Here is a 113,072-nt window from a genome sequence, read left to right on the forward strand (position 1 = left end):
CGGAGCCGGCTCGCTCCCACAATGGGATCGCGGACAGCCTGCAATCAGGTCGGCTGTCAGGCCGCCATTGCTACTGCTTGAACCCATATGCCCGCTCAACCCGGCACACCCGCGTATGACACTGCGCATACCAGGTCGAACGACCTCGCTCACGAATTGCCTGGTGCTCGGGATGCTGCTTCCACGCCAGGATCGCCTCCTCACTGGTCCAGTACGACACGGTGATCCCCAGCCCGACCTCACCCCTGGCCGACTCCACACCGAGGAACCCCGGTTGTTCCCGCGCCAGCTCGAGCATCCGCTCGGCGGCTTCGATGTAGCCCTGATCCCCCTCGGTACGCAGTGAGGTGAAGATCACTGCGAAATACGGTGCCGGCGGAGTATCGGCGATCATGACGGCTGCTCCGCGCAGGCCTGGACTAGGGCGCGCACCAGCGGTGGCAGGGTGCCCTTGAGTGCAGCGCGCTCCGGTTGGAACAGCGTGGCGACAAAGAACGGATGACCGCTGAGCTCGACCGCGCGCAAATCGTGCCCGGCATCATGGCCGACAGCGTGAAGTGCGTGCTTGAGCAGTTCCCGTTCGAATTGAGGATTCACACCGTAGCGGCAGCGATAGCCCTCACGAATTTCCGAGGTTTCATACGCCTTGGCGATCAACGAGCCTTCCAGCAAATGAATGGTGTCCACCGTTTCCACCAGTGAACATGCCAGCGGCGTGAGTAATGCCCGCGTTGCATCGGGTGCCGTCTCGCCATGTTCAGCATCCGACCAACCGAGCACGTTGCGCGCGTATTCCAGCACCGCGTGTTGAAAACCGCCGCAGGTGCCGAGGAAAGGTCGCCGCTGTTCACGGGCAAAACGAATTGCCCGCAACGCGCCATCCATGCTGCGATAAGGGCTGGCGGGCACACACCAGAAACCGTCGAACCCGTTGAGCGGTGTGTCGGCCTGCAGGCTATCGGTGGCCAGCCACTGCCCTTGTACGTTTCGGCCACTGTGTTCGGCGGCCATGCCGAGCGCCACGGGGATGGCCAGGTGGGCGGTGACTTGCGGGTCGTGATCGCCGATCAGGGCGATGCGAATGACGCGGTTTTCCATGGGGGACCTCGGCGCTTGTTGATTCCTGGCACCCACTATAGATTGGCGTTAACGCACTCAATATGGGCACTTTCCCAAGTGATCAATGCAGCGATGCACTATCGACTGGACTACCCGGACCTGGCCCTGGTTCTCGCCTTGGTCCGTGGTGGCTCTCTGGCCCGGGCCTCGCAGTTGATGAGGGTGGATGTCTCGACGGTGTTTCGTGCCGTGCGTCGACTGGAAGCCGCACTGGGTCAGACGCTGTTCGAAAAAAGCCGCGCCGGTTACCTGCCCACCACACTGGCGCAGGCGCTGGCGGAACAGGCCGAGCGCGCCGAACAGGCATTGGAAGCCGCAAGGGTCGGCGTGGAGCAGGGCGGTGAAGTCGTCAGCGGTACCGTGCGCCTGACCTGCACCGATTCGGTCCTGCAAGGCTTGCTGTTGCCGGCGTTGGCGCAGTTCATGCCGAACTATCCGGCGTTGACCCTTGAGCTCAGCACGTCCAACGACTTTGCCAACCTCAGCCGCCGCGATGCCGACATCGCCCTGCGCCTGACCCGTGCGCCACCGGAGCATCTGGTGGGACGACGCCTGGCGGGGATTTCCTACCGGGTGTGTGCCAGTGCCGCTTATCTGCAATCGGTCGATGAGACCGATCTTGCGTCACTGACCTGGATCGCTCCCGACGATTTTTTGCCTGATCATCCGACAGTGGCCTGGCGCCGCCAGGCATTGCCGGGGGTGATGCCGGGTTATCGCTGCAACAGCATGCTGTCGGTCACCGAACTGGTGCGGGCGGGGTTGGGCGTGGCGGCCTTGCCGGACTTTCTGATCGGTGACCGGTTGCAGCCGCTGGGCAAGCCGTTGGAGGGCTACGACACCGCGCTGTGGCTGCTGACCCGCCCGGATTGCCGCGCCCTGCGCTCGGTGGTGACACTGTTTGATGAGTTGGGGCGGGCGCTGAAGCTGCCGTAAGGCCGATCAGGAGTTTCATTCTGAAACACATTGCCCCGCAAAAAAGCCCGGCGATCAACCGCTCGGGGCCACCGTCGAAATTGTCATTTATTTCAACTCATAGCAGGCCAGGAACATGTCCAGCGCCGACTCCACTACGGTGCCCTGCATCTCGGCCGACAAACCCGGTAACCCCATGGAAATCTGCGGCCAGAATGCAAAGGATTTGAGCATGCCATGGACCTGTTGCGCGGCAAATTCCGGGGCGACCGCTTTCAGGCGTCCATCGGCCTGTGCGGCACGAATCCACAAGGTCAGGTTTTCTTCGCGTTCACCCATTCGGGTCACCATGCTTTGCGCGCGCTCGGGAGAATGGATGGTAGCGGCGATGGCTACCCGCGCCAGGTCGAGTAGATTTTCATCGCTCAACATCTGCAGCTTTGCTGTCAGCAGGTGACGCATCTGGTCACGCAAGGGCTGCTCGGGGTGATAGGGCGTTTCATGTTCCGCCGATACCCGCACCCACAATTGATTGAGGATTTCGGCGAATAATTCTTCCTTGCTGGGGAAGTGGTTGTACACCGTGCGCTTGGACACACCGGCGGTGGCGGCAATCTTGTCCATGCTGGTGATGTCGAAACCATTGGCACGGAATTCGACAATCGCCGCCTGAATGATGGCTTCGCGTTTACGGTCGGTGAGGCGCTTTGGAACTGTCATAAATACGCTTTGGGCAGGAGGAAATGAAAATTACACTCAGCAGTTTACTTGTGAGCCGCTTTGTTGCAACCTTGAAACTACACTGTGCAGTGTAATGTTTTGTTAATCCTGCCCGGTAAACAATAGAGTGTTCGGCTGATGCGTGCGTGCCTTGGCCATTTATCGTCCCAAAACGAAAATCGTGAAGTGTGCGGTTTTCCTGGAGTCATTCCCCCATGGCCAAATCAACTCCCCCGGCGAACAGCGCCTCCGGGCCTGAAGCTTCCCGACAGGCTCAAGGGCAGTTTCAAAACCATCGGCCGATACAGCGTTTGAGCCTTGGCAAAACCCTGCGCATCCTTTGGAACGCCATGTTCCACAAGCCGCTCAACACCCGCCCGACGGCGCCTGTGCCAGTGCAACCGCTGACACAATCGGCACTGATGGCAGCACCCAACCACAGCGTCTATCGCCTGGGGCACTCCACGGTACTGCTCAAGCTGCGAGACAAATTCTGGATCACCGACCCGGTGTTCGCCGAACGCGCCTCACCCGTGCAATGGGCCGGTCCCAAGCGTTTTCACCAGCCGCCGATCAGCCTCGACCAATTGCCCCCGATTGAAGCGGTGATCCTGTCTCACGATCACTACGACCACCTGGACTATCACGCGGTGCTCAAGCTTGCCGACAAGGCCAGGTACTTTCTCACTCCATTGGGCGTGGGCGACACCCTGATCAAGTGGGGTATCGACGCCAGCAAAATCCGCCAACTGGACTGGTGGCAGGGCACTGAGGTCGAGGGCATCGAGTTTGTCGCCACCCCCTCGCAGCACTTTTCCGGCCGTGGCCTGTTCGACGGCAACAGCACCCTCTGGGCCTCGTGGGTGATGATCGATGGCGATACGCGGATCTTCTTCAGTGGCGACAGCGGCTACTTCGACGGCTTCAAACGCATCGGCGAACAATACGGCCCTTTCGACCTGACCCTCATGGAAACCGGCGCCTACAACGTCGACTGGCCCCATGTGCATATGCAACCTGAGCAAACCCTGCAAGCCCACCTCGACCTCAAGGGGCGCTGGCTGCTACCGATTCACAACGGCACCTTCGACTTGTCGACGCATGCCTGGTACGAACCCTTCGACCGCATCCTGGCCCTGGCCTGGGAGCGCAATGTCTCGATCACCACGCCTCGGATGGGCGAGGCATTCAACGTGATGGCTGCTCAGCGCGGTACTGCATGGTGGTATGAAGTCGAAGAGCAGATCTACCAGGAGTGTCCAGGCCGTAGTTTCTAATCTGTGCAAGTCGGGTCGTAGCTCCAGTGCTGAAGTTGCGACCTCACTCAACCATCGCAAAATCCGCTCGCCCCACCGGATTCGGCGTAGCGCCTTGCACATTCATCCCTCTGCCCGGTGCAAACCCCGGGAAGAACACCAGCCCTTCCGATTCAAACCGATACGCCAAGGCCAGGCGAGTGACGTCCAGCAACTCCTGCCGCGCCTCGAAGCGCTCAATGGCCTGCACCGAAACCCCGGCTTCGCGGGATAACGTTTCCACGCTCCAGCCCAGCATCGCTCGGGCCTGGGCGCAATGGGCCGGGGTGAACTGGAACAGGGCGATACGTTCCAGGGTGATTTTCATCGCTTGAGAGGCCATGGGGTTCTCCGGGCTCGAGAGTGTTGAATTCAAATGTACTGTGTTTTTGTACAGTTGTTTTCGATCCGGATCAAACGCATTTTTCGATTTTTGCGATTTCCGGCCCCTTGGCCAGACGGAAGGTCACTGCCTGCGTGCCGGGTATTACTCGCCCTCCAACTGCGGCGCCTCCCGCACGATAAAATGATCCAGATTCTCAATGTTGGCGCTGAACACCCCGAACGTCTGCTCGGGTTTTTTCTTGCTGGGCACCTGCTGCAATGCAGGCTGGACGCCATAAAAGAAGCAATACAATGGCCGCCCGCCCTCGATGGCGTGCTTGATCTCCTCCAGGAACGCCTTGCGTTTGCGGTAGTTGTCGATCAGCTTCTTGCTCAGGTAAACGTTGACCGGGTAGGGCTTCTTTTCGAACCAGGCCTTCTTCTCGAAATCGATGCGAAAGCTCTGGGTGTAATCCTTGATCTGCTTGATCTTGCCCCAGTAAATCAGCCCCTTGTTGTCTTGCAGGTACTCGATCTTCTTGAAAAACCCGGCATAGGTGGCCGTGTGCTCGCCAATCTTCAACGGCATGCGCTTGAGCAGCGCCTTGTCCTCGAAGTTCGACACGAAGCATTCCACCGGGTGGGCGAAGACACGGGTCTTGTCCGGCGTCGATTCTCGCCCGGGCTGCTCGACGCCGCTGGTCGTCGAAGCCGCCGCTGGCGCATCCCTTTGCAGATCGGCAGCCCCGGTCGGGGGCGACGGCTTGCGCACATACTCACGCCGATTCAGCAGCAGTTCCGAGGGGAAATGTTCCTCGCGACTGTCGTCCGTTTCCTCGCCGTCTGCCTCCACGGCCGAAGCCGGGGTCTTCAGACTCACATAAGGGCAACTCGCGACATGCCGCGTACCCGGCAGATTCTTGAAGTGCGGCGTGCGCACGTAGTTGACGTTCTTGGCGTTGAACGTGCCCAACGCGTTCGTCCCATCGAACGCCAGGCGACAGGCATCGTTGGGGCACTGGAAATGTTCTTTCGCGGAATCGAACGCCATCGTCTCGTCGAAATTCAAATCGCGCACGTCGTAGATCGACAGTTTTTCATCAAGGCCAAGGCAATAGGCAAGGTCGAATTTCATGGTGTTACCACTGCGCGCGATGTGAACCCAATTCAGAAGCCGCAAGCGTCCACTGCAGCGGCGTCCCGGTGATCTTCAGCGGCACGTGCAAGCGATGTGCCGGGCCCCATGGGGTTTGCTCGACCAGCATCCCTTGATCATGTTCATCTTCGGCCCGCAACGGCTGGTCGCTGCCGGCACCGTTGTCGATCAACAGCTTTGCCGTACGCGCCAGCGACAACCGCGCTGAGCCACCCTGCCCGTTGTTCAAGCGTGCTGCCAATAACCGGATCGCACTGGCCGCCATCAAGTACCCGGTGGCGTGATCGAGCGCTTGCAGTGGCAAGGGTGTCGGTTTGTCTGCATGCGTGAGGCGCATACCCGCGTCAGCAATGCCGCTGCTCATCTGCACCAGGCTGTCGAAGCCGCGGCGGTTCTGCCACGGGCCACTCCAGCCGTAGGCGTTGAGGCACACGTCGATCAGGCCAGGGATCCGTTGCTGGCGTTCGGCGGCACCATAGCCCAGACGTTCCAGGGCATCGGCGCGGTAACCGTGGAGCACGATGTCGGCGTCCTTGAGCAGGTTTTCGAATACAACCCGATCGGTTTTATCGTGCAGGTCCAGGCGCGTACAACGCTTGCCCAGCGTCATCTCCGGCACTACGCCAGGCTCGTTCCAGGCGGGTGGGTCGATGCGCAGAACATCAGCGCCCAGGCCCGCGAGAAAGCGGCTGGCGACGGGGCCTGCGAGCACGCGGGTCAAATCCAGCACCTTGATTCCGGCCAGTGGTCGGGCCACCGAACCTTGCCAGGGTGCGCTGTGGCGGTTGTGGCCGGCGGTGAACTGAATCAGTGGCTCGGCATTGACCGCGAGCCCTTGCGGATGGACCTGCCACTGTTCCCGGCTGCGCATTTCGGCGGCACAGCCACCGGCCTCGACCACGGCTTGCTCCAGATCGCTCTTGGCCCATTGCGCCACTTTACTGGCCATCGCCTGGCGGTCGACGCAAGCACCCAGCACCGATTCAGCGGCGGCGCGATGATGAGGCGCATTGGTGTGCAGGCGGATCCAGCCATCCTTGGTGGCGTAGTCCCCGGCGATCGGGTCCCACAGTGGCGGTACGTTCCAGCCCAGCGGGCGGATCGAACTGGAAAACCAGAAGGAGGCCAGGCGCCGGTCGACTTCAAGACCGGGCAAGCGACCGGTTTGCTGCTGCAGCAATTCGCTGACAGCCTGGCCGGCGGCGGCGATGCTGGCGCACGCCAGGTCGGTGACGGCGAACACCGAGGGCAGGGCGCCGCTGGAGGTGAACGCAATGGGGGTGTGCGGCATGCCGAGTTCGGCTTGAATGGACGTGAGTAAATCAGTCATCGACGGGCCCTCCGGAGCGAGAGCCCGAGCATAAATCAAAAACCGGTCACACCCGGAACTGATCCATCAGTTTCATCTGCTGGGTGGTCAGGGCATTGAGCTGGCTGCTGATCTGCGCCGATTCGGTGGCTTGTCCGGTGAGGGTTTCGGTGACGGTACGGATGGCCGAAACGTTGCGATTGACCTCTTCGGCCACGGCGCTTTGCTGTTCGGCGGCGCTGGCGATCTGCAGGTTCATGTCGCTGATCACCGTGACCGCGTCGCTGATTTTGCCCAAGGCCTGGACCGCTTGCTGGATCTGCCCGGCGTTGCTGTGGGCCTGGGTCTGGCTCGAGTGCATGGTGGCGACCACGCCGCGGGTGCCGCTCTGGATGCGTTCGATCACCAGGCGAATTTCTTCCACCGAGTCCTGGGTACGTTTGGCCAGGTTGCGCACCTCGTCGGCGACCACCGCAAAACCGCGACCGCTCTCGCCCGCACGGGCGGCTTCGATCGCCGCGTTGAGCGCCAGGAGGTTGGTCTGTTCGGCGATGCTGCGGATGACTTCCAATACCGAACCGATCTGCTCGCTGTTGACCGCCAATGCCTCGACTTCAGTCACCGCCTTGCTGACTTCGTCGGCCAGTTGATTGATGTCGCGGGTGCTGCGCTCGATGATCTGCATGCCATCGCGTGCCGACTGATCGGCACCCTTGGCCGCGCTGGCGGCGTTCGACGCACTGTTGGCGACGTCGTGGGCGGTGGCGCTCATTTCATTGGATGCGGTGGCGACCTGGTCGATTTCGCGAAATTGCACCTGCATGCCTTCGCTGGTCTGGCGGGCGATTTCCGAAGACTGGTCGGCGGTACCGCGCGCATCGGTAATGCTCTGCTTGATCTGCGCGATGGTCGGCTGCAGCTTGTCGAGGAAACGGTTGAACCAGCTGACCAGTTCGCCCAGTTCATCCTTCTTGCCGTAGTGCAGGCGTTGGGTCAGGTCGCCGTCGCCGCTGGCAATCGCCTTGAGCATCTGGGCCACGCTGTTGATCGGTCGGGTCACGCCAGACGCGGTCAGCCACATCAGCAGCAGGCCGATCATGCCGGCAATGATCGCCACGCCCAGCGCTTTGATCGTGCCGCTCTGCTGGGCGTCATCAAGTACTGTTTGCAGCTTCACCGAATCGGCCAGCAACACTTGCTTGGGCAGGTCGATCACCACGGCCCACGCCTTGGCGTCGGCAATCGGACTGACCGGGTACACCGCCCGAATCAGGTCGCCCTGTTGGAGAATCTTCGGCGTACCGCTGGCGAGCAATTGCAGGATGTCCTTGCCGTCCGCACCCAAGGTGTCGCCGATGTTCTTGCCCACCTTCGTCGGGTCGACGCTGTACGCCGCCACCACACCGGTGCCGGAAACGATCAGCATGTGACCGGCGTTGTTGAACAACTCGCGCTGGGAGTCGACCGCCGCCGCTTGCAGCGCGTCGAGGGCGATGTCGATACCGACCACGCCGATGGACTTGCCATCCACCAGCAGCGGCACGGAAATGGTGGTCATCAACACTTCCTTGCCGCCAACGGTATCGGCGTAGGGGTCGAGCAGGCAGGTGCGCTTGCTGTCCCGAGGGCAGGTGTACCAGACGTTGTAGGGCGTGCCGCTGAGGTTCAGGGTGGTTTTGGTCATGTCCTCTTCGACCATGATCGTGTTCAGCGCTTCCCCTCCGGCACGGCTCCAATAGGTCGCGAAGCGGCCGATCTCGTTGGACTGGCGGGCGGCGTCACTGACGAACTCGCTGTCTCTGCCGTCCAGGCCGTTGGGTTCGAACGCCAGCCAGATGCCCAGCACTTTGCCGTTGCGTTCGAAGGCGGTCTTCAGGCTCTGGTTCAACTCTTCACGCAGGGCGCCGGGCTCAAGCGAACGCTTGGCGGCCATGTTGCGCAGGTCCTTGATCTGGTCCGCCAGGGCGGTCACCACCGTCAGGGTTTCACCGAACGTCTTCTGCACCCGCACCCCTTGCTCCGCGGCTTTGGCCTGGAGCAGGTTCTGCACACTGTCGGTAAGCATTCTGCTGCTGGAGGTGCTGACCAGCTCATCGTTCTGATTGGTCTGATAGAGGTTCATGCCCACTATCGATGCAACCACGCCAAGCAGGCACAGGCCGGACAGCAGGACGATTTTCAGGCGGATGGACAGTGAGTCGAACATAGGGCGAGCTCGCGAATGGATGAAAGGTCGGCTGTGAGCCATTGCGGCTCGACACGCCAAATCCATTTAGCGCCATTCAATGCACATCGGCCTGGGGCACAGGTTGCATGAGGGGGCTGCCGACGAACGGTCATGGTTGATCGTTTGCGCGGGAAAATGTGCCGAAAAGTGGGTGAAAAACGGGAAAAGTCGCGGCGAAACCTAAGGTTGTGGCGCCAGTGATTCCGGTCGCGACCAGATCCACAGATTGCCCAGGCCCATGCCGACAATCGCCAGGTAGATCGGCCAGCCGTGGTCGAGCATCACCAGCATCAACGTGGCGCATAGCAGCATGCTGACGGTGGCGCTGACCTTGGCCCGGCGCGCAATGATCTTGCCGTTGCGCCAGTTACGGAGAATGGGGCCGAACAGCCGATGATTTTCCAGCCAGGCACTCAAGCGCGGCGAGCTTCGAGTGGCAGCCCAGGCGGCCAGCAGGATGAACTCGGTGGTCGGCAGGCCGGGTATGACGATGGCGACCAGGCCGATGGCGAGGCTGACATAGGCCAGCAGGCCGAAGAGGAGGCGGGCGAGTTTGGAGGAGGCAGGCATAAGCTCAAAGGACGCATGTGAGGCTTGATGAAGATCTTGCAGGCTGACTCGATCCCTTGTGGGAGTGAGCCTGCTCGCGATAGCAGTCTTACAGTCGACATCACTTTTGAATGTCAGTCCGTCATCGCGAGCAGGCTCACTCCCACAAGGATTTGTGGAGTATCAATCAGGCCGGTTCGGCAGCTGTCGAATAGGCCTGTTCCAGCAACACCGTGAAGCGGTTGAAGGCATCGATGGCGCCTTTGTCCAGCTCCGCTTCTTCCTGGGCATTCAGCTCCAGTTCATCGAGGGTTTTGACGAAGTTTTTCCAGCCTTGCGCACGGCCACCGGCCGGTTCGCCAAGGTGGCGGGCACCGAAGGTTTCGCTCAGGCCAAGGCCCACGGCACGTTTGATCAGGAACGCGGCGCCCAGCTTCGAGCCTTCGGAGACGAAGAGCCAGCCCAGGGCCTGGGCCCTGGTCGGGTTTTGCAGTGCGCCTGCGACCGGCGCCGGCACTTCGGTGTCGAGGTCCGCCAGGTCCGCTTTGGCCGCATCGGCACGGCAACGGGCTGGCAGGTCCGGGACGATGGCCGTCAGTTCGGCATCGTTGTACAGCGCCACCAGTTCCGACTGGAACAGGTATTGCGCGACCACGAAACGGGCGAAATTGGCTTGGGTTTCAAAGGGGGCATGGGCTTTGACCAGTGCATCGAGCTTGCTGTGCGGCTCGTTGGTGACCTGGTTCAAGCGTTGCGAACGCAGGGTGGGGCGTTGGGCGGTGTCCTGGTTGGTCATGGCAAATCCTTGGGAAAGAAGAGGCGCTTGGTAACGAGACGAATGAGCAGGCGCATGACAGTAAAAAATCCTCACCGGGCGGCTGTTACCAGCGTCGCGCGGTGAGGTGCACGGGCTCAGATGTCCCAGACCAGATTGATCGCGAAGTTGCGGCCAGGCTGGGTCAGTCGATCGAGGTTGGCGGGCTGGGTCACTGAGGCTTCGCCGACGCTGTCGTAGCCGCGTACGTCATCCCACTGCCAGTACTTCTTGTCGGTCAGGTTGTACAGGCCGGCGTTGACGGTCAGGTCGTCGGTCACCTTGTAGAAGCCCGCCAGGTCGAGCACGCCGTAACCCGGTGTCTTGAACTGGGTGCTGGTGCCGTCCGGGGTGTTGAAGCTGGTGCTGTCGACCCGGGTCTTGCGTTTGACCAGGGTCCAGCTCAGCAATGTGCCGTACTTGTCCTGGTCATAGCCCAGGCCGAATACGCCGCTCAGCGGGTTGATGCTGTTGAGCGGCTCGCCGCTGTCATCGTTGCGACCATACAAATAGGCCACCGAGCCCTGGGTGTAGAGGCCGCTTGGCGCGCCGAAGGTATCCAGGTTCAAGCGCCCCTTGAGCTCCAGGCCCTTGATGGTGGCGTGCTGGATGTTGTTGCTCTGGAAGGTGGTCTCGGGGTAGCCGGGGGTAATGGCGTTCTCGTCGATGAAGTCGCGATATTTGTTGTAGAACACCGCGACATCGAAAGTGCCGGCGTCGAACTGCCCGCGCAGGCCGGTTTCATAGCTCTTGCTCTTTTCCGGTTCGAGGTCTGGATTGGGTGCGACCTGATAGCCGCCCGCCACGTTTTCGAAGCGTCCATAAAGGGCTTTGGCAGTCGGCGTGCGGAAGCCTTCGGCGTACTGGCCGTACCAGGTGTAGTGGTCGTTGAAGCGGTAGGTGGTGCCGAATTTCGGCGACAGGCGATGCCAGGTCTTGTTGTCCTCGTTGACCTCGCCGTTGCCGCTCTGGTCGGCCGTGGCCAGGAACTCATCGGTCAGGTGCGGCTTGAGCTGGGTGTAGTCGTAGCGCAGGCCGGGCATGAAGTTCCAATTGTTCCAGGCGATCTGGTCCTGGGCGAACAGGCTGTAGGTGTTGATGGTCGGGTCCGGAAAGTCGCTGGCCGGGGTCAGGGTGTCGGCAGCGCTGGCAGCGCCGATGACGCGGCACGCACCGGCCACGGTCAGGCAGGTGCCGCTACCGGTGCGCAGGCCGGTGACTTTGTCCTGCTTGATGGTGGTGCCGTAAGTGACGACATGGTCGGTGTCGGCGATGGCAAACGCCTTGTCAGCCTGGGCATCGAAGACCCATTGGCGGTCCTTGTAGGTGGTATCGCGGTTACGCAGCACCGTGCGCGACGGCGCGTAGATTTCTTCGGTGCTCTGGTCGGTCTTGGCGATCTGGTAATTCAATGTCCACTTGATGTTGTCAGCCAGCAGGCTGTCCACGGCGAAGCGGTGGTCCAGGCCGAAGCGCTCGCGGGTGATGGTGTCGTTGCCGGTGCGCGACTGGTAGAAACCGAAGCCGCGTCCTGCGTTGAACGGACCACCCACGGCGCTCAGCTGATTGGTGTCGCGATCGTCCTTGTAGTGCTCGTACGTCAAGCCGAAGCGTGCATCGTCGGCGTAGTTCCAGCCTAGCTTGGCCAGCACGTTGGTGGTGCGCACGTCCTCGGGGTTGGCTTCGGTGCGGTCCAGGCCGGTTCCACCGGTTTCGCCGTAGGACTCGGTTTCATGACCGTTGCGCTGGCTCAGGTGCAGCAAGCCGTCGAAGTCGCCGGTGCGCCCAGCCACGGTGCCGGAGGTGAGCCAGCTATCATCGGCCGAGCTGTAGCCGGTCTTCAGGCGAGCACCGACGTCCTGGCCTGGCTTGATGATGTCGTCCGGGTCCAGCGTGTAGTAGCTGACCGCGCCACCAATGGCGTTGCTGCCGTACAGCACCGAAGCCGGGCCGCGCAGGATTTCCACGCGCTTGACGATTTCCGGGTCGACATAGTTGCGGTTGGTCTGGGCGTAGGGGCCGTTGAAGAAACCGTCGGGTACCTGCACGCCGTCGACCTGGGTCAATACGCGGTCACCATCGATGCCGCGGATGTTGTAGCCGGAAAGGCCCGCGCGGGTGCCAGTGCCGCCCACTGAAACACCCGGCTCGTAGCGAACCAGGTCCTTGATGTTATTGACGTTGTTGCGGTCGAGATCTTCGCGAGTCTGGACAGTGACGGTGCTGGGCACACTGTTGATGTCCTGTTCCTGGCGCGTGGCGCTGATGGTCACCTGTTCCAGGTTGAGGGCCCCGGCGACGGCGCGCCGCTCCAGCACGATGTTGTTGTTGCCGAGTTTGCGATAGCTCAGGTTGGTCCCCACCAACAGGCGGTCCAGGGCTTTTTCCGGCGGCAGCGATCCGCGCACGCCCGGTGAGTCGATGCCTTGCGCCAGTTCGGCCGAGAAACCAACCTGCCAGCCGGTCACCGTAGTGAACGCGTTGAGCGCCGACACCAGTGACTGCTGAGGAATGGCGAACGAGTAGTCGCCCATGTTGCGGCTCGGTGCGTCGGCAGGCGTGGCGGCCATGACCGGCGCAGTACCGGCCATCAGGATGGCGGCGGTCAGCAGCGACAGTACGCGGGAAGGTGAAGTGGCTGGGCGGGTAAGGCGAGAGGACATCGATAGCGCTCCGTGTCGCACGAATCTTTATAGTTGCTGATTGGCATTTAGAGATGCGAATCAATTGCATTGGCTATAACGAGACGTACGAGCTTTGGCTATCGAGTAAAAATAATTCTCATTTAGTTCAAGATGACCAGCGCAGGGTATTCCTTGAGCTGCGCGGAGGTGATGTGAGCCAGCGAGCGGACCACGTCCAGCGGCTGGTCGAGGCGATAATTTCCGGTGACGGCAACATTCGCCAATTGCTCGTTGTTGTTGATGATCCAGCCCGGATAGTAGCGACGCAGCTCCGCCAGCACCTGGCTCAGCGGGCAGTTTTCAAACACCAGGCGACCCTGGACCCAGGCCAGGTCAGTGGCGACGTCGAGTTTGGCCGGGCGGTCGAAACCATTGGGGCCGATGCGGATGCTTTCCCCGGCCGTCAGCCGAACCCGGGCGTCGTCGCCGGTAGCACGCAGGTCGACATCCCCGCGCTGCACCCGAACCTGCGTCACGCCGTCGAGGTAACGCACGGCAAATGCCGTATCACGGACACTCGCGGTGACCCGACCCGCGTCGATTTCCAGCGGCAGGCCGCGATGCGGCTGCACGTCGAAAAACGCCTCGCCCTGATACAGCCGGGCCACGCGCTTCTGGTCGTTGATGGTGCTGGAAAACGCCGAGTTGGTATTGAGCAGGACTTTCGAGCCGTCCTCCAGTTGCAGGCGCTGGCGTTCACCGACCACGGTCAGGTGATCGGCCTGCAGGCGCATCGGCAGATTGCTGAAGCTGAACAGGCCGAGGATCAGCACGGCGGCGGTGGCCAACGGCTTCCAGTGCGGGCGCAGGCGCGACAGTACGCTGACTTTGGCTGGGCGCGCCGCCAGTTTTTGCGCGCATTGCGCGACTGGCGCACCGTTCCAGATCGCCTGAGCCTTGGCGAACGCCTCGACATGGGCCGGGTCGGCCGCGAGCCATTGGTGGAACTGGCGAGTCTGTTCTTCGTTCGGGCTGTCCAGCACGATCAGCCAGTCCAGGGCCTGGTCCATCGCCTCGGCTGTGGCCTGCGCCGGGGAAGGCGAAGGGGCGCGGTGGGTGTCCGTCACGGTGTTTCCTCGGCGTGTCTGTGCACGGCTGTTTTTTTAGTGAAGCGCAAAAGAGGGCCAAGGGTAGCCCTGATGAACAAGGTCGTCGAGCCACGGGTGGCTCAGTGGCCGTTCGACCGGTCGGCCACGCCTATGCAGATGGTCATGATCAGTTTCAGCTCCTTCTGCACGGTACTGAGTGACACGCCGAGTTTCTCGGCGATCTCCAGATAGCTGTGGCCGTGCAGGCGGCTGAGGATGAAGATCTGCTGCTGGCGGGAGCTGAGTTGGCTGAGGCGCACGTTCAAACGCTCGAGCAATTGTTCGGCATGGGCGGCGTCCTCGGCGCTGCTGGCGGGGGCGGCGACGCTTTCCACCACGTCCAGCGGCACGTCGTCGACCATGGTTCGCGAATGGATGCGTCGCGCGCGCAAATGGTCCAGTGCCAGGTTGCGGGCGGTCTGGAAAACAAAGGGTTCGAGGTGATCGATGGCCCGCTCGCTGAGTGCACGGCTCACGCGCAGGTAGGTCTCCTGCAAGAGGTCTTCGGCGGTGCTGTGATTGTTGACCATCCGCTCCAGCGTACGCAGCAGAGAGATTCGCTGGTTGATGAAGACGTCGTTGAAGCGCGATTGACTCACGGGAGAACCTGATCCATTTCGAGTGAATGATAATGCTTATCATCCGCTCGAATGGTCAAGTACTGATTTGTGAAGGTTTACGCCCGACCCTGCAAATAGGTGGCGTAATCGGGAATCCGATGCCCGTGCGCCTGATCCATCAGCGGGCTGCTGAGCAGGTAGTCGGCGCTGCATTCGTTGCACGCCACCGGAATGTTCCAGACTGCCGCGACCCGTAGCAATGCCTTGATGTCGGGGTCGTGTGGCTGTGGTTCGAAGGGGTCCCAGAAGAACACCAGCATGTCGACCTGTTGCTCGGCGATTCGCGCGCCGAGCTGTTGGTCTCCGCCCAGGGGGCCACTGATCATGCTTTCCACGGGCAGGTCGAGACGTTGTTGCAATAACAACCCGGTGGTGCCGGTGGCGACCAGTTCATGTTGCGCGAGCCGGTCTTTCTGCCGCTCGGCCCAGTCCAGCAAAAACACTTTGCAATGGTCGTGGGCGACCAGGGCTATACGCTTGCGCGCGGCCAGGGTCTTTTGGGTAAAGGTGATGCCGATCATGGGTCGTTGCTCCAGAAATCACACGCACCTGTAGGAGCGAGCCTGCTCGCGATGAACATGAAAACGCCGCGGGGCATCAGGTTCCCCACGATATCGTTCACGACCATCGCGAGCATGCTCGCTCCTACAGGATTGGGGGCTGCTTATTCGGCGTTGCACAGCGCCAGGCAGTTATCGAGCATGCGGTTGGAGAAACCCCATTCGTTGTCGTACCAGGCCAGCACCTTGAGCAGCTTGCCGCTGGACTTGGTGTGGTTGGCGTCGAAGATCGACGACAGCGGGTTGTGGTTGAAGTCGCTGGAGACCAGCGGCAAGGTGTTGTAGCCGAGGATCTTCGAGTGCTGGGCGGCTTGCCTGAGCAGTTCGTTCACCTCTTGTGCGCTGGCTTCTTTTTTCAGCTGAACGGTCAGGTCGACCAGGGAGACGTTGATCACCGGCACGCGCACCGCCATGCCCGTCAGTTTGCCCGCCAGTTCCGGCAGCACCAGGCCGACCGCTTCAGCCGCACCGGTCTTGCTCGGGATCATGTTCTGGGTGGCCGAACGGGCGCGGTACGGGTCGGTGTGGTAGACGTCGGTCAGGTTCTGATCGTTGGTGTAGGCGTGGATAGTGGTCATCAAGCCACTTTCGATGCCCAGTTCGCGGTGCAACACCTGGGCCACCGGGGCCAGGCAGTTGGTGGTGCACGAAGCGTTTGAAATAATCTGGTGCGATTGGCGCAGAATGTCGTGGTTGACCCCATAAACCACAGTGGCGTCGGCGCCTGTGGCCGGGGCCGAGATAATCACTTTGCGGGCACCGGCCGTAATATGCGCGGCGGCTTTGGCACGGTCGGTGAACAGACCGGTGCATTCGAACACCACATCGATTTTTTCCGCGGCCCAGGGCAGGTCGGCCGGATTGCGAATGGCGCTGACCGCGATACGGTCGCCGTTGACGGTCAGGCTTTCCTTATCATGCTGGACATCGGCGTCGAACGTGCCGTGAACCGTGTCGTACTTGAGCAAGTGCGCATTGATCGCGCTGTCGCCCAGGTCGTTGATGGCGACGATCTGCAAATCCTGGCGATAGCCTTGGGTATAGAGTGCCCGGAGGACGTTACGACCGATTCGGCCAAAACCATTGATTGCGATTCGTAGAGTCATTTGTCAGCGCCGCCGTCGTTTTGTTGTTGGAATTACAAGATTATTCGCAAAAAAATAGAAAACAAGCCTTTTTAATGGCAATATTTTGTTCAATCTACAACGAGTGACCTGAATCAACTGGTCCGAATGGTCAAAAAAGCCGTCTGTCATCCCATCGACACCGGTGTTTGATCAGCATAGACAATCAGGTCGCCACATCCGTTAGCCTGGAGTTCTACACATGCATCCCCGCGTCCTTGAGGTCACCGAACGGCTTATCGCCCGCAGCCGCGCCACGCGTGAGGCTTACCTTGCACTGATCCGCGATGCCGCCAGCGACGGTCCGATGCGCGGCAAGCTGCAATGCGCCAACTTCGCCCACGGCGTGGCCGGTTGCGGCAGCGACGACAAGAACAGCCTGCGGATGATGAACTCCGCCAACATCGCAATTGTTTCGTCATATAACGACATGCTCTCGGCGCACCAGCCGTATGAAGTCTTCCCGGAGCTGATCAAGAAGGCCCTGCGCGAAATCGGATCGGTCGGCCAATTCGCCGGCGGCACCCCGGCCATGTGCGATGGCGTGACCCAGGGCGAGCCGGGCATGGAGCTGAGCCTGCCGAGCCGTGAAGTGATCGCGCTGTCCACCGCCGTGGCGCTTTCCCACAACATGTTCGATGGCGCGCTGATGCTCGGCATCTGCGACAAGATCGTCCCGGGCCTGATGATGGGCGCGCTGCGCTTCGGCCATCTGCCGATGATCTTCGTGCCGGGCGGGCCGATGGTGTCGGGTATTTCCAACAAGCAGAAAGCCGACGTGCGCCAGCGCTACGCCGAAGGCAAGGCCAGCCGTGAAGAGCTGCTGGAGTCGGAAATGAATTCCTACCACAGCCCCGGCACCTGCACCTTCTACGGCACTGCCAACACCAACCAGTTGCTGATGGAAGTCATGGGCCTGCATTTGCCGGGCGCGTCCTTCGTCAACCCGAACACGCCATTGCGCGACGCCCTGACCCGCGAAGCGGCGCATCAGGTGACGCGCATTACCAAACAGAACGGCGACTACCTGCCGATCGGCGAAATCGTCGACGAGCGTTCGCTGGTCAACTCCATCGTCGCCCTGCACGCCACCGGCGGCTCGACCAACCACACCCTGCACATGCCGGCGATCGCCATGGCGGCGGGTATCCAGTTGACCTGGCAGGACATGGCCGACCTCTCCGAGGTGGTCCCGACCCTGAGCCACGTCTACCCGAACGGCAAGGCCGACATCAACCACTTCCAGGCGGCGGGCGGCATGTCGTTCCTGATCCGCGAACTGCTGGATGCCGGGCTGCTCCACGAAAACGTCAACACCGTGCTGGGCCACGGGCTGCGCCGCTACACCATGGAACCGTTCCTCGATAACGGCGAATTGGTCTGGCGCGAAGGCATCACCGAAAGCCTCGATGAAAGCATCCTGCGCCCAGTCGCCCGGGCGTTCTCGCCGGAGGGCGGCCTGCGTGTGATGGAGGGCAACCTCGGTCGCGGCGTGATGAAGGTTTCGGCCGTGGCACTGGAAAACCAGATCGTCGAAGCACCGGCCATGGTGTTCCAGGATCAGCAAGACCTGGCCGATGCGTTCAAAGCCGGTTTGCTGGAGAAGGATTTCGTCGCGGTAATGCGCTTCCAGGGCCCGCGTTCCAACGGCATGCCGGAACTGCACAAGATGACGCCGTTCCTCGGTGTGTTGCAGGATCGCGGCTTCAAGGTGGCACTGGTCACCGACGGGCGCATGTCCGGCGCGTCGGGGAAAATTCCGGCGGCCATCCACGTCAGCCCCGAAGCTTACGTGGGCGGCGCTTTGGCGCGGGTGCAAGAGGGCGATATCATCCGCGTCGATGGCGTCAAAGGCACTCTGGAGCTTAAGGTGGACGCCGAAGAATTCGCAGCGCGCACGCCGGCAAAAGGCCTGTTGGGCAACAACATCGGCACCGGTCGCGAACTGTTTGGTTTCATGCGCATGGCCTTCAGCTCGGCAGAACAGGGGGCCAGCGCCTTCACTTCTGCCCTGGAGACGCTTAATTGAAACTGGCTTTGGTCGGTGACATCGGTGGCACCAACGCACGGTTCGCGTTGTGGAAAAACCAGCAGCTGGAATCGGTCCAGGTGCTGGCGACGGCCGACCATGCCAGCCCGGAAGAGGCCATCAGCCTCTACCTGAGCGGGCTTGGCCTGGCGCCGGGTTCGATCGGTTCGGTGTGCCTGTCGGTGGCAGGCCCCGTGAGCGGCGACGAATTCAAGTTCACCAACAATCACTGGCGCCTGAGCCGCCGGGGTTTCTGCCAGGCCTTGCAGGTGGATCAGCTGTTGCTGGTCAACGACTTTTCCGCCATGGCCCTGGGCATGACGCGTTTGCAGCCGGGCGAATTCCGCGTGGTCTGCGAAGGCACGCCAGAGCCGTTGCGCCCGGCGGTGGTGATCGGTCCGGGCACGGGTTTGGGGGTCGGCACGCTGCTTGATCTCGGTGAAGGGCGTTTTGCCGCGCTGCCGGGGGAGGGCGGTCACGTCGATCTGCCACTGAGCAGTCCGCGCGAGACTCAATTGTGGCAGCACATCTTCAACGAGATCGGGCATGTCAGCGCCGAAACGGCATTGAGTGGAGGCGGCTTGCCCCGGGTCTATCGGGCGATCTGTGCGGTGGACGGCCACGAGCCGGTACTCGACACCCCGGAAGCGATCACCGCTGCGGGGCTGGCGGGTGATCCGATCGCCCTGGAAGTGCTCGAACAATTCTGCTGCTGGCTCGGTCGCGTGGCGGGCAACAACGTGCTGACCACCGGTGCCCGCGCTGGTGTGTACATCGTTGGAGGGGTGATTCCGCGCTTTGCCGATTTCTTCCTCGAAAGTGGTTTCGCCAGGTGCTTTGCCGACAAGGGGTGCATGAGCGATTACTTCAAGGGGATTCCGGTGTGGCTGGTGACGGCTCCTTATTCGGGGTTGATGGGTGCGGGGGTTGCGCTGGAACAATCCATCCCGACCTGAAATGCGATTCCCTGTAGGAGCGAGCCTGCTCGCGATGGACGTTAACGATAACGCGTGCTTTCTGAATGCACGCGGTGCGTTTGAGTCCATCGCGAGCAGGCTCGCTCCTACAGTTGCTTTGTGGTGTTTGTAAAATCGGTGCTTAAGGCATAATCCGCACAATTCAAACAACAAGGACGCCGCCCCGTGAGCTCAGTCAACAAGTCGATTTTGTTGGTCGATGACGATCAAGAGATACGCGAGTTGCTGGACACCTACCTGACCCGCGCCGGGTTCCAGGTGCGTACCACGCCCGATGGCGCAGGCTTTCGCCAGGCCCTCAACGAGGCCCCCAGCGACCTGGTGATCCTTGACGTGATGCTGCCGGACGAAGACGGTTTCAGCCTGTGTCGCTGGATTCGCCAGCACCCGCGCCAGTCGCAGGTCCCCATCATCATGCTCACCGCCAGCTCCGACGAGGCCGACCGGGTCATCGGCCTGGAACTGGGCGCCGACGACTACCTGGGCAAACCCTTCAGCCCCCGCGAATTGCAGGCGCGCATCAAGGCCTTGCTACGCCGGGCGCAGTTCGGTCAGGAGCGCTCCGGCAGCGAAGTGCTGGCCTTCGATGACTGGCGCCTGGACATGGTCAGCCATCGCCTGTTTCACATCGATGGCGAAGAGGTGATCCTGTCCGGTGCCGATTTCGCCCTGTTGAAGCTGTTTCTCGATCACCCGCAGGAAATCCTCGACCGCGACACGATCGGCAACGCCACCCGTGGCCGCGATTTGATGCCCCTCGATCGCATCGTCGACATGGCGGTCAGTCGCTTGCGCCAGCGACTGCGCGATACGGAAAAACCGCCGCGACTGATTCGCACCGTACGGGGCAGCGGCTATCAGTTGGCAGCCAGTGTGGTTGCCGCCAATGGTCACTGATTTCCTGCGCAAGCTGGCCGGCCGCGTGCCGGTGCCGCGCTCGCTGCTCGGGCGCATGTTGTTGCTGACGTTACTCGCGGTGTTGTTCGCCCAGGCATTGTCGAGCGTGATCTGGGTTTCCCAACTGCGTGCGACCCAGCTCGAAGGCCTGGTCACCAGCGCGCGTAGCCTCGCGCACTCGATGAACGCCAGTGTCAGTTACCTGCGCTCGTTGCCGGTGGCCTACCGCCCGTTGGTGCTCGACCAGTTGCGCAGCATGGGCGGCACACGGTTCGTGGTGACGCTCAATGACAAACCCCTGGGCATGGAAGTGCTGCCGATCACGCCACGCAAGGAGGCGGTGATCAAGGCGGTGGACGAAGTGCTGCGCCAGTCCCTGGGGCAGGACACCGACATCTCGGTGACCTTTGTCAGCCCCGAAGACCTGCGGATCTTCAATGGCGGGCTCAAGCTCGACGAACTGCCGCGCTCCTGGGCCCACTACGCATTGACCCTGGAGCCGGTGAACCCGCCGGTACTGGTCACGCAGATCCAGATGGCGCCCGGCGAATGGTTGTACATCGCCTCGCTGTTGCCCGAACCCTACACCAGCCTTGAAGAGCAAGGCCTGCCGGCGCAGCAAGTGTGGTTCATCGTGCTCACCAGCGGCTTTTTGCTGCTGTTCATCGGCCTGCTGGTGCACTGGCAAAGCAGGCCGCTCAAGCGCCTGGCGCGGGCGGCGCGGGACCTGTCACTGGGCGCCGACGTCGAGCCGGTGGCCGAAGGCGGTGGCAGTGAAGTGGTCGAAGTCGGCCGCGCCTTCAACACCATGCGCGAGCGCATCAGTCGCTACCTGACCGAACGCAGCCAGTTGTTCAGCGCGATTTCCCATGACCTGCGCACGCCCATCACCCGCTTGCGCCTACGCGTCGAGTTGCTGGAAGACGAAAAGCTGCAAGCCAAGTTCGGTCGCGATCTGGATGAGCTGGAGCTGCTGGTCAAGGGCGCGCTGCAATGTGTGAAAGACACCGACATTCACGAAAACATCGAGCCGGTGGACCTCAATCATGTGCTCGAGTGTCTGGTGGAGCCGTACCTGTCACCCACCGGTAACGGTCGCGTGACCCAGCAAGGACGTGCCCTGGCGGCCTATCCGGGCAAACCGCTGGCGCTCAAGCGTTGCATCGGCAACCTGATCGACAACGCCCTGAAATACGGCCAGAACGCCCACCTGCACATCGATGATGACGACAGCGCGTTCGTCCTGCATGTCGATGATGAAGGGCCGGGGGTTCCCGAGCAGCGGCTGGAGCAGGTGTTCGAGCCGCACTTTCGTTTGGCCGGGCAGCAGCAGGGCTATGGGTTGGGGTTGGGGATTGCGCGCAACATTGCCCATAGCCATGGGGGGGAAGTGAGTTTGCAGAATTTGCGTGAGGGTGGGTTGCGGGTGACTCTGCAATTGCCGCGCAGTGTTGATTAGTTAGACCGCGTTATCGTTCATCGCGGGCAAGCCCGCTCCCACAGGGATTTTCTGTGAACACAATATTTGTAAACAACAGAGACTCTGTGGGAGCGGGCTTGCCCGCGATGGCGTCAGAAGATTCACTACATCTCAAGACAAATGTCACAACTTGGTGACATAACTCGCCCCCTTCGTTACAAGCCCGCCACGGCCCGTTGTTTAGACTGCCCCTCAGTCATAACAACAAAAAAGGCACTCCATGAACACCTTCCAACCCGCGTTCAGCAGTTGGCTGAATGCCCCCGCCCACCAGCAATGGCTCGCCGCCGAAGGCCTGCGCCTGCTGGCGTTTGCCAAGGCTTCGAAGTTGCCTGAAGGCTTTGGCAATCTCGATGAACGAGGTCACCTGCCGGCCAACGCGCAAGCACACACCATGAACACCGCGCGCATGACCCACAGCTTCGCCATGGCGCACATCCAGGGCCTGCCGGGTTATGCCGAGCTGGTGGACCACGGCATCCAGGCCCTGCGCGGGCCGTTGCGCGATGCCGTGCACGGCGGCTGGTTCGCGGTGGCCGAACACCGCGACGGTGACACCGGGAAAAATGCTTACCTGCATGCCTTCGTGGCCCTGGCCGCCAGTTCCGCAGTGGTCGCGCAGCGGCCCGGCGCGCAAGCCTTGCTCGATGACGCGATCGACATCATCGACAGCTGCTTCTGGAGCGAAGAAGAAGGCGCCCTGCGCGAATCCTTCAGCCGCGACTGGAGCAGCGAGGAAGCCTATCGCGGTGCCAACAGCAACATGCACGCCACCGAAGCCTTCCTCGCCCTGGCCGATGTCACCGACGACAAGCGCTGGTTGTGCCGCGCCCAGCGCATCGTCGAGCGGGTGATTCATGGTCATGCCGCTGCCAATGACTATCTGGTGATCGAGCATTTCGACCGCGACTGGCAACCCCTGCGCGAGTACAACCATGACAACCCGGCCGACGGTTTCCGTCCCTACGGCACCACGCCAGGTCACGGTTTCGAATGGGCCCGATTGCTCTTGCATCTGGAGGCCGCGCGGGTTCGCGCCGGCATGCTCACCCCGGGATGGCTGGTCACCGACGCGCAAAAACTCTTCGAGCAGAACTGCCGCCACGGCTGGGACATCGATGGCGCACCGGGCATGGTCTACACCCTCGACTGGGACAACAAGGCGGTGGTTCGCCATCGCCTGCACTGGACCCATTGCGAAGCCAGCGCCGCGGCCAGTGTCTTGCTCAAACGCACGGGCGATGAGCAATACGAACACTGGTACCGCCTGTTCTGGGAATTTTGTGAGGGTCATTTCATCGACCGCGAAGGCGGCAGCTGGCACCACGAACTCGACCCATTGAACCGCCCCAGCGGTGACATCTGGGCCGGCAAACCCGATCTCTATCACGCCTGGCAAGCCGTCCTGATCCCGCGCCTGCCCCTGGCGCCGAGCATGGCCAGTGCGCTGGCGGCATTGTCCCAGAGCGATTCCATGTAACCATGCGGTGACATTCGCGCGTCCCTTCGTTACCTGCGAAGGGGCGTCCCCTGTTTAGAATCCCCTGCAGCGCAAGCACCAGACTTGCATGCATAACAACAAGAAAGGTACTTCCAAGATGAATGCGATTTCTCGCCTCGCTACTGTCATTTCTCTCGTCTCCCTGTCTGCGCTTCCTCTCAGTGTGCTTGCCGCCGAATCCAAAGGTTCCGTGGAAGTCGTTCACTGGTGGACCTCGGGTGGCGAAAAAGCGGCGGTCGATGTCCTCAAGGCCCAAGTCGAAAAAGACGGCTTCACCTGGAAGGACGGCGCAGTCGCCGGTGGCGGCGGTTCCACGGCCATGACCGTGCTAAAGAGCCGCGCCGTAGCGGGTAACCCGCCGGGCGTTGCCCAGATCAAGGGCCCGGACATCCAGGAGTGGGGCAGCACTGGCCTGCTCAGTACCGACACCCTGAAAGACGTCGCCAAGTCGGAAAACTGGGACAGCCTGCTGCCGGTGAAAGTCTCCGACACCGTGAAGTACGAAGGCGATTACGTCGCCGTGCCGGTGAACATCCACCGCGTCAACTGGCTCTGGATCAACCCGGAAGTGTTCAAGAAAGCCGGGATCGACAAGGCGCCGACCACCCTCGAAGAATTCTATGCCGCTGGCGACAAGCTCAAGGCCGCCGGCTTCATCGCGCTCGCCCACGGTGGCCAGCCTTGGCAGGACAGCACCGTGTTTGAAGACGTGGTGCTCTCGGTCATGGGCGCCGACGGTTACAAGAAAGCCTTGGTAGACCTGGATCAGAAAACCCTCTCGGGCGCCGAGATGACCAAGGCCTTCACCGAGCTGAAAAAAATCACCACCTACATGGACCCGAACCGCGCCGGTCGTGACTGGAACATCGCCGCCGCCGACGTGATCAACGGCAAGGCCGGCATGCAGATGATGGGCGACTGGGCCAAGAGCGAGTGGACCGCGGCGAAAAAAGTCGCCGGCAAGGACTACCAGTGCGTGGCGTTCCCGGGCACCGAGAAAGCCTTCACCTACAACATCGACTCGATGGCGGTGTTCAAGTTGAAAGCCGATCGCAAGGGTGACATCGCCGCCCAGCAAGACCTGGCCAAGGTCGCCCTGGGCAAGGACTTCCAGAAAGTCTTCAGCATCAACAAGGGCTCGATCCCGGTGCGTACCGACATGTTGAACGACATGGCCGGCCTGGGCTTCGATTCCTGCGCCCAAGCGGCGGCCAAGGACTTCCTGGCGGACGAGAAGAACGGCGGCCTGCAACCGAGCATGGCGCACAACATGGCCACCTCCCTGGCCGTGCAGGGCGCGATCTTCGACGTGGTCACCAACTTCATGAACGACAAGGACGCCGACCCGGCCAAGGCCAGCGCCCAACTGGCGTCGGCCGTAAAAGCGGCCCAGTAATCCCTGACACCGCATGACCCTGATTGGAATGGGATTGTGTGGGAGCTGGCTTGCCAGCGATGCAGGCGACTCGGTTTGGCTATGAACCCGGTTGATCCCATCGCTGGCAAGCCAGCTCCCACAGGGTCCTGCTCCACAAGGGATCGGCGTGTCGATCATTTCTCTAAACCTGGATTATCCCGATGAGCTCTGTGGCGGTTTTCAGCAAAGCCTCACCGTTCGATGCGCTGCAACGCTGGTTACCCAAGTTGGTACTCGCGCCGAGCATGCTGATCGTGTTGGTTGGCTTCTACGGTTACATCATCTGGACATTCATACTGTCCTTCACCAACTCCAGCTTCATGCCGAGCTACAAGTGGGTCGGCCTGCAGCAATACATGCGCCTGATGGACAACGACCGCTGGTGGGTCGCGAGCAAGAACCTGGCGCTGTTCGGCGGCATGTTCATCGGCATCAGCCTGGTACTGGGCGTGTTCCTCGCCGTGCTGCTGGACCAGCGCATTCGCAAGGAAGGCTTCATCCGCACCATCTACCTGTACCCGATGGCGCTATCGATGATCGTCACCGGTACCGCGTGGAAATGGCTGCTCAACCCGGGCCTGGGCCTGGACAAGATGCTGCGTGACTGGGGCTGGGAAGGCTTTCGCCTGGACTGGCTGGTGGATCAGGATCGCGTGGTCTACTGCCTGGTGATCGCCGCCGTATGGCAAGCCTCCGGGTTCGTGATGGCGATGTTCCTCGCCGGCCTGCGCGGTGTCGATCAGTCGATCATCCGTGCCGCGCAAGTCGACGGTGCGAGCCTGCCGACCATCTACCTGAAGATCGTGCTGCCGAGCCTGCGTCCGGTGTTCTTCAGCGCCTTCATGATCCTCGCGCACATCGCGATCAAGAGCTTCGACCTGGTGGCGGCAATGACCGCGGGCGGTCCTGGCTACTCGTCCGACCTGCCGGCGATGTTCATGTATTCCTTCACCTTCAGCCGTGGCCAGATGGGCATCGGTTCGGCCAGCGCCATGCTGATGCTCGGCGCGGTGCTGACCATCCTCGTGCCGTACCTGTACTCCGAGCTGCGAGGCAAACGCCATGACTAATCAACTCGGAAAACCGTCGCTCAGCTTCAGCCGCATCGCGATCTACGCCACCTTGTTGCTGGCTGCCGCGGTGTACCTGATCCCGCTGATCGTGATGCTGCTGACCAGCTTCAAAACGCCAGAAGACATCCGCACCGGCAACCTGTTGAGCTGGCCGACCGTGATCGACGGCATCGGCTGGATCAAGGCCTGGGACGTGGTCGGCGGCTACTTCTGGAACTCGGTGAAAATCACCGTGCCGGCGGTGCTGATCTCGACCTTCATCGGCGCCATGAACGGCTACGTGCTGTCGATGTGGCGCTTCCGCGGCTCGCAGCTGTTCTTCGGCCTGTTGCTGTTCGGCTGCTTCCTGCCGTTCCAGACCGTGCTGCTGCCGGCCTCGTTCACCCTCGGCAAGTTCGGCCTGGCCAACACCACCACGGGCCTTGTGCTGGTGCACGTGGTCTACGGCCTGGCGTTCACCACGCTGTTCTTCCGCAACTACTACGTGAGCATTCCGGATGCGCTGGTCAAGGCCGCGCGGCTCGATGGCGCGGGCTTCTTCATGATCTTCTGGAAGATCCTGCTGCCGATGTCGATCCCGATCGTGATGGTCTGCCTGATCTGGCAGTTCACCCAGATCTGGAATGACTTCCTGTTCGGCGTGGTCTTCGCCAGTGGCGATGCCCAGCCAATTACCGTGGCCCTGAACAACCTGGTCAACACCAGCACCGGGGCCAAGGAATACAACGTTGATATGGCCGCCGCGATGATCGCCGGGCTGCCGACACTGCTGGTCTACATATTCGCTGGCAAGTATTTCCTGCGTGGGCTGACGTCCGGCGCGGTCAAGGGGTAGAACATGGCAACTCTCGAATTACGCAACGTCAACAAGACCTACGGCGCCGGCTTGCCGGACACCCTGAAAAACATCGAACTGAAGATCGATGACGGGGAATTCCTGATCCTGGTCGGCCCGTCCGGCTGCGGCAAATCCACCTTGATGAACTGCATCGCCGGCCTGGAAACCATCAGCGGCGGCGCGATCCTGGTGGACGATGCCGACATCAGTGGTATGAGCCCGAAAGATCGCGACATCGCCATGGTGTTCCAGTCCTACGCGCTGTACCCGACCATGAGCGTGCGCGACAACATCGCCTTCGGCCTGAAGATTCGCAAGATGCCGACCGCGGAAATCGACGAAGAGGTGGCACGCGTTTCCAAGCTGTTGCAGATCGAACACCTGCTCAGCCGCAAGCCGGGCCAGCTTTCGGGCGGCCAGCAACAGCGCGTGGCGATGGGCCGTGCGTTGGCGCGGCGGCCGAAGATCTACCTGTTCGACGAACCACTGTCCAACCTCGACGCCAAGCTGCGGGTCGAGATGCGCACCGAAATGAAACTGATGCACCAGCGCCTGAAAACCACCACGGTGTACGTGACCCACGACCAGATCGAGGCCATGACCCTGGGTGACAAGGTGGCGGTGATGAAGGACGGGATCATCCAGCAGTTCGGCACGCCGAAAGACATCTACAACAACCCGGCCAACCTGTTCGTGGCGAGCTTCATCGGTTCGCCGCCGATGAACTTCATCCCCCTGCGCCTGCAGCGCAAGGACGGTCGCCTGCTGGCGCTGCTCGACAGCGGCCAGGCCCGTTGCGAATTGCCGCTGGGCATGCAGGACGCCGGTCTGGAAGACCGCGAAGTGATCCTCGGCATGCGCCCGGAGCAGATCGTGCTAGGTAGCGGTGAAGCGAACGGTTTGCCGACCATCCGCGCTGAAGTCCAGGTCACCGAACCGACCGGGCCCGACACCCTGGTGTTCGTCAATCTCAACGACACCAAGGTCTGCTGCCGCCTGGCACCCGATGTTGCGCCAGCGGTGGGCGAGACCCTGACCCTGCAGTTCGATCCATCGAAAGTGCTGCTCTTCGATGCCAAGACCGGCGAACGCCTGGGGGTTGCCGGCCTGCCGAAAACTGAATCGCACACGGCCAATGTCGCCCAATTCAAAGGCCGCTGAAGATCAAGGACTGTGGGAATGCGGTTGTGTGGGAGCTGGCTTGCCAGCGATGCAAGCGACTCGGTTTGACGCCGAACCGAGGTGACGGCATCGCTGGCAAGCCAGCTCCCACAAAAAGCCGTTTCCACAGGGGGGAATACGTGACGGGTGGCCTGTCATCCGCCGCACTGGATGTAACCGCGTTAAACAAAAAAGTTAATAACAATAAGACGAGGAAGTAGGGATGAAGAAGAACAACAGCGCTCAGCTTATCTGCCAGTTATCGGCCGTTGCGGCCATGATGCTGGCCGGCAGCGTTCACGCGGCTGAAGCGTTCAGCGCCGATTCCGAATGGATGACCGGCGATTGGGGTGGCGAACGGACCCGGCTGATCGAGCAAGGCATCGACATCAAGATGGACTACGTCGGTGAAGTGGGCGGCAACCTCCATGGCGGCTTCAATGACGACAAGACTGCCCGTTACGCCGATCAGTTTGGTCTGGGCGCGGCGCTGGACCTGGAGAAACTGTTCGGCTGGGACAACACCCAGGCCAAGATCCAGCTCACCAACCGTAACGGTGAGAACATCTCCAATGACCGCATCGGCGACCCGCGTGCCGGCACCTTGAGTTCCTCCCAGGAAGTCTACGGTCGGGGCCACATGGTGCGGCTGACCCAGCTGTGGATCAAGCATCAATTCCTCGACAACAAACTCGACATCAAGGCCGGTTACTTTGGTGAGGGTGAAGACTTCAACAGCTTCCCGTGCGAATTCCAGAACCTGGCGTTCTGCGGCTCCCAGGTGGGCAACTGGGCCACCAACATCTGGTACAACTGGCCGATCAGCCAGGCCGCTATCCGCCTGAAGTGGAACATCTCGCCTGAGTTCTATGCGCAGATCGGCGCCTACAACCAGAACCCGACACAACTGGAACACGGCAACGGCTTCAAGCTCAGCGGCAGTGGTACCGAGGGCACCGTCCTGCCGGTCGAACTGGTGTGGTTGCCTAACCCTGGCAACCTGCCGGGCGAATACCGTGTCGGTTACTACAAGAGCACGGCCAAAGCCGATGACGTCCTTAAAGACGACAACGGCAATGATGCGGCCACCAGCGGCAACGCCTATCGCAGCCACAGCAGCAAGCACGGCTACTGGTTCGTTGCACAACAGCAACTCACCAGCCATAACGGTGACGCAACCCGCGGTCTGAACATTGCCGCCAACGCCACGTTCCACGACAAGGACACCAACATCGTCGACAACTACCAGTCGCTGATGTTTGTGTACAAGGGGCCGTTCGATGCCCGTCCCAAAGATGACATGGGGATCGGTTTCGCCCGTATCCATGTCAACGATGACGTGAAGAAAAACGCCGAGCTGGTCAACGCCTCCAATGGCGTCAGCGACTACAACGATCCGCTGTTCTCGCCCCTGCGTGACACCGAATACAACTACGAGCTCAACTACGGTTTCCACGTGACCAACTGGCTGACCGTGCGTCCCAACCTGCAATACATCACCCACCCAGGTGGCGTCGATGAAGTCGATGACGCTTTGGTCGCCGGCCTGAAAATTCAGTCGGTGTTCTAACGCGACTGCGATAAGCTCCTCACCATGTGCGCATTTTGCGGACGGCCAAGGCTGTCCGCTTTTTTTTGCGGGCCGCGCACCCCGGTAACAGATGATTTTCAGGACCGTGGCACATGCTTGAGCATCCGCTACAACGCTTCTTCAAATCCTTGCGTGAACGGCCGGTGTTCGCATGGGAGCGCTATCAGAAGCGCGACGTGCTGGTGATCGATCATCCGCTGTGTCAGGCGGTGTTCAGTCGTCAGGGCGCGCAGTTGCTGCACTTTCAGCCCAAGGGGCAGAAACCCTGGCTGTGGTGCGCGGCGAAGTGGCCGCAGGTCGGGGCCATTCGCGGTGGCGTGCCGGTGTGCTGGCCATGGTATGGCCGTCATCCCAGCGAAAACGCCTGGCCCTCTCATGGCTGGGCGCGTTTGCTCGACTGGAAACTGATCGACAGCGGCAGCGATGACGATGGCGTGCGCCTGCACTGGCGGCTTGAGCTGTGCGATTGGCAGGTGGACCTGTACGCGCATCTGGGCGAGCGCATGGAGTTGCGCCTGAGCACCGAGCATCAGGACGACATGCCGTGCCAGTTGAGCCAGGCTTTGCACGCTTACTGGCGTATTGGCGATGTCAGTGAGATAGCGCTGTCTGGGCTCGAAGGTGCGCAAGGTTACGACCAGTTGAACCGGCAGGTTTGCCAGCAGGAAGGCGAGTTGCGCGTCGATGGCGGATGCCAGCGGGTGTTCCAGCATGACGGCGAACTGCAGCTCAACGATCACGCCTGGGAGAGGGCGTTGTGCATCGATACCGGCGACACGGCGGACACGGTGGTCTGGCATCCGGGGTCACGGCCATTGCTGGGGGTGAGCTGGAATGAGATATCGGAATTCGTCTGCGTAGAGGCAGCAAGCGGCGGCACCGACAGCCTGTGCCTGAAACCTGGGGAGCGGGCGCATTTGAGTTTGCAGGCGCGGGTTGGAGCATGATTCAGCGGTGTTGCCGCTGACGTCTTCGCGGGCAAGCCCGCTCCCACAGTGTCCGCGTCGAGCACAAAATCTTCAATCGGCGCGGAACCTGTGGGAGCGGGCTTGCCCGCGAAGAGGCCAGAACAGGCAATAGAGATCTAGTTGAACTCATCTCCAACCGGATACCGGCTGGCATTCAAGCTCTCCTTGATCTTGCGCAAATGCGGCTGGAAATCCACCCCTCGGCGCAAGGTCATGCCGGTGGCGAGCACGTCCAGCACGGTCAGCTGGATGATGCGCGAAGTCATCGGCATGTAGATGTCGGTGTCTTCCGGCAGCGGAATGTTCAGGCTCAAGGTACTGGCCTTGGCCAGGGGCGAGTTCTCGGCGGTCAGGCCAAGTACCGAAGCACCGTTCTCCCGGGCGATGCGCGCCACTTCCACCAGTTCGCGGGTACGGCCGGTGTAGGAAATGATCACGAACAGTTCGCCCGTGTGCGCCACCGAGGCAATCATGCGCTGCATCAGCACGTCGGCATGGGCAGTCACGGCCAGATTGAAACGGAAAAACTTGTGCTGGGCATCCAGTGCCACAGGGGCTGAAGCGCCAAGGCCGAAGAAGTGGATCTGCCGGGCCTGGATCAACAGGTCGACGGCGCGGCTGATCAGGTTCGGGTCCAGGGCCTGGCAAGCGCTGTCCAGGGACGCGATGGCGCTGCCGAAGATTTTCTGCGTGTAGGCTTCAGGATTGTCATCGGCTTCCACCGCACGGCTGACGTAGGCGGCGCCACTGGCAAGGCTCTGGGCCAGCTGCAGCTTGAGCTCGGGGTAACCGCTGACGCCGAACGAACGGCAGAAGCGATTGACTGTCGGCTCGCTGACCGAGGCGGCCTGGGCGAGGGCGGCGATGCTGAATCGGGTGGCCTGCTGTGGATTGAGCAGGATCACCTCGGCCACTTTGCGTTCGGCCTTGTTCAGCTCTTCAAGGCGATTCTGGATCTGCTCCAGTAAATTTCGCACGCGGTCCATATAAGTATCCTTTACACCTGCGCCAACAAGCGCGCGGCTAATGCAAAAAGGGCCTTTGATGAGGCCCGTAACGGTGGCCTATCCTACTGATGGCTCCGACCGACCACCACTCGGAATCTGTATTTTGCGAAAATGTTGTGGTTATTACTACATTTTCCCTTGAGTGATGCCTTGAAAAAAGGTATTTGTAGCTTAACTTGATAAAAGAACAAACATCATGCCTTCGATTACGGTTGAACCGTGCACCTTTGCCTTGTTCGGCGCTTTGGGCGATCTGGCCTTGCGCAAGCTGTTTCCTGCCCTCTATCAACTCGATGGCGCAGGCCTCCTGCACGAGGACACGCGGATAATCGCGCTGGCCCGTGAGCCTGGCAGCGAGCATGAGCACCTGGCGTTCATCACGTCCGAGCTGCGCCGCTACGTCGGTGCCAAAGAGCTGGACGAAGCCGTGGCCGAGCGTTTTCTCGCCCGCCTGAGCTACCTGCACGTCGACTTCCTCAAGTCCGAAGACTACGTGGCCCTGGCTGAAGCGGCCGGCAGCGCGCAACGGGTTATCGCCTATTTCGCCACGCCGGCAGCGGTCTACGGCGCGATCTGCGAGAACCTGGCCAAGGTCGGCCTGGCGGAAAACACCCGTGTGGTGCTGGAAAAGCCCATCGGTTCGGACCTGGAATCCTCGCGCAAGGTCAATGACGCCGTGGCGCAGTTCTTCCCGGAGAACCGCACCTATCGCATCGACCACTATCTGGGCAAGGAAACCGTGCAGAACCTGATCGCCCTGCGTTTTGCCAACAGCCTGTTCGAAACCCAGTGGAACCAGAACTACATCTCCCACGTGGAAATCACCGTGGCCGAGAAGGTCGGCATCGAAGGCCGCTGGGGCTACTTCGACAAGGCCGGCCAGCTGCGCGACATGATCCAGAATCACCTGTTGCAACTGCTCTGCCTGATCGCCATGGACCCGCCGGCCGACCTGTCCGCCGACAGCATCCGTGACGAGAAAGTCAAAGTGCTCAAGGCACTGGCGCCGATCAGCCCGGAAGGCCTGACCACCCAGGTGGTGCGTGGCCAGTACATCGCCGGCTACAGCGAAGGGAAATCGGTGCCCGGTTACCTGGAAGAACCCAACTCCAACACCCAGAGCGACACCGAGACCTTCGTTGCCCTGCGTGCCGACATTCGCAACTGGCGCTGGGCCGGCGTGCCGTTTTACCTGCGCACCGGCAAGCGCATGCCGCAGAAGCTGTCGCAGATCGTCATCCACTTCAAGGAACCGTCGCACTACATTTTCGCTCCCGAGCAGCGCCTGCAGATCAGCAACAAGCTGATTATCCGCCTGCAACCGGACGAAGGCATTTCCTTGCGTGTGATGACCAAGGAACAAGGCCTGGACAAGGGCATGCAGCTGCGCAGCGGTCCGTTGCAGCTGAATTTTTCCGACACCTGGCGCAGCGCACGGATTCCCGATGCCTACGAGCGGTTGTTGCTGGAAGTGATGCGCGGCAATCAGAACCTGTTTGTCCGTAAAGATGAAATCGAAGCCGCGTGGAAGTGGTGTGACCAGTTGATCGCCGGGTGGAAAAAATCCGGTGATGCACCCAAGCCGTACGCGGCCGGGTCCTGGGGACCGATGAGTTCCATTGCACTGATCACGCGGGACGGGAGGTCGTGGTATGGCGATATCTGATTTGAAACTGCCCAAGGGCGTCCACGCACATGCGTTCAAGAGCCCGGTCTTGCTGGCTGAAAGCCTGGCCTTGAACGTGGCCAAGCAGCTGAGCGATGCCATTGAGGCCCAAGGTACGGCGACCCTGGTGGTTTCCGGTGGCCGCAGCCCGGTGGCGTTTTTCCAGCACCTGGCCAAGCAAGCACTGGACTGGTCGAACGTGGTGGTCAGCCTCGCCGACGAGCGCTGGGTGCCGGTCGAGCATGCCGACAGCAATGCCGGCCTGCTGAAAAAATACCTGTTGCAGGGGCCCGCGGCCAAGGCTCAGTTCTTGAGCTTGTACAGCGCCAGCGCCAACCTTGAGCAAGCTGCCGAGCACGCCGATCGATTGCTTTCCGAGCTGCCGGTGATCGACGTGCTGGTTCTGGGTATGGGGGATGACGGCCACACCGCGTCACTATTTCCAGGCAGCCCGAATCTTGCCGAAGCCCTGCAGGCCGATGGCACCCGTCGCTGCTACCCGATGCTGGCGCCGACCGTGCCGCATCAACGCCTGACCATGAGCCGGGCGCTGCTGGCCTCGGCCAAACACAAGATCCTGTCGATTTCCGGTCAGTCCAAGCTGACCACCCTGAGTTTCGCGCTGGCCGGTGACGATGTCGCCGAAATGCCGGTGCGCGCCTTTCTGCAACCCACGTTAGAGATTTACTGGTGCCCATGAGCCAAGGAACAGCCGCTATGACAAACCCATCCCCGACCGTTTCCATGGCGGATAAAGTTGCCCTGATCGACAGCCTCTGCGCCAAGGCGCGGATCCTGCCGGTGATTACCATTGCCCGCGAACAGGACATCCTGCCGCTGGCCGATGCCCTCGCGGCCGGTGGCCTGACCGCCCTGGAAGTGACCTTGCGTTCGCAGTTCGGCCTCAAGGCCATCCAGGTCCTGCGTGAACAGCGTCCGGAGCTGGTGACCGGTGCCGGCACCGTGCTCGATCGCCACATGCTGGCCGCGGCTGAAGCGGCGGGTTCGCAGTTCATCGTCACGCCAGGCATCACCCGTGACCTGCTCGAAGCCAGCGTCGACAGCCCGATTCCGCTGTTGCCAGGCATCAGCAACGCCTCGGGCATCATGGAAGGCTACGGCCTGGGCTATCGCCGCTTCAAACTGTTCCCGGCGGAAGTCAGCGGCGGCGTCGCGGCCATCAAGGCCCTGGGCGGCCCGTTCGGCGAAGTGAAATTCTGCCCGACTGGCGGTGTAGGTCCGGCCAACATCAAGAGCTACATGGCGCTGAAAAACGTCATGTGCGTGGGCGGTAGCTGGATGCTTGATCCGGAGTGGATCAAGAACGGTGACTGGGCCCGCATTCAGGAATGCACCGCCGAGGCCTTGGCGCTGCTGGACTGATCCGCTTCACCTGACACGTAGTTGTGTGTTTTACGGCTTTACGGTGCGCTTGGTCGGTGCACCGTTTTTTTTTGCCCGCAAAAAAAACCTGGTATCGGCGCGTTTCTCTGTAGGAGCAAGGCTTGCCCGCGATGGCGTCCTGTCAGTCGACATCAATGTTGAATGGGATGCCCTCATCGCGGGCAAGCCTTGCTCCTACAGATGGTCCGTTATCGCAGCTCAGTCAACGCCGTGGTCAACAACATCATGTCAGCCGCAGTCGTGGTCAGCCCCGGCGTGATGCGGATACACGGACCACAGGCCGCACCACTGCGCACTACGGTGAACAGGTTGTAGTCGCGCAGCAAACGCTCGACCATCGGCTGCTGCTCGGCATGGGCGACAAAGCGCATCGAGGTGATGCCGCAATACAGCCTTGGGTCGTCCGGCGTCATGACTTCGATCCCCGGCAGCTCGCGTGCCGGCTTAACCCACAGGTTGCGCAAGTAGTTGAGCCGCGCCCCCTTGGCCGCCGAACCGCCCATCGCATGATGTTCCTCGATGACCAGCGGCAAGGTCAGCAAGGCCGGAATGTTCGGTGTGCTGTAGGGTGTGCGGGCGCGGATGTCGGTGACCGGGAAATGCATCTCGCCCATGTCCGGGTCGATGTCGGCCAGGCGCTCGGGGGCGATGTAGATGAAACCCAGGGTCAGCGGCGCACCGATCCACTTGTGCAGGTTGTAGGCGGCGAAGTCGATACCCAGCTCATTGAGATCGAATTCGAACTGGCCCAGCGCGTGGGCACCGTCGAGGATCACGTCGATGCCATGTTCCCGGGCTGCGGCTGCAATCGCCTGGACCGGCATCACCAGGCCGGTGCGGTGGGTGACGTGGGTCAGGGCCATCAGCTTGAGTCGCGGGTAACGCGTGAAGGCGTCGCGGTAGGCGCCCAGCAGGCTGTCGAAACTGGCGGGATGCGGGTGTTGGATCTCGATCACTTCGACGCCGCGGTTGCGCGCCAGCCAGCGCATGGCGCCCTTGACCGTGTCGTACTCCAGGTCGCTGAACAGCACCTGGTCGCCTGGCTTCAAGCGGTTGTAATTGCGGATCAACGATTGCAACCCGTCCGTCGCGTTGCGGGTGAGGGCGACGCTCTCTGCGGCAACGCCAATCAAACCGGCCACCTGCGAGCTGATCTTCTGGCTCTCGCCCTGTTCGAAACGCTGGCGCACATACACCGAGTTGCTGCGGTTGATCAGCTCGATGTTGCGCTGGTATTCCTCGACCACCGTGCGCGACATACGCCCGAAGTAACCGTTTTCCAGGTTGATCGGGCCGGGTTGAACGTCGTAGCGGTCGGCAAAGGTTCGCCAGAAAGCTTCATCACGGGCGCGGCGGGTGTTATCGGGCATGGGTTACTCGGTTCAATGGCGGGGTGCGGGTTTGCCATGTTTGGCGCGCAAGGGTTCGAGCAACTCGGACAAGCCGTTGTGATCGATTTCCTGCATCAGGGCCAGCAAGCCACCCAGTTCGCCATGGGGGAAACCTTCCCGGGCGAACCAGTTGAGGTAGGGGCCGGGCAGGTCGGCGATGATCCGGCCCTTGTATTTGCCAAAGGGCATTTGCCGGGTAATCAGCAGTTCGAGCTTTTCGGGGTTCATCAATCTATCGCCTTGAATCAATCAGTCTGGAAAATACAGGCATTCTGCATGCAGGCCAAATGACAGATCATGCAAATAAAACGGATGCGAATTCCTAGGTTGATTTTAACTTATTGAAAAATAACAAATTACTGATCGGCTTCGGGCTGGCATGACGAGTGCAATAGCTATTGCATCTTTCATCAACCCGCAAGGAATTGAAAAATGACCGACATGAATAAAGAAGCGATTTCTGTACTCAACGACCTGATTGAAACCAGCAAGGACGGTCAGGAAGGGTTCAAGACTTGCGCTGAAGACATCAAACACCCTGAACTCAAAACCCTGTTCGTGCAACGCTCGGCCGACTGCGCCGCAGCGGCGGCAGAACTGCAGAGCGCCGTGCGTTCCATGGGTGGCGATCCGGAAACCTCCACCAGTGTCAGCGGTGATCTGCACCGTCGCTGGGTCGACGTGAAGTCGATGTTCACCGGCAAGGACGAAGAGGCCGTGCTCAATGAAGCCGAGCGTGGTGAAGACCATGCGCTGAAGGCCTACAGGGACGCCATGGAAAAAATCAACAAGCACAACCTGGTAGGCATTCGTGACATCGTTGAGCGCCAGTATCACGGCGTACAACGCAATCACGACCAGGTAAAAGCCCTGCGTAACCAGGCTCGCGCACGCTCGTAAGCGTTCGTTAGCTGTCAAAAACGCCAGCCAGTCTGGCGTTTTTTTGTGGGGTGGATTTATTGCTGGACGGGATATAGATAGCTAGCTAATAATTTGTTTTTCAAGTTACACGGCCCAAGCCGACTATCGTTAAATCGTCCTTCCAAGAGTCCATTCCGTGCCTATCACTCTGCAGGCCCTGTTCCTGCCTGACCGCCGCGCCGTGCAATTCGCGATCAAAACCTTGATCGGCGGGGGCGTTGCGCTGTGGCTTGCGTTGCGCTGGGGCCTGGAGCAACCGGCCTGGGCGTTGATGACGGCCTTTATCGTGGCCCAGCCGTTGTCCGGGATGGTCTTGCAAAAAGGCTTGGCGCGGCTGCTGGGGACATTGGTCGGGACAATCATGTCGGTGGTGTTCATGGGCGTTTTCGCCCAGACCCCCTGGCTGTTCCTGTTGGCGCTGGCGTTGTGGCTGGGGCTTTGTACCGCCAGCTCAACGTTGTTGCGCAGCGCCTGGTCCTATTCATTTGTGCTGGCCGGCTACACGGTGGCGATCATTGCCTTGCCCGCCATCAACCATCCGCTGACGGTGTTCGATCAGGCGGTGGCGCGTTGCACGGAAATCTGCCTCGGGATTATCTGCGCCACGGCCAGCAGTGCCTTGCTCTGGCCGCTGCGGGTCGAACGGCAATTGGCGGATCAGGCCCGGGCTGCCTGGCAAAGCGGCATCAAGGCGGCGCAGTCGACCCTGGCCGGTGATGCCCAGGCGCGCAAGGGGCTGCTGGAAATCCTCGGACGAATCGTCGCGGTGGACGCCCAGCGCGAACACGCCTGGTTCGAGGGCAGCCGCGGCCGCCAACGAGCGCGGGCCATCAGTGGCTTGAGCCAGAAGCTGTTGATGCTGCTGCGTATTGCCCGTTCGGTGCGCCGGCAGTGGAAGCAGTTGGCGGCGCAAGAGTCCGGGCAGTTATTGCCCTGGATGAACCAGGTTCAGGAGGCGCTGACCAGTGCCGATGGCGCGACCCTGCAAGCCTTGCGCCCGCGTTTGCTCGATGCTTCCCATGATCCGGGTATCAGTTCTGCGCAGAGTTACTGCCTGGTCCGCTTCACCTTGTTGATCGATACCGCCCTGGCGGCAAACGCGGCGTTGAAAGCGGTGGAGCAGGGCGGTGAAACACTCGACCCGCCGAGAACCCTGACACCGCACCGCGATCTGTCTTTGGCCCTGGTCTTCGGTGCCCGCAGCGCACTGGCCTTCCTGGTGGTGTCGTGCTTCTGGCTGGCGACCGCCTGGCCGGCTGCCGCCGGTGCACTGGTATTGACCTGCGTGGTATGCAGCCTGTTTGCCAGTCGTGAGAACGGTGCACAGATCGGCATGAGTTTCATGCGGGGGATTTTCCTGGCTATTCCGGCGGCGTTTATCGTCGGGCAAATTCTACTGCCGCAGTGGAGCAGTTTCGCGATGCTGTGCCTGGCCATGGGGGTGCCGCTGTTTTTCGGCGCGCTGGGCATGGCCAAGGCGCAGATCGGTGCTACTGCCACCTCGTTTTGCCTGCATTTCATTGTGTTGGTCGCACCGTTGAACCAGATGCAGTTCGACGTCGCAACGTTCTTCAACAGCGCGCAGGCCATGGTGATCGGTGTCGGTGCTGCGGTGCTGGCGTTCCATCTGCTGATCCTGCGTAATCCGGCCTGGCATGGCCGACGTCTGTTGGCGGCAACCCTGGACGATCTGGTGCGCCTGACCCGGCGCAACCTGGCCGGCGCCGAAAGCTGGTTCGGCGGGCGCATGGCCGACCGCTTGCTGCAACTGGCGCGGCACTATCCGGAACTGCCGGAACCGGCGCGCAGTCGTTGGGACGACGGCTTGCTCGGCCTGGACATCGGCGATGAATTGCTGCACCTGCGCTTGAGCCTGGCGGTGGCGCAAGTACCGGTTACGGAGCCGCAACGGCGTTATCTCGATGACTTGGAAAAAATCCTGCGCCAAGGCCCGGCCGGCAGTCGCGCCGAGGCATTGGCCGAGCCGAGCGCAGCATTGCTGCAAACCTTGTACGCCTTGCCCCCCGGTGATGCGGTGACGCTGGCCCAGGGTGCGGTGCTGCAATTGCAAAACAGCTGGCGTGCCTGGTGCCGCCAGCAGGAGGAAGTCGATGGGCTTGCGTGAGTGGTCGGTGGGCGGCGTGCTGCTCAGCCCGTTCCTGATTTATGTGGTGCTGGCACTGCTGGTGACCGGCGCATTGCGCCTGTTGTTGCGCCTGACCCCAGCGAGCCGCTGGATATGGCATGAAGCGTTATTCGATTGCGCCTTGTACGTCTGCGTATTGACCGCGATCACCGTCGTCCTCGGACCTTTGTAAGGAGTTGAATATGCGTACCTCCGTACGTGTCGCGGTCACCCTGTGCCTGGTGGCGGTGGCGATTTTTGCAGGTTTGCATTTGTGGCAGTACTACATGCTGACCCCCTGGACCCGCGACGCGCGCATTCGTGCCGACGTGGTGGTGATTTCCCCGGATGTGTCAGGCTGGGTGCGCGAGCTCAAGGCCTACGACAACCAGCAGGTGAAGGCCGGCGACCTGTTGCTGAGCATTGACCGCGACCGTTTCGAAGCCGCGCTGGAAAAGGCCCAGGCCGTGGTGCAAACCCGCCAGCAGCAACTCAGCCTGCGCGAGCGCGAAGCCAGCCGACGCGCCAGCCTCGGGCCGCAGGCAATCAGTGCGGAACTACGGGAAAACGCGCAGATCAACGCCGGCATTGCCCGTGGCGAGCTGCGTGAAGCCCAGGCCGAAGCCAAGGCCGCGCAAATCAATCTGGACCGCAGCCAGATCCACGCCCCGCGCAACGGCCACATCACCAACCTGCGCCTGGCCCAGGGTAACTATGTGAATGCCGGGCAATCGGTGATGGCCCTTATCGATGACTCGACCTTTTATGTGCAGGCGTATTTCGAAGAAACCAAACTGCCGCGCATTCGTGTCGGCGACCCGGTGAAGGTCTGGTTGATGAGTGCCGGGGATGCCTTGCAGGGGCGGGTGGAAAGCATCAGCCGGGGGATTACCGACCGCAATACCACGCCGGATGGCCAGTTGTTGGCAGAGGTGGAGCCGACGTTCAACTGGGTTCGGCTGGCGCAACGGATTCCGGTGCGGATCAAACTTGATAACGTGCCTGAAGGGCTCAACCTGAGTGCGGGGATGACGGCGAGCGTGCAGGTGCAGGAACCTTAAGATCAAAAGATCGCAGCCTGCGGCAGCTCCTACAAGTGAGCGCGAAACCCTGTAGGAGCTGCCGTAGGCTGCGATCTTTTAGCGGCATCAGCCAATGCTGATCGGCGGCAACTCGGTCAAGGTCACCGACTGTTGCTTGCGCGGGGCCAGGATCTGCGCCTCGCCATCCACCACCAGCTCATCGCGCTGGTTGAACACGCGAGTGGCGATGCGCACACGAAACTTCGGCAGTTTCTCGAGGATTTCCAGGCGCACCGTCAGGGTGTCGCCAATCTTCACCGGCTTCTGAAAGCTCATCTGCTGGCCGATGTAGATAGTGCCCGGCCCAGGCAGCTCGCAGGCGACCGCGGCACTGATCAGCGCACCGCTGAACATGCCGTGGGCGATACGCTCCTTGAACATGGTGCTGGCGGCGTATTCGGCGTCCAGGTGTACCGGGTTGTGGTCGCCCGACATCGCGGCGAACAGCTGGATATCGCGCTCTTCGACGGTTTTGCTGAAGCTGGCGGTCTGGCCGACTTCGAGGTCTTCGTAAGGGGTGTTGGTAACCTGGGTCATGTGTCTGGATTCCTGTGACGAATTAAAAAATTCACAAAAAACTATTCGGTTCGGTGTGGTCGTGGACTGCTCAACGCCTGGTTGATCCAGGCCAACACGTCGCTCGTCACTTCATCACGGTTGATGTCGTTGAACAGTTCGTGCCGTGCCTGCGGGTAAACGGTCAGTTGCAAGCTCTGGCTGCCAGCCTCGTGCAATGCGTTGGCCAGATCCTTCAGACGCTTGCCCTCGCTCACCGGATCACATTCGCCGCCAATCACCAGCAGCGGCAGGCCCGGGTCGATCTGGGCGAGATTGGACGCTTTGCTGATTTGCTGCAACCCGCCGAGCAAATCGAGCCATAGCTGGTTGGTGCAGCGAAAGCCGCACAGCGGATCGTTTGCGTACAGGTCGACTTCCACCGGGTCACGGCTGAGCCAGTCGAAGCGGGTGCGCGCCGGTTTGAATTTTTTGTTGAACGAGCCGAACGACAGCCATTCGATCAGGGCACTACGCCCCTTGGGGCCCTGGCGCAGGCGTTCGAGACGAGCGATTTGCCGGGCCGCTCGATAAAGCGCCACGGGCTGGAAATTCGAACCGCTGAGAATGGCCCCGTGCAGGCTGGCGCTGTGATGCAGCAGATAGGCCTGGGCGATGTAGCTGCCCATGCTGTGCCCCAGCAGCACGATGGGTGCCCCCGGGTGTTGCTGGCCGATGTGCTGGTTGAGGCACGCCAGGTCGCCCACCACTTTGGCCCAGCCGCCTTCGTCAGCGAAATGGCCGAGCGTCCCATCTTCGGCAGTTTTGCCATGTCCACGCTGGTCGGGTGCGTAGACGCCGTAGCCCTGTTCGCAGAGTTTTTCCGCCAGGCGCGCGTAGCGGCCGCTGTGTTCCGCCATGCCGTGAGCCAGCAAAATCACGGCCTTGAGCCCGCCAGCAGGCAGCCACTGGTTGACGAAGAGACGGCTGCGGTCACTGGTGGTCAGCCAGAACGTGTCGTGGATCATGGCGATTCCTTTCCATGCAGGGGGCGCGAGGTGGTTGCATTGTATAGCGCATAACGGCGCTGGCATCAGCCCACGCCACGGCGGGAAGATTCACACGATCAATGACGCCTTGGCCCATATTTGCCTGATTCACCATAGCTGCTAGTGTCCGTGAAGCTCCGCGTTCTGTTGTCGAGAAATGACAGACCAGCGGCCCCGGATAGGTTCAGGTAAAGAGGACAAGAACAATGCAACCTGATTTCTGGAATGACAAACGCCCGGCCGGCGTACCCCTGGACATTGATGTCGCTGAATACAAGTCGGTCATCGAGGTGTTCGAGCGTTCCTGCAAGAAGTTCGCGGATCGCCCGGCATTCAGCAACATGGGCGTCACCCTGACCTACGCCGAACTGGAACGCTACAGCGCAGCGTTCGCCGGTTACCTGCAAGCCCACACCGACCTGGTGCCGGGGGATCGCATCGCGGTGCAGATGCCCAACGTCCTGCAATATCCGATCGCCGTGTTCGGCGCCTTGCGCGCCGGGCTGATCGTGGTCAACACCAACCCGCTGTACACCGCGCGGGAGATGCGTCATCAGTTCAAGGACTCCGGTGCCCGGGCACTGGTGTACCTGAACATGTTCGGGGCCAAGGTCCAGGAAGTGCTGGCGGACACCGACATCCAGTACCTGATCGAAGCGAAGATGGGCGACCTGATGCCCGCCGCCAAGGGCTGGCTGGTCAATACGCTGGTGAGCAAGGTGAAAAAAATGGTTCCGGCCTATTCCTTGCCCCAGGCCATTTCCTTCAAAAGCGCCTTGCACCAGGGCAAAGGAAAGAGCATCAAGCCGCTGAACGCCGGCCTCAAGGATATTGCGGTGCTGCAATACACCGGCGGTACCACCGGCCTGGCCAAGGGGGCGATGCTGACCCACGGCAACCTGGTGGCGAACATGCAGCAGGCGCGGGCCTGCCTCAGCCAGTTCGCGGCCGACGGCCAGGCGCTGCTGCGTGAAGGCCAGGAGGTGATGATCGCGCCGCTGCCGCTGTACCACATCTATGCATTCACGGCCAATTGCATGTGCATGATGGTGACCGGTAACCACAACGTGCTGATCACCAATCCGCGGGATATTGGCGGCTTCATCAAGGAACTGAAAAACTGGCGGTTCTCGGCATTGCTCGGGCTCAACACGCTGTTCGTCGCGCTGATGGACCACCCGGATTTCAAGACCCTCGATTTCTCCAGCCTCAAGCTCACCAACTCCGGCGGCACCGCACTGGTCAAGGCCACGGCCGAGCGCTGGGAGCAGTTGACCGGTTGCCGCATCACCGAAGGTTACGGCCTGACCGAAACCTCGCCGGTGGCCTGCACCAACCCGTATGGCGACCAGTCGCGCATCGGCACGGTCGGTCTGCCGGTGCCGGGCACCACGTTGAAGGTCATCAACGACGAAGGTGTCGAACAGCCCTTGGGCGAGCGAGGCGAGTTGTGCATCAAGGGCCCGCAGATCATGAAGGGCTACTGGCAGAAACCCGAAGCGACCAACGAAGTGCTGGACGCCGAAGGCTGGTTCAAGTCTGGCGACATTGCGGTGATCGACCCGGACGGCTTTGTGCGCATCGTCGATCGCAAGAAGGACATGATCATCGTCTCTGGTTTCAACGTGTACCCGAACGAAATCGAAGACGTGGTCATGGCTCACCCGAAAGTCGCCAACTGCGCGGTGATCGGGGTACCGGACGAGCGCTCGGGCGAGGCGGTGAAGTTGTTCGTGGTGGCCCGTGAGGCGGGGGTCAGCCTTGAAGAGCTGAAGGCCTACTGCAAGGAAAACTTCACGGCGTACAAGGTGCCAAAGCACATCGTCTTGCGTGAATCGTTGCCGATGACGCCGGTGGGCAAGATTCTGCGGCGGGAGTTGCGGGATATCGCATAAGCGTTGAATGGCCGCGCTTCGCGCGGTTCGCGGGCAAGCCTCGCTCCTACAAGTTTGAGTCATTCACACTCCTTGTGAACGACACCAATCCTGTGGGAGCGGGCTTGCCCGCGATGCGTTTAAGGGAAAGCCCCGAATTTCGGGGCTTTCAGCGACATATAGGTTTTTTACTCTAAAATGACCGGTTTCTATTCTTGAGTCATAAAAGTGACCGTAGAGGCTGCTTTTGGCTCTAGTCGACCCAATTTAAAGCTGCTACTCTCGGCGCGCTTTGTGACTTCTCGGCCTAGTAAAAAGCCAGACTCACCTATAGACAAACACCAATAATAATCGCATCAAATGCGGTGTTGAATTCGCGTTGCTGAGGAGTGGGCTTCCATGATCGAAGACTTTTGGAAGGATAAGTACCCAGCTGGAATTGCTGCCGACATCAATCCAGACGAGTACCCGAATATTCAGGCAGTGTTGAAGCAGTCCTGCCAACGCTTCGCCAACAAACCGGCTTTCAGCAACCTGGGCAGGACAATCACCTACGGTGAGCTGTACGAATTGTCCGGTGCCTTTGCCGCTTACCTGCAACAGCATACCGATTTGCAGCCGGGCGATCGAATCGCCGTGCAACTGCCGAACGTGTTGCAGTACCCGGTTGCCGTCTTCGGTGCCATCCGCGCCGGCTTGATCGTGGTCAACACCAACCCGCTGTACACCGCACGGGAGATGGAACACCAGTTCAACGACTCCGGTGCCAAAGCCCTGGTTTGCCTGGCCAACATGGCGCACCTGGCTGAAACCGTGGTGCCGAAAACCGGGGTCAAGCACGTGATCGTCACGGAAGTGGCGGACCTGCTGCCACCGCTCAAGCGTCTGCTGATCAACAGCGTGATCAAGTACGTGAAGAAGATGGTGCCGGCCTACCACCTGCCCAAAGCCGTCAAGTTCAACGACGTGCTGAGCAAGGGGCATGGCCAGCCCGTGACCGAAGCCAGCCCGGCCAGCAGCGATGTGGCTGTGCTGCAATACACCGGCGGCACCACCGGCGTGGCCAAGGGCGCGATGCTGACCCACCGCAACCTGGTGGCGAACATGCTGCAGTGCAAGGCGCTGATGGGCTCCAACCTCAATGAAGGCTGCGAGATCCTGATCACGCCGCTGCCGCTGTACCACATCTATGCCTTCACCTTTCATTGCATGGCGATGATGTTGATCGGTAACCACAACATCCTGATCAGCAATCCGCGCGACCTGCCGGCGATGGTCAAGGAACTGTCGAAGTGGAAGTTCAGCGGTTTCGTCGGCCTCAACACCCTGTTCGTGGCCCTGTGCAACAACGAAGGCTTCCGTAAGCTGGATTTCTCAGGCCTGAAAGTCACCCTGTCCGGCGGCATGGCCCTGCAACTGGCAGCGGCGGAGCGCTGGAAAGCGGTCACCGGTTGCGCCATCTGCGAAGGTTACGGCATGACCGAAACCAGCCCGGTGGCCACGGTCAACCCGATCCAGAACATCCAGATCGGCACCATCGGCATTCCGGTGCCGTCGACCCTGTGCAAAATCGTCAATGATGCCGGTGTCGAGCAGCCGATGGGCGAAATCGGCGAGCTCTGTGTGAAAGGGCCGCAAGTCATGAAGGGCTACTGGCAGCGCCAGGACGCCACCGATGAAATCCTCGACAGCGAAGGCTGGTTGAAGACCGGCGACATCGCGCTGATCCAGCCCGATGGCTACATGCGCATTGTCGATCGCAAGAAAGACATGATCCTGGTGTCCGGTTTCAACGTGTACCCGAACGAGCTGGAAGACGTGCTGGCGACCCTGCCGGGCGTGCTGCAATGCGCGGCCATCGGTGTGCCGGACGAGAAGTCGGGCGAGGCGATCAAGATTTTCATCGTCGCCAAGCCGGGCGTGACCCTGACCAAGGAAACGGTGATGGAGCACATGCGCGCCAACGTCACCGGCTACAAGGTTCCGAAAGCCGTGGAATTCCGCGATGCGCTGCCGACCACCAACGTCGGCAAGATCCTGCGTCGTGAACTGCGTGATGAAGAGTTGAAAAAGATCAACGCGAAGAAAACCGCCGCGTAACAAAAAAGCCCCGCAGATGCGGGGCTTTTGTTGAAGCAAGATCAAAAGATCGCAGCCTGCGGCAGCTCCTACAGGGGAATGCGATCCCTGTAGGAGCTGCCGCAGGCTGCGATCTTTTGGTTATTGGCGGAACGGCGCGAAATTGACGTTGGTGCCCGCCGGGCGCATGTCCTGCAGGAACGAGTCCTTGTCGGCGCTCAGTTCCAGGCTCAGGGCCGCTTTGCGCTTGCCTTCGTTGCGTACCACCAGGCCTTCGAGCTTCTCGCGCAGGAACACCGTCGGCACTTTAAGGTGCAGCAGTTCGTCGGTGTCCGGGGTGTGCATCAGCAGGTGAATCCACTCGTACTGACCCACCGCCAGGCGCGACACCGGGATGTCGAACCACCAGATGTTGCGGTTGCGGTTCAGTTCGGTGAAGTGGCAATTGTTGACGCCAAGCACAGCACCGCCGAGTTCCTGATTTCTGCGGGCAATGGCCTGCTTTTTATCGAGTTTCATAACATTCCTACAAAATTGGATCTTCAGCGCCAGGGCCTGAATACGTTGCGCATTCTCGGGGGTTGCCGGGCAAACATAAAGCCCAACCTGCATTGAACGATGAAATGTCAGCGGAAAATAAATGAAACTCCCTGCAAACGCCCCCGGTCAACCTTGTGTAACCACTTTTTCTCATTGAGATGTTCACAGGAGAAACACCATGGGCAGCACAAGCGATAAAGTCAAAGGCATGGCCAACGAAGCCGCGGGTAACGTCAAGCAAGGCGTGGGCAAGGCCACCAATAACCCCAACCTGCAAGCCGAAGGCAAGGCTCAGGAAAGGAAAGGCGAGGCCCAGCAGGCTGTCGGCAAAGCCAAGGACGCGATCAAGAAAGGTGTCGACAAAGCGTAATACGGCCTTTTGTGAGCGTAAGAAACGGCCATCCACGGATGGCCGTTTTTGTGTCAGCCTGAACTTGAGCGACGAAATCGTTTCAAAGTCGCCAGGTAGGCTAGTTTGATCAATACAAGCGGCCCCTGAGTCGCCACGATCTCAACCCAACCCTGTATGCGGCGAATGGAGACGCGAATGATTTTCCCGGACATGAGAGGCCTGCCCCTGCACCGTGTGATGATGCGCACGGTCACCGAGTTCGTCGATGACGAGATGTCGACCTATGCCTCGGCGCTGGCCTATCAAATGCTGTTTTCGCTGTTTCCGTTCATCCTGTTCCTGATTGCCCTGATCGGCTTCCTGCACCTGCCGGATTTCTTTTCCTGGTTGCGCCTGCAATCGGAACTGGTTTTGCCACCCCAGGCGCTGGAACAGGTGAACCCGGTGATCGACCAGCTCCAGCAATCCAAGGGTGGCCTGCTGTCAGTGGGTATCGTGATTGCCCTGTGGACCGCCTCGGCCGGTGTGCGCCTGATGATGAGTGCGATGAACGCCGCCTACGATGTGGTTGAAGGCCGGCCGGCGTGGAAGCGCTTTCCGCTGTCGATCATATACACCGTCGGCATCGCCGGGATGCTGCTTATCGCTGCCGCCCTGATGGTGCTCGGGCCGCAGGTGATGAGCTGGATCGCGGCGCAAGTTGGTCTTGAGTACTTCATCGTCACGCTGTGGAGCATCGCGCGCTGGCCGGTGATCGTTATTCTGTTGATGGTCGCCGTGGCATTGATCTACTACGTTATGCCCGACGTTAAACAGGAGTTTCGCTTCATCACCCCAGGTTCGGTGCTGTCCGTGGTGGTGTGGATCATCGCGTCCCTGGGCTTCGGTTTGTACGTCAAGGAATTCGCCAACTACAACGCCATGTATGGCAGTATCGGTGCGATCATCGTGCTGTTGCTGTACTTCTACATATCCGCCGCCGTGTTGTTGCTGGGCGCGGAAATGAATGCGGTGATCGAGCACATGTCGCGCGAGGGCAAGGAACCTGGCGAGAAGGTCCCCGGCGAGCATGGCCCCGTCCATGAGGAAAAACACCACGTGTCGGGACTGGGCCGCGATCATTCAAAACCCAAACCGACCATTGACGAAACCTGACCATGATCCGTGAAATCCTGAAAATGGGCGATGAACGCTTGCTGCGCATTGCCCCGCAAGTGCCGGCCGAGATGTTCGACAGCCCCGAGTTGTGGCAACTGATCGACGACATGTTCCAGACCATGGAAAGCGTCGGCGGGGTTGGCCTGGCTGCGCCGCAGATCGGTGTCGACCTGCAACTGGTGATCTTCGGCTTCGAGCACAGCGAACGTTACCCGGACGCCGAAGCGGTACCGCAGACCATTTTGATCAATCCGCTGATCACGCCGCTGAGCCCGATCCTGGAAGAGGGTTTCGAAGGGTGCCTGTCGGTGCCTGGCCTGCGCGGCGCGGTGGATCGATATCAACACATCCGCTACGAAGGGTTCGACCCCAAGGGCGAGCCGATCGTGCGTATCGCTTCGGGGTTTCACGCGCGGGTGGTGCAGCACGAGTGCGACCACCTGATCGGTCGGTTGTACCCGTCGCGCATCAGCGACTTCAGCAAGTTCGGGTTTACCGAAGTGATGTTCCCGGACCTTGATCCCAACGCAGACGACTGAGCTGTTCTACGGCGCCAGGCCCATGGCGATCATCGGCTTGCTGCGGGCGTAGCGACTCAGACGCTCGACCATGGCGTAAGGCATCGGTGGATCGAAGGCAAAGCCACGACGTTGATAAAAATCACGCAAGTCCGGATGACAGAACAGCCATACCGGGCTTTCAATGTGGCGGGTGGCCGCGGCGATCAGTGCGGCGGCGACACCCTGTTCGCGACAGGCCGGGTCGACAAACAGTCCGGTCAGCCAATGCCCGCCGGACACAGGCCGCAAGCACAGCGCTGCGACGATCTCGTCGCGCCGCGCCACCCACAATTGTGCGTCGCGCACCGCCTTCATCGACGATTGGTGGGCGCGATAAAACTTGTTCATCAGCGGCCATAACGGCTCTTCGAGCCGGGTGTACTGGGTATCGGGCATGGTCTTGGACTGTCGGTGCTCAAAGCCTGGGATTATAAAAGAACACGTCGGCTGCGATAGGTGTATACCTGATCTCACATCCCCTGTCCGTGGAGTACGCATCATGTCCAAAGGTATGGATTCGAAGAAAGCAGCGAAGAAAAAACCGCTGAAAACCGCCATCGAAAAGCGCACGGAAAAGAAAGCCAAGAAGGTGGGCGTGTTCGGTCATTGAGCCCGCGCGGGTGATCGCTCCCATGCAACATGGGAGCGATCCTTATGAAATAATCTGCAAAATCTGCCCATACCCTTCAACCCTGTCCGAGAAAAGTTTGCATGGAGCTCAAGACCAACGCGGCGCTGATCATCATCGACCAACAGAAAGGCATCCTGCACCCCAAGCTCGGTCGGCGGAACAATCCCCACGCCGAGGAACGCATGCTGGCACTGCTGGGCCATTGGCGCCGCAGCGCTCGGCCGGTGATCCACGTGCAGCATCTGTCCCGTTCAGAGGATTCAGTGTTCTGGCCCGGGCAGTCCGGGGTGGAATTTCAGGAACGGTTCCTGCCTGCGCCTGGCGAACGACACATTCAAAAACAGGTACCGGATGCGTTTTGTTCGACGGGGCTGGAAGCCGTTTTGCGTGAGGCGGGGATCGCGCAACTGGTCATCGTTGGCGTGGCGACTCACAACTCGGTGGAGTCCACGGCGCGCACGGCAGGTAACCTGGGATTTGAGACCTGGGTGGTGGAGGATGGTTGCTTTACCTTCGACAAGGCCGACTTTTTTGGCAATGCCCATTCAGCCGAAGAGGTGCATGGGATGTCGCTGGGGAACCTGCATGGCGAGTACGCCACAGTCGTCAGCAGCGCACATATCCTGAATAACGACTGAAGCGTCGTAGGAGCCAGGCTTGCCGGCGAACCAGACAGCGCGGTATGTCAGCCTGCCGCTTTCTACAAGCCGGCGACCCGACAAGCCAGCCCTACAGTTCAGCCGATCAAGCGCCGTGGCACTTCTTGAACTTCTTGCCGTTGCCGCATGGGCAAGGGTCGTTGCGGCCAACGTCTTTCAAGGCGTTGCGCACCGGTTCCTGGTGGGCGTGGCCGCAGTTCGGGCCGTGGACATGGCCATGGTCGTGATCATGCTGGTGGTGGTCATGATCGTGGTTGCAGTCTGGGCCATGAACATGGGGTTGCTGGGTCATCGAGGTTGCTCCGGAGTTAGATCGGCGGGGATTATCACGCCATTACGTGCCAGGTGCACGTAGTGAGCGATGAATAAACCGGTTTCCATCTCACCTTCCAGACGATAGGGAACGGCCTGCTCGGGGTTTTTCAGCTGTTTGACCAGGTCCTTGACCTTGGGCCAGAGGTTGGTGCGGATCGGCACCTTGTAAAAACGGCTGCTCCTGGGGTTAACGGAGACCCAGTGCTCATGCTCGCCTTCGGCCAACAGGATGTCGCCCAAGTGGATGCGATATTCCAGGCCGCGCACGGTCAACTCGCTGTCGCGACGGTTGTCGATGCGAAAGTGCAGGACAAACCGTTGCTCCATCAGCTTGGCCCGCACGACTTCGACCTTGACCAGATGCACCTCGGGGTCTGGTTCATCGGTACTGAACCAGGATGCGCAGCCGCCGAGCCCCAAGCAAAGAGCCAGCGTGAGTAGAATGCGTGAGAGTTGCTGGGTGATCATGGTCGTTTGTCTCCCTTGAACCCCAGTCTAGCCGTTGACCTTGTATCAGCTACCAAAATACCCCGAACAGCACTTCTTGAACTTATGCCCACTGGCGCAAGGGCAGGCGTCGTTGCGCCCGATGTCCAGTTGCACGGTAGGGTCGATGAAGTACCAGCGTCCGGCATTCTGCACAAACGAGGAACGTTCGCGATGGCTGTGTTCGCCGCTGCCGTCGTGCCAGCGTGCGGTGAACGTGACGAAGGCATGCTCCGGCTGGCCGCCGAGTACTTCGGAGCTCTCGACTTCAAGGCCCAGCCAGGTGCTCTGGGCACTCCAGTCAGTGATCGATTGTCGATCGAGCCCGCTCTGCTGGGCGGGCAGGGTGGTGGCCACCAGGTAATCGATCAGGCCCAGCACGTAGGCGCTATAGCGCGAGCGCATCAGGGCTTCGGCGCAGGGTGCCGGATGCCCGGCATGGTAATGGCCGCAGCAGGCATCGAGCAGGGTGCCGCTGCCGCAAGGGCAAATGGATGTACTCATTGCGTTACCACCAGTATTTCCCGAAATTTTCCGGATTGGCCCAGAACCGCGAGTTGAGCCAGTCGGGTACTTGTTTGTATTCAAGCAGATCATAGGTGAACAGCGTCAGTACCTGTTCGTCACGCTGGAAGCGTTCACTGGCTTGCAGCGCCAGGGAGAAAAAATCCGTTTCCTGCCAGCCGCTCGCCGGCAGGTCGGCCAGCACCGCGATGCGGCTGGCGTTGAGGTTGCGAATGCCACCGAGCAGGTTCAGGCCATCACGCTTGGGCAAGTGTTCGAGGCAGTCGACCACCAGCGCCAGATCAAAGCGGCGCGCCGCCAGCTCAGCGGGCAACGGCCCGGGTGCCGTATGCGCGACGCTGGTGTCCGGGTGCGCAAGCTTGAAGGCCTCAAGCGCGGGGAACTCGCTGGCGCCAATCAACAACAGGCGCGCAGGGGCATAACGGTCCAGCAAAGCGGCCAACGCCTGCTGCGGCGTACGTGAAGAAATACCTGCAATCATCGAAGATCCTCAATCAGATTTGCCAAGACTAGCCTGCCCGCTTGTTCGATCCTAGAGCGGCTTTGCCTGAAAAGTCACGATCGCCTGTGAACACGGGACAAAACTGCTATGGCCTATTGCTGGCGGAGATTAAAACTCCGGTCTTTACTCCCTGAATCGGTTCTAAGCCGATCCTTCAGGAGAAAACTAGATGAGCATAGTTCGGACAGCATTACCCCTGGTTCTGCTAACCAGTGTGTTGACTGGTTGCGCAGGTTTGCAGAAAACCGACTGGCCGACCTGTGCCGCGGTCGGTGGTGTCGTAGGTGCGGGTCTCGGCGCGACCGAGAGTTCATCATGGGCCGGTTATGGCGCGTTGGTAGTCGGTGCTACGGCGGCAGCCTATTGCTGGGTTCACGGTGATGGTGACGAAGATGGCGATGGTGTGCTCGATAGCCGCGACAAGTGCCCGGGCACGCCAAGAGGCGTGAAGGTCGATGCCGATGGCTGCCCACCACCAGCGCCTGCTCCAGTGGTTGAAGAGGTCGTGGTGGTCAAGGAAGAAACCATCGTCATCCGCGATGTCAACTTCGAGTTCGACTCGGCCAAGCTGACGGCCGCCGATAAAGACAAGCTCAACACCATTGCCACTCGCCTGAAACAGGAAGCAGCCAGCGCCCGACTGACCGTGACCGGTCACACCGACAGCGTGGGCAGCGACGCCTACAACCAGAAACTGTCGGACCGCCGCGCGCATTCGGTGGTGGAATATCTGATCGAAAGCGGTGTGCCTCGCAGCAGCTTCGTGTCGGTCAGCGGCGCCGGGGAAAGCCAGCCGGTTGCCGACAACAAAACCGCTGACGGCCGCGCGATGAACCGTCGCACGGAAATCAAAATCAACCGCTAGACCCCTCGCATCCACCGCTTGTGCAGTCGTGGATGCGGGTCTTTACTCCTGTGTAACCGGCATCGGCCGGTGACACAGGAGCTTTCAAAAATGAGCAATTTCACACGGACCGTCTTGCCGGTTCTGCTGCTTGGCAGCCTGTTGACCGGTTGCGCTACTCACAGTGATGGCACCGCCCCCCTCAATCAACGTACCTGGCCAATCTGCAGCCTCATTGGCGGCCTGGTCGGTGGAGGCCTGGGCGCTATTGGAAGTAGCGGTTGGGCGGCCGGTGGAGCGGCGCTCGGGATCTTGAGCGGTGGCTTGATCTGTTATGCCCAGGATGGCGACGAAGACGACGATGGCGTGTTCGACCGTCGTGATCGCTGCCCTGACACCCCTGCCAATACACCTGTGGAACATCATGGCTGCCCACTGCCGCAATACCCGGCCAGCGTGAAAGCTGAACCTGTGCAAGCCGAAGTCATCACCCTGAGCGATGCCGATGATGTGCTGTTTGCCTTCAATAGCGCTGACTTGACCCCCAGCATGCAAAGCAAGCTGGATTCGGTCATGGGCAAACTGCAGGACCCCAGCGTCGCGAGCATCAAGGTGATCGGCCATACCGACAGCGTCGGATCGGATGAGTACAACCAGGAGCTGTCGCAAAGGCGTGCCAGCAGTGTCGCCGACTACCTGCTCAGCCAGCACGTTGCACCCGATAAAGTCACCAGCGAAGGCAAGGGTGAAAGCGAGCCTGTTGCCGATAATGAAACCGAAGAAGGCCGTGCGGAAAATCGCCGCGTGGAATTGCACATCAATCGCTGAACCCCGCGATAGAGCCGTCGGGCGATGATTGACGTCGTTCCGTCGGCCATTTGCCATCTTCCGGAAGAATTTTCGCTTGCCCTCTGGCTTATGCCGCGTGGAAGCCGTTACTGTGCGAGCAAATAATAATTCTCATCGGGGGCGGGTATGAAGGTGATATGGGGGCTGGGGAAGCTGTTGACCCTGGTGTTCTGGTTGGTGGTGCTGGTCAATCAGCTCACACCGTTCATCTATCCGCTGCACCCGCTGGTCGATCTGGCCGGCTGCCTGCTGGCGGGGCTTCATCTGCTGGAGGCGGTGTTCTGCTACCGCAGCCTCAGGGGCCGTGCCCATCCTTGGCTCGATCGCTTGAAAGTGCTCATTTTCGGCGTATTCCACCTGCAAACCCTCCCGGCTCCCACCGCACGTAAGGCTTCCCATGCGTAAATTCTGTCTGCTCGCCGCCCTCATCAGCCCATTGGCTTGCGCCCAGGTGGTGAGTGTCGAAACCAACTCGCTGATGCGCCTGCCCAACACCGCCAGCACCTTGCAACTGGAACGCCTGGAAGTGGCTGACTACGGCACCTTGCTGATTCCTTCGAACGTGACCGAGGTCAGTGTCGGTGAACTGCACTTGGGCCGTGACGCGCGGATCACCATAGTGCCCGGCGAACAGCCTCTGGAGCTGAAGGTCAACCGTGCCGAATTGTCCGAGGGCAGCCAGATCACCGCGCGCGGCGCACCGGGGACTTACCAGAAGGCTGCCCGCTCCGGGCGCAACCTGAACATGCAGATCAAGGCACTGAAGGCGCCGCAACTGCTGGTGGATGCCCGCGGTGGCACGGGCGCACCGGGCTTTGTCGGCCTCGACGGGGCCAACGGCCAGGCACCGGGTTGCGCCTGGGGCCAGGCGGGTCGCGGTGCCGACGGCAGCGATGGCAGCAATGGTCAGGCCGGTGCGCCTGGCGCGGCGGTGAGGCTGGCCGTACCGCGTGATTACCCGGCCGACCAGATCAAAGTGCAAGTGGCTGGCGGCGCCGGTGGCGTGGCCGGGCCTGGCGGCAAGCCAGGGGCGGGCGGCAAGGCCAAGGGCTGCCTGGTCTACAAGGCCGATGGTGGCAAGAGTGGCAAGCCTGGCGTTGACGGGCAGCCAGGGGTGGAGGGGGCTGCGGGTTCGGTGACGGTGCAGCGGTTGTAATCCCCCCCGTACCGATCGTTCCCACGCTCTGCGTGGGAATGCAGCCCGTGACGCTCCGCGTCACTGGACGCAGAGCGTCCCTTGAGGCATTCCCACGCAGAGCGTGGGAACGATCAAAGCGTCGGCCGAACCGCCGCAATCGCCACCAACACCAGGCCAACGATCAGATTGATCCCCACCAACCGGCGAATCCTTCCCAGCACCGCAGCCCCCGCCGGCCAATCCTGGGCCGTTACCGCGGTGCGCAACTCCGGCAACATCAACGCCTGGATCCGGATAAACAGCGCGGTCATCACTACATACAACCCCATCATCACCTGCACGTAACGCGGTGCGGTTTCAAAACCGCTGTACTGCAAATGAATCATGCCGACGCCACTGATCGGCAACAGCACCACCGCGACCCACACCCAACGAAAAAAACCCTGAAACACTTCCAGCCACAGCTTCAGCCGGGCAGGGCCCTCCAGTGCCTTCAAGGCCGCGGGGCGCAAGACCATCCAGGCGAAAAACATGCCGCCGACCCACACCAGTGCGGCGAGGACATGCAGGCTATAAATGAGGCTAAAAGGTGTCATTGGGTTACTCCGTTCTGCGCGGGATTAATTAGCGGGGTATGATAGCGGCCGAACCGAACCACTGAAAATTTATCCAGCGTTTTTTGCGCCCGACAATCATGATCAGCACTGAACTCAAAACCACGATCCAGGGCGCCTATTCGCGTTTTCTCGAAGCCAAGAGCCTCAAGCCGCGCTACGGCCAACGCCTGATGATCGCCGAAATCGCCAAGGTCCTCGGTGACATCGACACCGACGACGAAGGCCGGCGCAGTGGCGACCCCGCGATTGTCGCGGTGGAAGCCGGCACCGGTACCGGCAAGACCGTGGCCTACAGCCTGGCGGCCATCCCCACGGCCAAGGCGGCCGGCAAACGCCTGGTGATCGCCACGGCCACCGTCGCCTTGCAAGAGCAGATCGTCTACAAGGACTTGCCCGACCTGATGCGCAACAGCGGGCTGAATTTCAGTTTTGCGCTGGCCAAGGGACGTGGGCGCTACATGTGCCTGTCCAAGCTCGACATGTTGCTCCAGGAAGGACACGCACAAACCGCCACCGCCCAGCTGTTCGAAGAAGAAGGCTTCAAGATCGAGGTCGATGAGGCCAGTCAGAAGCTGTTTACCAGCATGATCGAGAAGCTCGCCGGCAATAAGTGGGACGGCGACCGCGACAGCTGGTCCACTGCCCTGGAGGACGCCGACTGGGCGCGCCTGACCACCGATCACAGCCAGTGCACCAACCGCCATTGCCCGAACTTCGGCCAGTGCGCCTTCTACAAGGCCCGTGAAGGCATGGGCAAGGTCGATGTGATCGTCACCAACCACGACATGGTCCTGGCCGACCTGGCACTGGGTGGCGGTGCCGTGCTGCCCGATCCGCGCGACACCATCTACGTGTTCGACGAAGGCCACCACCTGCCGGACAAGGCCATCGGCCACTTTGCCCATTACACGCGCCTGCGCTCCACCGCCGACTGGCTGGAAACCACCGCCAAGAACCTCACCAAGCTGCTGGCCCAGCACCCCTTGCCGGGTGACCTGGGCAAGTTGATCGAGCAAGTGCCGGAGCTGGCGCGGGAGATCAAGACCCAGCAGCAGTTCATGTTCACCGCCTGCGAACAGGCCGCCGATTTCAAGCCCGGCGAAGACGTCGAAGGCCGCGAACGCCCGCGTCACCGTTTCGTCGGCGGGGTGATTCCCGAACACATGCGCGAAATGGGCATCGAGTTGAAGAAAGGCTTTGCGCGCCTGACCGACCTGTTTACCCGTCTCACTGAGTTGCTCAAGGAAGGCATGGACGGCGAGGTCAATATCGGGATCGCCAGTAACCAGGCCGAAGAGTGGTATCCACTGTTCGGCAGCCTGTTGTCCCGCTCTTCGGGCAACTGGGAATTGTGGGTCGCGTTCACCGCCGAAGACCCGGAAGACAATCCGCCCATGGCCCGCTGGCTGACCCTGTCGGAAAGCGGCTCGCTGTTCGATATCGAAGTCAACGCCAGTCCCATCCTGGCGGCGGAAATGCTCCGGCGAAACCTGTGGAACGTGGCCTATGGCGCGCTGGTGACTTCGGCGACCTTGACCGCCCTGGGCACCTTCGACCGCTTCCGCATGCGCGCCGGCCTGCCGAAAAAAGCCGTGACCGCCGTGGTGCCGAGCCCGTTCCATCACGCCGACGCCGGTGTGTTGCGGGTGCCGAACCTGAACGCCGATCCGCGGGATGCGGCGGCCCATACCGCGGCGATCATCCGCGATCTGCCGGAATTGGTGGAAGGCTCGAGGGGCACGCTGGTGCTGTTTTCCTCGCGCAAGCAGATGCAGGACGTGTTCGACGGCCTGGACCGCGACTGGCGCAAGCAAGTGTTCATTCAAGGTAACCTGTCGAAACAGGAAACCCTGAACAAACACAAGGCGCGGGTCGATGGCGGTGATTCCAGTGTGCTGTTCGGCCTGGCGAGTTTTGCCGAAGGGGTCGACTTGCCTGGCGCGTACTGCGAGCACGTGGTGATCGCCAAGATCCCGTTCTCGGTACCGGATGATCCGGTCGAAGCGGCCCTGGCCGAATGGATCGAGGCCCGTGGCGGCAATCCGTTCATGGAAATTTCGGTGCCGGATGCCTCGCTGAAACTGGTCCAGGCCTGCGGTCGCCTGCTGCGTACCGAAGAGGACCGCGGCACCATCACCTTGCTTGATCGGCGCCTGGTCACCCAGCGCTATGGCAAGGCGATCCTCAATGCGTTGCCTCCCTTCCGTCGTGAAATTTCCTGATAAACCGGTGGGCAGTTTTGCCCGCCGCGTTGTCTATCTCTCTACCATCGCTTTTCCATTGGCCCGACCGGGTCGCTAGGGAGAATTCCGTTCTCATGATTCGCCGTTCTCTGCGTCGCTCGCTACCTGCCGTTCTTGCCCTGTTCGCAACGCCCTTGCTGGCCGCACCCGCAGGCCAACAGACGCTGTTCAACTTTGTGCGCCCCGCCGACGTGGTCCAGGTGGCGACCCAGGACGCCAGCCTGCCGCAGTCCAATGCCGAACAGACGCCTGAAGGCGAAGTGCTGCGCCGGGTGACGTTCAATCCGGTGGCCCGGCCAACCCTGCGCCTGTCCCCGCAGAGCGGGGCGTGGGACTGGTCGCAGTCGGGCGTCATGAGCCTGCGGATCCAGAGCGCGATGAACTGGGCCGTGACCCTGTACGTGACGATCCAGAGCAACGACGGCAAGACACTGGTCAGTCGCGTCGACCTTCCAGCCGGCCCGGCGCAGACCTTGCTGGTGCCCTTGCAGCCGACTTCACCGCTTAGCCAGGGCATGAAGGCGGGTCCGCCAATGCCGATGACGGTCGACGGTCAGCGCGTTTTGCTCGCCAGCAGTGCCGGTGAGCTGGACCGCAGCCAGGTGGTATCGGTCAGCTTGTCGATGGATCAGCCGAAAGTCGCCCAGAGCATCCTGCTGGAGCGCTTCGGCGTGCAGGACGGCGAAGGGGTCACCCAGGCGGTCTATGGCGCACTGGTGGACGCTTATGGCCAATCGACCCGGGTCAAATGGCCTGAAAAGGTCGGCAACGACGAACAACTGAAAAGCGCCGCCGCCAAGGAACAACAGCAGCTGAAAAACTGGCTGGGCGAGCGCGAAAAGTCCTCCCTGGACAAGTTCGGCGGCTGGACCACCGGGCCGACGTTCAAGGCCAGCGGCTTTTTCCGCACCGAGAAACGCGACGGCCGCTGGTACCTGGTGACGCCGCAAGGGCATCCGTTCTACTCGCTGGGGGTCAATGCCGTTACGGCGGACGTCAACCAGACCTATGTCGCCGGTCGTGAATGGATGTTCGAATCCCTGCCCAAGCCTGACGAACCGCTGGCCAATCACTACGGTGAAGGCGACAACCGCGGTGGTAACGGTGTCGATCAGGGCCGCGGCTTCAATGCCGGCAAGTGGTACGACTTCTATGGTGCCAATTTGCAGCGTCTGCATGGCGACCCTTGTGCATTGGGCAGCAATACCAAGGCAGGCGTCGCTGAAGCGGCGAAGGCCGACGCGGTAGAGGCAACGATTGAGAAGGCTGCCGAGCCCCCTGTCACGCCATCAACCGCCGAATCCGGTGTCGCCGAAGCCGCCCGCACTGGCGCTGTCGATGCGACGGTGGCGAAAGCGACTGAGCCAACACCTGCCGAGCCCTGCAAAACGACATTTGATGAGCAGCGCTGGACCGGCCACACCCTCGATCGCCTGCAAGCCTGGGGTTTCAACACCCTCGGCAACTGGAGCGCTGAGACCCTGGGTGGCGCTGAACGCGTTCCCTACACCTTGCCCCTGTCGATCGTCGGCGATTACGCCAGCATCAGCACCGGCAGCGACTGGTGGGGCGGGATGCCCGACCCGTTCGACCCGCGTTTCGCCATGGCGACCGAGCGCGCGGTGGCCATTGCCGCCCGCGACCACCGCGACGACCCTTGGCTGATCGGTTACTTCGCCGACAACGAACTGGCCTGGGCCGGTCCCGGCGATGACCCGAAAGCCCGTTATGCGCTCGCCTACGGCACCTTGAAAATGACCACCGACGTGCCGGCCAAGCGCGCGTTTCTCAAGCAGTTGCGCGACAAGTACCGCAACCAGGCGGGCTTGTCGAAAGCCTGGGGTATCGATCTGCCGGCCTGGGAGCTGATGGAAGACCCGGGCTTCGTGCCGCCTCTGCCAAGCGCCGAACACCCGGAAATCGAGGCCGACTTCAAATATTTCCAGAAGGTCTTCGCCGACACCTACTTCAAGACCATTTCCGACTCGCTCAAGTGGCACGCGCCGAACCAGCTGTTGCTCGGTGGCCGGTTTGCCATCAGCACCCCGGAAGCGGTTGAGTCCTGTGCGCAGTACTGCGATGTCCTGAGCTTCAACATGTACACCTTGCAACCCCAGGACGGTTACGACTTCGCCCAACTGCGCAGCCTCGACAAACCGGTGCTGATCACCGAATTCAACTTTGGCTCGACCGATCGCGGCCCGTTCTGGGGCGGCGTCACGCAACTGGCGAAGGAAGAAGACCGTGGCCCGGCCTACGCGAACTTCCTGAAACAGGCGCTGACCGAACCGTCGATTGTCGGAGTGCACTGGTTCCAATACCTCGACCAGCCCGTGACCGGGCGCTTGCTGGATGGCGAAAATGGTCACTTTGGCCTGGTAGGCATTACCGATCTGCCATTCCAGGGCTTCGTCGACAGTGTGCGCAAGAGCAATCTGGCGGCGCTCGAGCAGTTGCGCAAAGAGGCGCAGAAGGCTGCAGCCGAAGTCGACAAGGCGAACCATGACGCCGAGGGCGGGCGCAAGGCCGAGGCTGGCCAAAGCCCGGGGAAGGGCGCTGGTGGGCATTCCGGTAAAGGCCATTGAGTCCTGATCAGTTCTGCCAGTGATTGACCGCCCAGCCCGCACCTGTTCCCAAAACCCTCAAGGGCTGGAACAATGCGGGCCACTTTTACAGAACGTTTGCGGGGAGTTGCGGGTGCAGATTCAGGGTCATTACGAGCTTAAGTTCGAGGCAGTGCGTGAAGCGTTCGCGGCGCTGTTCGACGATCCTCAGGAACGTGGCGCCGCGTTGTGCATCCAGATCGGCGGCGAAACCGTCGTCGACCTGTGGTCCGGCACCGCCGACAAGGACGGGAGCGATGCCTGGCACAGCGACACCATCGCCAACCTGTTCTCCTGCACCAAGACCTTCACCGCCGTCACCGCCCTGCAACTGGTGGCCGAAGGCAAGTTGCAACTGGATGCCCCGGTGGCTCGCTACTGGCCTGAATTCGCCGCCGCTGGCAAAGAATCGGTCACCCTGCGCCAGCTGCTTTGCCATCAGGCCGGGCTGCCGGCGTTGCGCGAGCTGTTGGCCCCTGAAGCGCTCTATGACTGGCAAACCATGGTCGAGGCGCTGGCCGCCGAAACACCCTGGTGGACGCCAGGCGAAGGCCACGGTTATGCGGCAATCACTTATGGCTGGCTGATCGGCGAGCTGCTGCGTCGTGCTGACGGCCGTGGCCCGGGTGAGTCCATCGTGGCGCGGGTCGCCAAGCCTTTGGGCCTGGATTTTCACGTCGGCCTGGCCGATGAAGAGTTCCATCGCGTGGCGCACATTGCCCGCGGCAAGGGCAATGTCGGCGATGCGGCGGCCCAGCGCCTGCTGCAAGTGACCATGCGCGAGCCAACGGCCATGACCACCCGCGCTTTCACCAATCCGCCTTCGGTGCTGACCAGCACCAACAAGCCGGAGTGGCGGCGCATGCAGCAGCCGGCGGCCAATGGCCACGGCAATGCCCGCAGCTTGGCCGGGTTCTACACCGGGTTGCTCGATGGCAGCCTGCTCGAAGGCGAGCTACTCGACGAACTGACCCGTGAGCACAGCCTTGGCGAGGACAAGACGTTGTTGACCCGGACCCGCTTCGGCCTGGGCTGCATGCTCGATCAACCGGATGTGCCCAATGCCACCTTCGGCCTGGGCGCGCGAGCGTTCGGGCATCCGGGCGCTGGCGGTTCCGTTGGGTTCGCTGACCCCGAGCATGATGTGGCGTTCGGATTTGTGACAAATACCCTGGGGCCGTACGTCTTGATGGATCCGCGCGCACAAAGGCTTGTGCGGGTACTGGCCACTTGTCTGTAAATCACGCTTAAAGGTTCCGGAGCTGGAACCCGACAGCCTTTTCAGTTTCCAAGCGTCTGTTTATGCGGGCCGATTCGGCCTGATCTTTATTACTTCATTTTTGTGGATATCCAATGTCAACCAAACCCACCCTCGCCTTGGCACTGTGCTTCGCTATTACCGGTTGCGCACAGACTCCTAAAAGTGATGTAGACGGCGGCAGCTGGTGGCCGTTCGGGTCTTCCGACAAAGTCGCGACCAAGACACCGGCTCCAGCCCCGACCCCAACCCCGGCACCGCTGAAACCGGTGGCCGCGCCGGTTGCCAAGGCTGAAAGTTCCAGCCCTTGGTACTGGCCGTTCGGCTCCGAGGAAGCGCTCGATAAAAAACCGGAAGTAAAACCTGCGGCCAAGCCGGTCGAAGTGGCCAAGGCCAAGGCTGAGGCCGATGCGGGTGGCAAGTGGTGGTGGCCGTTCGGTGGCAAAGAGCAGAGCACTGCCAAAGCCGTGCCGATGCCGGATCCGAAAGTCACCCAGGCCTGGCTTGATGACTACGAGCCGCGCCTGCGTACAGCGATCAAGGACAGCAACCTGCAACTCGAGCGCCGTGAAAACGTATTGGTGGTCACCGCGCCGGTAGAAGGATCGTTCAACCCGGACCGTCCGGCCATGCTGCTGCCGGTGGTGCTCGGCCCGTTCACTCGCGTTGCGAAAATCCTTGAAGCCGACCCGAAGACGGCCGTGCTGGTACTCGGCCACAGCGATACCTCGGGTGCCGCGCCCGCTAATGTGAAGCTGAGTCAGGAACGTGCGCAATCGGTGGCTGCAATCTTCCGTCTCAGCGGTCTGCAGCGTGATCGCCTGATGCTGCGCGGCATGGGCGGCGAAGCCCCGCGTGCCGCCAACGACAGCGTTGAAGGTCGTGCCTTGAACCGTCGGGTGGAGCTGTTGGTCACGCCGCAAAACACCATGGTCGCGCTGCTGAGCAAGTACAATATGCCGGCTCCGGCGCCTGTGCGCATGGTCGCGGCCCAGGACATCAAACCGGTGGCCAAGCCTGTGACGCCAGCCCCTGCCGATGCAAAGAAAGCGGCTGCACCGGTCGCGAAAAAAGCGCCGGCCAAGAAAGCCGCCAAGGCTCCAGCCAAGAAGGCACCGGCTAAAACCGTGACACCTGCGAAAAAGACTGCACCGGCCAAAGCCGCTGCCGACGCGACGAAGGTCGCCGCCGATACCACAAAGAAGTGATTCGTTAACCATAAGGAATGCGCCATGACCAAGGCCCTGGCTGATATGCGCCGCGACTACACCCGTGATGGCCTGACCGAGGCGCAAGCGCCGGTCGAGCCGTTTGCGCTGTTCCACCAATGGTTTGCCGACGCGGTGAAAACCGAGCAGGCACCGGTGGAGGCCAATGCCATGACCTTGGCCACTGTCGACCAGGACGGACGGCCGCATTGCCGCATTCTGCTGCTCAAGGGCCTGGATGCGCAGGGCTTCACCTTCTTCACCAACTACGACAGCGCCAAAGGCCAGCAGCTGGAGGCGAATCCATTCGCCGCCATGACGTTTTTCTGGCCGACGCTGGAGCGTCAGGTGCGGATTGAAGGTCGGGTGGTGAAGGTCACGCCCGAGGAGTCCGACGCGTACTATCAGGTGCGCCCGCTGGGCAGCCGCCTCGGTGCCTGGGCTTCGCCGCAGAGCCGGGTGATAGCCGATCGCAACGAACTGGAGTCGCTGCTCAAGGATACCGAGCAGCGTTTCAGCGATACCCAGCCTCACTGCCCTGAACACTGGGGCGGTTATCGTCTGCTGCCAGAACGCATCGAGTTCTGGCAAGGTCGACCAAGCCGACTGCACGACCGCCTCAACTATCGCCTGCAGGGTGCCAGCTGGATTCTTGAACGTCTGGCGCCTTAAGCAGTCTACCGCTCGGGATAGTCTGCCGCGGCGGCCTCAAGCCACTGCGGCAGGTCTCGACGCTTGATTTTCTGCGCCTGGGCGCTCGCCAACCGTTCGAGCATGAAGGCTTTCTTCTGCTCGTCCTTGCCGGCCAGCGCCAACGCCAGGTCCCGGTCCATCCAGCGTCGGATGCGTACGTACAGCCAGCCATGGAAGTACAGTCCGGCGACGGTCGTCACGACAATGATAAAGTAATCCATATAAATCCCCGGTCAGTGGCGCAGTTTTGAGTAAAGGCCGCTACTGTGTGGTGAGTTCGCAGTCGGCCTGTACGGAGCCTGAATCGAAGCAATTTTCTCCGGGCAAGGCCGTGACAGGCGTCAAGCTGGGGAGTTTAATGGTTACTTGTCCTTTGGAGTTGATGCTATGCGTAAGTCTGTTCTGCTGGTTGCTTCCTTTTCTACCATGGCGATGTTGCTCACTGGCTGCCAATCGAGCCTGACCGGTGACTCCTATTCCCGTGACGAAGCGCGTCGCGTGCAGACGATTCGCATGGGCACCATCGAAGCCCTGCGACCGGTGAAAATCGAAGGTACCAAAACCCCGATTGGCGGCGCTGCGGGTGCAGTGGTTGGCGGTGTCGGCGGCAGTGCCATCGGCGGCGGTAAAGGCAGTATCGTCGCTGCAGTCATCGGTGCAGTTGCCGGCGGCCTGCTGGGCTCGGCCACTGAAGAAGGCCTGACCCGCACCCAAGGCGTGGAAATCACCGTGCGCGAAGATGACGGCAGCATGCGCGCCTACGTGCAACAGGTTCAGGAAAACGAAGTGTTCCGTGTCGGCGAGCGCGTGCGCATTGCCACCGTTGATGGCACCAGCCGCGTTTCCCACTAAACGGGAATATGGGTAAAAGAAACCCCCGATCAGGGTGACTGGTCGGGGGTTTTCTTTTGCGCCAGTTTCCCGCATCAGGCTACAAATCGCTGTTCTTCAGGGCCGTTTCAATGATCTGCTCCGGTGTCAGTTCTTGAGCGTTGTCTCCATCACCAAAGTACTCACCGGGCCAGAAAAAAAGATCGGAAATACGAGCATCTGGAATATTAAGTGCCAGCATTTTTAGCCAGAAGTCGGTGGTGTGTTCCGGGCTATCGGCATTCATGACTCTTCGAGCGATTTCGATCAGTTCAGATTGGGAGATATCCCTCAGGCGCCGTTCATAAGGAGCTGTCAGGATCTGGCGAACCCATGTGTCATGATCCTGGGCCCCGAAAACGCCTTGAAAATCGAGAAAGGTTAGATGGGTCATGGCCTCTCGATTGAATTCAGCCAACAGATTCCAGGCCCGATCCTGATCTGCGCCAGCGATTTCGGCAGCAAGGTCTGCAAGGCGAGCGACCTTCGCTTCGCAAAGATCCGGGGGCATTAGTTCCTGACGAAGCGTCATAACCCTCTCCAACATTACTGAATTTGACCGTGCCTGCATAAAGCAAAAGGCACGGGTCAGAAATCGCAAAGTTATCGAGAAAGGCCTGGAGATTTATGCAGGCAGCATCCGTAAAGATCGTAGGAAGAATCTGATGCGTTGTGCGAAAGCTGAACCTGTAGGAGCATGCTCGCTCCTACAGGATTTCCAGCATTGGAAGCTGTTGCTCCGTCCGGGGCTATGCAGCCTGTAGCACAGACCTGCGACTCGCCGCCGCTGTCACGGCATAACCTATCAGCGCCGCCAGAATCGAACCGGTCAGGATCCCCATGCGGTCCATCCCGGCGTAGTCACTGACGCCCGGCTCAAAGGCCAGCGAACCGACAAACAAGCTCATGGTGAAGCCGATGCCGCAGAGAATCGCGACCCCCAGCACCTGGCCCCAATTGGCACCCTGGGGCAGGGCGGCGATGCCGGTTTTCACCGCGAGCCAGGTCAGGCCATACACGCCGACGGTCTTGCCCAGCAGCAAGCCGATCGCGATGCCCATTGGCACGTCATGGGTGAAGCTCTCGACGGTCACGTCGGTCAGGGACAGGCCGGCGTTGGCGAAGGCGAACAACGGCAGGATGCCGTAGGCCACCCAGGGGTGCAGCGCGTGTTCCAGGGTCAGCAGGGGCGATGGTTCGGCGTTTTTCGTGCGCAACGGAATGCAGAAAGCCAGGGTCACGCCCGCCAGCGTGGCATGCACACCGCTTTTGAGCACGCAGACCCAGAGGATCAGGCCGATGATCATGTACGGTCCGAGCTTCACCACGCCTAGCCGGTTCATCCCGATCAGCGCCGCGATGCAGGCGGCGGCCAGGGCCAGGGACAGGGTCGACAGCGCGCCGGAATAGAAGATCGCGATGATGACAATGGCGCCGAGGTCGTCGATGATCGCCAGGGTCATCAGGAACAGCTTCAGCGACACCGGCACGCGTTTGCCCAGCAGCGCCAGTACACCCAGCGCGAAAGCGATGTCGGTGGCCGTCGGGATCGCCCAGCCATTCAGGGCTGGCGGGTTGTCCCGGTTGAGGAACCAGTAGATCAGCGCCGGCACGACCATGCCGCCAATGGCGGCCGCGCCGGGCAGGACGATCTGCGACGGCTTGGACAGTTGCCCGTCGAGGACCTCGCGCTTGACCTCCAGCCCGATCAGCAGGAAGAACATCGCCATCAGCCCGTCGTTGATCCACAGCAGCAGCGGCTTGGCGATTTTCAGCGCGCCGATCTGAGCGACGACGGGGGTTTCCAGCAGGTCGTTGTAAAGCCACGACAGCGCGGAGTTGTTGATGATCAGCGCGAGGACAGCCGCAGCGATCAATAGCAGACCGCTGGCAGCTTCCAGCTGAAAGAAACGCGTGAACGTGCTACGCAGAGGCAAGGTCGCTCTCCATCGATAAAGTCAAAAGGTGGCACACCCTAACCCGTACCGTTAGTTGTTAAAACAAAAGTTATATTCTTTTTTGTTATATGTCGTAACAGCACGATTCTGCGGCAAGGAGCTGAGCCTAGCAGTTGCCGGACGTATTGGAACTCAGCTGTATCTGTGCTGGATGTAGGATTTTTCCTAAGCTTGGAGGTTGAGGCTGTGACAAGGCCGCCTATTGCCCGACCCATCGAGAAAACCACCATGAGCGACAATCGACAGTGGTCCCGCGAAGCCATCCGGATCATCGAAGCCGATTTCCAGCGCAGCGCCGACACTCACCTGATCCCTTTGTCGCTGCCGGGTTTCGCGGGCATCGAGTTGTACTTCAAGGATGAGTCGAGTCATCCCACCGGCAGCCTGAAGCACCGTCTGGCGCGGTCGCTGTTCCTCTATGCGCTGTGCAATGGCTGGCTCAAGCCCGGAGCGCCGGTGATCGAGGCATCCAGCGGTTCGACGGCAATTTCCGAGGCCTACTTCGCGCGTTTGCTGGGGGTACCGTTCATTGCCGTGGTGCCAGCCAGCACGTCGAGGGAGAAGATTGCGCAGATCGCGTTCTATGGCGGGCAAACGCATCTGGTCGCGGACCCTACGCAGATATACGCCGAGTCCGAGCGCCTGGCGCGAGAACACGACGGCCACTTCATCGACCAGTTCACCTACGCCGAGCGCGCGACAGACTGGCGGGCGAACAACAACATCGCCGAATCGATCTTCCAGCAGATGCGCTACGAAAAGCACCCGGAGCCGAGCTGGCTGGTGTCCAGCCCCGGCACTGGGGGCACGACGGCGACCCTGGGACGTTACGTGCGTTATCGCCAGCACGCCACCCGCGTGTTGTGTGCCGATGCCGAACGCTCGGTGTTTTTCGATTACTACCAGAGCGGCGATGCCAGCCTGCGCCTGGATCACGGTTCGCGGGTCGAGGGCATTGGCCGGCCCCGGGTGGAGGCGTCATTCCTGCCCAAGGTCATCGATGCGATGGTCAAGGTGCCGGACGCATTGTCGTTGGCAGCCATGCACTACCTGGCCGAACGCCTGGGGCGTCACGTTGGCGGATCGAGCGGGACCAACCTGATTGGCGCCTTGATGGCGGCGCAGCAGATGGCGGCGGCGGGGGAGGTGGGGTCGATCGTGGCGATTCTGTGCGACAGCGGCGAGCGCTATGCCACGACGTATTACGATCAGGCGTGGCTCAAGGCCGAGGGGTTTGAACTGAGCGGGTTGATCGATGCGGTGGCAGCGACGGTCGAGCGCGGCGAGCCGCTGCCGGCTACAGTGTTGCGCGCCAATATCTAAGATCTTTCAGACGCTGAAAACCCCTGTGGGAGCCGGGCTTGCCCGCGATGGCGGATTCAAATTCAACACAAATGTTGACTGAACCACCGCTATCGCGGGCAAGCCCGGCTCCCACAGGTTTCGCATTGTTCCGGTGATTTGCGTGTCAGGCCTCAAGGCCCAGGATATCCCGCGCCACGGCTTCGGCAATGCGAATGCCATCCACACCCGCCGACAGAATCCCGCCCGCATAACCCGCGCCTTCACCGGCCGGGAACAAGCCCTTGACGTTCAGGCTTTGCATCGACTCGTTGCGGGTGATGCGCAGTGGCGACGAAGTACGCGTCTCGATCCCGGTCAACACGGCGTCGTGCAGCGAGTAACCGCGAATCTGTTTCTCGAACGCCGGCAAGGCTTCGCGAATCGCCTCGATGGCGAAGGCGGGCAAGGCCAGCGCCAAGTCACCCAGGGCAACACCTGGCTTGTAGGACGGTTCGACGCTGCCCAGCTCGGTGGACGGCTTGCCGGCGATAAAATCGCCGACCAGTTGCGCCGGTGCCTCGTAGTTGCTGCCGCCGAGCACAAAGGCGTGGGATTCCAGGCGTTCCTGCAACTCGATACCGGCCAGCGGGCCGCCCGGGTAATCGACTTCCGGTGTAATCCCGACAACGATTCCGGAGTTGGCGTTGCGCTCGTTACGCGAGTACTGGCTCATGCCATTGGTGACCACGCGGTTCGGCTCGGAGGTCGCCGCCACTACCGTACCGCCCGGGCACATGCAGAAGCTGTAGACGGAGCGGCCGTTCTTGGCGTGGTGCACCAGTTTGTAGTCGGCGGCGCCGAGTTTCGGGTGGCCGGCGTACTTGCCCAGGCGCGCGCGGTCGATCAGCGACTGCGGGTGCTCGATGCGGAAACCTACCGAGAACGGCTTGGCTTCCATGAACACGCCGCGGCCATGGAGCATGCGGAAGGTGTCACGGGCGCTGTGGCCGAGGGCCAGGATCACGTGTTTGGAGTGGATCTGTTCGCCGCCATCGAGTTCGACGCCAACCAGTTGGCCGTCCTCGATCAGCACGTCGGTCACCCGCTGCTGGAAGCGTACTTCGCCGCCCATGGCGCGAATCTGTTCACGCATGTTTTCCACAACGCCGGTCAGGCGGAATGTACCGATGTGCGGTTTGCTGACGTAGAGGATTTCTTCCGGGGCACCGGCCTTGACGAACTCATTGAGCACTTTGCGCCCGATGAACTTCGGATCCTTGATCTGGCTGTAAAGCTTGCCGTCGGAGAATGTCCCCGCGCCGCCCTCGCCGAATTGCACGTTGGACTCTGGGTTGAGCACGCTTTTACGCCACAGGCCCCAGGTGTCCTTGGTGCGCTGGCGTACTTCCGTGCCGCGTTCGAGGATGATCGGCTTGAAGCCCATCTGCGCCAGCAGCAGCCCGGCGAAAATCCCGCACGGACCAAAGCCGACCACAACGGGGCGCACGCTCAGGTCGGCCGGCGCCTGGCCGACCATCTTGTAGCTGACATCCGGTGCCACGTTGACGTTACGGTCATCGGCGAACTTGTGCAGCACCGCCGCTTCATCGCGAACATCGAGGTCGATGGTGTAGATGAAGCACAGCTCCGAGGACTTTTTGCGTGCATCGTAGCTGCGCTTGAACAGGGTGAAGTCGAGCAAGTCATCGCTGGTGATGCCCAGGCGCTGCAGGATGGCAGGGCGCAGGTCTTCATCGGGATGGTCGATCGGCAGCTTGAGTTCGGTGATTCGTAACATGGCGGGATCCGGTTCGCGGGGCGCACAACTGCGCCAGGGCGTTTGAAACCGGCGATTATAAGCCTCAAAGGCGCAGGCCCGTGAGGCTTAAACGATCAGTCGTCGCGCGATCCGCCGAAATACCCGCAACCACGTTGCACCTGGCCGTTGATTCGCAGTTCAGCACTCATGTGCTGAATGCTGCCGGTGCTGCTGTCGACGCAGCGTTGCGGTGCGACCCACAGTTCGATGTGCTGCTGGTTGGCTTCGGTGCTGAGGTTGAAGCGGCCATCGCCCAATTGCTCCTCGACGTAGGGCACGGCCAACGGTGCCTGGCCGGCGCGTTCGAGGACCATGCCTTTGCCGGTGACCTTCATGCTCCACTCGGGGGCATGGCCGGCGGCGCGCAGGATCAGCTTCTTGAAGTCGGGATCGGCACAGGCATTGCCCGAACGCTCGACGCGGTAGAGCTGTTCGAGGTCCAGTTGCCCGTCGCCGGAACCGGAAACGATCCGCCCGCGCACATCGGCAAACAGTTTGCCCTGGGCATCGGCCAGGCTCGCGGCCTGTTGCAGGACGCTGGTTCCGCCGGTGTCGTTGACCGCATAACGTTTCTGCTCGCCGCATGGCTGGAACATCAGCTTGCCGTCGGCGGCGCTCAACTGGCCCTGCATGCGGGTCTGGCCTGCGTGGGAAGCGCTTTCACGCGAGCCATCGAACAGCTGACAGGCGGCGAACAGCGGAAGAAGGGCAACGAGGACTAAGGATCGGGCAGCACGCATCTTGGGGTCTCCTGACAAGTGCCGTCACGTTACTCAGCCTGACCGTTCATCACAACCCATGAGTTGGACTTGCATGGGAAACACGCCGCGCATGAAACATTCAGCTGTACTTGAACCACCAGGGTGAAAGGATTTTGGCCGTAACCTTGTCGGTCTTTTTGATGCGGAGGTGTTATGAGGGGCTCAGGCAAGCTGCTTTGTGTGGCATTGGGAATGATGGCCGCGATGCAATGTCTGGCGGCAGACATTGATCTTTCGTCCAGATCCGACTTTTTGGAAATGAACCTGGAGCTCAAACGGGTCGATGACCCAAATCCGCAATCCATTGCGCTCAAGGTCGTACTTAGCCCCGATGCGCAAAGCCGTCTGGAACAGGTAACGCGTCAGGAATTGCACCAGTCTTTGCGCCTGTCCATCAACGGCATCATGGTGTCGACCTCGACGGTTCAATCGGTGATCAAAGGCCCCGGTCTGATGATATCCGTACCGCGCGAGATAGCCGGCAATCTGCTGCCTACGCTGCTGGAGCCGCCGGCAACCTGATGCGGCGCTGAGTCAGCGCCGCACCTTGGGTCTGTTCAGATGTGAAAGGTCTGGCCGGTCTGCAAGCCTTCGACACTCTTGGCGTAGGCCAATGCCACATCGGCTGCCGGAACCGGTTTGAAGCCGCGGAAGTACGGTGCGTATTTGCCCATGGCTTCGACCAGCACGTTCGGGCTGATCGAGTTGACCCGCAGGCCGCGGGGCAATTCGATGGCCGCGGCACGGACAAAGCTGTCCAGGGCACCGTTGACCAGCGCTGCGGAGGCGCCGCTGCGGATCGGGTCGTGGCTCAATACGCCAGTGGTAAAGGTGAAGGACGCACCGTCATTGGCGAACTCACGACCGATCAGCAGCAAGTTGACCTGGCCCATCAACTTGTCTTTCAGGCCCAGGGCGAAACTCTCTTCGGTCATTTCATCCAATGGAGCAAAGGTCACGTTGCCAGCGGCGCACACCAGTGCATCGAACTTGCCGGTTTGCTCAAACAGCTTGCGAATCGAGGCGCTGTCACTGATATCCACCTGGAAATCACCGCTGTTGCGGCCGATGCGCACGATCTCGTGGCGCTGGGACAGTTCCTTGTCCACGGCCGAACCGATGGTGCCGCCTGCGCCGATCAAAAGAATTTTCATGCTGGCTGATCCTCGTATCGAATGAGTGAGGCTTCAGTTTAGAGTGGTTTTTTCTGCGGATAAGCGCACTAATAGGCAACCTTTGGTTTTCAAATGGAAACAATCCATGAGCGAGATGGATGACCTGGCGGCATTCGCCGTGTTGGTCGAAGCGGGCAGTTTTACCTTGGCGGCGCAGCAATTGGGTTGCAGCAAGGGCCAGCTGTCCAAGCGCATCAGCCAGTTGGAAACCCAGTTTTCGGTGGTCCTGCTGCAGCGCACCACCCGGCGCTTGAGCCTGACGGCGGCGGGCGCTGCGTTGTTGCCTCAGGCCCAGGCGCTGGTGGTGCAAGTCGAACGCGCTCGGCAGGCCCTGGCACGGTTGAAGGACGACATGGCCGGCCCTGTGCGGATGACGGTTCCAGTGTCGCTGGGGGAAACCTTCTTCGATGGCTTGCTGCTGGAGTTCTCGGCCCAGTATCCCGAGGTGCAGATTGAGCTGGAGCTCAACAACAGCTACCGCGATCTGTCCCGTGACGGCTTCGATCTGGCGATCCGCTCCGATGTGGCGATCGACCTGCGCCTGGTGGCGCGCCCGCTATTGGCATGGCGAGAGTTGACCTGCGCCAGTCCGGCCTATCTGGAGCAATACGGAGAACCGCAGACCCCCCAGGCGCTGGCTGAGCACCGGTGCCTGCTCAACAGTCACTACAGTGGTCGGGAGGAGTGGTTGTATCACCAACAACACGAACTGTTGCGGGTGCGGGTTTCTGGACCGTTCGCGAGCAACCATTACAACCTGTTGAAAAAGGCCGCTCTGGCTGGCGCCGGCATTGCCCGTTTGCCGTCCTACGCATTGCCGGCGGAATTGGCTGACGGACGTTTGCGTTGGCTGCTGCGTGATTATCAGACCCGCAGCATGCCGATGTATCTGGTGCATCCGTATCAGGGTGGGTTGCCCAAGCGCACGCATGTGCTGGCGGATTATTTGATCGGGTGGTTCAAGCGCAGTGGCGAAGCACTGGACAGACTCTAAACGCTCACATAACCCCTGTAGGAGCGAGCCTGCTCGCGATGGACGTTAACGATGACGTGGGCTGTCTGGATGAACGCAGCGCCCTCCAGTTCTTCGCGAGCAGGCTCGCTCCTACAGTGGGTTTTCATTGTTGGCGGGATTGTGGCAGGCAAAAAAAACGGCCCGTGAAGGCCGTTTTTTTGTTTAACGCCGAGGCTTAGCCACCGAGGTACGCATCACGCACTTTCGGATCGGTCAGCAGCGCTTCACCGGTACCTGTCATCACCACCCGGCCGTTTTCCAGCACGTAGGCGCGGTCAGCGATTTTCAGGGCCTGGTTGGCGTTCTGCTCGACCAGGAACACCGTCACACCGTCCTTGCGCAGCTGTTCGATGATATCGAAGATCTGCTGGATGATGATCGGGGCCAGGCCCAGCGAAGGCTCGTCGAGCAGCAATAGCTTGGGCTTGCTCATCAGCGCACGGCCGATGGCGAGCATTTGCTGTTCGCCGCCGGACATGGTGCCGCCACGTTGGGCGAAGCGTTCTTTCAGGCGTGGGAAAAGTCCGAGGACCTTGTCCATCTGTTCCTGATAGTCGCCCTTGGCGGTGAAGAAACCACCCATGGACAGGTTTTCTTCCACGGTCAGGCGGGAAAACACCCGACGGCCTTCCGGCACCACGGCAATGCTCTTGCGCATGATCTGCGAGGAATCCTGCCCGACCAATTCCTCACCCATGTAGCGGATGCTGCCGCTGTGGGCCCGCGGCGAACCGCACAGGGTCATCAACAGCGTGGACTTGCCGGCACCGTTGGCACCGATCAGGGTCACGATCTCGCCCTGGCGGACTTCGACGTTGACGCTGTGCAGGGCCTGGATCTTGCCGTAGAAGGTGGAAACGTTTTCGAACTGCAGCATTTACGCTTCCCCCAGGTAGGCTTTGATCACTTCAGGATTGTCGCGGATCTGTTCCGGCGTACCGTTGGCCAGGGGCGTGCCCTGGTTGATCACGACGATGTGGTCGGAAATGCTCATGACCAGTTTCATGTCGTGCTCGATCAGCAGCACGGTGACGTTGTGCTCTTCACGCAACACGCTGATCAGGGCCTTGAGGTCTTCGGTTTCCTTCGGGTTCAGGCCGGCGGCCGGTTCGTCGAGCATGAGGATCCGCGGACGGGTCATCATGCAGCGGGCGATTTCCAGGCGCCGTTGCTGACCGTAGGCCAGGGTGCCGGCCGGACGGTTGGCGAACTCCTTGAGATTGACCTTTTCCAGCCAGTACTCGGCGAATTCCATGGCCTCGCGTTCGCTCTTGCGGAACCCCGGGGTCTTGAACAGGCCGGACAGGAAGTTGGTGTTCAGGTGGCGATGCTGGGCGATCAAGAGGTTCTCGACCGCGGTCATGTCCTTGAACAACCGCACGTTCTGGAAGGTACGCACCACGCCCTTGAGGGCGATCTTGTGGCCTGGCAGGCCTTCGATCTGCTCTCCATCGAGCAGGATGCTGCCGCCGCTCGGCTTGTAGAAGCCGGTCAGGCAGTTGAACACGGTGGTCTTGCCGGCACCGTTGGGGCCGATCAGTGCGACCACTTGTTTCTCTTTCACGCTCAAGGCAACGCCGTTGACCGCCAGCAAGCCGCCAAAGCGCATGCTCAGGTTTTCTACTTTCAGGATCTCGCGGCTCATTTGCGCAGCTCCATGTGAGGACGTTGCATGGGCAGCAGACCCTGAGGGCGCCAGATCATCATCAGTACCATCAAGGCACCGAACATCAACATGCGATATTCACTGAACTCACGCATCATTTCCGGCAGCAGGATCATCACCACGGCAGCCAGGATCACACCCAGCTGCGAGCCCATGCCACCCAACACCACGATGGCGAGAATGATCGCCGACTCGATGAAGGTGAAGGACTCCGGTGTGATCAGGCCTTGGCGAGCGGCGAAGAAGCTACCGGCGAAACCGGCGAAACTGGCGCCCAGGGTAAAGGCCGACAGTTTGATCACGGTAGGGTTCAGGCCCAGCGCACGGCAGGCAATCTCGTCTTCACGCAGTGCTTCCCAGGCACGACCCAGGGGCATGCGCAGCAAGCGGTTGATGACGAACAGCGCAGCCAGTGCCAGCAGCAGTGCAACCAGGTAAAGGAAGATCACCTTGTTGATCGAGTTGTATTGCAGGCCGAAGTACTCGTGGAACGTCTGCATGCCTTCGGCGGCTTTACGTTCGAAGGTCAGGCCGAAGAACGTTGGTTTCTCGATGTTGCTGATGCCGTTCGGACCGCCCGTGAGGCCGGTCAGGTTACGCAGGAACAGACGGATGATTTCACCGAAGCCCAGGGTCACGATCGCCAGGTAGTCGCCGCGCAGACGCAGCACCGGGAAACCGAGCAGGAAGCCGAAGGTGGCCGCCATCAGGCCGGCAATCGGCAGGCAGATCCAGAAGCTCAGGCCGTAGTAGTGCGACAGCAGCGCGTAGCTGTAGGCGCCGACGGCGTAGAAACCGACGTAACCCAGGTCGAGCAGGCCGGCGAGGCCCACCACGATGTTCAGGCCCAGGCCGAGCATCACGTAGATCAACACCAGCGTCGCGATATCCACCGCGCCGCGAGAGCCGAAGAACGGCCAGACCAGTGCACCGGCGATCAGCGCAATGATGAACCAGCGTTGCGTGGAGGGCAGGGTCAGGAAATTGCTGGCCTTGGCCGGAATCAGCGGCATGCTCGGCGAGGAACGCCAGGCCGAGCTGATCTGCTGGTCGAACAGGACACGCAGGAACATCAGCACCGAGCACACGGCGATGGTGATCAGCGTGGCGGTGCTGGTGCCATGGACTTCGAGGTGGATACCGACGATGGTCAGCTTCAGGCCCAGTACCGGATAGGCTACCGCCCACACCAACAGCGCGCTGAAGAGCGCTTGCTTAAGATTTCTAGTCATACCTTCTCAACCTCCGGACGGCCCAGCAGGCCGGTTGGCCGGAACAACAACACCAGAACCAGGAGACCGAAGGCCACGACGTCCTTGTACTGGTCGCCGAAGATATCGGCACCGAAAGCTTCTGCCACACCCAATACCAGCCCGCCGAGCATGGCGCCCGGAATGCTGCCGATACCGCCCAATACCGCGGCGGTGAAGGCCTTGAGGCCGACCAGGAAACCGGCGTTCGGGTTGATCACGCCGTATTGCATGCTCAGCAGCACGGCCGCGATGGCCGCCAGCGCGGCACCGATGACGAAGGTCAGGGCAATGATGTTGTTGGTGTTGATACCCAGCAGGTTGGCCATCTTGATGTCTTCGGCACAGGCGCGGCAGGCGCGACCCAGGCGAGAGCGGGAGATGAACAGCGTCAGGCCGAGCATGGCGACCAGGGTCACCACGAACACCACGATTTGCATGTAGGAAATCAGCACTTCATGTGCGCCACCTGGCCCGAAGGCAAAGTTGCCCGGAATCAGGTTGGGAATGGATTTGTCCTTGGAGTCTTGCGCCAGCAGAACGGTGTTCTGCAGGAAGATCGACATGCCGATGGCGGAGATCAGCGGGATCAGACGGTTGCTGCCGCGCAAGGGGCGGTAGGCGATCCGTTCGATGCTGTAGCCGTAGGCACTGGTGACGACGATAGTCGCCAGGAAAGCGGCGGTCATCAACAGCGGAACACTGTCGAGTCCCAGCATGGCCAGCCCGGCAATGGCGATGAACGCCACGTAGGAGCCGATCATGTACACCTCGCCGTGGGCGAAGTTGATCATTCCAATGATGCCGTAAACCATCGTATAGCCGATGGCGATCAGGGCATACGTGCTGCCAATGGTCAGACCATTAACCAGCTGTTGGAAGAAGTGATAGATGTCAGGCATTACAGCGCTCCTAAAAACCTGATACGCATTTCACTGGTGGAGTCATTTTCCCGCCCGATCCCGTGGATCTGCATCCACTTCGAATTCGGGGTTTGCCAGCGAACCGCTGATGACGGTTTTGAGATTTTCAGGTGGGGAGACTAGCGGATCACGCCAGCGCGGCCCAGATACGTTCGTAAAACAAAGCCCACGGCACGCCGTGGGCTTTATTGGCAGTCAGTCAGGCAGGACCTTACTGAGGCGAAGCTTCAGTTTTTGGCTTGCCGAAGTGCCACTCGTAGACCACGAATTTGAAGTCTTTCAGGTCGCCCTTGTCGTCGAAGCTCAGGTCGCCGGTCGGGGTCTTGAAGGTGCCTTTGTGGATGGCTTCAGCCACTTTGGCGGAGTCTTCGGACTTGGCAGCCTTGATACCTTCGGCGATCACGGTCACAGCCGAGTAGGCCGGGAACACGAACGGACCACTTGGGTCTTCTTTCTTGGCCTTGAACGCGTCAGCCAGGGCGACGTTGGCCGGATCCTGGTCGAAGGATTTCGGCAGGGTCACCAGCAGGCCTTCGGAGGACTTCTGGGCGATCTGCGAGATCGAGTCGTTACCCACGCCTTCCGGACCCATGAACTTGGCTTTCAGGCCTTTTTCATCCGCTTGACGCAGGATCAGGCCCAGCTCCGGGTGGTAGCCGCCGTAGTAGACGAAGTCGACGTTGGCTTGCTTGAGCTTGGCGATGATCGAGGAGAAGTCCTTGTCGCCGGCGTTGATGCCTTCGAACACGGCAACCTTGGTGCCTTTCTTCTCGAGGGTCTGTTTAACGGCGGTAGCGATGCCTTCACCGTATTGCTGCTTGTCGTGCAGGACAGCAACGATTTTCGGTTTGACGAAGTCGGCGATGTAGTTACCGGCGGCAGGGCCCTGGGCGCTGTCCAGACCGATGGTGCGGAACACCATTTTGTAACCACGGTTGGTGATGTCCGGGCTGGTGGCAGCCGGAGTGATCATGATCACGCCTTCGTCTTCGTAGATGTCCGAAGCCGGTTGAGTGGAGCTGGAGCACAGGTGGCCAACCACGAATTTCACGCCGTCGTTGACGACTTTGTTCGCGACCGCTACCGCTTGTTTTGGATCACAGGCGTCATCGTATTCAACGGCTTCGAGTTTCTTGCCGTCTACGCCGCCTTTGGCGTTGATCTGTTCAATGGCCATTTTGGCGCCGCTGAACTGCATGTCGCCGTATTGGGCTACAGGGCCGGTTTTAGGGCCGGCGATGCCGATCTTGATGGTGTCAGCTGCGAACGAATGGCTGGCAACCCCGGCCAGAACCATAGCGGCAAACAGTTTGGAAATCTGCTTAGTAGCCTTAGTCATAGTGCTCCACTCTTACTGTTGTAATTTTTATAGTCCTGGCGCCGCAGGCGGCAGAACCGGGTAAGTATCTACGACATTCCCCGGAAAAGCCCCTCGGCAACTGTACCGGTACAGTGTAGAGCGCCGATTGTCAGCCTGGGAAGCTGGCGCCAGGGGGCAAAACTTGGGGGTGTCGCTTTTTTGAAAGAAAAAGTCAGAATTGCGGCGGGGTTTTGACGGGCTTATAGCCATATTCCGTGCATTCCCTGGCATTCCTGCGCTTTTCATTCGGTGATGCAAATTGCTTCTGGGTTTTTCTGCCTGAGCACCGACGTTATCATTGCGTCGATTTCTTTTCCGGACCGGACCCATGACTGAAGAACCTAGCACCCTCTATGCCAAGCTGCTTGGCGAAACCGCATCTATTTCCTGGAAGGAGCTGGAGCCGTTCTTCGCCAAGGGTGCCCTATTGTGGGTCGACCCCAGCCTTGATTTGATCGCTGCCGCCGAGGCCATGGCAACCGACGACGGCGAGAAAGTGGCTGCCTGGCTGGCCGCCGACCAGGTCGCCAAGCTCTCTGAAACGCGGGCGCTGGATCTTTTCCAACGCGATCCACAGCTGTGGGCAGTGGTGGTTTCGCCGTGGATCATGATCCAGGAAAAGGCACAGGCTTGACGGATGCGCCTTATTGGTGCGATGGCTTGGCGGCGATAAGTGTGTAGCCGAGTAGCGTGATGGCACGTTGCCGTAGAGAAAGGCCACGCTTCACGGTGACGTAAACGTAACGGGAACAGTTGCGGGGACAATCAAACGGCCGCTCAATTGTTTCTGGATGTTGAAAAAGTGTTGTTCTTGAGGACGCCATCGCGAGCAGGCTCGCTCCCACAGGGATCGCATTCACTCAGAAGGAACGCGGTCAACTGTGGGAGCGAGCCTGCTCGCGATAGGGCCGACTCGGTGTTGCGCCGGGCTTAGAAAGTCTTGCCCGTATGGTTATTCAACGAAATAACCTTGGTCTTGCCAATCCGGTGACGATAGATCTCGCGCAGGTACTTGATCGCTTTTTTCACGCAGTCGCGGGACAGGCGGATGTCATTGATTGAGACAAACTTGTCCTTGTCGTTGATCAGCTCGCGATACTTCTTCTCGTACATCGGTTTGATCGCATACCAATTGGTATCGAGAATTTTCGCCGGGTTCTCGAACTCGTTGAGCAGGTCGTCGATCAGGCTTTCATCGAATTCTTCGTTGATGATGAAGTCCAGGACCGAGTTGTCCAGGGTGTCATCGAAGCGGTAAGGGGTTCGCGCAAAGCAACGCTTGATGAACGCCACGATCAAGGTCAGGAAATCGTCCGACAGGCACGGACTCTTGGCGATCAGGGTGGTCAGCGACAGGTTGGCCGAGGCGCCGATCACCAGCGCATAGCGCTTGAGCGTGGTGTTGGGGAACAGGTTGTTGAGGTGCGTCTTCAACCGGTTCAGGTCCATGTAGGACAGCTTGTAGTCCTTGGGCAGGGAAACGATCGACACCACCGACGAGCAGTTCTTGAAGAAGTGCAGGTCGTGCAGGGCCGCCGCGTCATACCCCGAATTCTTGTACTGCTCCAGCGACGCCCGATAGCGCTTGGACTCGATCGGCAACAGACTGATGCCTTCGATGGCCTGGGTAACCTTGTTGAAGTGCGGCAGGTCGATGGAGCGGAAGAACAGGTCGTCGATGTTCAGGCGCTGTGGCTCTTTCTCGAACACCTTGAACTTGTCGCCGGTAGGCGCCGGGGTTTCCGGAACCACGGACTCGGCGTAGGCAATCGCTACCGGGCCGGCCAGACTCATGAACAGGTCGTTGGCGTCCAGGCGAATGGTTTCGCCAATGTCGATGCCGGCACGGCGGAAATAGTTCTGGTCGTAGTCGGTCGTGACCGCCTGCGCGGTCAGGATGTTGAAGATCTGCTGTGAGATGTACTGGTTGGCATGCTTTTCCATCGCGTTGACGTCGATGTTCTGGATGTTGCCGTCATCGCTTTCTTCGGCATAGCGCATGATGTCGTTGGAAATCAGCATCATCGCGTTCCAAGGACGGATACGGCCCATGACACTGGCTTCGCTGCTGTCTTCGTTGGCGAAGTTGTAGGAAAAGTCCCACTCCTCCGACAGGTATTTGCACAGCAGGCGACCGGCGTTGATGTGCAGCGCTTCGGACATTTCACTGCGGTGATCGGAAATGTTTGGCAATACGCAGATGCCGCTGGTGAAGATCGGCTCGAAGACGAAGGCGTGGCCACTCTTGCTGTCATGCTCGTCCATCGGCTTGGTGTCGAACGTCTTGTTCATGTACGAGTGTTGCTGGGCCAGGCCGAACTCCGAGGCCATGCCTGAACCGGTGCCGCCGCCGGCACTGAAGATCGAGAAGTACAGGCGCGACTGGTTGGCCTTGATGCCGCAGCTGTCGATCAGGTACGAGTGGATCATCTTCCAGTCCGGGCTGGAGAAGCGCTGGGTGTCCTTGTTCAGGATGATCTTGGCCAGGTACTGGCCGAGGATCGGCGCGTTACCGGCACCCCCGGCATGGACTTCCGACAGGTCCATGATTTTCATTTTGCTGTAGTCACGCAGGAACCCGCTTTTTTCGCCTTTGCGCGAGAAGCGGATACGCCCGGCAATATCCTTGTCCAGGTCGCCCAGCATCACCAGCGGTTCTACCAGGAACACCGGTTTGGTGGCCTTGTTCGCCCCCAGGCGCAAATTGTTACGAATCCACTGGGCCGGGCTGTAGCCCTTTTCCGCATAGCGTTTGTCTGGCGAGAGGCGGTCTTCGTTGTTGAACTCGTTGAGGTAGAACTTGCGGGCGTTGTAGACCAGTTCCGCGACATCCAGCGCGATGTTCGAACCGCAGCGGCCCAGGCCAATCAGGCACACTGACGGGAACTGCTGGTCGTTGTGCTGTTCGTTGTCGCCTTCCAGATGCGGTGGGCGGGGGAACACCATGTCGCGCAGGCCGTCGAGGTTGTCGAGGATGCGATCGGTGTTGGTTTCGGTGAAGTACAGGTATTGCTGGGTCGCCAGTGGGCGCGACGGCGTCAATGGCTTCGAGGGTACGGGGCTGTTAGCCGCCGGGCTCAGCGTCAGGTCGGAAAGCGCAGGGGCCGGGTTGTTTTTGGAAGTCATTGTTCGCCATGTACCTGGGCTGGTTGGTCGCGGACTACTGTCGTCGACCATCACGGAATGAGAGCTCGCGTCTTTTATCAGCGCGTATTAGTCCCGGGCGGCGCAGTCAGCTTGCGCGTCGCTCGGCGGAATCCTTTCCTGCATCTTGATGAATCGGCCAATATTCGGTGTTCTTTAATCAAAAGGAGGCAAAATGATGTCAACGCTACCGGCCCTGGGTTTTGCCGGAATCGGCCTGATGGGCCTGCCAATGTGCCGGCGTTTGCTCGCCGCGGGTTACCCACTGACTGTGTGGAACCGCAATCCGGCCAAGTGCGCGCCGCTGGTCGAGGCCGGTGCACGCCAGGTCGCCACGCCTGCCGAGTTGTGCCAACACGCTGAGGTAGTCATGTTGTGCCTGGCGGATACGGCGGTGGTTCGCGAGGTGGTTTTCGGCAAGTCGGGCATTGCCGAGGGGGCGAAAAAGGATCAATTGCTGGTGGATTTTTCCAGCCTGGAACCCACGGCGACCCGGGAGATGGCGGCAGAACTGGGCAAGACCGGCATGGGGTGGCTGGATGCACCGGTGTCCGGCGGGGTGGTGGGCGCTGAAGCCGGCAGCCTGGCGATCATGGTCGGCGGCACCGTGGCGGACCTTGGACGCGTCAAACCGGTTTTGTTGAGTCTTGGCCAGCGCGTGACGCACATGGGCGCCGTGGGCGCAGGGCAGGTGACCAAGGTCTGCAACCAGATGATCGTTGCCTGCAACGCGTTGGTCATCGCCGAAGTGGTGGCCTTGGCGGAGCGCTCCGGGGTCGACGCCAGTCTGATCGCCGAGGCACTGGCCGGTGGGTTTGCCGATTCAAGGCCCTTGCAGTTCCTGGCTCCGCAAATGGCCGAGAGCCGTTTCGAACCGGTCAAATGGCACGTGCGGACTTTGCTCAAGGATCTGGACGGTGCGGTGAAGTTTTCCCGCGAACAAGGTTCGGCGACGCCGATCAGCGGCCTGGCTGCGCAATTGATGCGCCTGCACGGTGGGCAAGGTTTCCTGGAGAAAGACCCGTCTACATTAGTGCAGATGTACCGTGAACCAGACCCAGATGCGTGACGGTGTATGAATGCTTGCGCTGGTTGATTTCGTTCAGCACCGGCTGCAGTTCGGTTAGCGGAACCGGACGGCTGAGCAGGTAGCCCTGGACGAAGTCGCAGCCGTGGCCTTCGAGAAACCGGTACTGCTCGAAGGTTTCGACACCTTCGGTAACCACATCCAGATGGAGGGTGTGGGCCATGACGATGATGGCCTGGACGATCTCCATGTCCTGGGTGGATTTGGGAATGTCCTGGATGAATGAGCGGTCGATCTTCAACGTGTTCAGCGGCAAGCGCTTGAGGTAAGCCAGGGATGAATAACCGGTGCCGAAGTCATCGATCGACAGTGAAACGCCGAGGGCGCGTATCTGCTGCAGCAACACCAGCGTATCGGTAATGTTGCCCATCAGCGCACTCTCGGTGACCTCCAGTTCCAGTCGATGGGGCTCCACCCCGGCGCTGCGCAACGCGAGTGAGATTTCGTCGCTCAGTTCTTCGCGCGCCAGGGTCAGGGGGGAGCAATTGATGGCGATCTTCAAGTGCCCGCAACCCTGGCGCGCCAGCTCGCCCAGGTCTGCGCAGGCCTTGCGCAGCACCCAGTTGTCCAGTTCGGTAATCAGGCCATTGGCCTCGGCGATGCCAATGAAGCGGTCCGGGGCGAGGAAACCGTGGACGGGATGTTGCCAGCGGATCAACGCTTCGAGCTTGCTGACCTGGTTGGTCTTGAGGTCCAGGATCGGTTGGTAATAGAGCATCAGGCCTGTGTCTTCGCGCAGGGCATGGCGCAGTTCTTCCTCCAGTTGCAGCTCCAGCATGGCACGCGCCTTGAGGTTGGCACTGAAGAAATTCAGGCCGTTTCGACCACTGTCCTTGGATTGGTACAGCGCCAGGTCGGCGTTTTTCAGCAGTTCTTCACAAGTCTTGCCGTCCTCGGGAAACACGCTGATACCAATGCTGGTGGTCATGACCATGCGTCGCCCGGACAGCTCGATGGGTTCCTTCATTTTCAGCATGATGCGCTGGGCCATCTGCCGCGCCTCTTCACGGTCATGCAGGTCGATGAGAATGCAGAATTCGTCGCCACCAAAGCGTGCCACTACATCGTCATGACTGCGTACCGAGCTTTTGATGTGCCGGGCGAGGACCTTGAGCAGTTCATCGCCGGCATCGTGGCCGAGGCTGTCGTTGATACGCTTGAAATGGTCGATGTCGAGGAACAGCACCGCGAGCATGCCGCCTGAGTGAGTGCGCTCCAAAAGCTTCTCGGCGAAGAGCTGGTTGAACCCGCGACGGTTGACCAGGTTGGTCAGGGCGTCGTAGTGCGCCACCTGTTGCAGGGACATGCGCGCCTGGTCCAGTTGGCTGAGCAGCGAGTTGACCCGCAGCAGGTCACGGTCCTTGTGCTGCAGTTTCTTGTCTGCCAGCGCCGCGCTGATGCAACTGCCGATGATCAGTAGCGTCATGACGGTTACCGTCAGGCCCAGTTGCAGATGGTTGTTTTCGCCGGGCTCTGGCAACAGGCTGCCAGAAGGCAGCACCAGGTCGAAGGCGGCCATGCCGGTGAAATGCAGGCTGAAGATGCCTGCTCCCAGCACCAGGCTGGCGCCGCATTTGAGCAACTGATTGAAAAGTCCCGATCCGGTGCGCAGATAGCTCGCCAGCAGCAGCGCCGCCAGACTGGCGCCGATGGCGATCATGATGGAAAGGATGAACAGCGCCGGTTGGTAGTAGGCCGTCGCTTGTGAACGCATGGCAGCCATGCCCACATAGTGCATGGTGGCGATGCCCAGGCCGATGATGATCGACGCCTTGCAGCATTGGCGGACATTCAGGGTAGGCAGGCTCAGGGTGTGCATCGCCAGCCATGACGCACACAGGGCGATCAACAGCGACAGGAGTGTGATGGGCAAATGGTAGTGCACGTCGATCGGCACCTGGAACGCCAGCATGCCAATGAAGTGCATGGCCCAGATTCCGCCGGCCAGGCACCCGGCGCCGATCCAGCGCCATAAACGTTGCGACGCGGGTTTTTGCGCATGGCTGATGCGTTCGGCCATATCCAGCGTGGCAAAACAGCCGGCGCAGGCGACCAGAAAAGCCAGCAGCACCAGAAAAGGGTCATGTGCGCAATGGAGTATGACCTGTCCGCTTTCTGCTAGCTCTGTAGTGAAATGCAGACCAAGCCACTCCATAGCATGCCCCGTGGTTGTCTCCCTGGCCGGCAATCAACGCTGGCGAATGTGTTGGAGTATAGAGGCCGTGCATTGAACGCAAGGGATAGTGGCACATTGTCTCCCAATGATTTTGGAATGGACCTTAGTGCGTTTGGAAATAAAATGTTGCATGGGCCGCGTCTGTTCCCATGGGTGGGTATCAGCTTTACGAATAATTACAGACAGCCTTGGCCCGCCTGACTAGATTGCAGGTTCCGGGCTCGGATGCACTGGCAATGAAGCCCTCATAACAATAAAAGAGACGGACCCATGCAGAACTCGACCCAAGCGGCGAATGCCTGGCGCATTCTGTTCCTGCTATTCCTGGCCAACCTGTTCAACTTCTTCGACCGCACCATCCCGGCCATCATCATCGAACCGATCCGCATGGAGTGGCACCTCAGCGACTTTCAACTGGGCATCATCGGCACAGCCTTCACCATCGTCTACGCGATCGCTGGCCTGCCGCTGGGACGAATGGCCGATACCGGCTCGCGCAGCAAATTGATGGGTTGGGGCCTGGCGGCGTGGAGCGGCCTGACCGCCGTCAACGGCATGGTCGGCAGCTTCTGGAGTTTCCTGATCGTGCGCATGGGCATTGGCATCGGCGAAGCCAGTTACGCACCGGCCGCCAACTCTCTGATCGGCGACTTGTTCCCGGCGCATCGCCGGGCGCGGGCCATGGGCATTTTCATGCTTGGCCTGCCGTTGGGCCTGTTGTTGGCGTTCTTCACCATCGGCGCGATGGTCAAGGCCTTCGACAGCTGGCGTGCGCCGTTCTTCATTGCCGCGGTGCCGGGGCTGATCCTGGCGGTCTTCATGTTTTTCATCAAGGAACCGAAACGCGGCGCGGCTGAAAGCGTGCAGGTGTCGCAGGAGAAGGTTGACCGGCCTATCCGCCGTATCCTGGCAGTGCCGACTTTCCTGTGGCTGGTGCTGGCAGGGCTGTGCTTCAACTTCGCGACCTATGCCTGCAATTCGTTTCTGGTGCCGATGCTGCAGCGCTATTTCCTGATGCCGTTGCAGGAAGCGGCGGTGGCGACCGGGGTGATCGTCGGCGTGACCGGGTTGGTCGGCCTGACCCTGGGTGGCTGGGTCGCGGACAAGATTCATCAGCGAATTGCCAACGGTCGTCTGTTGTTCGCTGCGTTCAGTCTGATCATTTCAACCCTGTGCACGGCGTGGGCGCTGCATTCGGGGCGGATAGAGATTGGCGTGTTCGTGGCGGTGTTCAGCCTGGGCTGGCTGTTTGCTTATAACTTCTATACCTGCGTCTACACAGCGATTCAGGATGTGGTCGAACCGCGCCTGAGGGCCACTGCCATGGCCTTGTTCTTTGCCGGGCTGTACCTGTTGGGCGGTGGGTTGGGGCCAGTGGTGGTCGGTGCCTTGTCCGATCACTTTGCCCACACGGCGATGCTGGCGGAAGGTGCCGAACAGATGACCGAGGCGTTCAAGGCGGTCGGCCTGCATGACGCGATGTACCTGATTCCGGTGGCGCTGTTTTTTACCATGGTGTTTCTGGTGTTGGCTTCGAGGTGTTTTGTGAGGGATGCGAAGCGGATGAAGGAAGGGTTGGTGGCGGTGGTTGAGCCGGCGGGTTCTGTGGCGACTGCTTAAGATCAAAAGATCGCAGCCTTCGACAGCTCCTACATTGGATCGTGTACACCTGTAGGAGCTGCCGAAGGCTGCGATCTCTTGATTTTGATCTAAAAAAAGGCCCGCATCGCTGCGGGCCTTCTTTTTTACCGGTAGAACAGGGGGGCTTAACCCGCTACCAGCACCCGGATCGCTTCCAGTCGCAGCGCAGCCTTGTCGAGCATGGCCAGGCCTTGTTCGCGTTGCTTGCGCAAGGCAACCAGTTCGCTGTCGCGTACGGTCGGGTTGACCGCTTGCAACGCGGTCAGGCGTGCCAGTTCTTCGTCGGTATCGGCGGCCAGGCGGCGTTGCGCCTCGGCCACGCGTTCGGCGTGACGTGGGTAGATCTTGTCTTCGCCGGCGTTGATCCGTGGCGTCAGCTGATCGCGCTGGGCCTGGATGAACTTGTTGGCGCTGGCGCGCGGCACGCTTTCCAGTTGATCGTTCAAGGTCTCGAACGACACCCGGGCCGACAGGTCGTTGCCATTGGCATCGAGCAGGCAGCGCAGGGCGGCCGGCGGCAGGTAGCGGCCCAGTTGCAGCGAGCGCGGGGCAACCACTTCGCTGACGTAGAGCAGCTCCAGCAACACGGTGCCGGGTTTCAGCGCCTTGTTCTTGATCAGCGCCACGGCGGTGTTGCCCATGGAACCGGACAGCACCAGGTCCATGCCGCCCTGGACCATCGGGTGTTCCCAGGTGATGAACTGCATGTCTTCGCGAGACAGCGCCTGGTTGCGGTCGTAGGTGATGGTCACGCCTTCGTCGTCACCCAGCGGGAAGCTGGCGTCGAGCATTTTTTCGCTCGGCTTGAGGATCAGGGCGTTTTCCGAATGGTCTTCGCTGTCGATGCCGAATGCATCGAACAGGGTTTCCATGTAGATCGGCAGGGCGAACTGGTCGTCTTGCTCGAGGATGGCCTCGACCAGCGCATCGCCTTCGCCCGCACCACCGGAGTTGAGTTCCAGCAAGCGGTCACGGCCGGTGTGCAGTTCGGCTTCCAGGCGCTCGCGCTCGGTACGGGCTTCGTCGATCAGTGCTTGCCATTCACCATCGTCGGCTTCTTCGAGCAACGGCAGCAGGCGCGGGCCAAACTGATGTTGCAGGGCGTTGCCGGTCGGGCAGGTGTTGAGGAATGCGTTCAATGCTTCGTGGTACCACTGGAACAGGCGCTCTTGAGGGCTGGTTTCCAGGTACGGCACGTGCAACTCGATGGTGTGCTTCTGGCCGATCCGGTCCAGACGACCGATACGTTGTTCCAGCAGATCCGGGTGCGATGGCAGGTCGAACAGCACCAGGTGATGGGAGAACTGGAAGTTGCGGCCTTCACTGCCGATTTCCGAGCAGATCAGCACTTGCGCGCCAAATTCTTCGTCGGCGAAGTAGGCGGCGGCGCGGTCACGTTCGAGGATGTTCATGCCCTCGTGGAACACCGTGGCCGGGATGCCGGAACGCACGCGCAGGGCGTCTTCGAGGTCCATGGCGGTTTCGGCGTGGGCGCAGATCACCAGCACCTTGGTGCGCTTGAGCATTTTCAGCTGGTCGATCAGCCACTCGACGCGAGGGTCGAATTTCCACCAGCGCTCTTCCTCGCTGGCATCAGGCTGGGCCTGGAAGCTGACTTCCGGGTACAGCTCGGCGTGATCGCCCAGGGGCAATTCGAGGTATTCGTCCGGGCACGGCAGCGGGTAAGGATGCAGTTTGCGCTCCGGGAAACCCTGGACCGCGGCGCGGGTATTACGGAACAGCACACGGCCGGTGCCGTGGCGGTCGAGCAGTTCGCGCACCAGGCGGGCGCTGGCCTCGGTGTCGCCATCGTTGACGGCGGTCAGCAGGGCTTCGCCTTCGTTGCCGAGGAAGCCATGGATGGTTTCGTGGGCTTGCGGCGACAGGCGACCTTTTTCCAGCAGCTCCTGTACGGCCTCGGCCACCGGGCGATAGTTTTCGCTCTCGGCGCGGAAGGCCGCCAGGTCGTGGAAGCGGTTTGGATCGAGCAGGCGCAGGCGCGCGAAGTGACTGTCCTGGCCCAGCTGTTCCGGGGTCGCGGTCAACAGCAGGACGCCCGGAATCGTTTCCGCAAGCTGCTCGACCAGCGAGTATTCAGGGCTGACCTGATCTTCGTGCCACACCAGGTGGTGCGCTTCGTCGACCACCAGTAAGTCCCAACCGGCCGCGAACAGCGCGTCCTGGGCTTTCTCGTCGTCCACCAGCCACTCCAGGGCCACCAGGGCGAGCTGGGTGTCTTCGAACGGGTTGGAGGCATCGCTTTCGATGAAGCGTTCTTCGTCGAACAACGCGACCTGCAGGTTGAAGCGGCGGCGCATCTCCACCAGCCACTGGTGCTGGAGGTTTTCCGGCACCAGGATCAGCACGCGATTGGCGCGGCCCGAGAGCAGTTGGCGATGGATCACCAAGCCGGCTTCGATGGTTTTACCCAGGCCCACTTCGTCGGCCAGCAAAACCCGTGGCGCAATGCGGTCGGCCACTTCGCGGGCGATGTGCAACTGGTGCGCGATCGGTTGCGCACGCACGCCACCCAGGCCCCACAGCGACGACTGCAGTTGGCGGCTGGTGTGTTCCAGGGTGTGATAACGCAGGGCGAACCAGGCCAGGGGGTCGATCTGCCCGGCGAACAGACGGTCGCTGGCGAGACGGAACTGGATGAAGTTCGACAGTTGGGTTTCCGGCAGGGTGACCACTTCGTTCTGCCCGTCGAGGCCGTGATAGACCAGCAGACCATCGACGTCGTCGACTTCGCGTACGGTCAGTTTCCAGCCTTCGAAGTGAGTGATGGTGTCACCCGGAGAAAACCGCACACGTGTGAGGGGCGCATTCCGTAGCGCGTACTGGCGAGTGTCGCCAGTGGCCGGGTAGAGCACGGTCAGCAAGCGGCCGTCCTGTGCCAGAACGGTGCCCAAACCCAGCTCCGCTTCGCTGTCACTGATCCAGCGTTGCCCCGGTTGATACTGCTGCGCCATGCTGCCTGACTCCCACCTTGAAAAAGCGGGCTATCTTAACGGAATCAGGTCTCCAGACCAAAGGAATACCTGTGCAGGAACTGCCTTGAGCTGCGATCTTTTGATCTGGCCAGGCTGAACAAATCGTAGCCTGTGACAGTTCCCGCCGTGCCGATAGAGGCACAGTTTGCGACCGATGGCTCAAGTCGCCGCCGCTGCGGCCGACAGCCTGCTGACAGGAGACTGATAAATATGCTGCCACCGATGCTCCCCTTGAGTGCCGTGCCGATCACTTCACAGCACGACCCGGTCCGCCCGCGCCCGGATATCGCGCCCGTCGTGCCGATGCAGGAAAGTGCCAGCGACAGCACCATCGACCTGCAAAATCGTGATCCGGAGGAGGCTGCCCTGCTGCTGCGCGAGGAGCAGCGGCGCAAGCAAGAGCAGCAAAGACGCCGTCGTGAGGCCGACGAGGACCCAGAGGCGCACCTGCCGATCCCGGGCAACGAACTCAATGCCGACAACACCGTGCCGGTGGCTCCGTTGATGGAAGGCCAGCCTCGCCAAGGGCTGTGGGTCGATATCGAGATTTGAGCCGGTGGCTGGTCAGCGCCGTCGCCAGACCGCATTATTGGCACAATCCTGCCGAACCCTGCGGCAACTGAATTTCATTTCAAGCGATGCACTGACGCCATGAGCCAAGATGACAAGCTGATCGACCTTAATGCCGAACGCGCCAAGCGTGTCCATGACCTCAACGACAAGCGCCTGAATGAAGTGCGCCAGGCGTTTGAGCAGGCCATGCCGTTGGGCAAGGCGAAGAAAAAGCCGAAGAACAAACCGAAAAAGCGTTGAGTCCCACTGCATCGATTGATGCAGGTCAGTTTTCCCCTCCTTCTATGCCCGGCCCCGGGCAACATTGATCCCGGTCAATATTCTCTCCTGCCCGATTGGTTACCTTGGCTCCATCGCAACAGGGCAACTGCAGGGAGACGCGTCATGTTTTTCGACAACGTGGTGATCGCCGGAGTGCTGACCGTCAGCCTCATGTTGGTATTTTTTGCAGGGTTCGGATTTTTTATCTGGAAAGACTCGCACAAGCGCAAAAAGCCGTAGGTCTTTCTTGAGGCAATGAGCACGCAAGGCATTTTGGGCAACTTCGGTTGCCCTTTTTTTTTTGCCTGCGATTTCTATCGGGCACACAAAACATCTGTAGGAGCTGAGCTTGCTCGCGATAGCGGTTTAACATCCAACGTAGATGCTGAATGTTACGGCCTCTTCGCGAGCAAGCTCAGCTCCTACAGGTTTCGGGTTGTTTGCCTTTCTTGCGGCAATAAAAAAGGCGCGGTCCTCACGGAGCGCGCCTTTTTCGTACAGCTGCGTATCAGCTACCCAGCGCCTTCGACGCCAGCCAGAACAGGCCGGCCGACAGCGCCACCGTGGCCGGCAGGGTCAGGACCCAGGCCAGCAGGATGGTTTTGACCGTGCCACCTTGCAGGCCGCTTTTGTTGGCGACCATGGTACCGGCCACGCCCGAGGACAGGACGTGGGTAGTGGACACCGGCAGGCTGAAGATGTTGGCCATGCCGATCAGGCTCGCGGTGGTGATCTGCGCCGACATGCCCTGGGAATAGGTCATGCCTTGCTTGCCGATCTTCTCGCCGATGGTCAGTACCACGCGTTTCCAGCCAACCATGGTACCCAGGCCCAGGGCCAGGGCGACCGCCAGGATGACCCAGAACGGAGCGTATTCAGTGGTCGTGGTCAGGTCCTTGCGCAGCTTGTCCAGGTCGGCCTTTTCACGGGCGCCCAGGATTGGCAATTTGCTGACTTTCTTCGCCGTGTCATCCAGGCACAGCAGGTAGCGACGTACTTCGATGCGGCTTTCCGATGACAGCGAATGGTAGTCAGCTACACCTTTAAGGGTGCCCAGCAGTGCGTCGATGGTCGGTTCGGTCTGCTGCGGGTTGCAGCGGAACTTCTCCGGCAAATCGCCTTCCAAGCTTTTGCCCAGGGCCAGGAACTCGCCCAGGGAGTCGGCGTTGCGCTTGTAGAACTGGCTCAAGTGCAAGGTCGCGTCGCGGGTACGTTCGATCTGGTAGGTGGTGCTGTTCAGGTCGAGTACGAACTGCGCTGGCACAATACCGATCAGCACCAGCATGATCAGGCCGATACCTTTCTGACCATCGTTGGAGCCGTGCACGAAGCTCACGGCCATGGCCGAGATCACCAGTACCAGGCGGTTCCAGAACGGTGGGTGCTTCTTGTCGTCGATCTTGCGGCGCTGTTCCGGCGTCTTGTGCATCTTCGACAGCGGACGCCACCATTTAAGACCGATCAGTATCAGCGCGGCGATCAGGAAACCTGCCATCGGCGAGAACACCAGCGACATGGCGATGTCGATCGCCTTTTGCCAGTTCACCCCGTCGGCCAGCGGAATATCGTTGATCAGGGCATTTGCCAGGCCTACGCCGAGGATCGAACCGATCAGCGTGTGGGAGCTGGAGGCCGGGATACCGAAGTACCAGGTGCCCAGGTTCCAGGTGATGGCCGCTGCGAGCAGCGAGAAAACCATTGCCAGGCCGTGGCCGGTGTTCACGTTGATCAGCAGTTCAACCGGCAGCAGGTGGACAATGGCATACGCCACGCCAACGCCACCGAGCAATACGCCAAGGAAATTGAACACACCGGAAAAGAACACCGCCAGATGTGGAGGCATGGCTTTGGTGTAGATAACAGTGGCTACCGCGTTAGCGGTGTCATGAAATCCATTGATGAACTCGAAGGCGAGGACAAAAGCCAGGGCGAGCAAGAGGCTCACAAGCACCCAAGCATCCAGTCCGCTGAATAAATCGATCATGAAGGTTTTCTGACCCGGTCATAAGGGGGCGCGATTATGCCAGAAAAGACTGGAAATCGATGCACTTGCTGCTCATCGGTAACATTCTTCAACGAATTATTTTGCAACGGTGCCCATAACCCCGGTGAATTTCAGGGTTTTGCAAGTGATTGAATTTCTTTGGAAAGCCCGCAGGCACAGGGGTTTGCCTCACCTGTAGGGGGTGTGGGCATGCTTGTATGAAATTTCTGAAAAAAGGGTCAGATTCGAGCCTTCAACCTCGTCCGGTGGGCAAGGCGGCCGCTGCCCGCTCGTAGCGGGCGCAAAAGGCAACATCCATACATTCCGCTTTTAACGGATGCAATGCAGACCCCGGCAGGTATTCAAGCCCAGGCCATCATGGCTCCTCGGCTTTGAGTTCCTTTTCCATTTTTTCCAGTTCTTGCTTGAAAACCTGATCCTGAACGGTGGCACGTTTGCGCCATGGCTTGCGTTCCGGTTCTGGCTGGGCGGCGTAGGTGGTGACTTCCCCGCCGTAAACTTCCTTGTAACGTTGTTCCTGGCGCTCAAGTTCCGCGCGCAGTTCGTCTTTTGTCACGGTGCTACCTGATTGAGTTGAGATGAATTCTGGTGAAACGCGCTGCACTGATGTATTGACCGCACGCGTCGAATGCAAAAGCCCTTGCAAGCATCGCTTTTGCGACAGTGCGATCGTTACTTCCATGTTGCAGGCGGCCACGGCACCAGAGATAAACAGCTGACGTAGCATCAGAGCCTGTTTCAGCAAGCGCGTTGGCGCCATGCGGATGCAATCGGCGTCAGGTGCTTGCTGTGGAGAGCGGCGATGGAACATCGCGCCACCGGGTAGCGGCATCGGCCAATGAAAAACCGAATGGCTACTGAATTACATTATAGCGAGCGATTTAGAGAACACTATCACGATAGAGTTAAAAGTGGATCTTGATGTGTGATTGTTTTTTATCCATAACCGTTACTGGCAACTTGGGTATGGATGATGCCACTGTACGGCTATGCCTTTCTGGCGCCATTAAGTCGCACAACTAAAGACAGTTACATTGCACCTTGGAGTCTGCGGCGCCTGAGCAAAAACATGTACTGATGGCTGCATGACCGGTTGCATCATGAACAGCATGGATTGCGATTATCGAGCAATGGTTCGATAATCGCCCAGTGTCTTGGGGCCGGGCTTGTGTGCCCAGCAGCCAGTGCCCTGTAATAGCTCGCCGATCCGTCCGGGAAAAGGACCTTGTTATGAACGATCAACTGCGCAACTCCTTCGCTTCGGTGGCACCGCCGATCGTTGCTTCACCCGCCAAGCGGATCCAGGCCCTGACCGGTGATCCGGATTTCATGACCTCGCTGGCGCGTGGGCTGGCCGTGGTGCAAGCCTTCCAGGAGCGCAAGCGGCACCTGACCATTGCGCAGATCAGCCATCGCACGGAAATTCCCCGCGCCGCCGTGCGACGTTGCCTGCACACGCTGATCAAGCTCGGTTACGCCACCACCGATGGCCGTACGTATTCGCTGCTGCCCAAAGTGCTGACCCTCGGCCATGCTTATGTGTCCTCGACGCCGCTGGCTGTTTCTGCGCAACCCTACCTGGACCGTATGAGCGAGCAACTCCATGAGGCCTGCAACATGGCCACCCTGGAAGGCGATGACATTCTATATATCGCCCGCTCGGCGACCACCCAGCGCCTGATTTCGGTCGACCTTTCGGTGGGCGGACGCCTGCCGGCCTATTGCACGTCGATGGGCAGGATCCTGCTTGCCGCTCTCGATGACACGTCGTTGCGCGAGTATCTCGACCACGCCGACCTGCAAGCCAAGACCAGTCGTACCATTCATACCCCTGAGGCCTTGCTCGAATGCCTGCAGGAAGTGCGTCAGCAGGGGTGGTGCATCGTCGATCAGGAGCTGGAGCAGGGACTGCGCTCGATCGCCGTCCCGGTCTACGACGCTTCCGGCCAGGTGGTCGCAGCGCTCAACGTCAGTACCCACGCCGGCCGGGTCAGCCGCAGCGAGCTCGAGCAGCGTTTCCTGCCCGGTCTGTTGAGTGCCAGCCGCGACCTCAGCGCGCAGCTGTTTGCCTAAGGTGTTCGATAATCGCACGGAGTCGCTTTTAGTGAATTGACGCTGTTTCCTGCAGATTATTACTGTCGCGGCTGCGCCAACCTTTCGGCTGGCACCTGTTCGACTGTGTACTTTTGCGTGGAAAAATAATAATGAACCAGCCCCAGTCTGCTGTAGGTAACTGCCTCGACGTGCAGTCCTTCATCAATGCCCAGCCCATTTCGCGTTATCAATGGCGAGTGGTGATCCTGTGTTTCCTGATTGTCTTCCTCGATGGCCTCGATACGGCGGCCATGGGCTTTATCGCGCCCGCCCTGTCCCAGGATTGGGGTATCGACCGCGCCAGCCTGGGCCCGGTCATGAGTGCGGCGCTGATCGGCATGGTCTTCGGCGCATTGGGCTCCGGCCCTTTGGCTGATCGTTTCGGGCGAAAAGTCGTACTGGTGGGCGCCGTGTTCTTGTTCGGTGCATTCAGCCTGGCGTCGGCTTACAGTACAAATGTCGATCAGTTGCTGGTCTTGCGTTTCCTCACTGGCCTGGGGTTGGGTGCCGGGATGCCGAACGCCACCACGTTGCTGTCGGAATACACCCCGGAGCGCAAGAAGTCCCTGCTGGTGACCAGCATGTTCTGCGGCTTCAACCTGGGTATGGCCGGTGGCGGATTCATTTCGGCCAAGCTGATTCCGGCCTTCGGCTGGCACAGCCTGCTGTTGATCGGCGGGATCCTGCCGTTGATCCTCGGCGTCGTGTTGCTGTTCTGGCTACCCGAATCGGCGCGTTTTCTTGTCGTGCGTAATCGCGGCACAGACAAAGTACGCAAGACGCTGGCGCCCATCGACCCGGCGGTGGTGGCCCAGGCATCGGGCTTCAGCGTGCCGGAACAAAAAACCGTGAAGGCGCGCAACGTGTTTGCCGTGATCTTCAGCGGCACCTACAGCGTCGGCACCTTGTTGTTGTGGCTGACCTACTTCATGGGCCTGGTGATTGTTTACCTGCTGACCAGCTGGCTGCCAACCCTGATGCGCGACAGTGGCGCGAGCATGGAGCAGGCCACGTTCATCGGCGCGCTGTTCCAGTTCGGTGGGGTGTTGAGCGCAGTGGGCGTAGGCTGGGCGATGGATAGGTTCAATCCGCACAAGGTCATCGGCACGTTCTACCTGTTGGCCGGGGTGTTTGCCTACGCGGTAGGGCAGAGCCTGGGCAATATCACCCTCCTGGCGACCCTGGTGCTGGTGGCCGGTATGTGTGTCAACGGTGCGCAATCGGCGATGCCGTCGCTGGCGGCGCGGTTTTATCCGACTCAAGGACGTGCCACCGGGGTGTCGTGGATGCTCGGGATTGGCCGCTTCGGCGCGATCCTGGGGGCATGGATGGGCGCGACCCTGCTGGGGCTGGGCTGGAATTTCGAGCAAGTGCTGACGGCATTGGTGATTCCGGCGGCGTTGGCGACTGCTGCGGTGCTGATTAAAGGCGTGGTCAGTCATGCGGATGCGACCTGATAGCAGTTTTCAGAAACGGTAGCCTGACAACAATGTGTTCGATAAACGAACACTCAGTCGATTATCGGATTGTTTGGCGTATGGCAGGAGCTTAATCTTTAACCAATCCGGCGCTGCGCATCGGCGCCTTTTCACCACGTTGGTTAATAAAAAATGGGAGCCTGCCCCAATGGCTGAAATTCTTTCGCTGCACGACGCGGTGAAGCAATTCGTGAATGACGGCGATACGGTCGCACTCGAAGGCTTTACTCACCTGATCCCGACAGCGGCGGGTCACGAAATCATTCGCCAGGGCAAGAAAGACCTGACCCTGGTGCGGATGACCCCTGACCTGATCTACGATCAGTTGATCGGCGCCGGTTGTGCTCGCAAGCTGATTTTCTCCTGGGGGGGCAACCCTGGCGTCGGTTCGTTGCATCGTCTGCGTGACGCTGTCGAGAAGCAGTGGCCCCACGCCCTGGAAATTGAAGAACACAGCCACGCCGACCTGGCCAACGCCTATGTCGCTGGCGCATCCGGCCTACCGTTCGCGGTGCTGCGTGCCTACGCCGGTTCCGACCTGCCGAAGGTCAACCCGCTGATCAAGTCCGTCACTTGCCCGTTCACCGGCGAAGTGCTGGCTGCCGTGCCTTCGGTACGCCCGGACATCACCGTGATCCACGCGCAAAAAGCCGACCGCAAGGGCAACGTGCTGTTGTGGGGCATTCTCGGCGTGCAGAAAGAAGCTGCGCTGGCTGCCAAGCGCTGCATCGTCACCGTTGAGGAAATCGTCGATGACCTGAACGCGCCGATGAACTCCTGTGTCCTGCCAACCTGGGCCCTGAGCGCGGTTTGCCACGTCCCTGGTGGTGCTCATCCTTCCTATGCCCACGGTTACAACGAGCGCGACAACCGCTTCTACCAGGCTTGGGACCCGATTGCCCGCGACCGTGAAACCTTCACTGCGTGGATCAACGAGTACATCCATGGCAGCGCTGACTTCAGCGAGTTCCAGGCCAAACTGGCCGCCGCTTCGGAGGCGAAGTAATGACTTACACCACCAATGAAATGATGACCGTCGCTGCCGCCCGCCGCCTGAAGAACGGTTCTGTATGCTTCGTGGGTATCGGCCTGCCGTCGAAAGCGGCCAACCTGGCGCGCCTGACCTCCTCGCCAGACGTGGTGCTGATCTACGAATCGGGCCCGATCGGTGCCAAGCCGAGCGTACTGCCACTGTCGATCGGTGACGGTGAACTGGCGGAAACCGCTGATACCGTGGTCCCGACCGGTGAGATTTTCCGCTACTGGCTGCAGGGCGGGCGTATCGACGTCGGTTTCCTCGGCGCTGCGCAAGTCGACCGTTTCGGCAACATCAACACCACTGTGGTCGGTGATTACCACGCACCGAAAGTGCGTCTGCCGGGTGCCGGTGGCGCGCCGGAGATTGCCGGTTCCGCCAAGAGCGTGCTGATCATCCTCAAGCAGTCGTCGCGTTCGTTCGTCGACAAACTCGACTTCATCACGTCGGTCGGCCATGGCGAGGGTGGTGATTCACGCAAGCGTCTGGGCCTGCCGGGCGCAGGTCCTATAGGGATCATTACCGACCTGTGCATCATGGAGCCGGAAGCCGGCACCCACGAATTTGTGGTCACTGCACTGCACCCGGGCGTGACCCGCGAGCAAGTGGTCGCGGCTACCGGTTGGCCGATCCGTTTTGCCGACAACGTCGACACCACCGCCGAGCCGACCGAGGTCGAGCTGACCGCACTGCGCGATCTGGAAGCCCGCACCGCAGCGGCCCATGGCCAAGCACCAGGAGAAGCATAATGCGTGAAGTTTATATCTGCGACGCGATTCGCACCCCCATCGGCCGTTTCGGCGGAGGCCTGTCGGCGGTTCGCGCCGACGACCTGGCCGCCGTGCCGATCAAGGCCCTGATGGAGCGCAACCCGTCGGTGGACTGGAACGCAGTGGACGAGGTGTTCCTCGGCTGCGCCAACCAGGCCGGTGAAGACAACCGCAACGTGGCGCGCATGGCGCTGCTGCTGGCGGGTCTGCCGGAATCGATTCCTGGCGTGACGCTCAATCGCCTGTGCGCTTCGGGCATGGATGCCATCGGCACCGCGTTCCGCGCCATTGCCAGTGGCGAAATGGAGCTGGCGATTGCCGGTGGCGTCGAATCGATGTCCCGCGCACCGTTCGTGATGGGCAAGGCCGACGCCGCGTTCTCGCGCAACATGAAACTCGAAGACACCACCATCGGTTGGCGCTTCATCAACCCGTTGATGAAAGCCCAGTACGGTGTGGATGCGATGCCGCAGACCGCCGACAACGTCGCCGACGATTACGAAGTGTCCCGTGAAGACCAGGACGCGTTCGCCCTGCGCAGCCAGCAACGCACCGCTGCCGCGCAAGCCGCGGGCTTTTTCGCCGAAGAGATCGTCGAAGTGCGCATTGCCCACAAGAAGGGTGAAACAGTTGTCAGCCAGGATGAGCATCCTCGCGCCGACACGTCCCTGGAAACCCTGGCCAAACTCAAGCCAGTCAATGGCCCGGACAAAACCGTCACTGCCGGCAACGCTTCCGGTGTGAACGACGGCGCCGCGGCATTGATCCTGGCCTCGGCCGAAGCGGTGAAAAAGCACGGTCTGACGGCTCGCGCCAAAGTATTGGGCATGGCCAGCGCCGGTGTTGCACCTCGGGTGATGGGTATTGGCCCGGTGCCAGCGGTGCGCAAGTTGACCGAACGCCTGGGTGTGGCGGTCAGCGATTTCGACGTCATCGAACTCAACGAAGCGTTCGCCAGCCAGGGCCTGGCGGTGCTGCGCGAACTGGGGCTGGCGGACGACGCACCTCAAGTCAACCCGAACGGTGGCGCCATTGCCTTGGGCCATCCGTTGGGCATGAGCGGTGCGCGTTTGGTACTGACTGCTCTGCATCAGCTGGAAAAAACCGGTGGCAAGAAAGGTCTGGCGACCATGTGCGTCGGTGTCGGCCAAGGTCTGGCCCTGGCGATCGAGCGCGTCTGACGCGCTCGAAAAGACTTATAAGAACTGAGGAATGTTTCATGACTGACAAGCCTGGTTACCGTCGACCGCAGGAAGGCACCCAGCCTGCCTACCTGCACCCGACCTATCAATCCACCAACCTGCGCTCGCCGTCCAAACCGCTGGTGTTCCTGCCGCATTCGCTGTCGGAAATCACCGGTCCTACCGTGGGTGCCGAGCGCATCAACGAGAAGGACAACGACCTGACCGCCCAGCACGAGGGAGAGCCTCAGGGTGAGCGCATCATCGTCCACGGCCGTGTGCTGGACGAAAACGGTCTGCCGGTGCCGGGGATTCTGGTGGAGATCTGGCAGGCCAACGCCGCCGGCCGCTACAACCATGCCCGGGACCTGCACGACGCACCGCTGGACCCGAACTTCACCGGCACCGGCCGTACCGTGACCGACGCCGATGGCTGGTACCAGTTCCAGACCATCAAGCCTGGCGCGTATCCGTGGGGTAACCACCACAACGCCTGGCGTCCGGCGCACATCCATTTCTCGCTGTTCGGGCCGAGCATCCTGACGCGCCTGGTCACGCAGATGTATTTCCCCGGGGACCCGCTGCTGGCGTACGACCCGATTTACAACTGCGTGCCGGATACCAGTGCCAAAGAGCGTTTGATCGCCAGTTTCGATCTGGAAAAAACCATCCCTTCCTATGCCCTCGGGTATCGCTGGGACATCGTATTGCGCGGCCGCGACGCCACGCCGATGGAGAAATAAGATGACGCTGACTGCGACCACGTCCCACACCGTAGGGCCGTACTACCACATCGGCCTGACCTGGCTGAATCGCGAAAACCTGACCGTCGAACAAACCCTGGGCGAGCGCGTGGCGATCACCGGGCAAGTGGTCGATGGCAACGGTGATGTCGTCAACGACGCGATGCTGGAAGTCTGGCAGGCCAACGCCGCCGGCAAGTACGACCACCCTGAAGACGATCAGGACAAACCCCTGGACCCGAACTTCGAAGGCTTTGGCCGGGTGCCGGTGGACGCCGAAGGGCGTTTCCGTTTCACCACCATCAAGCCGGGCACGGTCGAAGGCCTCAAAGGCACGACCCAGGCACCGCACCTGGTGGTGCTGGTGTTCGCCCGCGGTTTGGTGAAGCACTTGCTGACGCGGATCTACTTCGATGGGGAACCCGCCAACGTGAACGACCCGCTGCTCGAATGCGTGCCGGCCGAGCGTCGCGGCACCTTGCTGGCGAAGCAGGATGCGAGCGGTGTTTATCAGTGGAATGTGATTCTGCAGGGCACTGATGCGGAGACGGTGTTCTTCGATTATTGATCGAACACCACATAACCTGTGGGAGCGGGCTTGCTCGCGAAAGCGGTGTGTCAGGCAACATTCATATCGACTGACACGACGCCTTCGCGAGCAAGTCGAATCGTCGCACCGCCGCTCCCACAGGGGGAATCGCGTCGCTGAACCATCTGCGGAACGGGACTGTTGCAAAGTGTGTCTAGACTCTCACTGTCCCCATTGAGTGAACAAAACAATGACAACCCCAACTACAGCTCCAGCAGCGCTCTACACCGGCGAAGAACGCAGCAAGCGAATCTTCGCCATTGTCGGCGCATCGTCGGGTAACCTCGTCGAATGGTTCGACTTCTACGTCTACGCCTTTTGTGCGATCTATTTCGCGCCAGCCTTTTTCCCGTCCGACAACCCCACGGTGCAGTTGGTCAACACCGCGGGCGTGTTTGCCGTCGGGTTCCTGATGCGCCCGATTGGCGGCTGGATTTTCGGCCGTCTCGCGGACAAGCACGGGCGCAAGAATTCGATGCTGATATCGATTCTGATGATGTGCTTCGGTTCGCTGCTCATCGCCTGCCTGCCAACCTACAAGGACATTGGCGTCTGGGCGCCGATCATGCTGCTGTTGGCCCGTTTGCTCCAGGGCCTGTCGGTGGGCGGCGAATACGGCACCACCGCCACCTACATGAGCGAAGTCGCCCTCAAGGGCCAGCGCGGTTTCTTCGCCTCGTTCCAGTACGTGACCCTGATTGGCGGGCAGTTGCTGGCGGTGTCGCTGGTGGTGGTCCTGCAACAGTTCCTCACCGAGGATGACCTGCGTGCCTACGGCTGGCGGATTCCGTTCGTGGTCGGTGCCATGGCGGCCTTGGTTTCGCTGTACCTGCGTCGTTCGCTGAAAGAAACCACCAGCAAGGAAATGCGCGAAAACAAGGACGCCGGCAGCATTCGCGCGCTGTTTCGCGACCATAAGGCTGCGTTCATCACCGTGCTCGGCTATACCGCCGGTGGCTCGCTGATTTTCTACACGTTCACCACGTACATGCAGAAATACCTGGTGAACACCGCTGGCATGCACGCCAAGACCGCCAGTTACATCATGACCGGCGCACTGTTCCTTTATATGTGCATGCAGCCGATCTTCGGCATGCTCTCGGACAAGATCGGTCGCCGGAACTCGATGCTGTGGTTTGGCGCACTCGGCACGCTGTGCACCGTGCCGATTCTGCTCAGCCTGAAAAGCGTCACCAGTCCGTTCCTGGCCTTCGTGCTGATTACCCTGGCGCTGGCGATTGTCAGTTTCTACACCTCGATCAGCGGTCTGGTAAAAGCCGAAATGTTCCCGCCTGAGGTGCGTGCATTGGGTGTTGGCCTGGCTTACGCGGTGGCGAATGCAATCTTCGGTGGTTCAGCGGAGTATGTAGCCTTGAGCCTCAAAGCGGTCGGCATGGAAAACTCCTTCTACTGGTACGTGACGTTGATGATGGCGATAGCGTTCCTGTTCAGCCTGCGTCTGCCCAAGCATGCGAAGTATCTAGAAAACGACCTTTGATCCACACCCGCGGGCCCGAGCGGCCCGCGCCTCCAGGGACTGTTTATGAACGAGCGACCGGGCAATCAATTGTTCGATGCCTATTTCACTGCCCGCGATATGCGCGAAGTGTTCTGCGATCAGGGCCGGGTCCAGGCCATGCTCGATTTCGAAGCGGCGCTGGCCCGGGCCGAAGCGCGGGTCGGTGTGATTCCGCATGCCGCGGTAGCGCCGATTGAAGCGGCGTGCCAGGCCGGGCATTACGATTTTGCCGCCCTCGGCGAGGCGATTGCCACGGCGGGTAACTCGGCGATCCCGCTGGTCAAGGCGTTGGGCAAGCAGATCGCCGCGAGCGATGCGCAAGCTGAACGCTATGTGCACCTGGGCGCCACCAGTCAGGACGTAATGGACAGCGGCCTGGTGCTGCAATTGCGCCGTGCGCTGGAATTGATCGACAGCGATCTGGCGCAACTGGGCGACACCCTCGCCACCCAGGCCCAACGGTATGTGGCCACGCCACTGGCCGGGCGCACCTGGTTGCAGCACGCGACGCCGGTCACCCTCGGCATGAAAATCGCCGGTTGGCTGGGCGCCGTCACTCGCAGCCGTCAACGCCTGCAAGAACTCAAGCCGCGCCTGCTGGTGCTGCAATTCGGTGGCGCATCTGGAACCCTTGCGGCCCTCGGTGAGCAGGCGATGCCGATTGCCCAGGCGTTGGCCGATGAGCTGCAACTGAGCTTGCCCGACCAGCCTTGGCACACCCAGCGCGATCGCCTGGTGGAGTTTGGCTCGGTACTCGGATTGATCGCCGGCAGCCTCGGCAAACTCGGCCGCGATATCAGCTTGTTGATGCAGACCGAAGCCGCCGAGGTGTTCGAACCTTCGGCGCCGGGCAAGGGCGGTTCTTCGACCATGCCGCATAAACGCAATCCAGTTGGCGCGGCGGTGCTGATTGGCGCGGCGACTCGCGTGCCGGGCCTGCTTTCGACACTGTTCAGCGCCATGCCACAGGAGCACGAGCGCAGCCTGGGGCTGTGGCATGCCGAGTGGGAAACCCTGCCGGAGATTTGCTGCCTGGTGTCCGGCAGTCTCAAGCAAGCGCTGTTGGTCGCGGGCGGGCTGGAAGTGGACGCCGAACGCATGGCCCGCAACCTCGACCTGACCCAGGGCCTGGTGCTCGCCGAAGCGGTGAGCATCGTCCTCGCACAACGGGTTGGCCGCGACACCGCGCATCACCTGTTGGAGCAATGCTGCAAACGCGCCGTGGCTGAAAAACGCCATCTGCGCGCCGTACTCGGCGACGAGCCGCAAGTGACCGCCGAGCTGTCGGCCACTGAACTCGATCATCTGCTGGACCCCGCCCATTACCTCGGTCAGGCCCGTACCTGGGTCGAGCGAGCGGTGGCTGAACATTCTGCATTGACTGCCTGAAGGAGACTGCTGTGGCTTTCGTTCAACTCGCCGATGGCGAACTGCATTACAAACTCGATGGGCCGGTTGATGCGCCGGTGCTGGTGCTGTCCAACTCGCTGGGCACTGACCTGCACATGTGGGACGCGCAGATTCCGGCGTTCACGGAGCACTTCCGTGTGCTGCGTTTCGACACCCGCGGCCACGGCCAATCGTTGGTGACACCGGGCCCTTACAGCATCGAACAACTGGGCCGTGACGTATTGGCACTGCTGGATGCCTTGCACATCGAACGCGCACATTTCTGTGGCCTGTCCATGGGCGGGCTGATCGGGCAATGGCTGGGGATCAACGCTGGCGAACGTCTGAATAAGCTGATCGTGTGCAACACCGCGGCGAAAATCGGCGATCCGTCGATCTGGAACCCGCGTATCGAAACCGTGCTGCGTGACGGTCAGGCGGCCATGGTCGCCTTGCGCGATGCGTCGATTGCACGCTGGTTCACCCCGGATTTCTCCGAAGCCAACCCGGCGGCGGCCAAGCAGATTACCGACATGCTGGCGGCCACTTCGCCTGAAGGCTATGCGGCCAATTGCGCGGCGGTGCGCGATGCCGATTTCCGTGATCAGTTGTCCTCGATCAAGGCACCGTTGCTGGTGATCGCCGGCACCCAGGATGCGGTCACGCCGCCGTCCGGCGGGCACTTCATCCAAGAGCACGTACCGGGCGCCGAGTACGCCGAGTTCTATGCCGCGCACTTGTCCAACGTCCAGGCCGGCGCTGATTTCAGCGATCGCGTACTGGCCTTCCTGAAGGCTCGCTGAGGAGAATTCCGTGGACGAGAAACAACGTTACGACGAAGGCATGAAGGTCCGTCGCGCCGTTCTGGGCGACGCCCATGTCGACCGCAGCCTGACGACCCTGACCGAGTTCAACTCGGAGTTCCAGGAAATGATCACCCGCCACGCCTGGGGTGACATCTGGACCCGTCCGGGCCTGCCGCGCCACACCCGCAGCCTGATCACCATCGCCATGCTGATCGGCATGAACCGCGAGGGTGAACTCAAACTGCACCTGCGCGCCGCCGCCAACAACGGCGTGAGCCGCAGCGAGATCAAGGAAGTGATCATGCAGAGCGCGATCTACTGCGGGATTCCGGCAGCTAACGCGACGTTCCACCTGGCGGAGTCGGTGTGGGATGAGTTGGGGATTGAATCGCGGGAGTGATCCCCGCGATATGCGGCGCCTGATCTGACGCCATCGCGAGCAGGCTCGCTCCCACAATTAACCGGGTTTTTCCTGAAGGAATGCGGTCGAATGTGGGAGCGAGCCTGCTCGCGAAGGCGTACTTGAGGTTTACAACAGGCTGATCGGGTAGCTGATGATCACGCGGTTCTCATCGAACTCGTTGTTGCTGTAATCGCGGCGTATCGTCGAGTTGCGCCATTTCACGTTCAGGTCTTTCAGCGCACCGCTCTGCACGGTGTAGCCCAGTTCACTTTCACGACCCCATTCCTTGCCATCGGTGATCGTGCCGGTGTGCACGTTATCGCCGCTGATGTAGCGGTTCATCAGGGTCAGCCCCGGCACGCCAAGGGCAGCGAAGTTGTAGTCGTGGCGCACTTGCCAGGATTTTTCCCGGGCGTTGTCGTAGCTGGAGTTGTAGCTGTCGTTGGCCAGGGTGCCGCCACTGGTGCCGTTGACCCGCATCCACGGGCTGTCGCCGGTGAGTTTCTGCAAGCCGACGTAGAAGGTGTTGCCGCCGTACTTGGCCGAGAGCAGGCCGTACATGGTTTTGTTGTCCAGCTCGCCGGCCCGGGCGCTGCCGTCATCCTTGCCGTAGAAGTAACCGAGGTTGGCACCGAGGGTCCAGGCGCCGATCGGTTGGCTGTGGGTCAGGTTGATGAATTGCTGGCTGTAGATGTCCTTGAGTTCGGCGTTCCACACCCCGATCTGGGTGCGTTTGTCGTTGAACAGGTATTCGCCGCCCTGGAAGTTGAAACGGTCGGATGTGAATGCGGCTTTGCCGGTCATCGACATGTCGCCCATGCTGCTGTCGTCGCGCGGGCTGTTTTGGCGGAACTGGCCGCCGTACAGGGTCAGGCCATCGATTTCCTTCGAGGTGAGCTGCCCGCCACGGAAGGTTTGCGGCAGCGAACGGCCGTCGTCCGAACGCAAGATCGGCAATACCGGCATCCATTCGCCGACCTTGGCTTCGGTCTGCGACAGCTTGGCCTTGAACGCCACGTTGGTGCGACCGAAGTTGTCCGCCGGGCGGCCGTCACTGTCCAGCGGCAGCAACTGGGTACCGCCCGTGCCTTTGCCGCCATCGAGTTTCACCGAGTACAGCCCCAGCACATCCATGCCGAAACCGACGGTGCCCTGGGTAAATCCGGACTTGGCATCGAGAATGAAGCTTTGCGTCCACTCTTCGGCCTTGCCCTGGGCCTTGGTCGGGTTGGTGAAGTTGCGGTTGATGTAGAAGTTGCGCAGGTTCAGGTTGACCTTGGCCCCTTCGACAAAACCCGACTCCTCGGCCTGGGCGGGCAGGGCTGCGCTCGCCAGGGCTACGGCGATCAGGCTGGGAACGAGATACTGCGCGGAAGAAGGTGTCATGGGCTCGGGTCTCTCTAATTCTTGGGGATGAAACAGGGGGATGCCGCAACCCGGGGTTGCAGACGTGCATTTGAAATCAGGACAAGCGAGGCGGATCAGCCGGACAGGGCAGGGCGCGGGGGCATGGCATCGGACCTGTTGTTATTGGTTTTGTGGATCGGATGGTGCGGTGAATGTACTAGGTAGTTCAATCTGTTAAAGCAGGTATTGGGCGATTATCGAACATCTTATTCAGTATGGTTGATTGCCCATATGTCGCGCTGCGTTTTAATTTTTTGAAGCCTGTTTTTATCAAGTCTTAGCGTTTTTTGTGGAATAAAAATTCTCACGTCTATTCAGATTAGTGCTGCTGAACTGTCATTTGTACCAGTAGAGGGTTAGTTTTGGTTGGTATAAGGTATTCGGGCAACAATTCGTAATTATATGGGGTGTCTATTGTTAGTTGAGGGTATGAAATGAGTTCGAATTTTGAAGTTGATATGAAAATATCCACCGCTACAGGTTCTGTGAATGTCACAGTTGAAAAGAGTGGTTTGAAAACGGAACTGACAGCTCAACGCATTATCTTGGATAATAATTTCACGCTTGGTGCTCATTTTGGCCCGAATGACGGGACTCGAGTGCCAGCATTGAATTTGGAGAGTTTTAGACGCCTTGAGGTCGGCAGCTACGAAATCGGTTCAGAGGGAGAGCATGTTCAGGCAATTTACGGGACGGGTCGGGGGTCTGTAATTTCAGGGGACTTAGGATATGGGTTGTTGAAGATCAATAAAATTGATAATCAGTCAGGTGTTCAGTACGTAGAAGGTTCTTTTGAGTTTATGTCTACGAATGACAATAATGAAATTTCGAAGATCGTCTGCAAAAAGTTTTGGGCCAGGCGCTAGCCGCAATGTTGAGACTGTGTTTTGAATACACTTGAGTGGCCGACGACTATTGGCCGGTCGCTAATAGTAATAAGCCCACCATTCGGTGGGCATTATTACTCAATGCAACATCAGAACAATTTCAACTTCGGTGCTTCTTCTTTCAACGGCTCGTTCTTCGCCGTCTGTTCATTCCAGCCACCGCCCAGGGCCTTGTACAGGTTGACCTGGCTGACCAGCTGGGCCAGACGGTCGGTGATCAATGCCTGTTGGGCACTGAACAGCTGACGCTGGGCATCGAGGAAGGTCAGGTTGCTGTCGACACCGATGCGGTAACGACGCTCGGCCAGGCGGTAGTAGTCCTGGTTGGCATTGACGAAATCCTGCTGTGCCTGCAACTGCTGCACGTAGGTCTGGCGCGCGGCCAGGCCGTCGGCGACTTCCTGGAAGGCCGTCTGGATGGACTTCTCGTAGTTCGCCACGCCAATGTCTTTCTGGATTTTCGAGTAATCCAGGCTGGCGCGCAGGCTGCCGGCGTTGAAGATCGGCAGGTTGATCTGCGGCTGGAACAGCCAGGTACCCGAACCACCCTTGAACAGACCGGACAGGTCCGGGCTCAGGGTCCCGGCGTTGGCCGTCAGGCTGATGCTCGGGAAGAACGCTGCCCGCGCCGCGCCAATGTTGGCGTTGGCGGCCTTGAGGTTGTACTCGGCTTGCAGGATGTCCGGGCGACGTTGCAGCAAGTCCGACGGCAGGCCAGGCGGCACTTCGGCCAGCAGGTCGTCGTTCAGCGGTTTGGCCGCTTGCAGGTTGGCCGGGATGCCGGTGCCGAGCAGCAGCACCAGGCTGTTTTCATCCTGGGCGACCTGACGGGTGTACTTGGCCAGTTGCGCACGGGCGTTTTCCACCGAGGTGCGCGACTGCGCCAGGTCCAGGGCCGAAGCGACCCCCACTTCGTTGCTGCGGGCGGTGAGCTTGTAGCTCTCCTCGAACGCGGCCAGGGTGTCCTGGGTCAGCTTGTACAGTTCCTTGTCGGCCTGCCAGGTCAGGTAGGCATTGGCCACGCTGGCCACCAGGCTGATCTGGGTGCTGCGCCGACCTTCTTCGGTGGCGAAATACTTCTGCAGGGCTTCTTCGTTCAGGCTGCGAATCCGGCCGAACATATCCAGTTCATAGGCGCTGATGCCGACGGTGGCCGAGTAGGAACTGGTGATGCCTGCCTCGCCGGATTGCGAAGCGTCAGCCGGCAAGCGCTGGCGGCTACCGGTACCGTTGGCCGAAACGGCCGGGAACAGATCGGCGCGCGAGATGCGGTACTGAGCCGCAAAGGCATCGATGTTCAAGGCCGCGACGCGCAGGTCACGGTTGTTTTCCAGGGATAGCTGGATCAGCTGCTGCAGTGCCGGGTCATGGAAAAACTGCTTCCAGCCCTGCTCGGCAGCGGCCTGCGCCGGTGCCTCGGCCGGCGAGTACGCCAGGCCCTGCGGGTATTGTTCTGCCACCGGTGCATCCGGCCGCTGATAGTCAGGTATCAGCGAGCAGCCACCGAGCACGAAGGCGGCGACTGCCAGGGAGAGTAGCGACTTGCTCATTAGCCAGCCTCTTTAGAAGGTTCAATGGCGTCTTGCTGGTCGACGTTTTTACGCTGACCCAGGGCCGACACGGTGACGAAGAACAGTGGGACCCAGAAGATCGCCAACACGGTTGCCGTGATCATACCGCCAATCACACCGGTGCCGATTGCATGCTGGCTACCGGAACCTGCGCCCGTGGAGATCGCCAGGGGTACCACGCCGAGCACGAACGCGAGCGAGGTCATGATGATCGGTCGCAGACGCATGCGGCAGGCTTCGATAGCCGCGTCGCGCAGGCTGCGCCCTTGTTCATGTAGTTCCTTGGCAAATTCGACAATCAGGATGGCGTTTTTCGCCGCCAGGCCGATGGTCGTCAACAAGCCCACCTGGAAGTACACGTCGTTGGACAGGCCGCGCAGGCTGGTGGCCATCAGTGCACCGATGATCCCCAGAGGCACCACAAGCATCACCGCGATCGGAATCGACCAGCTTTCATAGAGTGCCGCCAGGCACAGGAACACCATCAGCAACGACAGGGCGTACAGCGCGGGTGCTTGCGAACCCGACAGACGTTCCTCGTAGGACAGGCCGGTCCAGGAAATACCGACACCGGCCGGCAGTTTCTTGGCGATGGCTTCGACTTCGGCCATGGCTTCACCGGTGGAGTAACCCGGTGCCGGGGCGCCGAGGACTTCCACCGCTTCCACGCCGTTGTAACGGGCCAGTTTCGGCGATCCGTAGATCCACTCACCCTTGGCAAACGCCGAGAACGGCACCATGGTGCCGACGCTGTTGCGCACGTACCACTTCTGCAAGTCTTCAGGGCTCATGCGCGCACCGGGCTGGCCTTGTACGTAAACCTTCTTCACCCGACCGCGGTCGATGAAGTCGTTGACGTAGCTACTGCCCAGGGCGATCGACAGGGTGTTGTTGATGTCGGCGATGGTAATGCCCAGGGCACTGGCCTTCTCGTCATCGATTTCCAGCTGGTATTGCGGCTCATCGTTCAAGCCGTTCGGACGCACCTGCGTCAGGATCTTGCTTTGCGCCGCCATGCCGAGGAACTGGTTACGGGCTTCCATCAGCTTGTCGTGACCGATGCCGGCGCGGTCCTGCAGGAACACGTCGAAACCGGTGGCGTTACCCAACTCCAGTACCGCCGGAGGCGCGAAGGCAAACACCATGGCGTCACGGAAGGTGAAGAAGTGTTGCTGGGCGCGGGCGGCGACCTTGAACACGCTGTTGTCGGCGTTACGATCTTCCCATGGGCGCAGCATGATGAACGCCATGCCCGAGCTCTGGCCACGGCCGGCGAAGTTGAAGCCGGTCACGGTAAACACCGAGTTCACCGCATCGCCTTCACCGCCATCCTTGCCCGGACGCAGCAGGAATTCACGCATTTCGTCCACCACCACCTGGGTGCGCTGGGCCGTCGAACCGGCGGGGGTCTGTACTTGGGCGAACAGTACGCCCTGGTCTTCTTCCGGCAGGAACGCGGTTGGAATGCGGGTGAACAGCCAGATCATGCCAACGACGATGATAATATAGGCCAGCAGGTACGGCGCCTTATGGGTGAGCATGCTGCCCACGCCACGCTCGTAGCTTTTGACGCCACGGTCGAAGTTGCGGTTGAACCAGCCGAAGAAGCCGCGTTTCGGCGTGTGGTGCTCGCCTTTCGGAATTGCCTTGAGCATGGTGGCGCAGAGCGCCGGCGTGAAGATCAGGGCAACCAGTACCGACAGGGCCATGGCCGAGACGATGGTGATCGAGAACTGTTTGTAGATCACACCGGTGGAGCCGCTGAAGAACGCCATTGGCAGCAGTACCGCCGACAGCACCAGGGCGATACCCACCAGTGCGCCCTGGATCTGGCCCATGGACTTCTTGGTGGCTTCTTTCGGTGACAGGCCTTCTTCGCTCATCACCCGTTCGACGTTTTCCACCACGACGATGGCGTCGTCCACCAGCAAGCCGATGGCCAGCACCATGCCGAACATGGTCAGGGTGTTGATGCTGAACCCGGCTGCCGCGAGGATGCCGAATGTACCGAGCAATACCACCGGCACCGTCATCGTGGTGATGATGGTGGCGCGGAAGTTCTGCAGGAACAGGAACATTACCAGGAACACCAACCCGACCGCTTCGACCAGGGTGTGAACCACGCCCTTGATCGATTCGGTCACCACCGGCGTGGTGTCATACGGGAACACCACTTCCATCCCTTCGGGGAAGAACGGCTTGAGGTTGTCGATGGTCGTGCGCAGGGCCTTGGCGGTATCCAGGGCGTTGGCGCCGGTGGCCAGTTTCACGGCCAGGCCGGACGCCGGGGCGCCGTTGAACTGGGCGTTGATGCTGTAGTTTTCGCCACCCAGGCCGACGTTGGCGACATCCTTGAGGCGAACCTGGGAGCCGTCCTTGTTGACCTTGAGCAGGATTTTTTCGAATTGCTCGGCGGTCTGCAGGCGGGTCTTGCCGATGATCGTCGCGTTCAGCTGGGTGCCGGGCAGGGCGGGCAGGCCGCCGAGCTGGCCGGACGACACCTGGACGTTCTGTGCGGCGATGGCGGTTTTGACATCGATCGGGGTCAGGTTGAAGTTGTTCAACTTGGCCGGGTCGAGCCAGATGCGCATGGCGTACTGGGAACCGAACACCTGGAAGTCGCCGACACCGGCGGTCCGCGAGATCGGGTCCTGCATGTTGGACACGATGTAGTTGGACAGGTCGTCCTTGGTCATGCTGCCGTCACGGGAAACCACGCCGATCACCAGCAGGAAGTTCTTCACCGCCTTGGTCACGCGGATACCCTGCTGCTGCACTTCTTGCGGCAACAGCGGGGTGGCCAGGTTCAGCTTGTTCTGGACCTGGACCTGCGCGGTATCGGAGTTGGTGCCTTGCTCGAAGGTCGCGGTAATGGTCATGGTGCCGTCGGAGTTACTTTCCGAAGACACATAACGCAAGTTGTCGATACCGTTGAGCTGTTGCTCGATCACCTGGACCACGGTGTCCTGTACGGTTTGCGCCGAAGCGCCCGGGTAGGTCACGGAAATGGCGATGGCCGGCGGCGCAATGCTCGGGTACTGGTTGATCGGCAGCTTGAGGATCGATAGAGCCCCGACCAGCATGATCACCAGGGCGATTACCCAGGCGAAAATCGGACGGTCGATGAAGAATCTGGACATGAATTACTCCCCTTGGCCGCTGGAAGCCTGCTCAGCGGGCTTGGCGGGGGCCGGGTTTTTTGCGCCGACGTTGGTGGCGTCAGTTGGCTTGACTTCGATGCCAGGCTTGACGAATTGCAGGCCTTCGGTGATCAGGCGATCGCCGGCCTTCAGGCCGTCCTCGATCAGCCATTGGTTGCCCACGGTACGGTTAGCCTTGAGCTGACGCAGTTCGACCTTGTTGTCGGGACCCACGACCAGCGCGGTCGGTGTGCCTTTGAGGTCGCGGGTGACACCTTGCTGCGGCGCCAGGATCGCGGCGCTGTTCACGCCTGCCTGCAACTGGGCATGCACGAACATGCCCGGCAGAAGGGTGTGATCAGGGTTCGGGAACACGGCGCGCAGGGTGACGGAGCCGGTGGTCTGGTCAACCGAGACCTCGGAGAACTCCAGCTTGCCGTCGAGTTTGTACTGGCTACCATCCTCGAGGGTCAGTTTGACTTTCGCGGCGTTGTCGCCGGCCTTTTGCAGGCGACCGCTTTCCAGTTCGCGGCGCAGCGCAAGCAGCTCGACCGAGGACTGGGTAACATCGACGTAGATCGGGTCCAGTTGCTGGATCACCGCCATCGCTTCGGTCTGGCCGTTGCTGACCAGCGCGCCTTCGGTGACCGACGAGCGACCGATCCGGCCGGTCAACGGCGCATACACCTTGGTGTAACGCACGTTGATCTGGGCTGTTTGCAGGGCGGCTTCCGATTGCAGGCGGTTGGCCACGGCGGTGTCGTATTCCTGGCGGCTTACGGCCTGTTCGTCGACCAGTTGCTTGTAGCGGTCGGAAACCGACTTGGTCGAACGCAGGTTGGCTTCGGCGCTTTTGAGCGTAGCGTCATAAACCGACGGATCGATCTGATACAGCTGCTGGCCGGCCTTGACGTCGCCGCCTTCCTTGAACAGACGCTTGAGAATGATGCCGTTGACCTGTGGGCGCACTTCAGCAATGCGGAACGCACTGGTGCGGCCCGGCAGTTCGGACGTCAACGTAAACGTTTGCGTCTGCAGGGTAACAACGCCGACCTGAGGCGGTGGAGCGGCCGGCGGGGCTTCTTCCTTTTTGCATCCGCTGAGCAGCGATGCGAGGGCGACGGCGGCGACCAGAGCGGTAACAGCTGGCTTGAATTGCATGAAAATCCTCGGGTCAGGCGCGAAAAAAACGCACAAGAAAAGATTGAAGGTTAAAAAGTGAGGGCCGAGTGGATAAGTAGCATGCTAAGGAATATACTTACATTCATGGTTGTTTGTAAATAGCTGGGTCATGTAACCCAAGCCCTTACAACCGCCGTTGAAAGGTCCGAATCGTAGGTCCGGGGACGATACCCGAGAGCACTCGCCCCGCTTTTATTCAGCTGATATCCAGACATCGCTGAAGCATCCTGATTGAGGTTGTACTGCCATGGTCCGTCGTACCAAAGAGGAAGCTCAAGAAACCCGCAGCCAGATACTCGAAGCGGCCGAAAAAGCCTTTTTCGAGCGGGGTGTGGCGCGCACGACCCTGGCGGACATCGCGACCCTGGCCGGCGTCACCCGCGGGGCGATTTACTGGCATTTCAGCAACAAGGCGGACCTGGTGCAGGCCATGCTCGACAGCTTGCATGAGCCCCTTGATGAACTGGCCAAAGCCGCCGAAAGCGAAGACGAGCTCGACCCGCTGGGCTGCATGCGCCGGCTGTTGATTCATTTGTTTCATGAAGTTGCGCTGGATCCCAAGACCCGGCGCATCAACGAGATTCTGTTTCATAAGTGCGAATTCACCGATGAAATGTGCGACCTGCGCCAGCAGCGCCGGGAAGCGAGCCTCGAATGCAACACGCGCATCGGCCTGACCCTGCGTAATGCCGTCAATCGTGGGCAGTTGCCGGAAGATCTCGACACCGTTCGTGCGGCTGTCAGCATTCATGCCTATATAGATGGCCTGCTGTACCAATGGTTGCTTGCGCCGGACAGCTTTGAGCTGCATACCGAGGCCGAGCGTTGGGTCGATATCGCGCTGGACATGCTGCGTTTCAATCCCAGCCTGCGTAAGTGAAACAAAATGCGTATTCGGCTTCCTGTGTGTCAACCGTTGAAGCTGTAGATGAACAGTTCTTCACGGGCGTTACGGCGCAAGGGTGCTTTTATATACACCTGTTCGGTCGGTTGACAGGTAACAGGCTCAGTATTTTGTAGGGATTTTGTGTCGAGTCCGTAGGAGCGAGGCTTGCCCGCGAAGGCGGCCTGACTGCCGACCTGATTTTGCAGATGTACTCTAATTCCTGTGGGAGCGAGCTTGCTCGCGAAGGCGGCCTGATAGCCGACCTGACTTTTGTTGACTGAATACATATCCGTTGCTGCGGTAACGGCGGCTGGCGGTTTCGCCCTTACGGCGACTCACTTTTTTTACAAGCGCCTAAAAAAAGTAAGCAAAAAAACGCTCGCCCCAGCGTCCGGCCCCTCGCTAAGGCTCGGCGTTCCTTCGCTCCGGTTTCCATCCGGGGGCATCGCCCTCCGGTTGGCTTCGCTGGCACCTACATGCGATGTGTTCGACTGCGTCGAACGGCGCTGCGCGCCAATCCCCGGATGGACACCTCCACTCAGCCTCCCGAAGGGGCGGGTGGATCAAAATCAAAAACAGCCGAGGCGAGCTGACACTCGACCTCATTGTTGGCGCAGTCCCCCTGTAGGAGCTGCCGAAGGCTGCGATCTTTTGATTTTGATTTGGGTATGCCACCGTTGCTGAAGATCAAAAGATCGCAGCCTTCGGCTGCTCCAACAAGGCTAAAAAGCGATATCCAATTCTGAAAAGCCGCAATACGACACTTTATTATTTGCATGAGTTATCGCTGTTGCGTTGCCTGCCTACTCTTGCGATCAACCCCTCGCTCCAACACCTTCGCCACATCATCGATCACCGCTTTGCTCATCGCAGTCAGGTAATGCGCGGCCCAGGCGTGGCGGTCGGAGTCTTGGGTGTAAGCGGCATCCACGGTCAGGGACTTGGCGAGGAACAGCAGGTCGGAGGCTTGAGCCAGAGCGTCAGCGATGGGAACGTCTCGACAGACGTGGAACAGAGGCTGATTCGAGAGATACAGGAAGGGTGTGAGTCCGACGGTCTTCAGTTCTGAAGGTGAGCGCGGGTTTGTTTTGCTCATGGTGCAACTCCTTAATCCAAGAAGCCGCCACGTTCGTTTCCAAGCGAATGGGTGGCAGCTGTACGCGGGTTGGAAAACCGGGGATCAAGGAAACCGGCACGCCCGAAAGCGTCCCACGCACAGCTGCCATAACACTTATTTCGCAGTCGTAAAAAACGTCTGGAGTCGTGTTAGAGGTGCTGTTGCGCTGTGATCCGACGGGTTTCCAAGCCCGATCGCTGAAT

At 60.5% G+C, this 113,072-nt stretch carries 106 protein-coding genes and 1 pseudogene; 58 read left to right on the forward strand and 49 right to left on the reverse strand.

Features of this window, described 5'->3' with window-relative positions; all coding sequences use genetic code 11:
* Positions 1–70: 70 nt before the first annotated feature.
* Positions 71–394, reverse strand: a complete 324-nt coding sequence (locus PMI35_RS24215) for an antibiotic biosynthesis monooxygenase family protein (RefSeq protein ID WP_008056722.1) — start codon at positions 392–394, stop codon at positions 71–73.
* Complete coding sequence (locus PMI35_RS24210) at positions 391–1,098, reverse strand: CTP synthase C-terminal region-related (seleno)protein (RefSeq protein ID WP_008056724.1); 708 nt, start codon at positions 1,096–1,098, stop codon at positions 391–393. Before PMI35_RS24210 ends, PMI35_RS24215 begins: the two co-directional genes overlap by 4 nt.
* A 15-nt stretch (positions 1,099–1,113) precedes the next feature.
* Between PMI35_RS24210 and PMI35_RS24205 the strand changes: the two genes are divergently transcribed.
* Positions 1,114–2,055 (forward strand): LysR family transcriptional regulator, encoded by a 942-nt coding sequence (locus PMI35_RS24205; protein ID WP_081504792.1) that lies wholly within the window; start codon positions 1,114–1,116, stop codon positions 2,053–2,055.
* Between the two features lie 87 nt (positions 2,056–2,142).
* On the opposite strand, the gene PMI35_RS24200 is transcribed toward PMI35_RS24205, so the two are convergent.
* Positions 2,143–2,754 carry a TetR/AcrR family transcriptional regulator gene (locus PMI35_RS24200; RefSeq protein WP_008056728.1) on the reverse strand — a complete coding sequence of 204 codons (612 nt, stop codon included), beginning with the start codon at positions 2,752–2,754 and terminating at the stop codon, positions 2,143–2,145.
* Between the two features lie 215 nt (positions 2,755–2,969).
* On the opposite strand from PMI35_RS24200, the gene PMI35_RS24195 reads away from it, so the two are divergent.
* The gene (locus PMI35_RS24195) at positions 2,970–4,031 is read left to right on the forward strand and encodes an MBL fold metallo-hydrolase (RefSeq protein ID WP_008056730.1); all 1,062 of its coding nucleotides are present in this window, start codon (positions 2,970–2,972) and stop codon (positions 4,029–4,031) included.
* A 43-nt stretch (positions 4,032–4,074) separates the two neighbouring features.
* On the opposite strand, the gene PMI35_RS24190 is transcribed toward PMI35_RS24195, so the two are convergent.
* The 12 genes and pseudogenes from PMI35_RS24190 to gap all read right to left on the reverse strand — a co-directional run bounded on the left by PMI35_RS24190 (position 4,075) and on the right by gap (position 16,486).
* Positions 4,075–4,392 (reverse strand): helix-turn-helix transcriptional regulator, encoded by a 318-nt coding sequence (locus PMI35_RS24190; RefSeq protein WP_008056732.1) that lies wholly within the window; start codon positions 4,390–4,392, stop codon positions 4,075–4,077.
* Between the two features lie 144 nt (positions 4,393–4,536).
* Entirely contained in the window at positions 4,537–5,508 is a 972-nt protein-coding gene (locus tag PMI35_RS24185; protein ID WP_008056734.1) for a hypothetical protein, read from the reverse strand.
* 4 nt (positions 5,509–5,512) lie between these two features.
* The gene (locus PMI35_RS24180; RefSeq protein WP_008056735.1) at positions 5,513–6,859 is read right to left on the reverse strand and encodes a CoA transferase; all 1,347 of its coding nucleotides are present in this window, start codon (positions 6,857–6,859) and stop codon (positions 5,513–5,515) included.
* A 46-nt stretch (positions 6,860–6,905) separates the two neighbouring features.
* Complete coding sequence (locus tag PMI35_RS35820) at positions 6,906–7,661, reverse strand: methyl-accepting chemotaxis protein (RefSeq protein WP_408601063.1); 756 nt, start codon at positions 7,659–7,661, stop codon at positions 6,906–6,908.
* A 102-nt stretch (positions 7,662–7,763) separates the two neighbouring features.
* Positions 7,764–9,110: pseudogene (locus tag PMI35_RS35825) on the reverse strand (PDC sensor domain-containing protein); the annotation flags it as partial.
* Between the two features lie 135 nt (positions 9,111–9,245).
* Positions 9,246–9,635 carry a YbaN family protein gene (locus PMI35_RS24170; RefSeq protein ID WP_008056738.1) on the reverse strand — a complete coding sequence of 130 codons (390 nt, stop codon included), beginning with the start codon at positions 9,633–9,635 and terminating at the stop codon, positions 9,246–9,248.
* Positions 9,636–9,801: 166 nt separating this feature from the next.
* Positions 9,802–10,410 (reverse strand): biliverdin-producing heme oxygenase, encoded by a 609-nt coding sequence (locus tag PMI35_RS24165; RefSeq protein ID WP_008056740.1) that lies wholly within the window; start codon positions 10,408–10,410, stop codon positions 9,802–9,804.
* A gap of 116 nt (positions 10,411–10,526) precedes the next feature.
* Complete coding sequence (locus tag PMI35_RS24160; protein WP_008056751.1) at positions 10,527–13,091, reverse strand: TonB-dependent receptor; 2,565 nt, start codon at positions 13,089–13,091, stop codon at positions 10,527–10,529.
* 122 nt (positions 13,092–13,213) lie between these two features.
* Positions 13,214–14,179, reverse strand: a complete 966-nt coding sequence (locus tag PMI35_RS24155; protein ID WP_008056752.1) for a FecR family protein — start codon at positions 14,177–14,179, stop codon at positions 13,214–13,216.
* A gap of 101 nt (positions 14,180–14,280) precedes the next feature.
* A complete protein-coding gene (locus PMI35_RS24150; RefSeq protein WP_008056755.1) occupies positions 14,281–14,799 on the reverse strand; it encodes an RNA polymerase sigma factor in 519 nt (172 codons plus the stop codon).
* Between the two features lie 77 nt (positions 14,800–14,876).
* Complete coding sequence (locus tag PMI35_RS24145) at positions 14,877–15,341, reverse strand: methylglyoxal synthase (protein WP_008056757.1); 465 nt, start codon at positions 15,339–15,341, stop codon at positions 14,877–14,879.
* A 143-nt stretch (positions 15,342–15,484) separates the two neighbouring features.
* Entirely contained in the window at positions 15,485–16,486 is a 1,002-nt protein-coding gene (gene gap, locus PMI35_RS24140; RefSeq protein WP_008056760.1) for a type I glyceraldehyde-3-phosphate dehydrogenase, read from the reverse strand.
* A gap of 220 nt (positions 16,487–16,706) precedes the next feature.
* Between gap and edd the strand changes: the two genes are divergently transcribed.
* From edd to PMI35_RS24085, 11 genes are all read left to right on the forward strand, one after another.
* On the forward strand, positions 16,707–18,533 hold the full coding sequence (gene edd, locus PMI35_RS24135; RefSeq protein WP_008056761.1) for a phosphogluconate dehydratase: 1,827 nt from the start codon (positions 16,707–16,709) through the stop codon (positions 18,531–18,533).
* A complete protein-coding gene (locus tag PMI35_RS24130; RefSeq protein ID WP_008056762.1) occupies positions 18,530–19,489 on the forward strand; it encodes a glucokinase in 960 nt (319 codons plus the stop codon). Before edd ends, PMI35_RS24130 begins: the two co-directional genes overlap by 4 nt.
* Before the next feature lie 186 nt (positions 19,490–19,675).
* Positions 19,676–20,407, forward strand: coding sequence for a response regulator (locus tag PMI35_RS24125; protein WP_008056763.1), 732 nt, complete (start codon positions 19,676–19,678; stop codon positions 20,405–20,407).
* Positions 20,397–21,866 (forward strand): ATP-binding protein, encoded by a 1,470-nt coding sequence (locus PMI35_RS24120; RefSeq protein ID WP_008056764.1) that lies wholly within the window; start codon positions 20,397–20,399, stop codon positions 21,864–21,866. The genes PMI35_RS24125 and PMI35_RS24120 overlap by 11 nt, the downstream gene beginning before the upstream one ends.
* Before the next feature lie 241 nt (positions 21,867–22,107).
* Positions 22,108–23,367, forward strand: a complete 1,260-nt coding sequence (locus PMI35_RS24115) for a D-mannose isomerase (protein WP_008056765.1) — start codon at positions 22,108–22,110, stop codon at positions 23,365–23,367.
* Between the two features lie 118 nt (positions 23,368–23,485).
* Complete coding sequence (locus PMI35_RS24110; RefSeq protein ID WP_008056767.1) at positions 23,486–24,784, forward strand: ABC transporter substrate-binding protein; 1,299 nt, start codon at positions 23,486–23,488, stop codon at positions 24,782–24,784.
* A 182-nt stretch (positions 24,785–24,966) separates the two neighbouring features.
* Positions 24,967–25,875, forward strand: a complete 909-nt coding sequence (locus PMI35_RS24105; RefSeq protein ID WP_008056768.1) for a carbohydrate ABC transporter permease — start codon at positions 24,967–24,969, stop codon at positions 25,873–25,875.
* Positions 25,868–26,713, forward strand: a complete 846-nt coding sequence (locus PMI35_RS24100) for a carbohydrate ABC transporter permease (protein WP_008056770.1) — start codon at positions 25,868–25,870, stop codon at positions 26,711–26,713. The genes PMI35_RS24105 and PMI35_RS24100 overlap by 8 nt, the downstream gene beginning before the upstream one ends.
* 3 nt (positions 26,714–26,716) lie before the next feature.
* A complete protein-coding gene (locus tag PMI35_RS24095) occupies positions 26,717–27,877 on the forward strand; it encodes an ABC transporter ATP-binding protein (RefSeq protein WP_008056771.1) in 1,161 nt (386 codons plus the stop codon).
* Positions 27,878–28,100: 223 nt separating this feature from the next.
* The gene (locus PMI35_RS24090; RefSeq protein WP_008056772.1) at positions 28,101–29,447 is read left to right on the forward strand and encodes a carbohydrate porin; all 1,347 of its coding nucleotides are present in this window, start codon (positions 28,101–28,103) and stop codon (positions 29,445–29,447) included.
* A 113-nt stretch (positions 29,448–29,560) separates the two neighbouring features.
* A complete protein-coding gene (locus PMI35_RS24085; protein WP_008056774.1) occupies positions 29,561–30,415 on the forward strand; it encodes a D-hexose-6-phosphate mutarotase in 855 nt (284 codons plus the stop codon).
* 137 nt (positions 30,416–30,552) lie between these two features.
* Here the strand turns inward: PMI35_RS24085 and PMI35_RS24080 are convergent, their stop codons facing one another.
* Positions 30,553–31,413, reverse strand: a complete 861-nt coding sequence (locus PMI35_RS24080; RefSeq protein ID WP_170948639.1) for a MurR/RpiR family transcriptional regulator — start codon at positions 31,411–31,413, stop codon at positions 30,553–30,555.
* A gap of 226 nt (positions 31,414–31,639) precedes the next feature.
* Here PMI35_RS24080 and zwf point away from each other — a divergent pair, with 226 nt between their 5' ends.
* The 3 genes from zwf to PMI35_RS24065 are packed head-to-tail and all read left to right on the forward strand — an operon-like array spanning position 31,640 to position 34,492.
* Positions 31,640–33,109 carry a glucose-6-phosphate dehydrogenase gene (zwf, locus tag PMI35_RS24075; RefSeq protein WP_008056775.1) on the forward strand — a complete coding sequence of 490 codons (1,470 nt, stop codon included), beginning with the start codon at positions 31,640–31,642 and terminating at the stop codon, positions 33,107–33,109.
* Positions 33,096–33,809: a 6-phosphogluconolactonase gene (gene pgl / locus PMI35_RS24070; RefSeq protein ID WP_008056778.1), complete on the forward strand. Its 714-nt coding sequence runs from the start codon at positions 33,096–33,098 to the stop codon at positions 33,807–33,809. The genes zwf and pgl overlap by 14 nt, the downstream gene beginning before the upstream one ends.
* Before the next feature lie 17 nt (positions 33,810–33,826).
* Positions 33,827–34,492: a bifunctional 4-hydroxy-2-oxoglutarate aldolase/2-dehydro-3-deoxy-phosphogluconate aldolase gene (locus PMI35_RS24065; protein WP_008056780.1), complete on the forward strand. Its 666-nt coding sequence runs from the start codon at positions 33,827–33,829 to the stop codon at positions 34,490–34,492.
* 209 nt (positions 34,493–34,701) lie between these two features.
* Here the strand turns inward: PMI35_RS24065 and PMI35_RS24060 are convergent, their stop codons facing one another.
* Both PMI35_RS24060 and PMI35_RS24055 read right to left on the reverse strand, forming a co-directional pair.
* The gene (locus tag PMI35_RS24060) at positions 34,702–35,883 is read right to left on the reverse strand and encodes an aminotransferase class V-fold PLP-dependent enzyme (protein ID WP_008056782.1); all 1,182 of its coding nucleotides are present in this window, start codon (positions 35,881–35,883) and stop codon (positions 34,702–34,704) included.
* A gap of 12 nt (positions 35,884–35,895) precedes the next feature.
* The gene (locus tag PMI35_RS24055) at positions 35,896–36,132 is read right to left on the reverse strand and encodes a DUF3820 family protein (protein ID WP_008056784.1); all 237 of its coding nucleotides are present in this window, start codon (positions 36,130–36,132) and stop codon (positions 35,896–35,898) included.
* Positions 36,133–36,336: 204 nt separating this feature from the next.
* Between PMI35_RS24055 and PMI35_RS24050 the strand changes: the two genes are divergently transcribed.
* The 4 genes from PMI35_RS24050 (at position 36,337) to PMI35_RS24035 (ending at position 40,011) form a co-directional block, all read left to right on the forward strand.
* Complete coding sequence (locus PMI35_RS24050) at positions 36,337–36,804, forward strand: ferritin-like domain-containing protein (RefSeq protein ID WP_008056786.1); 468 nt, start codon at positions 36,337–36,339, stop codon at positions 36,802–36,804.
* A gap of 157 nt (positions 36,805–36,961) precedes the next feature.
* Positions 36,962–38,950 (forward strand): FUSC family protein, encoded by a 1,989-nt coding sequence (locus PMI35_RS24045; RefSeq protein WP_008056788.1) that lies wholly within the window; start codon positions 36,962–36,964, stop codon positions 38,948–38,950.
* Complete coding sequence (locus tag PMI35_RS24040) at positions 38,937–39,143, forward strand: DUF1656 domain-containing protein (RefSeq protein WP_008056790.1); 207 nt, start codon at positions 38,937–38,939, stop codon at positions 39,141–39,143. Before PMI35_RS24045 ends, PMI35_RS24040 begins: the two co-directional genes overlap by 14 nt.
* A gap of 10 nt (positions 39,144–39,153) precedes the next feature.
* Positions 39,154–40,011: an efflux RND transporter periplasmic adaptor subunit gene (locus PMI35_RS24035; RefSeq protein ID WP_008056791.1), complete on the forward strand. Its 858-nt coding sequence runs from the start codon at positions 39,154–39,156 to the stop codon at positions 40,009–40,011.
* An 87-nt stretch (positions 40,012–40,098) separates the two neighbouring features.
* Here the strand turns inward: PMI35_RS24035 and PMI35_RS24030 are convergent, their stop codons facing one another.
* Positions 40,099–40,569, reverse strand: coding sequence for a MaoC family dehydratase (locus tag PMI35_RS24030; RefSeq protein ID WP_008056792.1), 471 nt, complete (start codon positions 40,567–40,569; stop codon positions 40,099–40,101).
* 41 nt (positions 40,570–40,610) lie between these two features.
* The gene (locus tag PMI35_RS24025) at positions 40,611–41,555 is read right to left on the reverse strand and encodes an alpha/beta hydrolase (RefSeq protein ID WP_008056794.1); all 945 of its coding nucleotides are present in this window, start codon (positions 41,553–41,555) and stop codon (positions 40,611–40,613) included.
* Positions 41,556–41,782: 227 nt separating this feature from the next.
* On the opposite strand from PMI35_RS24025, the gene fadD2 reads away from it, so the two are divergent.
* Positions 41,783–43,471: a long-chain-fatty-acid--CoA ligase FadD2 gene (gene fadD2 / locus PMI35_RS24020; protein WP_008056796.1), complete on the forward strand. Its 1,689-nt coding sequence runs from the start codon at positions 41,783–41,785 to the stop codon at positions 43,469–43,471.
* A 378-nt stretch (positions 43,472–43,849) separates the two neighbouring features.
* Complete coding sequence (fadD1, locus tag PMI35_RS24015) at positions 43,850–45,550, forward strand: long-chain-fatty-acid--CoA ligase FadD1 (protein ID WP_008056797.1); 1,701 nt, start codon at positions 43,850–43,852, stop codon at positions 45,548–45,550.
* Positions 45,551–45,670: 120 nt separating this feature from the next.
* Here fadD1 and PMI35_RS24010 read toward each other — a convergent pair whose 3' ends face one another.
* Entirely contained in the window at positions 45,671–46,048 is a 378-nt protein-coding gene (locus PMI35_RS24010) for a hypothetical protein (RefSeq protein ID WP_008019269.1), read from the reverse strand.
* Positions 46,049–46,247: 199 nt separating this feature from the next.
* On the opposite strand from PMI35_RS24010, the gene PMI35_RS24005 reads away from it, so the two are divergent.
* The 3 genes from PMI35_RS24005 to def all read left to right on the forward strand — a co-directional run bounded on the left by PMI35_RS24005 (position 46,248) and on the right by def (position 48,118).
* Positions 46,248–46,439, forward strand: a complete 192-nt coding sequence (locus PMI35_RS24005) for a CsbD family protein (RefSeq protein ID WP_008056799.1) — start codon at positions 46,248–46,250, stop codon at positions 46,437–46,439.
* Between the two features lie 177 nt (positions 46,440–46,616).
* The gene (locus tag PMI35_RS24000) at positions 46,617–47,576 is read left to right on the forward strand and encodes a YihY/virulence factor BrkB family protein (protein ID WP_008056800.1); all 960 of its coding nucleotides are present in this window, start codon (positions 46,617–46,619) and stop codon (positions 47,574–47,576) included.
* Between the two features lie 2 nt (positions 47,577–47,578).
* A complete protein-coding gene (gene def, locus PMI35_RS23995) occupies positions 47,579–48,118 on the forward strand; it encodes a peptide deformylase (protein WP_008056801.1) in 540 nt (179 codons plus the stop codon).
* Positions 48,119–48,124: 6 nt separating this feature from the next.
* Here the strand turns inward: def and PMI35_RS23990 are convergent, their stop codons facing one another.
* Entirely contained in the window at positions 48,125–48,535 is a 411-nt protein-coding gene (locus tag PMI35_RS23990) for a GNAT family N-acetyltransferase (RefSeq protein WP_008056803.1), read from the reverse strand.
* Positions 48,536–48,850: 315 nt separating this feature from the next.
* Here PMI35_RS23990 and PMI35_RS23985 point away from each other — a divergent pair, with 315 nt between their 5' ends.
* Positions 48,851–49,408: a cysteine hydrolase family protein gene (locus PMI35_RS23985; protein ID WP_008056805.1), complete on the forward strand. Its 558-nt coding sequence runs from the start codon at positions 48,851–48,853 to the stop codon at positions 49,406–49,408.
* Positions 49,409–49,514: 106 nt separating this feature from the next.
* On the opposite strand, the gene PMI35_RS23980 is transcribed toward PMI35_RS23985, so the two are convergent.
* Genes PMI35_RS23980 through PMI35_RS23965 form a run of 4 tightly spaced genes read right to left on the reverse strand, consistent with a single transcriptional unit; the run spans position 49,515 to position 51,236 of the window.
* Positions 49,515–49,721, reverse strand: coding sequence for an SEC-C metal-binding domain-containing protein (locus tag PMI35_RS23980; RefSeq protein ID WP_008056806.1), 207 nt, complete (start codon positions 49,719–49,721; stop codon positions 49,515–49,517).
* A complete protein-coding gene (locus PMI35_RS23975) occupies positions 49,718–50,212 on the reverse strand; it encodes an LEA type 2 family protein (RefSeq protein ID WP_008056807.1) in 495 nt (164 codons plus the stop codon). Before PMI35_RS23975 ends, PMI35_RS23980 begins: the two co-directional genes overlap by 4 nt.
* 45 nt (positions 50,213–50,257) lie before the next feature.
* Positions 50,258–50,734, reverse strand: a complete 477-nt coding sequence (locus tag PMI35_RS23970) for a YchJ family protein (protein ID WP_008056808.1) — start codon at positions 50,732–50,734, stop codon at positions 50,258–50,260.
* Between the two features lie 4 nt (positions 50,735–50,738).
* Entirely contained in the window at positions 50,739–51,236 is a 498-nt protein-coding gene (locus PMI35_RS23965; RefSeq protein WP_008056809.1) for a DUF6231 family protein, read from the reverse strand.
* Between the two features lie 190 nt (positions 51,237–51,426).
* Between PMI35_RS23965 and PMI35_RS23960 the strand changes: the two genes are divergently transcribed.
* The 4 genes from PMI35_RS23960 to PMI35_RS23945 all read left to right on the forward strand — a co-directional run bounded on the left by PMI35_RS23960 (position 51,427) and on the right by PMI35_RS23945 (position 54,106).
* Entirely contained in the window at positions 51,427–52,122 is a 696-nt protein-coding gene (locus PMI35_RS23960; protein WP_008056810.1) for an OmpA family protein, read from the forward strand.
* 90 nt (positions 52,123–52,212) lie between these two features.
* Positions 52,213–52,929, forward strand: coding sequence for an OmpA family protein (locus PMI35_RS23955; RefSeq protein WP_008056811.1), 717 nt, complete (start codon positions 52,213–52,215; stop codon positions 52,927–52,929).
* Positions 52,930–53,076: 147 nt separating this feature from the next.
* Entirely contained in the window at positions 53,077–53,355 is a 279-nt protein-coding gene (locus PMI35_RS23950) for a DUF1145 domain-containing protein (RefSeq protein ID WP_008056812.1), read from the forward strand.
* Positions 53,348–54,106, forward strand: coding sequence for a collagen-like triple helix repeat-containing protein (locus PMI35_RS23945; RefSeq protein ID WP_008056813.1), 759 nt, complete (start codon positions 53,348–53,350; stop codon positions 54,104–54,106). Before PMI35_RS23950 ends, PMI35_RS23945 begins: the two co-directional genes overlap by 8 nt.
* 113 nt (positions 54,107–54,219) lie before the next feature.
* Here the strand turns inward: PMI35_RS23945 and PMI35_RS23940 are convergent, their stop codons facing one another.
* Positions 54,220–54,684, reverse strand: a complete 465-nt coding sequence (locus tag PMI35_RS23940) for a CopD family protein (RefSeq protein ID WP_008056814.1) — start codon at positions 54,682–54,684, stop codon at positions 54,220–54,222.
* Between the two features lie 98 nt (positions 54,685–54,782).
* Between PMI35_RS23940 and dinG the strand changes: the two genes are divergently transcribed.
* The 5 genes from dinG (at position 54,783) to pdxH (ending at position 62,689) form a co-directional block, all read left to right on the forward strand.
* Positions 54,783–56,927 carry an ATP-dependent DNA helicase DinG gene (gene dinG, locus PMI35_RS23935; protein WP_008056816.1) on the forward strand — a complete coding sequence of 715 codons (2,145 nt, stop codon included), beginning with the start codon at positions 54,783–54,785 and terminating at the stop codon, positions 56,925–56,927.
* A gap of 95 nt (positions 56,928–57,022) precedes the next feature.
* Positions 57,023–59,533 carry a beta-galactosidase gene (locus PMI35_RS23930; protein WP_008056817.1) on the forward strand — a complete coding sequence of 837 codons (2,511 nt, stop codon included), beginning with the start codon at positions 57,023–57,025 and terminating at the stop codon, positions 59,531–59,533.
* Between the two features lie 112 nt (positions 59,534–59,645).
* A complete protein-coding gene (locus PMI35_RS23925; protein WP_008056818.1) occupies positions 59,646–60,791 on the forward strand; it encodes an EstA family serine hydrolase in 1,146 nt (381 codons plus the stop codon).
* A gap of 113 nt (positions 60,792–60,904) precedes the next feature.
* Positions 60,905–62,017: an OmpA family protein gene (locus PMI35_RS23920; RefSeq protein ID WP_008056820.1), complete on the forward strand. Its 1,113-nt coding sequence runs from the start codon at positions 60,905–60,907 to the stop codon at positions 62,015–62,017.
* A gap of 24 nt (positions 62,018–62,041) precedes the next feature.
* A complete protein-coding gene (gene pdxH, locus PMI35_RS23915) occupies positions 62,042–62,689 on the forward strand; it encodes a pyridoxamine 5'-phosphate oxidase (RefSeq protein WP_008056821.1) in 648 nt (215 codons plus the stop codon).
* Between the two features lie 5 nt (positions 62,690–62,694).
* On the opposite strand, the gene PMI35_RS23910 is transcribed toward pdxH, so the two are convergent.
* On the reverse strand, positions 62,695–62,931 hold the full coding sequence (locus PMI35_RS23910) for a hypothetical protein (protein WP_008056823.1): 237 nt from the start codon (positions 62,929–62,931) through the stop codon (positions 62,695–62,697).
* A gap of 166 nt (positions 62,932–63,097) precedes the next feature.
* On the opposite strand from PMI35_RS23910, the gene PMI35_RS23905 reads away from it, so the two are divergent.
* On the forward strand, positions 63,098–63,562 hold the full coding sequence (locus PMI35_RS23905) for a glycine zipper 2TM domain-containing protein (RefSeq protein ID WP_008056824.1): 465 nt from the start codon (positions 63,098–63,100) through the stop codon (positions 63,560–63,562).
* Positions 63,563–63,641: 79 nt separating this feature from the next.
* On the opposite strand, the gene PMI35_RS23900 is transcribed toward PMI35_RS23905, so the two are convergent.
* Both PMI35_RS23900 and nhaA read right to left on the reverse strand, forming a co-directional pair.
* On the reverse strand, positions 63,642–64,112 hold the full coding sequence (locus tag PMI35_RS23900) for a hypothetical protein (protein WP_008056825.1): 471 nt from the start codon (positions 64,110–64,112) through the stop codon (positions 63,642–63,644).
* Between the two features lie 217 nt (positions 64,113–64,329).
* Entirely contained in the window at positions 64,330–65,517 is a 1,188-nt protein-coding gene (gene nhaA / locus PMI35_RS23895; protein WP_008056826.1) for a Na+/H+ antiporter NhaA, read from the reverse strand.
* A 249-nt stretch (positions 65,518–65,766) separates the two neighbouring features.
* Between nhaA and PMI35_RS23890 the strand changes: the two genes are divergently transcribed.
* Positions 65,767–66,861 (forward strand): PLP-dependent cysteine synthase family protein, encoded by a 1,095-nt coding sequence (locus tag PMI35_RS23890; RefSeq protein WP_008056827.1) that lies wholly within the window; start codon positions 65,767–65,769, stop codon positions 66,859–66,861.
* Positions 66,862–67,006: 145 nt separating this feature from the next.
* Here the strand turns inward: PMI35_RS23890 and PMI35_RS23885 are convergent, their stop codons facing one another.
* Positions 67,007–68,620 carry an NAD(P)/FAD-dependent oxidoreductase gene (locus tag PMI35_RS23885; protein WP_008056828.1) on the reverse strand — a complete coding sequence of 538 codons (1,614 nt, stop codon included), beginning with the start codon at positions 68,618–68,620 and terminating at the stop codon, positions 67,007–67,009.
* Between the two features lie 95 nt (positions 68,621–68,715).
* Positions 68,716–69,381, reverse strand: coding sequence for a COG3650 family protein (locus PMI35_RS23880; RefSeq protein ID WP_008056829.1), 666 nt, complete (start codon positions 69,379–69,381; stop codon positions 68,716–68,718).
* 174 nt (positions 69,382–69,555) lie between these two features.
* Between PMI35_RS23880 and PMI35_RS23875 the strand changes: the two genes are divergently transcribed.
* Positions 69,556–69,924 carry a hypothetical protein gene (locus PMI35_RS23875; protein WP_008056831.1) on the forward strand — a complete coding sequence of 123 codons (369 nt, stop codon included), beginning with the start codon at positions 69,556–69,558 and terminating at the stop codon, positions 69,922–69,924.
* A gap of 35 nt (positions 69,925–69,959) precedes the next feature.
* Here the strand turns inward: PMI35_RS23875 and PMI35_RS23870 are convergent, their stop codons facing one another.
* Complete coding sequence (locus tag PMI35_RS23870) at positions 69,960–70,556, reverse strand: short chain dehydrogenase (protein ID WP_008056834.1); 597 nt, start codon at positions 70,554–70,556, stop codon at positions 69,960–69,962.
* Between the two features lie 106 nt (positions 70,557–70,662).
* Here PMI35_RS23870 and PMI35_RS23865 point away from each other — a divergent pair, with 106 nt between their 5' ends.
* Complete coding sequence (locus PMI35_RS23865) at positions 70,663–71,571, forward strand: LysR family transcriptional regulator (RefSeq protein WP_008056843.1); 909 nt, start codon at positions 70,663–70,665, stop codon at positions 71,569–71,571.
* Between the two features lie 196 nt (positions 71,572–71,767).
* Here the strand turns inward: PMI35_RS23865 and PMI35_RS23860 are convergent, their stop codons facing one another.
* From PMI35_RS23860 to PMI35_RS23840, 5 genes are all read right to left on the reverse strand, one after another.
* The gene (locus PMI35_RS23860; RefSeq protein ID WP_008056844.1) at positions 71,768–72,469 is read right to left on the reverse strand and encodes an ABC transporter ATP-binding protein; all 702 of its coding nucleotides are present in this window, start codon (positions 72,467–72,469) and stop codon (positions 71,768–71,770) included.
* Positions 72,470–73,237 (reverse strand): high-affinity branched-chain amino acid ABC transporter ATP-binding protein LivG, encoded by a 768-nt coding sequence (livG, locus tag PMI35_RS23855; RefSeq protein WP_008056845.1) that lies wholly within the window; start codon positions 73,235–73,237, stop codon positions 72,470–72,472.
* Positions 73,234–74,490 (reverse strand): high-affinity branched-chain amino acid ABC transporter permease LivM, encoded by a 1,257-nt coding sequence (locus tag PMI35_RS23850; protein ID WP_008056846.1) that lies wholly within the window; start codon positions 74,488–74,490, stop codon positions 73,234–73,236. Before PMI35_RS23850 ends, livG begins: the two co-directional genes overlap by 4 nt.
* The gene (livH, locus tag PMI35_RS23845) at positions 74,487–75,410 is read right to left on the reverse strand and encodes a high-affinity branched-chain amino acid ABC transporter permease LivH (RefSeq protein WP_007947264.1); all 924 of its coding nucleotides are present in this window, start codon (positions 75,408–75,410) and stop codon (positions 74,487–74,489) included. The genes PMI35_RS23850 and livH overlap by 4 nt, the downstream gene beginning before the upstream one ends.
* Positions 75,411–75,642: 232 nt before the next feature.
* Positions 75,643–76,770: a branched-chain amino acid ABC transporter substrate-binding protein gene (locus tag PMI35_RS23840; RefSeq protein ID WP_008056847.1), complete on the reverse strand. Its 1,128-nt coding sequence runs from the start codon at positions 76,768–76,770 to the stop codon at positions 75,643–75,645.
* A 349-nt stretch (positions 76,771–77,119) separates the two neighbouring features.
* Here PMI35_RS23840 and PMI35_RS23835 point away from each other — a divergent pair, with 349 nt between their 5' ends.
* A complete protein-coding gene (locus PMI35_RS23835) occupies positions 77,120–77,425 on the forward strand; it encodes a DUF2288 domain-containing protein (RefSeq protein ID WP_008056848.1) in 306 nt (101 codons plus the stop codon).
* A gap of 296 nt (positions 77,426–77,721) precedes the next feature.
* Here the strand turns inward: PMI35_RS23835 and PMI35_RS23830 are convergent, their stop codons facing one another.
* Positions 77,722–79,917, reverse strand: coding sequence for a hypothetical protein (locus PMI35_RS23830; RefSeq protein WP_008056849.1), 2,196 nt, complete (start codon positions 79,915–79,917; stop codon positions 77,722–77,724).
* Positions 79,918–80,110: 193 nt separating this feature from the next.
* Here PMI35_RS23830 and PMI35_RS23825 point away from each other — a divergent pair, with 193 nt between their 5' ends.
* Positions 80,111–81,004 (forward strand): NAD(P)-dependent oxidoreductase, encoded by an 894-nt coding sequence (locus tag PMI35_RS23825; RefSeq protein ID WP_008056851.1) that lies wholly within the window; start codon positions 80,111–80,113, stop codon positions 81,002–81,004.
* On the opposite strand, the gene PMI35_RS23820 is transcribed toward PMI35_RS23825, so the two are convergent.
* On the reverse strand, positions 80,961–83,177 hold the full coding sequence (locus PMI35_RS23820; RefSeq protein ID WP_008056853.1) for a putative bifunctional diguanylate cyclase/phosphodiesterase: 2,217 nt from the start codon (positions 83,175–83,177) through the stop codon (positions 80,961–80,963). The two genes, PMI35_RS23825 and PMI35_RS23820, sit on opposite strands and share 44 nt — an antisense overlap.
* Positions 83,178–83,468: 291 nt before the next feature.
* Between PMI35_RS23820 and PMI35_RS23815 the strand changes: the two genes are divergently transcribed.
* A complete protein-coding gene (locus tag PMI35_RS23815) occupies positions 83,469–84,818 on the forward strand; it encodes a spinster family MFS transporter (protein WP_008056855.1) in 1,350 nt (449 codons plus the stop codon).
* A gap of 146 nt (positions 84,819–84,964) precedes the next feature.
* On the opposite strand, the gene rapA is transcribed toward PMI35_RS23815, so the two are convergent.
* Positions 84,965–87,811, reverse strand: a complete 2,847-nt coding sequence (gene rapA, locus PMI35_RS23810; RefSeq protein WP_008056856.1) for an RNA polymerase-associated protein RapA — start codon at positions 87,809–87,811, stop codon at positions 84,965–84,967.
* A 231-nt stretch (positions 87,812–88,042) separates the two neighbouring features.
* Between rapA and PMI35_RS23805 the strand changes: the two genes are divergently transcribed.
* The 3 genes from PMI35_RS23805 (at position 88,043) to ccoM (ending at position 88,906) form a co-directional block, all read left to right on the forward strand.
* The gene (locus tag PMI35_RS23805) at positions 88,043–88,384 is read left to right on the forward strand and encodes a hypothetical protein (RefSeq protein ID WP_008056858.1); all 342 of its coding nucleotides are present in this window, start codon (positions 88,043–88,045) and stop codon (positions 88,382–88,384) included.
* A 99-nt stretch (positions 88,385–88,483) separates the two neighbouring features.
* Positions 88,484–88,645 carry a hypothetical protein gene (locus PMI35_RS34910; protein ID WP_008016476.1) on the forward strand — a complete coding sequence of 54 codons (162 nt, stop codon included), beginning with the start codon at positions 88,484–88,486 and terminating at the stop codon, positions 88,643–88,645.
* Positions 88,646–88,789: 144 nt separating this feature from the next.
* Positions 88,790–88,906, forward strand: coding sequence for a cytochrome c oxidase subunit CcoM (ccoM, locus tag PMI35_RS35710; RefSeq protein WP_008056860.1), 117 nt, complete (start codon positions 88,790–88,792; stop codon positions 88,904–88,906).
* Positions 88,907–89,174: 268 nt separating this feature from the next.
* Here the strand turns inward: ccoM and PMI35_RS23795 are convergent, their stop codons facing one another.
* Both PMI35_RS23795 and PMI35_RS23790 read right to left on the reverse strand, forming a co-directional pair.
* Positions 89,175–90,650, reverse strand: a complete 1,476-nt coding sequence (locus tag PMI35_RS23795) for an inorganic phosphate transporter (RefSeq protein WP_008056861.1) — start codon at positions 90,648–90,650, stop codon at positions 89,175–89,177.
* A gap of 376 nt (positions 90,651–91,026) precedes the next feature.
* A complete protein-coding gene (locus PMI35_RS23790; RefSeq protein WP_008056863.1) occupies positions 91,027–91,227 on the reverse strand; it encodes a hypothetical protein in 201 nt (66 codons plus the stop codon).
* Positions 91,228–91,901: 674 nt separating this feature from the next.
* Between PMI35_RS23790 and pcaR the strand changes: the two genes are divergently transcribed.
* From pcaR to pcaC, 11 genes are all read left to right on the forward strand, one after another.
* Positions 91,902–92,744, forward strand: coding sequence for a pca regulon transcriptional regulator PcaR (gene pcaR / locus PMI35_RS23785; RefSeq protein WP_008056864.1), 843 nt, complete (start codon positions 91,902–91,904; stop codon positions 92,742–92,744).
* A gap of 131 nt (positions 92,745–92,875) precedes the next feature.
* Positions 92,876–94,222: an MFS transporter gene (locus PMI35_RS23780; RefSeq protein WP_008056865.1), complete on the forward strand. Its 1,347-nt coding sequence runs from the start codon at positions 92,876–92,878 to the stop codon at positions 94,220–94,222.
* Positions 94,223–94,391: 169 nt separating this feature from the next.
* Entirely contained in the window at positions 94,392–95,249 is an 858-nt protein-coding gene (locus PMI35_RS23775; RefSeq protein WP_008054173.1) for a CoA transferase subunit A, read from the forward strand.
* Positions 95,249–96,028, forward strand: a complete 780-nt coding sequence (locus tag PMI35_RS23770) for a CoA-transferase subunit beta (RefSeq protein WP_008056867.1) — start codon at positions 95,249–95,251, stop codon at positions 96,026–96,028. Before PMI35_RS23775 ends, PMI35_RS23770 begins: the two co-directional genes overlap by 1 nt.
* On the forward strand, positions 96,025–97,230 hold the full coding sequence (gene pcaF, locus PMI35_RS23765) for a 3-oxoadipyl-CoA thiolase (RefSeq protein ID WP_177325070.1): 1,206 nt from the start codon (positions 96,025–96,027) through the stop codon (positions 97,228–97,230). The genes PMI35_RS23770 and pcaF overlap by 4 nt, the downstream gene beginning before the upstream one ends.
* A gap of 38 nt (positions 97,231–97,268) precedes the next feature.
* A complete protein-coding gene (pcaH, locus tag PMI35_RS23760) occupies positions 97,269–97,973 on the forward strand; it encodes a protocatechuate 3,4-dioxygenase subunit beta (RefSeq protein ID WP_008056872.1) in 705 nt (234 codons plus the stop codon).
* A 1-nt stretch (position 97,974) separates the two neighbouring features.
* A complete protein-coding gene (pcaG, locus tag PMI35_RS23755; RefSeq protein WP_008056879.1) occupies positions 97,975–98,541 on the forward strand; it encodes a protocatechuate 3,4-dioxygenase subunit alpha in 567 nt (188 codons plus the stop codon).
* Positions 98,542–98,752: 211 nt separating this feature from the next.
* Positions 98,753–100,060: an MFS family transporter gene (locus PMI35_RS23750; protein WP_008056881.1), complete on the forward strand. Its 1,308-nt coding sequence runs from the start codon at positions 98,753–98,755 to the stop codon at positions 100,058–100,060.
* Between the two features lie 45 nt (positions 100,061–100,105).
* Complete coding sequence (locus PMI35_RS23745) at positions 100,106–101,470, forward strand: 3-carboxy-cis,cis-muconate cycloisomerase (protein WP_008056883.1); 1,365 nt, start codon at positions 100,106–100,108, stop codon at positions 101,468–101,470.
* A gap of 11 nt (positions 101,471–101,481) precedes the next feature.
* The gene (gene pcaD, locus PMI35_RS23740) at positions 101,482–102,273 is read left to right on the forward strand and encodes a 3-oxoadipate enol-lactonase (RefSeq protein WP_008056885.1); all 792 of its coding nucleotides are present in this window, start codon (positions 101,482–101,484) and stop codon (positions 102,271–102,273) included.
* A 10-nt stretch (positions 102,274–102,283) separates the two neighbouring features.
* Positions 102,284–102,676 (forward strand): 4-carboxymuconolactone decarboxylase, encoded by a 393-nt coding sequence (pcaC, locus tag PMI35_RS23735; RefSeq protein WP_008056887.1) that lies wholly within the window; start codon positions 102,284–102,286, stop codon positions 102,674–102,676.
* 129 nt (positions 102,677–102,805) lie between these two features.
* On the opposite strand, the gene PMI35_RS23730 is transcribed toward pcaC, so the two are convergent.
* Positions 102,806–104,065 carry an OprD family porin gene (locus PMI35_RS23730; protein ID WP_008056888.1) on the reverse strand — a complete coding sequence of 420 codons (1,260 nt, stop codon included), beginning with the start codon at positions 104,063–104,065 and terminating at the stop codon, positions 102,806–102,808.
* Positions 104,066–104,520: 455 nt separating this feature from the next.
* Here PMI35_RS23730 and PMI35_RS0132380 point away from each other — a divergent pair, with 455 nt between their 5' ends.
* Complete coding sequence (locus PMI35_RS0132380) at positions 104,521–104,952, forward strand: hypothetical protein (protein ID WP_032831458.1); 432 nt, start codon at positions 104,521–104,523, stop codon at positions 104,950–104,952.
* A gap of 110 nt (positions 104,953–105,062) precedes the next feature.
* On the opposite strand, the gene emhC is transcribed toward PMI35_RS0132380, so the two are convergent.
* The 3 genes from emhC to PMI35_RS23715 are packed head-to-tail and all read right to left on the reverse strand — an operon-like array spanning position 105,063 to position 110,845.
* A complete protein-coding gene (gene emhC, locus PMI35_RS23725) occupies positions 105,063–106,523 on the reverse strand; it encodes an efflux RND transporter outer membrane subunit EmhC (RefSeq protein ID WP_008056890.1) in 1,461 nt (486 codons plus the stop codon).
* Positions 106,523–109,684 (reverse strand): efflux RND transporter permease subunit EmhB, encoded by a 3,162-nt coding sequence (emhB, locus tag PMI35_RS23720; RefSeq protein WP_008056891.1) that lies wholly within the window; start codon positions 109,682–109,684, stop codon positions 106,523–106,525. Before emhB ends, emhC begins: the two co-directional genes overlap by 1 nt.
* A 3-nt stretch (positions 109,685–109,687) precedes the next feature.
* Positions 109,688–110,845: an efflux RND transporter periplasmic adaptor subunit gene (locus PMI35_RS23715; RefSeq protein WP_008056893.1), complete on the reverse strand. Its 1,158-nt coding sequence runs from the start codon at positions 110,843–110,845 to the stop codon at positions 109,688–109,690.
* Positions 110,846–111,113: 268 nt separating this feature from the next.
* Here PMI35_RS23715 and PMI35_RS23710 point away from each other — a divergent pair, with 268 nt between their 5' ends.
* Positions 111,114–111,746 (forward strand): TetR family transcriptional regulator, encoded by a 633-nt coding sequence (locus tag PMI35_RS23710; RefSeq protein WP_008056897.1) that lies wholly within the window; start codon positions 111,114–111,116, stop codon positions 111,744–111,746.
* 29 nt (positions 111,747–111,775) lie between these two features.
* On the opposite strand, the gene PMI35_RS34580 is transcribed toward PMI35_RS23710, so the two are convergent.
* A complete protein-coding gene (locus PMI35_RS34580; RefSeq protein ID WP_008056899.1) occupies positions 111,776–112,039 on the reverse strand; it encodes a hypothetical protein in 264 nt (87 codons plus the stop codon).
* 494 nt (positions 112,040–112,533) lie between these two features.
* Complete coding sequence (locus PMI35_RS23705; RefSeq protein ID WP_008056901.1) at positions 112,534–112,848, reverse strand: DUF3077 domain-containing protein; 315 nt, start codon at positions 112,846–112,848, stop codon at positions 112,534–112,536.
* Between the last annotated feature and the right edge of the window lie 224 nt (positions 112,849–113,072).

The sequence above is a fragment of the Pseudomonas sp. GM78 genome, from assembly GCF_000282475.1.
In the GTDB taxonomy this organism is placed as follows: Bacteria; Pseudomonadota; Gammaproteobacteria; order Pseudomonadales; family Pseudomonadaceae; genus Aquipseudomonas.

Excerpts from the sequence above, each read along its gene's own strand:
- gap (WP_008056760.1), bottom strand. The coding sequence starts at position 16,486 with ATGACTCTACGAATCGCAATCAATGGTTTTGGCCGAATCGGTCGTAAC.
- PMI35_RS23885 (WP_008056828.1), bottom strand. The coding sequence starts at position 68,620 with ATGTTACGAATCACCGAACTCAAGCTGCCGATCGACCATCCCGATGAA.
- PMI35_RS23805 (WP_008056858.1), top strand. The coding sequence starts at position 88,043 with ATGCTGCCACCGATGCTCCCCTTGAGTGCCGTGCCGATCACTTCACAG.
- PMI35_RS23830 (WP_008056849.1), bottom strand. The coding sequence starts at position 79,917 with ATGACTTCCAAAAACAACCCGGCCCCTGCGCTTTCCGACCTGACGCTG.
- PMI35_RS24190 (WP_008056732.1), bottom strand. The coding sequence starts at position 4,392 with ATGGCCTCTCAAGCGATGAAAATCACCCTGGAACGTATCGCCCTGTTC.
- pgl (WP_008056778.1), top strand. The coding sequence starts at position 33,096 with ATGGCGATATCTGATTTGAAACTGCCCAAGGGCGTCCACGCACATGCG.
- PMI35_RS24060 (WP_008056782.1), bottom strand. The coding sequence starts at position 35,883 with ATGCCCGATAACACCCGCCGCGCCCGTGATGAAGCTTTCTGGCGAACC.
- PMI35_RS24180 (WP_008056735.1), bottom strand. The coding sequence starts at position 6,859 with ATGACTGATTTACTCACGTCCATTCAAGCCGAACTCGGCATGCCGCAC.
- PMI35_RS23920 (WP_008056820.1), top strand. The coding sequence starts at position 60,905 with ATGTCAACCAAACCCACCCTCGCCTTGGCACTGTGCTTCGCTATTACC.
- emhB (WP_008056891.1), bottom strand. The coding sequence starts at position 109,684 with ATGTCCAGATTCTTCATCGACCGTCCGATTTTCGCCTGGGTAATCGCC.
- PMI35_RS23835 (WP_008056848.1), top strand. The coding sequence starts at position 77,120 with ATGACTGAAGAACCTAGCACCCTCTATGCCAAGCTGCTTGGCGAAACC.
- PMI35_RS23890 (WP_008056827.1), top strand. The coding sequence starts at position 65,767 with ATGAGCGACAATCGACAGTGGTCCCGCGAAGCCATCCGGATCATCGAA.
- PMI35_RS23865 (WP_008056843.1), top strand. The coding sequence starts at position 70,663 with ATGAGCGAGATGGATGACCTGGCGGCATTCGCCGTGTTGGTCGAAGCG.
- PMI35_RS24145 (WP_008056757.1), bottom strand. The coding sequence starts at position 15,341 with ATGATCGGCATCACCTTTACCCAAAAGACCCTGGCCGCGCGCAAGCGT.
- livH (WP_007947264.1), bottom strand. The coding sequence starts at position 75,410 with ATGCCTGACATCTATCACTTCTTCCAACAGCTGGTTAATGGTCTGACC.
- PMI35_RS24055 (WP_008056784.1), bottom strand. The coding sequence starts at position 36,132 with ATGAACCCCGAAAAGCTCGAACTGCTGATTACCCGGCAAATGCCCTTT.
- PMI35_RS0132380 (WP_032831458.1), top strand. The coding sequence starts at position 104,521 with ATGAGTTCGAATTTTGAAGTTGATATGAAAATATCCACCGCTACAGGT.
- edd (WP_008056761.1), top strand. The coding sequence starts at position 16,707 with ATGCATCCCCGCGTCCTTGAGGTCACCGAACGGCTTATCGCCCGCAGC.
- PMI35_RS24200 (WP_008056728.1), bottom strand. The coding sequence starts at position 2,754 with ATGACAGTTCCAAAGCGCCTCACCGACCGTAAACGCGAAGCCATCATT.
- PMI35_RS23975 (WP_008056807.1), bottom strand. The coding sequence starts at position 50,212 with ATGATCACCCAGCAACTCTCACGCATTCTACTCACGCTGGCTCTTTGC.
- ccoM (WP_008056860.1), top strand. The coding sequence starts at position 88,790 with ATGTTTTTCGACAACGTGGTGATCGCCGGAGTGCTGACCGTCAGCCTC.
- PMI35_RS24000 (WP_008056800.1), top strand. The coding sequence starts at position 46,617 with ATGATTTTCCCGGACATGAGAGGCCTGCCCCTGCACCGTGTGATGATG.
- PMI35_RS24030 (WP_008056792.1), bottom strand. The coding sequence starts at position 40,569 with ATGACCCAGGTTACCAACACCCCTTACGAAGACCTCGAAGTCGGCCAG.
- pdxH (WP_008056821.1), top strand. The coding sequence starts at position 62,042 with ATGACCAAGGCCCTGGCTGATATGCGCCGCGACTACACCCGTGATGGC.
- pcaR (WP_008056864.1), top strand. The coding sequence starts at position 91,902 with ATGAACGATCAACTGCGCAACTCCTTCGCTTCGGTGGCACCGCCGATC.
- PMI35_RS24160 (WP_008056751.1), bottom strand. The coding sequence starts at position 13,091 with ATGTCCTCTCGCCTTACCCGCCCAGCCACTTCACCTTCCCGCGTACTG.
- PMI35_RS24005 (WP_008056799.1), top strand. The coding sequence starts at position 46,248 with ATGGGCAGCACAAGCGATAAAGTCAAAGGCATGGCCAACGAAGCCGCG.
- PMI35_RS23875 (WP_008056831.1), top strand. The coding sequence starts at position 69,556 with ATGAGGGGCTCAGGCAAGCTGCTTTGTGTGGCATTGGGAATGATGGCC.
- PMI35_RS23965 (WP_008056809.1), bottom strand. The coding sequence starts at position 51,236 with ATGATTGCAGGTATTTCTTCACGTACGCCGCAGCAGGCGTTGGCCGCT.
- PMI35_RS24035 (WP_008056791.1), top strand. The coding sequence starts at position 39,154 with ATGCGTACCTCCGTACGTGTCGCGGTCACCCTGTGCCTGGTGGCGGTG.
- rapA (WP_008056856.1), bottom strand. The coding sequence starts at position 87,811 with ATGGCGCAGCAGTATCAACCGGGGCAACGCTGGATCAGTGACAGCGAA.
- PMI35_RS24065 (WP_008056780.1), top strand. The coding sequence starts at position 33,827 with ATGACAAACCCATCCCCGACCGTTTCCATGGCGGATAAAGTTGCCCTG.
- PMI35_RS23980 (WP_008056806.1), bottom strand. The coding sequence starts at position 49,721 with ATGACCCAGCAACCCCATGTTCATGGCCCAGACTGCAACCACGATCAT.
- PMI35_RS35820 (WP_408601063.1), bottom strand. The coding sequence starts at position 7,661 with ATGCAGGTGCAATTTCGCGAAATCGACCAGGTCGCCACCGCATCCAAT.
- PMI35_RS23745 (WP_008056883.1), top strand. The coding sequence starts at position 100,106 with ATGAACGAGCGACCGGGCAATCAATTGTTCGATGCCTATTTCACTGCC.
- PMI35_RS23860 (WP_008056844.1), bottom strand. The coding sequence starts at position 72,469 with ATGCTGCAGTTCGAAAACGTTTCCACCTTCTACGGCAAGATCCAGGCC.
- PMI35_RS34910 (WP_008016476.1), top strand. The coding sequence starts at position 88,484 with ATGAGCCAAGATGACAAGCTGATCGACCTTAATGCCGAACGCGCCAAG.
- PMI35_RS24050 (WP_008056786.1), top strand. The coding sequence starts at position 36,337 with ATGACCGACATGAATAAAGAAGCGATTTCTGTACTCAACGACCTGATT.
- PMI35_RS23880 (WP_008056829.1), bottom strand. The coding sequence starts at position 69,381 with ATGCGTGCTGCCCGATCCTTAGTCCTCGTTGCCCTTCTTCCGCTGTTC.
- PMI35_RS24090 (WP_008056772.1), top strand. The coding sequence starts at position 28,101 with ATGAAGAAGAACAACAGCGCTCAGCTTATCTGCCAGTTATCGGCCGTT.
- PMI35_RS23930 (WP_008056817.1), top strand. The coding sequence starts at position 57,023 with ATGATTCGCCGTTCTCTGCGTCGCTCGCTACCTGCCGTTCTTGCCCTG.
- PMI35_RS23820 (WP_008056853.1), bottom strand. The coding sequence starts at position 83,177 with ATGGAGTGGCTTGGTCTGCATTTCACTACAGAGCTAGCAGAAAGCGGA.
- PMI35_RS23905 (WP_008056824.1), top strand. The coding sequence starts at position 63,098 with ATGCGTAAGTCTGTTCTGCTGGTTGCTTCCTTTTCTACCATGGCGATG.
- PMI35_RS23710 (WP_008056897.1), top strand. The coding sequence starts at position 111,114 with ATGGTCCGTCGTACCAAAGAGGAAGCTCAAGAAACCCGCAGCCAGATA.
- PMI35_RS23780 (WP_008056865.1), top strand. The coding sequence starts at position 92,876 with ATGAACCAGCCCCAGTCTGCTGTAGGTAACTGCCTCGACGTGCAGTCC.
- PMI35_RS24105 (WP_008056768.1), top strand. The coding sequence starts at position 24,967 with ATGAGCTCTGTGGCGGTTTTCAGCAAAGCCTCACCGTTCGATGCGCTG.
- PMI35_RS23715 (WP_008056893.1), bottom strand. The coding sequence starts at position 110,845 with ATGCAATTCAAGCCAGCTGTTACCGCTCTGGTCGCCGCCGTCGCCCTC.
- PMI35_RS23900 (WP_008056825.1), bottom strand. The coding sequence starts at position 64,112 with ATGACGCTTCGTCAGGAACTAATGCCCCCGGATCTTTGCGAAGCGAAG.
- PMI35_RS24165 (WP_008056740.1), bottom strand. The coding sequence starts at position 10,410 with ATGACCAACCAGGACACCGCCCAACGCCCCACCCTGCGTTCGCAACGC.
- PMI35_RS24095 (WP_008056771.1), top strand. The coding sequence starts at position 26,717 with ATGGCAACTCTCGAATTACGCAACGTCAACAAGACCTACGGCGCCGGC.
- PMI35_RS23705 (WP_008056901.1), bottom strand. The coding sequence starts at position 112,848 with ATGAGCAAAACAAACCCGCGCTCACCTTCAGAACTGAAGACCGTCGGA.
- PMI35_RS23950 (WP_008056812.1), top strand. The coding sequence starts at position 53,077 with ATGAAGGTGATATGGGGGCTGGGGAAGCTGTTGACCCTGGTGTTCTGG.
- PMI35_RS24110 (WP_008056767.1), top strand. The coding sequence starts at position 23,486 with ATGAATGCGATTTCTCGCCTCGCTACTGTCATTTCTCTCGTCTCCCTG.
- PMI35_RS23870 (WP_008056834.1), bottom strand. The coding sequence starts at position 70,556 with ATGAAAATTCTTTTGATCGGCGCAGGCGGCACCATCGGTTCGGCCGTG.
- PMI35_RS23990 (WP_008056803.1), bottom strand. The coding sequence starts at position 48,535 with ATGCCCGATACCCAGTACACCCGGCTCGAAGAGCCGTTATGGCCGCTG.
- PMI35_RS23940 (WP_008056814.1), bottom strand. The coding sequence starts at position 54,684 with ATGACACCTTTTAGCCTCATTTATAGCCTGCATGTCCTCGCCGCACTG.
- dinG (WP_008056816.1), top strand. The coding sequence starts at position 54,783 with ATGATCAGCACTGAACTCAAAACCACGATCCAGGGCGCCTATTCGCGT.
- PMI35_RS24195 (WP_008056730.1), top strand. The coding sequence starts at position 2,970 with ATGGCCAAATCAACTCCCCCGGCGAACAGCGCCTCCGGGCCTGAAGCT.
- PMI35_RS23770 (WP_008056867.1), top strand. The coding sequence starts at position 95,249 with ATGACTTACACCACCAATGAAATGATGACCGTCGCTGCCGCCCGCCGC.
- PMI35_RS23985 (WP_008056805.1), top strand. The coding sequence starts at position 48,851 with ATGGAGCTCAAGACCAACGCGGCGCTGATCATCATCGACCAACAGAAA.
- PMI35_RS24210 (WP_008056724.1), bottom strand. The coding sequence starts at position 1,098 with ATGGAAAACCGCGTCATTCGCATCGCCCTGATCGGCGATCACGACCCG.
- PMI35_RS23945 (WP_008056813.1), top strand. The coding sequence starts at position 53,348 with ATGCGTAAATTCTGTCTGCTCGCCGCCCTCATCAGCCCATTGGCTTGC.
- PMI35_RS23960 (WP_008056810.1), top strand. The coding sequence starts at position 51,427 with ATGAGCATAGTTCGGACAGCATTACCCCTGGTTCTGCTAACCAGTGTG.
- PMI35_RS24115 (WP_008056765.1), top strand. The coding sequence starts at position 22,108 with ATGAACACCTTCCAACCCGCGTTCAGCAGTTGGCTGAATGCCCCCGCC.
- PMI35_RS24085 (WP_008056774.1), top strand. The coding sequence starts at position 29,561 with ATGCTTGAGCATCCGCTACAACGCTTCTTCAAATCCTTGCGTGAACGG.
- PMI35_RS23750 (WP_008056881.1), top strand. The coding sequence starts at position 98,753 with ATGACAACCCCAACTACAGCTCCAGCAGCGCTCTACACCGGCGAAGAA.
- PMI35_RS24120 (WP_008056764.1), top strand. The coding sequence starts at position 20,397 with ATGGTCACTGATTTCCTGCGCAAGCTGGCCGGCCGCGTGCCGGTGCCG.
- PMI35_RS24025 (WP_008056794.1), bottom strand. The coding sequence starts at position 41,555 with ATGATCCACGACACGTTCTGGCTGACCACCAGTGACCGCAGCCGTCTC.
- pcaH (WP_008056872.1), top strand. The coding sequence starts at position 97,269 with ATGACTGACAAGCCTGGTTACCGTCGACCGCAGGAAGGCACCCAGCCT.
- PMI35_RS24040 (WP_008056790.1), top strand. The coding sequence starts at position 38,937 with ATGGGCTTGCGTGAGTGGTCGGTGGGCGGCGTGCTGCTCAGCCCGTTC.
- PMI35_RS23825 (WP_008056851.1), top strand. The coding sequence starts at position 80,111 with ATGATGTCAACGCTACCGGCCCTGGGTTTTGCCGGAATCGGCCTGATG.
- PMI35_RS23970 (WP_008056808.1), bottom strand. The coding sequence starts at position 50,734 with ATGAGTACATCCATTTGCCCTTGCGGCAGCGGCACCCTGCTCGATGCC.
- PMI35_RS24185 (WP_008056734.1), bottom strand. The coding sequence starts at position 5,508 with ATGAAATTCGACCTTGCCTATTGCCTTGGCCTTGATGAAAAACTGTCG.
- fadD1 (WP_008056797.1), top strand. The coding sequence starts at position 43,850 with ATGATCGAAGACTTTTGGAAGGATAAGTACCCAGCTGGAATTGCTGCC.
- def (WP_008056801.1), top strand. The coding sequence starts at position 47,579 with ATGATCCGTGAAATCCTGAAAATGGGCGATGAACGCTTGCTGCGCATT.
- PMI35_RS23840 (WP_008056847.1), bottom strand. The coding sequence starts at position 76,770 with ATGACTAAGGCTACTAAGCAGATTTCCAAACTGTTTGCCGCTATGGTT.
- PMI35_RS23955 (WP_008056811.1), top strand. The coding sequence starts at position 52,213 with ATGAGCAATTTCACACGGACCGTCTTGCCGGTTCTGCTGCTTGGCAGC.
- PMI35_RS23795 (WP_008056861.1), bottom strand. The coding sequence starts at position 90,650 with ATGATCGATTTATTCAGCGGACTGGATGCTTGGGTGCTTGTGAGCCTC.
- PMI35_RS24010 (WP_008019269.1), bottom strand. The coding sequence starts at position 46,048 with ATGAAACTCGATAAAAAGCAGGCCATTGCCCGCAGAAATCAGGAACTC.
- PMI35_RS24170 (WP_008056738.1), bottom strand. The coding sequence starts at position 9,635 with ATGCCTGCCTCCTCCAAACTCGCCCGCCTCCTCTTCGGCCTGCTGGCC.
- fadD2 (WP_008056796.1), top strand. The coding sequence starts at position 41,783 with ATGCAACCTGATTTCTGGAATGACAAACGCCCGGCCGGCGTACCCCTG.
- PMI35_RS24100 (WP_008056770.1), top strand. The coding sequence starts at position 25,868 with ATGACTAATCAACTCGGAAAACCGTCGCTCAGCTTCAGCCGCATCGCG.
- PMI35_RS34580 (WP_008056899.1), bottom strand. The coding sequence starts at position 112,039 with ATGTATTCAGTCAACAAAAGTCAGGTCGGCTATCAGGCCGCCTTCGCG.
- zwf (WP_008056775.1), top strand. The coding sequence starts at position 31,640 with ATGCCTTCGATTACGGTTGAACCGTGCACCTTTGCCTTGTTCGGCGCT.
- PMI35_RS23850 (WP_008056846.1), bottom strand. The coding sequence starts at position 74,490 with ATGACTAGAAATCTTAAGCAAGCGCTCTTCAGCGCGCTGTTGGTGTGG.
- PMI35_RS23910 (WP_008056823.1), bottom strand. The coding sequence starts at position 62,931 with ATGGATTACTTTATCATTGTCGTGACGACCGTCGCCGGACTGTACTTC.
- pcaG (WP_008056879.1), top strand. The coding sequence starts at position 97,975 with ATGACGCTGACTGCGACCACGTCCCACACCGTAGGGCCGTACTACCAC.
- emhC (WP_008056890.1), bottom strand. The coding sequence starts at position 106,523 with ATGAGCAAGTCGCTACTCTCCCTGGCAGTCGCCGCCTTCGTGCTCGGT.
- PMI35_RS23775 (WP_008054173.1), top strand. The coding sequence starts at position 94,392 with ATGGCTGAAATTCTTTCGCTGCACGACGCGGTGAAGCAATTCGTGAAT.
- PMI35_RS24215 (WP_008056722.1), bottom strand. The coding sequence starts at position 394 with ATGATCGCCGATACTCCGCCGGCACCGTATTTCGCAGTGATCTTCACC.
- PMI35_RS23730 (WP_008056888.1), bottom strand. The coding sequence starts at position 104,065 with ATGACACCTTCTTCCGCGCAGTATCTCGTTCCCAGCCTGATCGCCGTA.
- livG (WP_008056845.1), bottom strand. The coding sequence starts at position 73,237 with ATGAGCCGCGAGATCCTGAAAGTAGAAAACCTGAGCATGCGCTTTGGC.
- PMI35_RS23815 (WP_008056855.1), top strand. The coding sequence starts at position 83,469 with ATGCAGAACTCGACCCAAGCGGCGAATGCCTGGCGCATTCTGTTCCTG.